General features: G+C 54.6%; 106 protein-coding genes, 1 tRNA gene and 1 pseudogene (1 of these 108 running past the window's edge). 54 read left to right on the plus strand and 54 right to left on the minus strand.

Features of this window, described 5'->3' with window-relative positions:
* Positions 1 to 190 precede the first annotated feature (190 nt).
* The 4 genes from purT to A8B84_RS06430 are packed head-to-tail and all read right to left on the minus strand — an operon-like array spanning position 191 to position 2710.
* Positions 191 to 1381 (minus strand): formate-dependent phosphoribosylglycinamide formyltransferase, encoded by a 1191-nt coding sequence (gene purT / locus A8B84_RS06415; RefSeq protein WP_064227486.1) that lies wholly within the window; start codon positions 1379 to 1381, stop codon positions 191 to 193.
* 21 nt (positions 1382 to 1402) lie between these two features.
* Positions 1403 to 1591, minus strand: coding sequence for a DUF1289 domain-containing protein (locus A8B84_RS06420; RefSeq protein WP_064227485.1), 189 nt, complete (start codon positions 1589 to 1591; stop codon positions 1403 to 1405).
* A complete protein-coding gene (locus tag A8B84_RS06425; RefSeq protein WP_064227484.1) occupies positions 1588 to 2121 on the minus strand; it encodes a gamma carbonic anhydrase family protein in 534 nt (177 codons plus the stop codon). The genes A8B84_RS06420 and A8B84_RS06425 overlap by 4 nt, the downstream gene beginning before the upstream one ends.
* 1 nt (position 2122) lies before the next feature.
* Positions 2123 to 2710: an NUDIX hydrolase gene (locus A8B84_RS06430; protein WP_064227483.1), complete on the minus strand. Its 588-nt coding sequence runs from the start codon at positions 2708 to 2710 to the stop codon at positions 2123 to 2125.
* Between the two features lie 97 nt (positions 2711 to 2807).
* Between A8B84_RS06430 and A8B84_RS06435 the strand changes: the two genes are divergently transcribed.
* The gene (locus tag A8B84_RS06435) at positions 2808 to 3359 is read left to right on the plus strand and encodes an NUDIX hydrolase (RefSeq protein ID WP_064227482.1); all 552 of its coding nucleotides are present in this window, start codon (positions 2808 to 2810) and stop codon (positions 3357 to 3359) included.
* Between the two features lie 9 nt (positions 3360 to 3368).
* Here A8B84_RS06435 and A8B84_RS06440 read toward each other — a convergent pair whose 3' ends face one another.
* On the minus strand, positions 3369 to 3680 hold the full coding sequence (locus A8B84_RS06440; protein ID WP_064227481.1) for a YqfO family protein: 312 nt from the start codon (positions 3678 to 3680) through the stop codon (positions 3369 to 3371).
* 416 nt (positions 3681 to 4096) lie between these two features.
* Entirely contained in the window at positions 4097 to 8002 is a 3906-nt protein-coding gene (purL, locus tag A8B84_RS06445) for a phosphoribosylformylglycinamidine synthase (protein WP_064227480.1), read from the minus strand.
* A gap of 281 nt (positions 8003 to 8283) precedes the next feature.
* On the opposite strand from purL, the gene mltF reads away from it, so the two are divergent.
* Positions 8284 to 9798, plus strand: coding sequence for a membrane-bound lytic murein transglycosylase MltF (mltF, locus tag A8B84_RS06450; RefSeq protein ID WP_227512653.1), 1515 nt, complete (start codon positions 8284 to 8286; stop codon positions 9796 to 9798).
* Between the two features lie 20 nt (positions 9799 to 9818).
* Here mltF and A8B84_RS06455 read toward each other — a convergent pair whose 3' ends face one another.
* Positions 9819 to 10289, minus strand: coding sequence for a regulatory protein RecX (locus tag A8B84_RS06455; RefSeq protein WP_064227479.1), 471 nt, complete (start codon positions 10287 to 10289; stop codon positions 9819 to 9821).
* 178 nt (positions 10290 to 10467) lie between these two features.
* Here A8B84_RS06455 and A8B84_RS06460 point away from each other — a divergent pair, with 178 nt between their 5' ends.
* Complete coding sequence (locus A8B84_RS06460; RefSeq protein ID WP_064227478.1) at positions 10468 to 12933, plus strand: DUF349 domain-containing protein; 2466 nt, start codon at positions 10468 to 10470, stop codon at positions 12931 to 12933.
* A 13-nt stretch (positions 12934 to 12946) separates the two neighbouring features.
* Here A8B84_RS06460 and A8B84_RS06465 read toward each other — a convergent pair whose 3' ends face one another.
* Positions 12947 to 13210, minus strand: a complete 264-nt coding sequence (locus A8B84_RS06465) for a late competence development ComFB family protein (RefSeq protein ID WP_064227477.1) — start codon at positions 13208 to 13210, stop codon at positions 12947 to 12949.
* Between the two features lie 188 nt (positions 13211 to 13398).
* Between A8B84_RS06465 and A8B84_RS06470 the strand changes: the two genes are divergently transcribed.
* The 4 genes from A8B84_RS06470 (at position 13399) to A8B84_RS06485 (ending at position 20028) form a co-directional block, all read left to right on the plus strand.
* On the plus strand, positions 13399 to 14607 hold the full coding sequence (locus tag A8B84_RS06470; RefSeq protein WP_064227476.1) for an acetyl-CoA C-acetyltransferase: 1209 nt from the start codon (positions 13399 to 13401) through the stop codon (positions 14605 to 14607).
* A gap of 29 nt (positions 14608 to 14636) precedes the next feature.
* Positions 14637 to 16787, plus strand: a complete 2151-nt coding sequence (locus A8B84_RS06475) for a 3-hydroxyacyl-CoA dehydrogenase NAD-binding domain-containing protein (RefSeq protein ID WP_064227475.1) — start codon at positions 14637 to 14639, stop codon at positions 16785 to 16787.
* Between the two features lie 238 nt (positions 16788 to 17025).
* A complete protein-coding gene (locus tag A8B84_RS06480) occupies positions 17026 to 19209 on the plus strand; it encodes a carboxy terminal-processing peptidase (protein ID WP_064227474.1) in 2184 nt (727 codons plus the stop codon).
* Between the two features lie 18 nt (positions 19210 to 19227).
* Positions 19228 to 20028: a helix-turn-helix domain-containing protein gene (locus A8B84_RS06485; RefSeq protein ID WP_064227473.1), complete on the plus strand. Its 801-nt coding sequence runs from the start codon at positions 19228 to 19230 to the stop codon at positions 20026 to 20028.
* On the opposite strand, the gene mtnA is transcribed toward A8B84_RS06485, so the two are convergent.
* The gene (mtnA, locus tag A8B84_RS06490; protein ID WP_064227472.1) at positions 20017 to 21081 is read right to left on the minus strand and encodes an S-methyl-5-thioribose-1-phosphate isomerase; all 1065 of its coding nucleotides are present in this window, start codon (positions 21079 to 21081) and stop codon (positions 20017 to 20019) included. The genes A8B84_RS06485 and mtnA overlap by 12 nt on opposite strands.
* Positions 21082 to 21194: 113 nt before the next feature.
* Here mtnA and A8B84_RS06495 point away from each other — a divergent pair, with 113 nt between their 5' ends.
* From A8B84_RS06495 to rdgC, 8 genes are read left to right on the plus strand one after another with little or no spacing between them, the layout of a single operon-like run.
* The gene (locus A8B84_RS06495) at positions 21195 to 22532 is read left to right on the plus strand and encodes a TRZ/ATZ family hydrolase (RefSeq protein WP_064227471.1); all 1338 of its coding nucleotides are present in this window, start codon (positions 21195 to 21197) and stop codon (positions 22530 to 22532) included.
* A gap of 35 nt (positions 22533 to 22567) precedes the next feature.
* Positions 22568 to 23284 (plus strand): bifunctional 2-polyprenyl-6-hydroxyphenol methylase/3-demethylubiquinol 3-O-methyltransferase UbiG, encoded by a 717-nt coding sequence (gene ubiG, locus A8B84_RS06500; RefSeq protein ID WP_064227470.1) that lies wholly within the window; start codon positions 22568 to 22570, stop codon positions 23282 to 23284.
* Positions 23274 to 23945 (plus strand): phosphoglycolate phosphatase, encoded by a 672-nt coding sequence (gene gph, locus A8B84_RS06505; RefSeq protein WP_064227469.1) that lies wholly within the window; start codon positions 23274 to 23276, stop codon positions 23943 to 23945. The genes ubiG and gph overlap by 11 nt, the downstream gene beginning before the upstream one ends.
* A gap of 57 nt (positions 23946 to 24002) precedes the next feature.
* Positions 24003 to 24752: a YciK family oxidoreductase gene (locus tag A8B84_RS06510; protein WP_064227468.1), complete on the plus strand. Its 750-nt coding sequence runs from the start codon at positions 24003 to 24005 to the stop codon at positions 24750 to 24752.
* On the plus strand, positions 24752 to 24985 hold the full coding sequence (locus tag A8B84_RS06515) for a glutaredoxin family protein (protein ID WP_064227467.1): 234 nt from the start codon (positions 24752 to 24754) through the stop codon (positions 24983 to 24985). The genes A8B84_RS06510 and A8B84_RS06515 overlap by 1 nt, the downstream gene beginning before the upstream one ends.
* Before the next feature lie 12 nt (positions 24986 to 24997).
* Complete coding sequence (gene yaaA / locus A8B84_RS06520) at positions 24998 to 25768, plus strand: peroxide stress protein YaaA (protein WP_064227466.1); 771 nt, start codon at positions 24998 to 25000, stop codon at positions 25766 to 25768.
* Positions 25769 to 25792: 24 nt separating this feature from the next.
* The gene (locus A8B84_RS06525) at positions 25793 to 25993 is read left to right on the plus strand and encodes a DUF2788 domain-containing protein (RefSeq protein WP_064227465.1); all 201 of its coding nucleotides are present in this window, start codon (positions 25793 to 25795) and stop codon (positions 25991 to 25993) included.
* Positions 25994 to 26012: 19 nt separating this feature from the next.
* The gene (gene rdgC / locus A8B84_RS06530) at positions 26013 to 26939 is read left to right on the plus strand and encodes a recombination-associated protein RdgC (RefSeq protein ID WP_014576673.1); all 927 of its coding nucleotides are present in this window, start codon (positions 26013 to 26015) and stop codon (positions 26937 to 26939) included.
* Between the two features lie 56 nt (positions 26940 to 26995).
* Here the strand turns inward: rdgC and A8B84_RS06535 are convergent, their stop codons facing one another.
* Positions 26996 to 29740 (minus strand): GNAT family N-acetyltransferase, encoded by a 2745-nt coding sequence (locus A8B84_RS06535; protein ID WP_008171442.1) that lies wholly within the window; start codon positions 29738 to 29740, stop codon positions 26996 to 26998.
* Between the two features lie 208 nt (positions 29741 to 29948).
* On the opposite strand from A8B84_RS06535, the gene A8B84_RS06540 reads away from it, so the two are divergent.
* Complete coding sequence (locus A8B84_RS06540; RefSeq protein ID WP_008171440.1) at positions 29949 to 30875, plus strand: histone deacetylase family protein; 927 nt, start codon at positions 29949 to 29951, stop codon at positions 30873 to 30875.
* Positions 30876 to 30881: 6 nt separating this feature from the next.
* On the opposite strand, the gene A8B84_RS06545 is transcribed toward A8B84_RS06540, so the two are convergent.
* Positions 30882 to 31799: a flagellar protein MotY gene (locus tag A8B84_RS06545; protein ID WP_064227464.1), complete on the minus strand. Its 918-nt coding sequence runs from the start codon at positions 31797 to 31799 to the stop codon at positions 30882 to 30884.
* 183 nt (positions 31800 to 31982) lie between these two features.
* On the opposite strand from A8B84_RS06545, the gene pyrC reads away from it, so the two are divergent.
* A complete protein-coding gene (gene pyrC / locus A8B84_RS06550) occupies positions 31983 to 33014 on the plus strand; it encodes a dihydroorotase (RefSeq protein ID WP_064227463.1) in 1032 nt (343 codons plus the stop codon).
* Positions 33015 to 33058: 44 nt separating this feature from the next.
* Positions 33059 to 33715, plus strand: a complete 657-nt coding sequence (gene rnt / locus A8B84_RS06555; RefSeq protein ID WP_075267700.1) for a ribonuclease T — start codon at positions 33059 to 33061, stop codon at positions 33713 to 33715.
* A gap of 74 nt (positions 33716 to 33789) precedes the next feature.
* Here the strand turns inward: rnt and A8B84_RS06560 are convergent, their stop codons facing one another.
* Together A8B84_RS06560 and A8B84_RS06565 are read right to left on the minus strand one after the other, a co-directional pair.
* Positions 33790 to 36036 (minus strand): methyl-accepting chemotaxis protein, encoded by a 2247-nt coding sequence (locus A8B84_RS06560; protein WP_014576668.1) that lies wholly within the window; start codon positions 36034 to 36036, stop codon positions 33790 to 33792.
* 157 nt (positions 36037 to 36193) lie between these two features.
* A complete protein-coding gene (locus tag A8B84_RS06565) occupies positions 36194 to 38179 on the minus strand; it encodes an SDR family oxidoreductase (RefSeq protein WP_041645140.1) in 1986 nt (661 codons plus the stop codon).
* 385 nt (positions 38180 to 38564) lie between these two features.
* On the opposite strand from A8B84_RS06565, the gene A8B84_RS06570 reads away from it, so the two are divergent.
* Positions 38565 to 38864 carry a hypothetical protein gene (locus A8B84_RS06570; protein ID WP_008171428.1) on the plus strand — a complete coding sequence of 100 codons (300 nt, stop codon included), beginning with the start codon at positions 38565 to 38567 and terminating at the stop codon, positions 38862 to 38864.
* Positions 38865 to 38928: 64 nt separating this feature from the next.
* Positions 38929 to 41751, plus strand: coding sequence for an insulinase family protein (locus A8B84_RS06575; protein WP_064227461.1), 2823 nt, complete (start codon positions 38929 to 38931; stop codon positions 41749 to 41751).
* Between the two features lie 5 nt (positions 41752 to 41756).
* Here the strand turns inward: A8B84_RS06575 and A8B84_RS06580 are convergent, their stop codons facing one another.
* The gene (locus A8B84_RS06580) at positions 41757 to 42389 is read right to left on the minus strand and encodes a TIGR04282 family arsenosugar biosynthesis glycosyltransferase (RefSeq protein WP_064227460.1); all 633 of its coding nucleotides are present in this window, start codon (positions 42387 to 42389) and stop codon (positions 41757 to 41759) included.
* The gene (locus A8B84_RS06585; protein ID WP_082905105.1) at positions 42376 to 43083 is read right to left on the minus strand and encodes a TIGR04283 family arsenosugar biosynthesis glycosyltransferase; all 708 of its coding nucleotides are present in this window, start codon (positions 43081 to 43083) and stop codon (positions 42376 to 42378) included. The genes A8B84_RS06580 and A8B84_RS06585 overlap by 14 nt, the downstream gene beginning before the upstream one ends.
* An 87-nt stretch (positions 43084 to 43170) precedes the next feature.
* Between A8B84_RS06585 and A8B84_RS06590 the strand changes: the two genes are divergently transcribed.
* A tRNA-Arg gene (locus A8B84_RS06590) sits at positions 43171 to 43247 on the plus strand.
* Between the two features lie 194 nt (positions 43248 to 43441).
* The gene (locus A8B84_RS06595) at positions 43442 to 44662 is read left to right on the plus strand and encodes a tyrosine-type recombinase/integrase (protein WP_058340673.1); all 1221 of its coding nucleotides are present in this window, start codon (positions 43442 to 43444) and stop codon (positions 44660 to 44662) included.
* Here the strand turns inward: A8B84_RS06595 and A8B84_RS06600 are convergent.
* Positions 44653 to 45348 carry a hypothetical protein gene (locus tag A8B84_RS06600; protein WP_058340672.1) on the minus strand — a complete coding sequence of 232 codons (696 nt, stop codon included), beginning with the start codon at positions 45346 to 45348 and terminating at the stop codon, positions 44653 to 44655. The two genes, A8B84_RS06595 and A8B84_RS06600, sit on opposite strands and share 10 nt — an antisense overlap.
* A 1093-nt stretch (positions 45349 to 46441) precedes the next feature.
* Between A8B84_RS06600 and A8B84_RS21465 the strand changes: the two genes are divergently transcribed.
* The 3 genes from A8B84_RS21465 (at position 46442) to A8B84_RS22135 (ending at position 48336) form a co-directional block, all read left to right on the plus strand.
* Positions 46442 to 46888 carry a hypothetical protein gene (locus tag A8B84_RS21465; protein ID WP_138103031.1) on the plus strand — a complete coding sequence of 149 codons (447 nt, stop codon included), beginning with the start codon at positions 46442 to 46444 and terminating at the stop codon, positions 46886 to 46888.
* A 170-nt stretch (positions 46889 to 47058) separates the two neighbouring features.
* Positions 47059 to 47244, plus strand: coding sequence for an AlpA family transcriptional regulator (locus A8B84_RS21255; protein ID WP_082640916.1), 186 nt, complete (start codon positions 47059 to 47061; stop codon positions 47242 to 47244).
* A 198-nt stretch (positions 47245 to 47442) separates the two neighbouring features.
* Positions 47443 to 48336 carry a protein rep gene (locus tag A8B84_RS22135; RefSeq protein ID WP_064227459.1) on the plus strand — a complete coding sequence of 298 codons (894 nt, stop codon included), beginning with the start codon at positions 47443 to 47445 and terminating at the stop codon, positions 48334 to 48336.
* 312 nt (positions 48337 to 48648) lie between these two features.
* Here the strand turns inward: A8B84_RS22135 and A8B84_RS06620 are convergent, their stop codons facing one another.
* Positions 48649 to 49572 carry a viperin family antiviral radical SAM protein gene (locus A8B84_RS06620; protein WP_058340668.1) on the minus strand — a complete coding sequence of 308 codons (924 nt, stop codon included), beginning with the start codon at positions 49570 to 49572 and terminating at the stop codon, positions 48649 to 48651.
* 99 nt (positions 49573 to 49671) lie between these two features.
* Between A8B84_RS06620 and A8B84_RS06625 the strand changes: the two genes are divergently transcribed.
* A complete protein-coding gene (locus A8B84_RS06625; RefSeq protein WP_064227458.1) occupies positions 49672 to 51681 on the plus strand; it encodes a hypothetical protein in 2010 nt (669 codons plus the stop codon).
* Positions 51674 to 52201: a hypothetical protein gene (locus A8B84_RS21470; protein ID WP_138103029.1), complete on the plus strand. Its 528-nt coding sequence runs from the start codon at positions 51674 to 51676 to the stop codon at positions 52199 to 52201. Before A8B84_RS06625 ends, A8B84_RS21470 begins: the two co-directional genes overlap by 8 nt.
* Positions 52202 to 52264: 63 nt before the next feature.
* Here A8B84_RS21470 and A8B84_RS06630 read toward each other — a convergent pair whose 3' ends face one another.
* The 4 genes from A8B84_RS06630 to A8B84_RS06645 form a co-directional block, all read right to left on the minus strand.
* Complete coding sequence (locus tag A8B84_RS06630) at positions 52265 to 53668, minus strand: RNA-directed DNA polymerase (protein ID WP_138103027.1); 1404 nt, start codon at positions 53666 to 53668, stop codon at positions 52265 to 52267.
* 311 nt (positions 53669 to 53979) lie between these two features.
* Entirely contained in the window at positions 53980 to 54966 is a 987-nt protein-coding gene (locus A8B84_RS06635; RefSeq protein ID WP_058340665.1) for a hypothetical protein, read from the minus strand.
* A 37-nt stretch (positions 54967 to 55003) separates the two neighbouring features.
* Complete coding sequence (locus A8B84_RS06640) at positions 55004 to 57850, minus strand: BPTD_3080 family restriction endonuclease (RefSeq protein ID WP_058340664.1); 2847 nt, start codon at positions 57848 to 57850, stop codon at positions 55004 to 55006.
* A 10-nt stretch (positions 57851 to 57860) separates the two neighbouring features.
* Positions 57861 to 61328, minus strand: coding sequence for a site-specific DNA-methyltransferase (locus tag A8B84_RS06645; RefSeq protein ID WP_064227457.1), 3468 nt, complete (start codon positions 61326 to 61328; stop codon positions 57861 to 57863).
* A 265-nt stretch (positions 61329 to 61593) separates the two neighbouring features.
* Between A8B84_RS06645 and A8B84_RS06650 the strand changes: the two genes are divergently transcribed.
* Positions 61594 to 62976, plus strand: a complete 1383-nt coding sequence (locus A8B84_RS06650) for a P-loop NTPase fold protein (protein WP_064227456.1) — start codon at positions 61594 to 61596, stop codon at positions 62974 to 62976.
* Positions 62977 to 63458: 482 nt separating this feature from the next.
* On the opposite strand, the gene A8B84_RS06655 is transcribed toward A8B84_RS06650, so the two are convergent.
* The 5 genes from A8B84_RS06655 to A8B84_RS06675 all read right to left on the minus strand — a co-directional run bounded on the left by A8B84_RS06655 (position 63459) and on the right by A8B84_RS06675 (position 67746).
* Entirely contained in the window at positions 63459 to 64346 is an 888-nt protein-coding gene (locus tag A8B84_RS06655; RefSeq protein WP_058340662.1) for a hypothetical protein, read from the minus strand.
* Between the two features lie 60 nt (positions 64347 to 64406).
* Positions 64407 to 65408 carry a YqaJ viral recombinase family protein gene (locus tag A8B84_RS06660; protein ID WP_173637035.1) on the minus strand — a complete coding sequence of 334 codons (1002 nt, stop codon included), beginning with the start codon at positions 65406 to 65408 and terminating at the stop codon, positions 64407 to 64409.
* An 86-nt stretch (positions 65409 to 65494) separates the two neighbouring features.
* Entirely contained in the window at positions 65495 to 66457 is a 963-nt protein-coding gene (locus A8B84_RS06665) for a DUF932 domain-containing protein (RefSeq protein ID WP_058340661.1), read from the minus strand.
* A 30-nt stretch (positions 66458 to 66487) separates the two neighbouring features.
* A complete protein-coding gene (locus A8B84_RS06670) occupies positions 66488 to 66838 on the minus strand; it encodes a hypothetical protein (protein WP_058340660.1) in 351 nt (116 codons plus the stop codon).
* A gap of 440 nt (positions 66839 to 67278) precedes the next feature.
* Positions 67279 to 67746, minus strand: coding sequence for a hypothetical protein (locus tag A8B84_RS06675; protein WP_064227516.1), 468 nt, complete (start codon positions 67744 to 67746; stop codon positions 67279 to 67281).
* Positions 67747 to 67918: 172 nt separating this feature from the next.
* On the opposite strand from A8B84_RS06675, the gene A8B84_RS06680 reads away from it, so the two are divergent.
* The gene (locus A8B84_RS06680; protein WP_014420764.1) at positions 67919 to 68815 is read left to right on the plus strand and encodes a cation transporter; all 897 of its coding nucleotides are present in this window, start codon (positions 67919 to 67921) and stop codon (positions 68813 to 68815) included.
* 64 nt (positions 68816 to 68879) lie between these two features.
* Positions 68880 to 69236 (plus strand): DUF3703 domain-containing protein, encoded by a 357-nt coding sequence (locus tag A8B84_RS06685; protein ID WP_014420763.1) that lies wholly within the window; start codon positions 68880 to 68882, stop codon positions 69234 to 69236.
* Between the two features lie 333 nt (positions 69237 to 69569).
* Here A8B84_RS06685 and A8B84_RS06690 read toward each other — a convergent pair whose 3' ends face one another.
* The 5 genes from A8B84_RS06690 to A8B84_RS06710 all read right to left on the minus strand — a co-directional run bounded on the left by A8B84_RS06690 (position 69570) and on the right by A8B84_RS06710 (position 74941).
* Positions 69570 to 70322: a VIT1/CCC1 transporter family protein gene (locus A8B84_RS06690; protein ID WP_011784790.1), complete on the minus strand. Its 753-nt coding sequence runs from the start codon at positions 70320 to 70322 to the stop codon at positions 69570 to 69572.
* Between the two features lie 75 nt (positions 70323 to 70397).
* Positions 70398 to 72617, minus strand: coding sequence for a PepSY domain-containing protein (locus A8B84_RS06695; protein WP_011784789.1), 2220 nt, complete (start codon positions 72615 to 72617; stop codon positions 70398 to 70400).
* A gap of 22 nt (positions 72618 to 72639) precedes the next feature.
* Positions 72640 to 73113 (minus strand): DUF2271 domain-containing protein, encoded by a 474-nt coding sequence (locus A8B84_RS06700; protein ID WP_011784788.1) that lies wholly within the window; start codon positions 73111 to 73113, stop codon positions 72640 to 72642.
* 54 nt (positions 73114 to 73167) lie between these two features.
* Positions 73168 to 73548, minus strand: coding sequence for a PepSY domain-containing protein (locus A8B84_RS06705; protein WP_011784787.1), 381 nt, complete (start codon positions 73546 to 73548; stop codon positions 73168 to 73170).
* Positions 73549 to 73624: 76 nt separating this feature from the next.
* Positions 73625 to 74941 (minus strand): ferric reductase-like transmembrane domain-containing protein, encoded by a 1317-nt coding sequence (locus tag A8B84_RS06710; RefSeq protein WP_064227455.1) that lies wholly within the window; start codon positions 74939 to 74941, stop codon positions 73625 to 73627.
* 167 nt (positions 74942 to 75108) lie between these two features.
* Between A8B84_RS06710 and A8B84_RS06715 the strand changes: the two genes are divergently transcribed.
* The 5 genes from A8B84_RS06715 to A8B84_RS21265 all read left to right on the plus strand — a co-directional run bounded on the left by A8B84_RS06715 (position 75109) and on the right by A8B84_RS21265 (position 80080).
* Complete coding sequence (locus A8B84_RS06715) at positions 75109 to 75774, plus strand: response regulator transcription factor (protein WP_011786648.1); 666 nt, start codon at positions 75109 to 75111, stop codon at positions 75772 to 75774.
* Positions 75764 to 77089, plus strand: a complete 1326-nt coding sequence (locus A8B84_RS06720) for an ATP-binding protein (protein WP_019677803.1) — start codon at positions 75764 to 75766, stop codon at positions 77087 to 77089. Before A8B84_RS06715 ends, A8B84_RS06720 begins: the two co-directional genes overlap by 11 nt.
* A complete protein-coding gene (locus tag A8B84_RS06725; protein ID WP_011784783.1) occupies positions 77080 to 78219 on the plus strand; it encodes a helix-turn-helix domain-containing protein in 1140 nt (379 codons plus the stop codon). Before A8B84_RS06720 ends, A8B84_RS06725 begins: the two co-directional genes overlap by 10 nt.
* Before the next feature lie 215 nt (positions 78220 to 78434).
* The gene (locus tag A8B84_RS06730; RefSeq protein ID WP_011784782.1) at positions 78435 to 79016 is read left to right on the plus strand and encodes a DUF6448 family protein; all 582 of its coding nucleotides are present in this window, start codon (positions 78435 to 78437) and stop codon (positions 79014 to 79016) included.
* A 494-nt stretch (positions 79017 to 79510) separates the two neighbouring features.
* Entirely contained in the window at positions 79511 to 80080 is a 570-nt protein-coding gene (locus A8B84_RS21265; protein WP_081432065.1) for a reverse transcriptase domain-containing protein, read from the plus strand.
* Here A8B84_RS21265 and A8B84_RS06735 read toward each other — a convergent pair.
* Genes A8B84_RS06735 through phnC form a run of 5 tightly spaced genes read right to left on the minus strand, consistent with a single transcriptional unit; the run spans position 79995 to position 84415 of the window.
* A complete protein-coding gene (locus A8B84_RS06735) occupies positions 79995 to 80855 on the minus strand; it encodes a LysR family transcriptional regulator (RefSeq protein ID WP_011783503.1) in 861 nt (286 codons plus the stop codon). The two genes, A8B84_RS21265 and A8B84_RS06735, sit on opposite strands and share 86 nt — an antisense overlap.
* Positions 80849 to 81859, minus strand: coding sequence for a phosphonate dehydrogenase (locus tag A8B84_RS06740; protein ID WP_011783502.1), 1011 nt, complete (start codon positions 81857 to 81859; stop codon positions 80849 to 80851). Before A8B84_RS06740 ends, A8B84_RS06735 begins: the two co-directional genes overlap by 7 nt.
* 9 nt (positions 81860 to 81868) lie before the next feature.
* Positions 81869 to 82699, minus strand: coding sequence for a phosphonate ABC transporter, permease protein PhnE (gene phnE / locus A8B84_RS06745; protein ID WP_011784781.1), 831 nt, complete (start codon positions 82697 to 82699; stop codon positions 81869 to 81871).
* Positions 82700 to 82709: 10 nt separating this feature from the next.
* Positions 82710 to 83573: a phosphate/phosphite/phosphonate ABC transporter substrate-binding protein gene (gene phnD, locus A8B84_RS06750; protein ID WP_011784780.1), complete on the minus strand. Its 864-nt coding sequence runs from the start codon at positions 83571 to 83573 to the stop codon at positions 82710 to 82712.
* A complete protein-coding gene (gene phnC / locus A8B84_RS06755) occupies positions 83570 to 84415 on the minus strand; it encodes a phosphonate ABC transporter ATP-binding protein (RefSeq protein ID WP_011784779.1) in 846 nt (281 codons plus the stop codon). The genes phnD and phnC overlap by 4 nt, the downstream gene beginning before the upstream one ends.
* A 510-nt stretch (positions 84416 to 84925) precedes the next feature.
* On the opposite strand from phnC, the pseudogene A8B84_RS06765 reads away from it, so the two are divergent.
* The 8 genes and pseudogenes from A8B84_RS06765 to A8B84_RS06800 form a co-directional block, all read left to right on the plus strand.
* Positions 84926 to 85291: pseudogene (locus tag A8B84_RS06765) on the plus strand (Tn3 family transposase); the annotation flags it as partial.
* Positions 85292 to 85677: 386 nt separating this feature from the next.
* A complete protein-coding gene (locus tag A8B84_RS21270; RefSeq protein WP_223268882.1) occupies positions 85678 to 85986 on the plus strand; it encodes a hypothetical protein in 309 nt (102 codons plus the stop codon).
* Between the two features lie 110 nt (positions 85987 to 86096).
* Positions 86097 to 86402 carry a hypothetical protein gene (locus A8B84_RS06775; RefSeq protein ID WP_011784777.1) on the plus strand — a complete coding sequence of 102 codons (306 nt, stop codon included), beginning with the start codon at positions 86097 to 86099 and terminating at the stop codon, positions 86400 to 86402.
* A gap of 99 nt (positions 86403 to 86501) precedes the next feature.
* Positions 86502 to 87014: a DUF411 domain-containing protein gene (locus A8B84_RS06780; RefSeq protein WP_011786663.1), complete on the plus strand. Its 513-nt coding sequence runs from the start codon at positions 86502 to 86504 to the stop codon at positions 87012 to 87014.
* A 10-nt stretch (positions 87015 to 87024) separates the two neighbouring features.
* Entirely contained in the window at positions 87025 to 87879 is an 855-nt protein-coding gene (locus A8B84_RS06785) for a WD40/YVTN/BNR-like repeat-containing protein (RefSeq protein ID WP_011786664.1), read from the plus strand.
* A complete protein-coding gene (locus tag A8B84_RS06790; protein ID WP_011784774.1) occupies positions 87872 to 88303 on the plus strand; it encodes a c-type cytochrome in 432 nt (143 codons plus the stop codon). Before A8B84_RS06785 ends, A8B84_RS06790 begins: the two co-directional genes overlap by 8 nt.
* A gap of 36 nt (positions 88304 to 88339) precedes the next feature.
* The gene (locus A8B84_RS06795) at positions 88340 to 88816 is read left to right on the plus strand and encodes a hypothetical protein (protein ID WP_011784773.1); all 477 of its coding nucleotides are present in this window, start codon (positions 88340 to 88342) and stop codon (positions 88814 to 88816) included.
* A 26-nt stretch (positions 88817 to 88842) separates the two neighbouring features.
* Entirely contained in the window at positions 88843 to 89565 is a 723-nt protein-coding gene (locus A8B84_RS06800; RefSeq protein ID WP_064227454.1) for a cytochrome c biogenesis CcdA family protein, read from the plus strand.
* Between the two features lie 314 nt (positions 89566 to 89879).
* Here A8B84_RS06800 and A8B84_RS06805 read toward each other — a convergent pair whose 3' ends face one another.
* The 4 genes from A8B84_RS06805 to A8B84_RS06820 form a co-directional block, all read right to left on the minus strand.
* A complete protein-coding gene (locus A8B84_RS06805; RefSeq protein ID WP_064227453.1) occupies positions 89880 to 90557 on the minus strand; it encodes a hypothetical protein in 678 nt (225 codons plus the stop codon).
* Positions 90558 to 90665: 108 nt separating this feature from the next.
* The gene (locus A8B84_RS06810; RefSeq protein ID WP_008169771.1) at positions 90666 to 91046 is read right to left on the minus strand and encodes a hypothetical protein; all 381 of its coding nucleotides are present in this window, start codon (positions 91044 to 91046) and stop codon (positions 90666 to 90668) included.
* A 106-nt stretch (positions 91047 to 91152) separates the two neighbouring features.
* Positions 91153 to 91650: a GNAT family N-acetyltransferase gene (locus A8B84_RS22140; protein ID WP_082905106.1), complete on the minus strand. Its 498-nt coding sequence runs from the start codon at positions 91648 to 91650 to the stop codon at positions 91153 to 91155.
* 116 nt (positions 91651 to 91766) lie between these two features.
* Entirely contained in the window at positions 91767 to 92042 is a 276-nt protein-coding gene (locus tag A8B84_RS06820; RefSeq protein WP_064227451.1) for a hypothetical protein, read from the minus strand.
* A gap of 119 nt (positions 92043 to 92161) precedes the next feature.
* Here A8B84_RS06820 and A8B84_RS06825 point away from each other — a divergent pair, with 119 nt between their 5' ends.
* Positions 92162 to 93187: an IS110 family transposase gene (locus A8B84_RS06825; protein ID WP_064227450.1), complete on the plus strand. Its 1026-nt coding sequence runs from the start codon at positions 92162 to 92164 to the stop codon at positions 93185 to 93187.
* Positions 93188 to 93525: 338 nt separating this feature from the next.
* Here A8B84_RS06825 and A8B84_RS06830 read toward each other — a convergent pair whose 3' ends face one another.
* From A8B84_RS06830 to A8B84_RS06840, 3 genes are all read right to left on the minus strand, one after another.
* Complete coding sequence (locus A8B84_RS06830) at positions 93526 to 93951, minus strand: GNAT family N-acetyltransferase (RefSeq protein WP_082905107.1); 426 nt, start codon at positions 93949 to 93951, stop codon at positions 93526 to 93528.
* Positions 93952 to 94041: 90 nt separating this feature from the next.
* A complete protein-coding gene (locus tag A8B84_RS06835; RefSeq protein WP_064227448.1) occupies positions 94042 to 94668 on the minus strand; it encodes an FMN-binding negative transcriptional regulator in 627 nt (208 codons plus the stop codon).
* 129 nt (positions 94669 to 94797) lie between these two features.
* Positions 94798 to 95118, minus strand: a complete 321-nt coding sequence (locus A8B84_RS06840) for a hypothetical protein (RefSeq protein ID WP_064227447.1) — start codon at positions 95116 to 95118, stop codon at positions 94798 to 94800.
* A 363-nt stretch (positions 95119 to 95481) separates the two neighbouring features.
* Here A8B84_RS06840 and A8B84_RS21815 point away from each other — a divergent pair, with 363 nt between their 5' ends.
* The gene (locus tag A8B84_RS21815) at positions 95482 to 96003 is read left to right on the plus strand and encodes a site-specific integrase (RefSeq protein WP_227512649.1); all 522 of its coding nucleotides are present in this window, start codon (positions 95482 to 95484) and stop codon (positions 96001 to 96003) included.
* Here the strand turns inward: A8B84_RS21815 and A8B84_RS21610 are convergent.
* The 8 genes from A8B84_RS21610 to A8B84_RS06880 all read right to left on the minus strand — a co-directional run bounded on the left by A8B84_RS21610 (position 95930) and on the right by A8B84_RS06880 (position 102907).
* Positions 95930 to 96346 carry a hypothetical protein gene (locus A8B84_RS21610; RefSeq protein WP_064227446.1) on the minus strand — a complete coding sequence of 139 codons (417 nt, stop codon included), beginning with the start codon at positions 96344 to 96346 and terminating at the stop codon, positions 95930 to 95932. The two genes, A8B84_RS21815 and A8B84_RS21610, sit on opposite strands and share 74 nt — an antisense overlap.
* 113 nt (positions 96347 to 96459) lie before the next feature.
* Positions 96460 to 96969, minus strand: coding sequence for a hypothetical protein (locus A8B84_RS06850; protein ID WP_138103025.1), 510 nt, complete (start codon positions 96967 to 96969; stop codon positions 96460 to 96462).
* Complete coding sequence (locus tag A8B84_RS06855) at positions 96917 to 98230, minus strand: hypothetical protein (protein WP_023009406.1); 1314 nt, start codon at positions 98228 to 98230, stop codon at positions 96917 to 96919. Before A8B84_RS06855 ends, A8B84_RS06850 begins: the two co-directional genes overlap by 53 nt.
* The gene (purD, locus tag A8B84_RS06860) at positions 98230 to 99540 is read right to left on the minus strand and encodes a phosphoribosylamine--glycine ligase (RefSeq protein ID WP_064227444.1); all 1311 of its coding nucleotides are present in this window, start codon (positions 99538 to 99540) and stop codon (positions 98230 to 98232) included. Before purD ends, A8B84_RS06855 begins: the two co-directional genes overlap by 1 nt.
* Before the next feature lie 47 nt (positions 99541 to 99587).
* Positions 99588 to 99980 carry an ectoine synthase gene (locus tag A8B84_RS06865; protein WP_064227443.1) on the minus strand — a complete coding sequence of 131 codons (393 nt, stop codon included), beginning with the start codon at positions 99978 to 99980 and terminating at the stop codon, positions 99588 to 99590.
* Positions 99981 to 100022: 42 nt separating this feature from the next.
* Positions 100023 to 101207, minus strand: coding sequence for an aromatic ring-hydroxylating oxygenase subunit alpha (locus tag A8B84_RS06870; RefSeq protein ID WP_064227442.1), 1185 nt, complete (start codon positions 101205 to 101207; stop codon positions 100023 to 100025).
* A 17-nt stretch (positions 101208 to 101224) separates the two neighbouring features.
* Positions 101225 to 102373, minus strand: coding sequence for a hypothetical protein (locus A8B84_RS06875; RefSeq protein WP_064227441.1), 1149 nt, complete (start codon positions 102371 to 102373; stop codon positions 101225 to 101227).
* Positions 102374 to 102403: 30 nt separating this feature from the next.
* A complete protein-coding gene (locus A8B84_RS06880) occupies positions 102404 to 102907 on the minus strand; it encodes a cobalamin-dependent protein (RefSeq protein ID WP_082905109.1) in 504 nt (167 codons plus the stop codon).
* Between the two features lie 103 nt (positions 102908 to 103010).
* Between A8B84_RS06880 and A8B84_RS22145 the strand changes: the two genes are divergently transcribed.
* The 4 genes from A8B84_RS22145 to A8B84_RS06900 all read left to right on the plus strand — a co-directional run bounded on the left by A8B84_RS22145 (position 103011) and on the right by A8B84_RS06900 (position 106771).
* The gene (locus A8B84_RS22145) at positions 103011 to 103928 is read left to right on the plus strand and encodes a LysR family transcriptional regulator (protein ID WP_064227440.1); all 918 of its coding nucleotides are present in this window, start codon (positions 103011 to 103013) and stop codon (positions 103926 to 103928) included.
* Positions 103929 to 104734: 806 nt separating this feature from the next.
* Positions 104735 to 105409 (plus strand): hypothetical protein, encoded by a 675-nt coding sequence (locus tag A8B84_RS06890; protein WP_064227439.1) that lies wholly within the window; start codon positions 104735 to 104737, stop codon positions 105407 to 105409.
* Positions 105410 to 105508: 99 nt separating this feature from the next.
* Entirely contained in the window at positions 105509 to 106087 is a 579-nt protein-coding gene (locus A8B84_RS06895; RefSeq protein ID WP_082905110.1) for a DUF3365 domain-containing protein, read from the plus strand.
* A gap of 36 nt (positions 106088 to 106123) precedes the next feature.
* Positions 106124 to 106771: an MBL fold metallo-hydrolase gene (locus tag A8B84_RS06900; RefSeq protein ID WP_064227438.1), complete on the plus strand. Its 648-nt coding sequence runs from the start codon at positions 106124 to 106126 to the stop codon at positions 106769 to 106771.
* Here the strand turns inward: A8B84_RS06900 and A8B84_RS06905 are convergent.
* Positions 106740 to 108374, minus strand: coding sequence for a methyl-accepting chemotaxis protein (locus tag A8B84_RS06905; protein ID WP_064227437.1), 1635 nt, complete (start codon positions 108372 to 108374; stop codon positions 106740 to 106742). The genes A8B84_RS06900 and A8B84_RS06905 overlap by 32 nt on opposite strands.
* A gap of 286 nt (positions 108375 to 108660) precedes the next feature.
* Here A8B84_RS06905 and A8B84_RS06910 point away from each other — a divergent pair, with 286 nt between their 5' ends.
* On the plus strand, positions 108661 to 109326 hold the full coding sequence (locus A8B84_RS06910; protein WP_064227436.1) for a hypothetical protein: 666 nt from the start codon (positions 108661 to 108663) through the stop codon (positions 109324 to 109326).
* A 21-nt stretch (positions 109327 to 109347) separates the two neighbouring features.
* On the opposite strand, the gene A8B84_RS06915 is transcribed toward A8B84_RS06910, so the two are convergent.
* Entirely contained in the window at positions 109348 to 109971 is a 624-nt protein-coding gene (locus tag A8B84_RS06915) for an L-threonylcarbamoyladenylate synthase (RefSeq protein WP_064227435.1), read from the minus strand.
* Entirely contained in the window at positions 109971 to 110324 is a 354-nt protein-coding gene (locus A8B84_RS06920; RefSeq protein ID WP_064227434.1) for a BolA family protein, read from the minus strand. Before A8B84_RS06920 ends, A8B84_RS06915 begins: the two co-directional genes overlap by 1 nt.
* A gap of 277 nt (positions 110325 to 110601) precedes the next feature.
* Here A8B84_RS06920 and A8B84_RS06925 point away from each other — a divergent pair, with 277 nt between their 5' ends.
* From A8B84_RS06925 to A8B84_RS06940, 4 genes are all read left to right on the plus strand, one after another.
* Positions 110602 to 112785, plus strand: a complete 2184-nt coding sequence (locus tag A8B84_RS06925; protein ID WP_064227433.1) for a DNA topoisomerase 3 — start codon at positions 110602 to 110604, stop codon at positions 112783 to 112785.
* Between the two features lie 111 nt (positions 112786 to 112896).
* The gene (locus tag A8B84_RS06930) at positions 112897 to 113631 is read left to right on the plus strand and encodes a response regulator transcription factor (protein WP_064227432.1); all 735 of its coding nucleotides are present in this window, start codon (positions 112897 to 112899) and stop codon (positions 113629 to 113631) included.
* Positions 113624 to 115261: a FecR domain-containing protein gene (locus A8B84_RS06935; RefSeq protein WP_064227431.1), complete on the plus strand. Its 1638-nt coding sequence runs from the start codon at positions 113624 to 113626 to the stop codon at positions 115259 to 115261. The genes A8B84_RS06930 and A8B84_RS06935 overlap by 8 nt, the downstream gene beginning before the upstream one ends.
* A 33-nt stretch (positions 115262 to 115294) precedes the next feature.
* Positions 115295 to 115343: the 5' portion of a CHASE2 domain-containing protein gene (locus A8B84_RS06940; RefSeq protein ID WP_064227430.1), read on the plus strand. Its footprint extends 2519 nt past the window's final position; the window shows 49 of its 2568 coding nt (coding positions 1-49); it begins with the start codon at positions 115295 to 115297; its stop codon lies off the right edge, out of view.

Consider the following 115343-nt stretch of genomic DNA (forward strand, 5'->3'; position numbering starts at 1 on the left):
AAGAATTTTAAAACTCGTTTTCTTCAGTACTTTCAAACAGTTGCCTTTCGAATCCGGAGCTGCCTGAGTGGCTTACCCCTCGAAAGAGATGCGCATTCTACAGACCTCTCAGGAGGTGTCAACGATTGGTTTTGATTTTTTTCATGAAACCTCACGATTCCTCTTTATGACACCAACATTCGATAAAGATTCATGGTTCAACGATAACCGATTGTGCCGCGCCGCGCGCTTTTTTCCGCGCTTCCTCTACAGAAGCACCCTTCGCCAGCGCAACCCCCATTCGACGACGCCCTTTTAATTCGGGCTTTCCGAAAAGGCGCAACTGGGTATCCGGCTCCGAAAGCGCCGCTTCAAGCCCTGAATAGGAAACCTCTGTTGAATCTCCTTCAGGAAGAATCACCGCCGATGCCGATGGACCGGTCTGACGGATCGAGGGGATCGGTAGACCCAGGATAGCCCGCGCGTGCAGCGCAAACTCGGAGAGGTCCTGGGATACCAGGGTTACCAGCCCTGTATCATGGGGACGTGGCGAAACTTCTGAGAACCAGACGCTGTCTTCTTTAACAAAGAGCTCGACACCATAGATGCCATATCCACCGAGATTTTCTACCACGGCCCGGGCGACTTCAGCCGAACGCTCATAGGCCAGGGGCGCCATCGGCTGGGGTTGCCAGGATTCCCGGTAGTCTCCGTCTTCCTGCCGATGCCCTATGGGTTCACAAAACGAAACTCCGTCCCGATGCTTGACGGTCAGCAGGGTAATCTCATAATCGAAATCGACGAACCCCTCAACGATCACCCTTCCTTTACCGGCACGTCCGCCAGACTGGGCATATTCCCAAGCCGCTTCAATATCTCCCTCGGTCTTGACCGTACTTTGTCCTTTGCCCGAGGAACTCATAACCGGCTTTACCACCAGTGGAAGCCCTATCTCCTTCACCGCTGCGAGATATTCCTCCCGGGAACCAGCAAAGCGGTATGGCGACGTTGGCAATCCCAGCTCTTCAGCAGCAAGCCGACGGATTCCCTCACGGTTCATTGTCAGGTTTACCGCCCTCGCCGTTGGAATGACGTGATATCCCTCTTCTTCCAACTTGACCAATTCCGGCGTGGCAATGGCTTCAATCTCAGGAACGATCAGATTCGGCTTTTCCTGCTCAATGACGCGGCGCAGACTGGCGCCGTCGAGCATGTCGATGACATGGCTCCGATGAGCCACCTGCATGGCAGGCGCATCGGCATAACGATCCACGGCAATAACCTCAACGCCATAGCGCTGCAACTCGATGACTACTTCTTTTCCAAGCTCACCGGATCCGCAAAACAGAACCCTGAAAGCGTTGCCTTTGAGGGGTGTACCAATTCGAACTGAGTCAGTCATGATCTGCCAGCACCTTTACAATTAGCCGTGAATCAGGGATTTCTTTTCGCGTTCCGCCACCTTCTGCAGCACCTCGCGACGCTCTTCATTATCCATACCGGTCCAACGGGTGATTTCGTCTCCGCTTCGATGACAGCCAACACAGACATCATCTTCATCAAGGGCGCAAATGCTCACGCAGGGCGAGCGTACCTTGTCAGCGACACTCATTTCTTCGGCTCGCAGGGCTTGAGCTCATCAGCATAGCGGGCTGCATTCTGCACATAGTGCTGCGCACTCATTTCCAGCATCTTTTTCTGGTTGTCATTAAGCTCCCGTTTGATCTTGCCCGGTGAACCGACAACCATGGAACCATCGGGCACCTCCACCCCCTCAGGTATGAGTGCATTGGCACCGATCAGGCAATGCTTACCAATCTTTGCACCATTCAGAACGACCGCGTTGATACCGATCAATGAGTAATCGCCAATCTCGCAGCCGTGAAGCATAACCTTGTGGCCAACCGTTACGCCCCTTCCAAGAGTGAGCGGCATACCGGGATCGGTATGCAGAACGGAACCGTCCTGGATATTCGTCTCTGGCCCTATCGTGATCCACTCATTGTCACCACGGACAACGGCGTTGAACCAGACGCTGGCTTTCTCCATCAGCCGGACTCGGCCTATCACAGACGCATTGTCGGCAACGAAGTGCCCCTCACCTTCCAGCTCTGGCGTTCGGTCATTCAACTGGTAAAACATCTCAGCCTCCTTCGGGCGGTTCAAGCAGGTCAATTCCGGCATCGTACACAGCGTTCAGGAAATCAACCAGAACCACTGCCGACAAACCCCAGATTTCGTAGCGTTCCCACCGATAACAAGGCACGTAAAACGTATGGTTCAGGAAATTGAGAGCGTCTGTGCGCTCGCGTCGGTCCTCCAGGAAAAAGGAGAGCGGTACCCGGAATACACTTTCAATCTCGTGCGGATTCGGCTCCAGAGGATGATCCCCGGGAATCACGCCAACGTATGGGGTCACGAGAATTCCGTAACGGGACATCACCTGGCTCAGAGGCGCAATGATCTGCACCTGGTCCGGCGGCAGTCCGATTTCCTCGTGGGTTTCACGCAACGCGGTTGCTGCCAGAGACGGGTCTTCAGGATCACGTTTACCGCCAGGATAGGCTACCTGCCCGCGATGAGTGCTCAGATTTTCAGACCTGAGCGTAAAAATCATTTCGGGGTTTCGGTGATCATCGGTTATCGGGACCAGAATCCCGGCCTCGGGATAATCCAGCGCCAGCTGCCGCGGCGCATAGCCGGCGAGGCGCTCGGCAAGTAAATCACGCAATGTTCGTCTCCACGGTACATCCGGAGGTTGGATGAGACAGAGGCAGCCGGGATCGTTAAACTGACTACCACACCAATTTCAGTATACGGGGAAAATCATGAAGTACTGCAGCACATGCGGCCAACCGGTTGAACAACGCATCCCCGAAGGCGATAACCGTCACCGCTATGTCTGTGTCAGCTGCGATACCATACATTACCAGAACCCTCGCATTGTCGCCGGCACCGTTCCCGTATGGGAGGGGCAGATATTATTGTGCCGAAGAGCTATCGAACCGCGCTATGGCTACTGGACGCTGCCCGCCGGATTCATGGAGAACGCAGAAACCACTATTGAGGCCGCTGAGCGCGAAACTTTGGAAGAGGCCCTCGCTGAAGTGAATATTGAGGGCCTCTACTCGATCATCGACGTTCCGCACATCAATCAGGTTCACATGTTCTACCGAGCGACACTGAAAGACGGGCATTTCGGTGCAGGTGAGGAATCTCTGGAATCCAGACTGTTCGGGCTGGATGAGATCCCCTGGGAGGAGATCTCCTTTCCAACCGTGAAGCGCACCCTGGAGCTGTTCCTGGCCGACTTCAGGCGCGAGTCCTTCGGTGTGCATGTGAGCGACATCCGCCACCCCATGGCGAAAGACCGCAAATAAGGCCGCCGGCTACAACTCCTCCATTCGATAGACCTCGTAAGCGGGCTCCTCATAGGGGTGGGCCCGCTTGAGCGCTGCGAGAGCGTCCCGTATCAGCTCGTCAGCACAAACCAGCTCAACCTTGTACTCATCCACCGCTTCAATCTCACCGGCTTTGCCAAGAAATGGATCGCTTCCTTCAAGCGGACGAAACTGCCCCTTTCCGAGACATTGCCAGGCACAACAATCGTAATCACCAATACGACCAGCTCCGGCATCAAACAATGCCTGCTTGGTTTGCTCAACATGAGTTTCCGGAACGAAATAACACATCTTGTACATCGAAAACCCTCCCTTGGATCGGATATTTTTTGTACAGATTAATAGCTTAGACACTTACCCACAGAATCTGTGGATAACTCTGGGGAAAGTTTTTGGGAACACGCCCCCAAACCCCGTAATCACTGCACTTTCGTTAAATTGGCGACAAAATCACCTGATTAATTTATTCTATATTTTTCAATAGTTTATGTGTTTTGCGCAAAAGTTGAACCGATTTCCCGGTCTTTGTTCACAGAACAAACAGGAAGGCACCAGCAATGTGCATAAAAATACTGAGTCAAGGGAATTTTTGCCATTTTCGCCGAATTTTTCCCTTGAAAAATGCCCAGAAACGGGGCAGCCAATAAAAAAGCCGGCTCTGGAGAAAACGCTCATGTTGAGCGCACCCAGAACCGGCTCTTTACTGACGCGGGAATTTAACCGAACCAGCGTCTCGCATTTCGGAACATGCGAATCCAGGAACCGTCTTCCTGCCACTCTGATGGACGCCAGGAATGCTGAACAGCCCGGAACACTCGCTCAGGGTGCGGCATCATGATCGTGACCCTGCCGTCGCGGGTAGTAAGCCCCGTAATTCCGGCTTCCGAACCGTTCGGGTTATAGGGATAACGAACCGTTGCCTGCCCGCGATTATCCACGTAGCGCAGCGCCACGAGCTCGTTTTCGGAGAGTGCCTCCGCGGAGGTGCCACTGGCAAATTCAACCCTGCCTTCGCCATGGGCAACCGCAATGGGCATGCGAGAGCCGGCCATACCGTCCATGAACGCAGACGGCGATGGCATCACCTCAACCATAACCAGCCGTGCTTCAAACTGCTCGGACTGGTTGCGTACGAAACGAGGCCAGCCTTCGCTACCCGGAATGAGTTCGTGCAGGTTGGAGAGCATCTGACAGCCATTACACACTCCGAGTGCCAACGTGTCCTGACGATTGAAGAATGCCGCAAACTGGTCCCTGACGCGATCGCTGAACAGAATGGATTTGGCCCACCCTTCACCGGCGCCCAAAACGTCACCGTAGGAGAATCCGCCACAGGCAACCAGGCTATTAAAGCCATCCAGCGTAACCCGGCCAGAGAGCAAATCGCTCATGTGCACGTCTACAGAATCGAAACCGGCGCGATCGAACGCAGCCGCCATTTCAACCTGTCCATTAACACCTTGCTCTCGCAGAACTGCAACCTTCGGACGGGCTCCCTTGTTGATATAGGGGGCGGCCACATCCTCGTTGATGTCATAGGAGAGCTCGGCGTGAAGACCGGGATCCTCCGCATCAAGCAGATTATCGAACTCTTCGCGGGCGCAATCGGCGTTATCCCGCAGAGACTGAACGCGGTAACTGGTTTCCGCCCATAGACGCTGAAGCTCTACACGAGGTTCATCCACTACCGTGCCGCCCTCAAAGGTGAGGCGCAGGCTGTCGGTGTCATTCGGACTGCCAATCACACTGATGTAGTCGCCAAGACCCGCGGCAGAGAACTGCTGCAGGACAAAACCGGTGTCTTCCCTGCGCACCTGAATAACAGCACCCAGCTCTTCGTTAAACAGTTCCCTGGCAAACTGGCTGCGATCTTCAGCAAGGCCATCCAGCTTGATATCAACGCCACATCGGCCGGCAAAGCACATTTCAGCCAGCGTGACGAACAGGCCACCGTCCGAACGGTCATGATAGGCCAGCAGTTTACCGTCAGAGTTCAGACCCTGAATGACCGCAAAGAAAGCCTTGATGTCCTCGGGATCATCCAGGTCCGGCGCCACAGCACCGACCTGACGGTACACCTGAGCCAGAGCGGAACCACCCAGGCGGTTCTGACCGGCAGCGAGATCCACCAGAATCAGGTCGGTCTCTCCGGCATCCTTAACCAATTGGGGAGTCAGGGTTCTGGCAACATCGGTTACCGGTGCAAAGCCGCTGACGATCAATGAAAGCGGTGCAGTTACGCTCTTCTGTTCGCCGCTGTCTTCCTCCCACATGGTCTTCATGGACATTGAGTCCTTGCCGACCGGAATCGTAATACCCAGCTCCGGGCACAGCTCCATCCCTACTGCACGAACGGTTTCATAGAGATTTTCATCCTCGCCCGGATGTCCGGCAGCCGCCATCCAGTTTGCAGACAGGCGAATATCGGACAGTTTCGCGATCAGAGCGGCGGCCATATTGGTAATCACTTCACCCACGGCCATGCGACCAGACGCAGGGGAGTCGAGCGTTGCAACCGGTGTGCGCTCGCCCATGGCCATGGCTTCACCAGTGCGGACATCGAAGGAAGTGGCAGTCACAGCCACGTCAGCGACCGGGACCTGCCAGGGCCCGACCATCTGATCCCGCGCAACCAGGCCGGTAATGGTCCGGTCACCAATGGTGATCAAAAAGCTCTTGGAGCCAACGGACGGCAGACGCAGCACACGGCGAATGGCGTCGTCCAGATCGATTTTGGTGGAGTCGAATATGGGCTTGGTAAAAGAAGCGCGACTGACGCTCCGGTGCATGCGCGGCGGCTTGCCAAACAGCACTTCCATCGGCAGGTCAACCGGCTTGTCGTCAAAGTAGGAATCACCCAGCTCCAGATGGTGGGCCTCTGTCGCCTCACCAATCACGGCATAGGGGCAACGTTCCCGGCGGCAGAGGGCATCAAACCGTTCCAGATTCTCCGGAGCGACTGCCATCACATACCGTTCCTGGGATTCGTTACACCAGATCTCCAGCGGCGACATCCCAGGTTCATCACTGGGGATGTCGCGAAGCTCGAATTTGCCGCCGCGGCCTCCATCTTTTACGAGCTCCGGCATGGCATTGGAAAGACCACCGGCCCCAACATCATGAATAAACGCGATGGGGTTGTTGCCCCCCATCTGCCAGCAACGGTCGATCACTTCCTGGCAGCGACGCTCCATCTCCGGGTTGTCCCGCTGAACCGACGCAAAATCCAGGTTTTCGTTACTGGAACCCGAATCCATGGACGAAGCAGCGCCGCCACCAAGACCGATCAGCATTGAGGGCCCGCCCAGCACGATGAGCTTGGCACCCACCGGGATATTGCCTTTCTCCACGTGCTCTTCACGAATGTTGCCAAGACCTCCGGCAATCATGATCGGCTTGTGGTAACCGCGGACTTCCTCGCCAGCGGCACCCGGCACTTTCTCTTCAAAGGTGCGGAAATAGCCGGCCAGATTGGGACGACCGAACTCGTTGTTGAACGCCGCACCGCCAATAGGCCCTTCAATCATGATGTCGAGAGCTGAAGCAATCCGCTCCGGTTTGCCATAGTTGATTTCCCATGGCTGGGGGTCGTCCGGAAGGTTCAGGTTGGAGACTGTGAAACCAGTCAGACCCGCTTTTGGCTTCGAACCCCGACCGGTCGCGCCCTCGTCGCGAATTTCGCCGCCGGAGCCTGTTGCCGCACCGGCCGCAGGGGCAATCGCCGTCGGGTGGTTGTGTGTCTCCACCTTCATCAGGATGTGAATATCTTCCTCGTTGTATCCGTAGACCCCAGTCTCCGGATCCGGGAAGAAGCGGCCACCCCGGCTGCCCCGGATAACAGATGCGTTATCTTTGTATGCCGAAAGGACGCCTTCGCTGTTCATTTCAAAGGTATTGCGGATCATCGCGAAGAGGGATTTTTCCTGGCCCTCGCCGTCAATATCCCAGGAGGCATTGAAGATCTTGTGTCGACAGTGCTCGGAGTTCGCCTGTGCGAACATCATGAGCTCCACGTCGGTCGGATCCCGCTCAAGATCCGTGAAGGACTTCACCAGGTAGTCGATTTCATCTTCGGCAAGTGCCAGCCCCAGGCGAGAGTTCGCTTCAACCAGGGCATTACGGCCACCCGCCAGAACAGGAACCCGCCCGAGGAGTCGCGGTTCCTCATGGCTGAACAGCAGCTCCGCCCCGCCCATTTCATGAAATACTTTCTGGGTCATGCGGTCATGAAGCAGGGCTGCGATCTTCTCGCGCTGTTCCAGGCCAAGCTTACGACCAGAACGGATGTAGTAGGCCGTACCCCGCTCGATTCGGTGAATCTGACGAAGGCCACAATTACGGGCAATGTCTGTTGCTTTGCTGGACCAGGGTGAAAGCGTTCCCGGGCGCGGCACGACCAGAAACAGAACCCCGTCCGGATCCTCCACCGGCACGCTGGGGCCGTATGTCAGCAGTCGGTCAAGGATAGCCTGCTCTGCGTCAGAGAGATCCGCCTCTAGATCGACAAAGTGCATGAACTCTGCATAAACGTGCTCGACTTCAGGCACGATGTCCTGAATCCGGGAATGCAGTTTGCGGGAGCGGAATGGCGAAAGCGCGGGAGCGCCGCGAAGTTCAAGCATGATATCAACCTGTATCGCGCGAAACGGGGAAGTCTGGGTGCAATTTGAAAGGCCGCCATGATACTCGAAAGCGAGGCCGGGATACAGCGCTTGAAGCGTTAATCCCCGACCGTACAATTGACATTGTTTTGCATATTAATTAACCAGATTTATTGACCAACCATCCGACACCAAGGATCATTGACCAGGTGGAAAGGAATTCCACACTCAGGATAGAGAGGGGTGCAGATCTGCAAGCGGCTCTGCAACCAGATGATCCAGACGTGACGGAGATCAGGGACTTGCCCAGAATTCTTGCTGCTTTAACAGGCGCATCCGCCAAGACGCTTCTCTTACTTGGCTCCGCCCTACTAATGACTGGATGCTCACAACCCAGCACTCTCCAGGAAATCCGGGATGAGGGTGTGCTGCATGTGATCACCCGTACGGCACCCTCTATCTATGTGGAAAGTGAGGGCGGCCCTACCGGTTACGACTATGAACTGGCAAAGCTGTTCGCTAATGAACTGGGGGTAAAGCTCCGGATCCGCGTCGCCGATGACAATACTGAGATCCTGTCGGTACTGGATAAGAATTATGCCCACCTGGGCATGCTGGGGCTGTCCAGTCAGCCCGACACGGCCGGTCATTTCCATTCCGTGGCTACCGGTATTACCGCACAGTCGATACTGGTTTATAACCGGGACGTAGAGCGACCTGAGTCACTGAAAGACCTGGCCGGAAAAGCCCTTCACGTGGTGGCCGACAGCAACCATGAGCATCGCCTCCAAAAAGCCCGGGAGGAAATCGCGGAGCTTCAGTGGCAAGTGCATCCCGGCCTCGACGCCGCTGGCGTACTATCCCGCGTCGAGAGCGGCGAATTCCCCTACGCGATGGTTTCCTCCAATGAACTCGACCTGAATCACGTGTTCTACCCGATGGTGAAGGAGGCATTTGCCGTGGGAGAACCCGGCGAACTGGCCTGGTTTTTCCCGTCGGCACAGGATGAATCCCTGGCAAACGCTGCCCGGCAGTTTCTGGACACTCTGGAGGCCGACGGCACCCTGGCCCAGATTGCCGAACGCTTCTACGGTCACCTGGACCGGCTCAATTATGTCGGCGCCCGCACCTTCATGCACCATGTGGAAAACCGCCTACCCAAATACGAGTCACTGTTTCGCGACTATGCCAAGGACTTCAATATGGACTGGCGTCTGCTCGCGGCCATCGGTTATCAGGAGTCCCACTGGCGGCCCAACGCGGTGTCCCCCACCGGGGTCCGCGGCCTGATGATGTTGACCCGGAACACTGCCAGCCATATCGGCATCAATAACCGCCTCGACGCCGAGGAGAGCATCCAGGGCGGCGCCAAGTATTTCCGGATCGTGCACGAAAAGATCCCCGAACGGATCACCGAGCCGGACCGTACCTGGTTCGCCCTCGCCTCTTACAACGTGGGTTTTGGGCACCTCGAGGACGCCCGTCGCCTCACAGAAGGCGCTGGAAAGGACCCCGACCGATGGATGGATGTAAAAGAATTCCTGCCACTGCTGGCACAGAAGGAGTGGTATACCAAGACCCGCTTTGGCTACGCCCGGGGCCATGAACCGGTCATCTACGTTCAGAATATCCGGCGCTACTATGATGTCTTGGCCAGGCTCAACGAACCGGCCACACCAGCGCCAGAGCAGGAGGAGCAAATCGTACAGATGGAGGAGAACCCGAAATCGGGGATCCTTGCCGACGAACTGCAGCCCGACGAAAAACTCCGGGCGGGCCTGCCAGCAGAGCTCGGCATGATCCCGCCGACCCTCTGAAGCTCCCCATCTGAAGTGGGCTAGTCGGCGCGAGCTTCAAGGGCTCTTTCCACCTGACTGGCGGAAAAGCCCCGACGATTCAGAAAACGCGCCTGACGCACTTTTTCGTCCCAGTCTTCACTGAGATCTCCCAGGCCGAACCGCTTATCGCGGATACCAATAGCTCGCTGACACCAGTCTTCCTCAGTCATCCCGTCAACACACTCCGGAGTCTTATGCACACCACGCTGTTGAAGTTCGCCCAGAATGCGTAGCGGTCCGTAACCAAGGTCCATTCTCTGGCGAGCGTAGACGTCAGCGAACCGGTTATCGTCTAGCCAACCCTCTTTCTCATAATCATCCAGAACGGCGTCGATAATGTCGCCCGACACCTTTCTCTGACGGAGTTTCAGGCTCAGCTCAAGGCGACTGTGCTCCCTTCTGGCCAGCAATCTCAGCGCCGTTGCCCGGGCCTTGTATTCCTGATCGTCCTGATTTTCCTGTTTTGCCATACAGACCCTTTCCGCATACGCACACAAAACGCTAGACTAGCCGCGAATTTTTCCAACTGGCCAGCACCTCAGGCTGACCAGTCAAACTACCCGGCGCCCCGAACCGGAGGCCGATGGCCGGTGGCGACACAACTGTGCCCGACACCGTGAACTGGTTTCAACACCCAAGGATACTCTTATGGCCGCGTTCATCCAGAAACTGTTCAGATCCCGCAAGACAACCGAGGCAACGCCAAAACAGCGCAAAGCCACCCAGCCAGAGCCTGTCGAACAGGAAGATACCCGGACTGACCGGAGGGAAGAACAGCTCAAAACACTGGAGAGCGAACCATCCCAGGATGTCCTGGCCAAGCTTGCTATTGAGGGCGTTACCGCGGATATCCGGCAGTCCGCTGCAGGCAGACTGACCGACGAAGCGAGCCTGCAGGAAGTGCAGAAACAGGCCAAAGGCCGTGACAAAGGTGTCTACCAGATCGTTAAACTGGCACTTCAGCAGCGGCGCGAAGAACAGGCCCGACTGGACAGCATTAGCCAGACCATTGCCACCCTGACCCGTCACGCACAGGACCAGGCAAAAAGCGACGACACCAAGCTCTACGAGGCCCGGCTTGATGCCCTGCTGAAGCAGTGGACCGACGTGGAAGAGCATGCCACCCCGGAACAGACACAGGCGTTTCTGGAAGCGGTGCACCGCTGCAAGGAGCGCATTGCAGCCCTGCAGTCCGCCGCGGAGGATGAAAAGCGCCAGGATGAGCAGCGACTGCAACGCCGGGAAACCCTGGACCTGTTGACCCGCACACTGGATGAACTCAAGGCACAACCGCCAGAGACCCTGCCCTCACTCGCCTCTCTGGATGCTCTGCAGAAGACCCAGGAAAACCGCTGGCTGGAAGCAACCCGCGATACGACAGTGGAAAAGCAGGAACAGAAATCCTACGAGACCGCCATGCTGGCGCTGCGCAATTATCTCAGTTCTGTCCGTCGGATTACCCAGGACCGGGACACCATCGTCGAACTCGGCGCTCTGCTTGAAGGCGAAGGCGATCCCACTGACGAGCAGCGCGCCCAGGCCAAGAACCTGGTTGCCGAGATCAACTGGCCGGAAGGCTACCCCACCCCCACTCTGCTGGAGCCATTGCGAAAACTGGCCGGCAAGCCCAAGGCACCGACCCAGCCTCGTGTTGACCAGGAGCAGCAGAAATCCCTGGCGAATCGGCTCGAAGTCGACCTCAACAAACTGGAAAATGCCCTTGAGGCCAAACAGCTGAAAGAGTCGAAACAGCTGTTCAAAACCGCCCAGCAGCATTTCCGGGATCTGGATCAACGCCACGCCAAACCCTTCCAGGCCCGGATGCAACTGCTGAACGGGCAACTGAGGGAGCTCTCGGACTGGCAGGGCTTTGCGACCGAGCCGAAACAGATTGCCCTGTGTGAGCAAATGGAATATCTGGCAGAGCAACCCATGGACCCGGAAGCCAAGGCGGAGCGAATCAAGGAATTGCAGAATGAGTGGCGCGATCTGGGCGGCTCTTCCGACCGAACGCTCTGGTCCCGCTTCAAGGCTGCCTCCGACAAGGCCTATGAGCCCTGCAAGGCCTACTTTTCTGCGAAATCGGGCCTGAAGCAGGCCAATCTGGAGAAGCGGTCCGCCATTTGCGAGCAACTCGAGAGCTTCCTGAACAACGCCGACTGGTCGTCTATCGATTGGAAGGCCGCAGAGCGCATCCACCAGACCGCCCGCCAGGAGTGGAAGGAAGCCTGGCCGGTGGAATTCCGGGACAATCGTGCTGTTCAGAAACGCTTCGATGAACTGCTCAAACGACTGGAAGCGCCACTGGATGAGGAACGCCGGAAAAACGAAACACTGAAACAGGCGATTGTGGAAAAAGCCGAGGCACTGGTTGACCACGAACCGCTTCAGGAGGCCATGAATCAGGCCAAGGCCCTTCAAGGGGACTGGCAGGCGATCGGCATTACCCGTCATCGGGAAGACCGCAAAATGTGGCAGGCTTTCCGGAAGGCCTGCGACCAGATCTTTGCCCGCCGCGATGCCGAACGCACGGAGCAGCAGCAGGCATCGAGAGCCGCCGACGAGTCCGCACAGGCGGGCCTTCACCAGGCTTCCGGGCTATCCGCCGACAGTGATGAACAGGCAATAACGCCGGCACTGACGATGCTTCGGGAGATCGATGCCTCGGCCCTGTCGAAGGGCGTCAGAGAACAGGTTCAGCAGGAAAAACAGCGGCTGAACCAGATCCTTTCCACCCTTAAGCTTCGGGCAAAAATGGCGTCCTGGCAGTCTCTGGTGATGGCCGCCACAACGGGCGAAACCGCCAATGAGTCAGTGCCGAAACACTGGGCCGCGCTGGCACAGACCTCAGACACCAGTGATCCGGTCGAGCTGGTTATCCGAGCGGAAATTCTTTGCGGTGTCCCCTCCCCCGAGGCGGACCAGCAGCGCCGCATGGAAATCCAGGTCCAGCGCCTCGCCGATGGCATGGGGTCCGCAGACAATGACAACGATCAAATGCAGGACGTGGAAACGCTGCTCGCGAACTGGTGTCTGGGCGGAATCGGCAAAGACGCAAATACTGAGCTGGCCGAACGCCTGAACAAGGCCCTCGCCAACCTGAATCCGGCCTGATTCGCCCCGCGGCTTACTCCCGCTGATGCTCTCTGACGAATTCCCTGGCTTCCTTTACGGCGGCCAGGGACTTCTCTTTCATCCCCTTAAGCTCCTCGTCCGCCAGATAAAACATCATATCGATTGAATGCCGGTAATACCGTGTGGGCAGCCGGTTGAGGGCCACGCACATCACGTCGGCAAGATAGTCCGCTGTGTCAGACTCCTGCCGCGTTGCCTCAATGGCATCCACCACCAGCCGTTCGTAAAAATTGTCGATCGCATCTCGCAGAGACATGGCTTGCGCCTCCTGAATTCGTCTGCGGTTTCTAACACCATAGAAGCCACCTCTCTCCTTGTCATGGTTCATGAGCAATTTCGCCAATGCGATTGGCAGCCCGCGTCATTACACCCCGCAACTGCAACCGGCTATGGTTATGTCATCGGTAAATCAATTCCGAAAACAATATGACCAGAGGAAAAGCAATGACCACCGAGGCGTATATCTTCGATGCAGTCCGCACCCCCAGAGGGCGTGGAAAAAAAGACGGATCACTTCACAGCGTCAAACCCATAACGCTGTTGACGACGGTGCTCCATGCGCTGCAGGAGAGGAACAGTCTGGACACCGCCCAGGTGGATGACATTGTGATGGGCTGCGTCACCGCGGTGGGCGATCAGGGTGCGGATATCGCCAAGACCGCAGCCCTGGCAGCTGACTGGGACGAAAAAGTGGCTGGCGTCACTCTCAACCGTTTTTGCGCGTCCGGGCTGGAAGCAGTCAACCTGGCCGCCATGAAAGTACGCTCCGGCTGGGAAGACATGGTGGTTGCCGGTGGCGTGGAAGCCATGTCCCGGGTCCCTATGGGCTCCGACGGCGGTGCCTGGGCCACAGACCCCGAGACTAACCTGCATACCGGTTTCATGCCCCAGGGTATCGGCGCGGATCTGATTGCCACGCTGGAGGGATTCAGCCGTGAAGACGTCGATGGTTTCGCCGTGAAATCCCAGCAGAAAGCGGCCAATGCCTGGGAAAACGGCTACTTTGGCAAATCCATTATTCCGATCACTGACCAGAATGGCGTGGTGATCCTTGATCGAGATGAGCATGTGCGTGGCAACACCACGTTGGAGAGCCTTGCCGGCCTGAAGCCCTCCTTCCAGATGATGGGCGAGATGGGCTTCGATGGTGTCGCCCGGGAGAAATACCACTACGTGGAGAAGATTAACCACGTGCATCACGCCGGTAATTCCTCCGGGATAGTCGATGGTGCCACTGCCGTGCTGATCGGTAGCGAGGCCAAGGGTAAGGCCATGGGTCTTACACCGCGCGCCCGCGTTATTGCCACAGCAGTAACCAGCACTGACCCGACCATTATGCTGACCGGTCCTGCCCCGGCCGCGCGCAAAGCGTTGGAAAAAGCGGGCATGACCGCCGATCAGATTGACCTGTTTGAAGTGAACGAGGCCTTCGCCTCCGTGGTGATGCGCTTCCAGAGGGAACTCTCGATTCCCGACGAAAAAGTGAACGTGAACGGCGGCGCTATTGCCATGGGCCACCCGCTGGGTGCCACCGGCGCCATGATTCTTGGCACCCTGCTGGATGAGCTGGAGCGGCGTGAACTGCGCTATGGCCTGGCCACGCTGTGCGTTGGCGGCGGCATGGGCATTGCCACCATCATTGAGCGCGTCTGAACCCGTCCACTTTTCAAGGAGAACCGATTATGAGTGCCATCCGTTACGAACTGGGTTCAGATCAGATCCTGACCCTCACCATCGACATGCCCGGCCAGTCCGCCAACACCATGAATGCCGCTTTCCGGGACGCCCTCTCGGAAACTGCCGCAAAAGTGAAAGGTGATCTGGACAACATCCGAGGCGTGATCATTGCCTCGGCCAAGAAGACCTTTTTTGCCGGCGGCGACCTGAAAGAGCTGCACAGGGTCACCCGGGATGACGCCCAAGCCTTTGAAGATATGGTCAACGGCCTGAAAGCCCACATGCGCTTCCTGGAAACCACCGGCAAACCCGTGGTTGCTGCTATCAATGGCTCCGCCCTCGGCGGCGGCCTAGAGATCGCCCTGGCCTGCCACCATCGCATCGCCATTGACGACGACAGCATTCAGCTGGGGCTGCCGGAAGTGACACTGGGCCTGCTGCCCGGTGGTGGCGGCACGCAACGACTGCCCCGAATGATTGGCCTGGAAGCGGCCTTCCCGTTCCTGATGGAAGGCAAAAAGGTGAATCCCAAAGCCGCCCTCAAGGCCGGCATTGTCGACGAACTGGCCGATTCTGCCGACGACATGATCAACAAGGCCCGGGCATTCATCGATGCTAACCCCAAATGTCAGCAACCCTGGGACCAGAAAGGCTTCAAGTTTCCTGGCGGCGCGCCTCACCATCCGGCCATGGCCCAGAAACTGGCCATCGCCCCGGCCATGCTGAAGCAGAAAACCAAAGGCTGTTATCCGGCACCGGAGCGCATCCTTTCAGCGGCAGTCGAAGGTGCCCAGGTAGATTTCGACAACGGTAGCCTGATCGAGACCCGGTATTTTGCCGAACTGGTGATCGGCCAGGTCGCCAAGAACATGACCGGCACCTTCTGGTTCCAACTGAACGCCATCAAGGCGGGCGGCAGCCGTCCCGATGGCGTTGAGAAAGAAACCTTCCGTAAGGTGGGTGTGCTCGGCGCCGGTATGATGGGCGCTGGTATCGCCTATTCGACGGCCACGCGCGGCATCGACGTGGTGTTGAAAGACGTCTCGATGGAAAATGCCGAAAAGGGCAAAAGCTACTCCGAGAAGCTGCTGGCCAAGAAGGTCAGCCGTGGCCGGATGACCGAAGAGCAGAGAGCAGACATCCTGAGCCGCATCAAGGCCACCGATTCCGCGGACGACCTGGAAGGCTGTGATCTGGTGATCGAGGCGGTGTTCGAGGACAGTGGACTGAAGGCAAAAGTGACCCAGGAAGCAGAGCCCAAGCTGGTGGCAAACGGGATTTTTGCGTCCAACACCTCAACCATCCCCATTACTCAGCTCGCCGGAGCCTCTGCAAACGCCGAGAACTTCATTGGCCTGCATTTCTTCTCACCCGTCGACAAAATGCAACTGGTGGAAATAATCGTTGGCGAAAAAACCTCGGATGAAACCCTGGCGCGCTCGTTTGACTACGTTCAGCAGATCGGAAAGATTCCGGTGGTGGTCAACGACAGTCGAGGGTTCTTCACTTCGCGGGTCTTTGGGACCTTCGTCAACGAGGGCATCTGCATGCTTGGTGAAGGTGTTCATCCAGCGAGCATTGAAAACGCGGGAGTGCTGGCGGGTATGCCCGTCGGGCCACTGGCTATTTCCGACGAAGTCAGCATGACCCTGATGCAACACATCCGGGACCAGAGTAGAAAGGATACCGAAGCCGCCGGCGGCACCTGGAATCCCCACCCCGCGGAGGCCGTCATCGATGCGATGGTCAACGAGCATGGCCGCAAGGGCAAGGCTGCGGGCGCGGGCTTCTACGAGTACCCTGCCAACGGCAAGAAACACCTCTGGCCGGAGCTGGAAACTCTGTTCGTGAATGCGGAGAAGGCAAGAACGGTCAAACTGCAGGAGCTGAAAGACCGGATCCTCTTCATTCAGGCCATCGAAACAGTTCGTTGTCTGGAGGAAGGCGTATTGCGAACGGTAGAGGATGCGAATATCGGCAGTATCTTCGGCATTGGCTACGCGCCCTGGACGGGTGGTGCGATTCAGTTTATCAATCAGTATGGCGTGAGGGCATTCACCGAGCGGGCATCCCAGCTCGCCGAGACCTACGGTGAACGCTTTGCACCACCGAAACTCCTGCAGGACAAGGCGGAATCGAACACTCCGTTCGCCTGATCCATCCTCTGCACGTCAACTGTCGGGAGGATTTGGCTATTCTCCCGGCAGTTTCCTTACACAGGACACTCCTGATCTCCCGGTTACGAACGTGGCGTCTTCATGGACAGATTGTCACGAACCGATACGCCCTGCCTATGGCATCGGGTGTAGTGCTTGCCTACAATAAATTTAATCAGTCACGGGTAGACACTCCCTCAAAAACCGAGTGGCTCCCAACACCGTCAGGTAAGCATTTATGACCATCGCGGAAAGAATTATGGCTCGTCGCTCTCCGGCCGGATCTGTTCGGTTCGGGGTGTGCAAGGCAATGACTGTGGCATTGCTGCTGTCTGCGCCAATGGGGCTTCACGCCAACGTTGAAACTCCCGCCGTGTATGAGCCAGTTGCACCGACGATTGATCAGGCGCGAGCCAATATCCTGATCGCCCGTCAGCTGCAGTTCACCCACTTCCGGGACCTCGGAATCAGCGATGAACTCTCCGGAGACGTGTTTGATGCCTATCTGGACTATCTGGACGGCCAACGGATCTACCTGTCACAAGACGACATCGCAAAATTCGACAATATCCGGACCCAGTTGGGCTCGGCCCTGAAAACAGGCCAGTTGCAGCCGGGCTTTGATATCTACAACCTGGTTCAGCAGCGAATTATCGAACGTCTCCAGTTTGCGCTGGAAACCATTGATAACGGCATAGACTCGCTGGATTTCTCGGCCAAAGAGAGCATTCTGGTCGACCGCTCGGAAGCGGACTGGGAACCCGACGCCAAGGCCCTGGATGATCTTTGGGTAAAACGCATCAAGAACGCAGTTCTGGCGCAACGCCTGAACGGCGCCGATGACGAGGCCATTGTTGAAACTCTGCGCCGCCGCTATGAAGGCCAGCTCAAGCGCGCCTACCAGGCCCGCAGTGAAGATGCATTCCAGGCCTACATGAACGCGTTCACCGGCATGTGGGATCCGCACACCTCTTACTTTTCGCCACGCACCTCCGAAAACTTCAACATCAACATGAGCCTTTCACTGGAAGGCATTGGTGCCGTCCTTCAGTCAGACAACGAATATACCAAGGTGGTAAGACTGGTACCTGGCGGCCCGGCGTCCAAGCAAGGCCAGCTTGAACCCGCAGATCGCATTGTCTCGGTGGCACAAGAGGGCGAAAAACCGGTGAATGTCATTGGTTGGCGCCTGGACGAAGTGGTCGATCTTATCCGTGGGCCGCGAAATTCAACGGTCACACTGGAGGTGATTCCGGCCAATGCCTCTGATGAGACCATTACCGAGACTATCGCCATCAAACGCGACGAGGTAAAACTCGAGGAACAGAGCGCCAGCAAGGACACCATCCGCCTTGAGCGCGGCGGCAAGGAATACACGATTGGCGTGATCACCATTCCTACTTTCTATGCGGACTTCCAGGCCATGCAGGCTGGTGATCCGAACTATAAGAGCACTACCCGGGATGTCCGCAACCTGATTGCGGAACTCGAAGCCGACGGCGTCGACGGCCTGGTAATGGATCTTCGAAACAATGGTGGTGGTGCGCTGCACGAAGCCAATGATCTGGTTGGCCTGTTTATCGACAAAGGCCCTACGGTTCAGATTCGCAACGCCAACAACGATGTGCAGGTACTCAATGACGAGGACCCTTCGGTCGCCTATGACGGGCCGCTGGTGGTGCTCACCAATCGCATGAGTGCGTCAGCGTCCGAAATTTTCGCCGGCGCCATTCAGGACTATGGCCGGGGACTGGTTGTCGGTTCCCAGACCTTTGGCAAGGGCACCGTTCAGGCAGTGCGCCCCCTTAACCATGGCCAGCTCAAGATTACCCAGTCCAAATTCTACCGGGTATCCGGCGGCTCCACCCAACACAAAGGGGTTATCCCGGACATCGAGATCCCCTCCCGTATCGACAAGACCCGCATTGGTGAAGACGCTCTGGATCACGCCCTGCCCTGGGATCAGATCGAGGCCGTACCGCACACCCGATACTTTGATTTCAGCGGAATCATCGATGAGCTTCGCAAGCGGCATGAGGAGCGATTCTCAACCAATCCGGAATTCAGTCTGTTGCAGCAGGAAATCGACTTCCTGACCAAACAGCGCGCCACGGACAGTGTCAGCCTGAATCTGGAAGAACGTCGCGCCGAGCACGAACAGATCGAACGCACGCGGTTGACTATCGCAAACGCCAGGCGTGAGCTGAAAGGGCAACCACCGTTCGATTCCCTCGAAGACCTGGAAGACTGGCAGGACCAGCAAGCGGCTGATCTGGATTCCACCGACGAAGAACTGGATTTCGTGATCAGGGAAGGCGGCCATATCATGGCTGACATGCTGGACCTGGATAACCGTATGGCATCCATCCTGGATCCGCAGCAGTTCGCGGCACAGGCTCCAGCCTCCGCCGCAACCCGTTAAACGGAGACCTCCAGCCCCATGACTGCGAAGGATACCAGCGGGCAGGACAGCGGCCAGAAAGCTCGAATGCTCCAGTACATGCTTCTGGATGCCCTGCACGCCATGCGCTCGCTGGAACAAGTGGAAGGGCTGGAAAAACCGGTAACCCAGGAACGGACGCCAGAGGGACTGATCGACCGCCTGGCCAGCCTGACCGGCTCGGCGCTCCGGTTTGGGGTCAAAGCCACCGATACGTCGCTCCGGGTTGGTCGGGCTCTGATCAATTCCCAGGATCAACTGCGGGCGATGCTCACCGCAGGCCAGTCTCTCAAGGACATCCGGGAAGTGGCCGGGCTGACGTTGTCGGAAATGAGTGAGGCTCTGAACCTGCGGGACAAGTCGGTTCTGGAAGCCATTGAGAACGGCACGTCCACGCTTTCTTTCGAGCTGATACTACGCCTGGCTGCCCTCATTGCCAGGAACGACCCCATTCCGTTCATCATGCGCACCACCCGCAACTACAACCCTGAAGTCTGGCAGATTCTGAACGACTGGGGCGTGGCGAGACTGCCCCTGCAGTTTGAGCGGGAGCGGGAGTTCATCAACATCTTCCGCCGGCATGACGACGCTCGCACACTCTCGGATGAAGGTTTCCAGAAAGTGCTGGAGTTCACCCGCCAGAGTTTTGAGATGTCCCTACATTTTATTGAGGAGCAGGAACGGCAGGTGGCCGAACTCAGGGCCACCTACGAGGAAAAGCCCCCCGAAGTGAAAAGATCACCTGACAAGCCTGCCGCCAAAAAGAAACAGCCGGAGCGCACCCCACCGTCAACCAAATAACGCCTGCATACCGGTGATGTTCGGGTTATGCACCACGCCCTTTTCAGTTACGATCGCATCGATCAGGCTGGCCGGTGTCACGTCAAAGACCGGATTGAACACCTTGACGCCTTCCGGCGCCAACCCAATACCGCGTATCTCCCGGATCTCAATGCCGTCGCGCTCCTCAATGGGAACATCCGCCCCCGCCGCCATCGCCATGTCCACCGTGCTTGAAGGCGCGACCACCATGAAACCCGCCTTGTGATGACGGGCCAGAACCGCCAGGCTGTAGGTGCCGATCTTGTTCACCACATCGCCATTGGCGGTGATCCGGTCGGCGCCGACAATCACCCAGCGTACGTCTTTACGGGCCATGATTGCGGCAGCAGCACCATCGGCATTCAGTGTGACGGGAATGCCGTCGCGTGAAAGTTCCCAGGCCGTCAACCGGCCACCCTGAAGCCAGGGGCGAGTCTCGTCGGCATAGACTTCTGCCAGCAGCTTTTCCTCATGGAGACGACGAACAACGCCCAGTGCCGTGCCGTAGCCCCCGGTGGCCAATGCACCGGTATTGCAATGGGTCAGCACCGAAAACGGTGCCTCTGCTCCGATGAACTCAAGGGCATGGTCCGCCATGGCAAAATTGGCTGCCAAGTCTTCCTCATGAATCGCCTCGGCCTCCCCGGCCAGGCGTTTTACCGCCTCGTCCAGCGAATGGCACGCGTGAAACACCCGCTCCATGCGCTGCAGCGCCCAGAACAGGTTTACTGCAGTCGGACGTGACGCCGCCAGCTCGCGAATCGCCTGTTTGATCTCTGCCTTCCAATCGCCGCCACCGGCGTGCCTCGCGGCCAAAGCAACCCCGTAGGCCGCGCTGATGCCGATTGCAGGAGCGCCCCGAACCACCATATCCCGGATACTCTGCGATACACCGGCCGCTCCTTCCAGCGTTATCCAGTGCTCCTCTCCAGGCAGCAGTCGTTGGTCCAGCAGCTCAAGACTGCTGCCATGCCACCGTATTGCAACGGTGCCAATGCTGCGTTCGGAAGAGGGTTTCGGGGTTGTTGCCATAGAAAACTGCTCCGGTTTTTCAGCGCTGAAAACTGCCAGTATAACGGTTATACTTCCGGGCTACATTTTCAAGGTGCGGCAGGTTCGCACCAAGCGCTGTAAGGCAGGAATGAATGACGGCAGACACCATCACCGCAGCCGATATTCGCATCAACGCGCGCTGGCTGATTCCAATTGAGCCGGCAGGCACGGTGCTTGAGAATCACGCAGCTATAATCCAGGGAAACCGCCTGGCCGCCATAATCCCCCAGGAGCAGGCGGACCGGACATTCCGAACCCGTGAAACCGTCGATCTTCCACACCATGTTGTCATGCCCGGCCTGATCAACATGCATGGTCACGCGGCCATGACCCTGTTTCGCGGGATGGCGGACGATCTGCCGCTAATGACCTGGCTGAATGATCACATCTGGCCGGCCGAAGGTCGCTTTATCAGCGAACAGTTCATTGCCGATGGCACCCAACTGGCCATGGCCGAAATGCTGCGCACCGGAACCACCACGTTTTCGGACATGTATTTCTTTCCGGAAATCGCCGCGCAGGTCGCCCACGATGCAGGTATTCGCGCGCAGATCTGTTTTCCACTGCTGGACTTCCCAACGCCCTGGGGCGCCGGCCCGGACGAGTATCTGAGCAAGGGTGCCGATTTTATAGACACCTGGAAATCCGATGGCTACATCATGCCGGCCATTGGCCCCCATGCTCCCTACACCGTGTCCGACGGCCCAATGGCCGAAGCTGTCCGGCTTTCCGAGAAAACCGGTGCCGCTATCCAGATACATCTTCATGAAACCGCCTTTGAAGTTGCCGAGGCTACTGAAAAACTGGGCCAGCGGCCGACGGCCAGGCTGGCGGACCTCGGGGTACTTCGCCCCGAGACCCAGTGCGTGCATATGACCCAGATCGACAGCGGCGATATCAGCCTACTGAACCAATCCGGCGCCCATGTCATTCACTGTCCGGAATCGAACCTGAAACTGGCCAGCGGCCTTTGTCCGGTGCAGGAGCTCCTGGATAACGGAATCAATGTCGCCATTGGCACCGACGGCGCAGCCAGCAACAACGACCTGGATCTGTTTGGAGAGCTCCGCACCGCTGCCATGGTGGCCAAAGTGGTGGCCGGTGATGCCTCGGTGGTGTCTGCCCATAAAGCCCTGGAAATGGCAACCATCAACGGAGCCCGGGCCCTGGGGCGGGATCATGAGCTTGGGTCACTGGCCGAGGGCAAGCTGGCGGACATCATTGCCATTGATCTGAGCGACCCGTTCCTGCAGCCAGTCTATGATCCGGCCTCACATCTGGTGTACAGCAACCATGGCCGATCAGTAAGCCATAGCTGGATTAACGGCGTACCACAAGTACAGGATGGCCGGCTTACCCGCATTGACGTTGCCGATCTCATGCTTCGGGTGGAAGATTGGGCCGGGCGAATCCGAACCAAGGCTGACTAACCGATTTCCTATTGATTCACCAGGCAGAACCAACCATGACAAACCAGAACGTAGACCGGAACGAGATCGCCAAATTCGAAGCCCTGGCCAGCCGGTGGTGGGACCCCTCGAGCGAATTCAAGCCGCTGCACGATATCAACCCGCTACGCCTGAACTACATTGATGAGCGCGTCTCCCTGGCAGGTAAACGCGCTCTGGATGTCGGCTGCGGTGGCGGCCTGCTGTCAGAGGGCATGGCCCAGCGTGGGGCCCATGTTACCGGCATCGACATGGGCGAGGCGCCCCTCGCGGTCGCGCGGTTGCATGGCATGGAGAGCGGCGTGAACGTGGATTATCGGCAGATCACCGTCGAGGAGCTGGCACAGGACAGCGAGCATGCGGGCCAATACGATGTTGTCACTTGCCTGGAAATGCTGGAGCACGTCCCGGATCCGGCATCGGTAATCAAGGCATGTGCCGCCATGCTGAAACCAGGCGGCCATCTGTTTGTCTCGACCATCAACCGCAACCCCAAGTCGTTCCTGTTTGCGATTGTCGGCGCCGAATACGTGCTTCGGTTGCTGCCAAAGGGCACACACGAATGGAAAAAGTTTATCCGGCCTTCGGAAATGTCCGACCACCTGCGCCACGCCGGTCTGGATGTCCGGGAGCTGACCGGGATGACTTACAACCCGATCACCAAGGTGTACAGACTGGGCCGGGACGTGGACGTCAATTACCTGATGCACGCCAGGGATATCCGTGAAGCCTGAAAACACTCAACAAACCTCGGCGGTCCTGTTTGACCTGGATGGAACGCTGATCGACACGGCACCGGACTTTATCCGCTGCCTGAATCAGTTGAGGGAACAGCACGGACTGCCTGCCCTGCCCCCGGAGCACATTCGCCGCTCGGTCTCCAACGGCGCCAGGGCGATGATCCGGGTCGGTTTCGGCCTGGAGCCGGAACATCCGGAGTATCTGGAAAAGCACACCGCGTTCCTCGACCTTTATGAGGCCGGCGTAGCGGTGGAAACCACCCTTTTCGAGGGCATGGACGAACTCCTCAAAGCCCTCGAGGAGCAAGGCATCCCCTGGGGCATTGTCACCAACAAGCCCGCCCGTTTCGCGGTTCCGCTTATTGAAGCTCTGAATCTGGCGGACCGCTGCGCAGCTCTGGTATGCCCTGATCACGTCGCACAGCGCAAACCTCACCCGGAGGCCCTGTTTCTGGCCTGCCAGCAGATGGGCACCGATCCGGGCGCTGGCATTTACGTTGGCGACCACGAACGGGACATCGAGGCCGGGCGCAATGCCGGCATGAAAACTATCGCAGTCCGCTACGGTTACATCGAGGAGCCGGAAGCCATTGACCTGTGGCAAGCGGACCTCATCGCTGACACCGTCACGGACCTGGCAAAGCTGTTACAATAAGGCATCAAATTTAGGATCCGGTGTTCAGCCGGTAACAGCCTGACACGGAGACAGGTTATGCATGATTACCAAGCACCCGCCGATCTTCTGAAAGACCGTATCGTTATGGTGACGGGTGCCGGCAGCGGCATTGGCCGGGCCGCGGCGAAGGCCTATGCCGCCCACGGTGCGACCGTCGTACTGGTTGGCCGAACTGTCGGTAAGCTGGAAACGGTTTACGATGAAATTGAGGCCGCCGGCCACCCGAAGCCAGCCATCGTACCCATGAACTTTGAGGGCGCGGCGGTGAAGGATTACGAAGAACTGGCCATGACGCTGGAAGACAACTTCGGCCAACTGGACGGTTTACTGCACAACGCGGCCATCCTGGGCGATCGCAGCCCGGTGGAACTGTATGACCCGGAAACCTGGAACAAGGTCATGCACGTGAATGCGACAGCTCCGTTTCTGCTCAGCCGGGCCATGATCCCCCTGCTGCGCAAATCCGACGATGCGTCGGTGATTTTCACCTCTTCCGGTGTCGGCCGGAAAGCCAAAGCCTACTGGGGCGCCTACGCGGTCTCCAAGTTTGCGGTTGAAGGCCTCAGCCAGTTGCTGTCCGAAGAGCTGGATGATGAACGCCACAATGTCCGGGTGAACAGTCTGAACCCCGGCGCCACCCGTACCAATATGAGAGCCCACGCCTACCCAGCGGAGAACCCGCAGCAGAATCCGGCACCGGAAGACCTGATGCCGATTTACCTGTACCTCATGGGCAAGGACAGCCAGGGCGTTAACGGCCAGAAACTGGACGCACAGCCGAAATAATGGAACTGCTTTTCTACACAACATCCCAGTGCCATTTGTGCGAACTGGCCGAAGCCCTGCTTGTAAATACGCCGATGCCGGAACCAATACCGGTAGACGTAGTGGACATTGCCCAGTCCGAAGAGCTGGTGGAGCGCTACGGCACCCGGATACCGGTGCTGCGGCGCAACGATACCGGTGCGGAACTGGACTGGCCTTTCACCAGGGATGAATTACTCACATTCCTGCAATGAGGATTGCCTGACATGCTGATGGTTATTTCCCCTGCGAAAACGCTGGACTACGAAAGTCCCCTGGCGACCAACACTTATACCCAGCCGGAGTTCCTTGAGGACGCCTGCGAGCTGGTCGACCAGCTAAAGGAACTCGAGCCGCATCAGATCAGCAATCTGATGAGCATCAGCGACAAGCTGGGCCAGTTGAACGCTGAACGCTTCCAGAACTGGCACACGCCGTTCACCCCCGACAATGCCCGCCAGGCTGTACTGGCTTTCAAGGGCGATGTCTATACCGGCCTGGACGCCGAGAGCTTTAGCGAGCAGGACTTCGAATTTGCCCAGCAACACCTGCGAATGCTTTCGGGCCTTTACGGGGTTCTGAAACCGCTGGACCTGATGCAGCCCTATCGCCTGGAGATGGGTACCCGGTTCGAGAACAACCGTGGCAAGGACCTTTATGCGTTCTGGGGCAACAAGATTACTGGCGAGATCAACCGACTGCTGGCAGACGACGACGGCGTTCTGGTAAACCTCGCCTCTAATGAATATTTCAAGAGTGTAAAGAAGAAAGACCTTGAAGGCCGGCTGGTCACCCCCCAATTCAAGGACTGGAAGAATGGTCAGTATAAGATGATCAGCTTCTACGCCAAGAAAGCCCGCGGCCTGATGTGTCGATTCGCCATCCAGAACCGCATTACCCAGGCCGACGACCTCAAGGGGTTCAACCTCGAAGGCTATTACTTCAGCGAAGACCAATCCGATAAGAACAACTGGGTTTTCCTGCGGGATGAACAGTAATCCACGTTGAAATCGGAGTCAGCAATGAACGAAGCAATGTTTTCCCAGATCGCCATGCTGGTGTTTCTGACCGGCCTGATTGTCTGGATGGGTTTCATCGTCTGGGATCTGGCCAAGAAATCCCAGGCCGGCAAGTTCGGCACCATCGCACTATTTACGGTGCTGGGCGCCGGCGTTGTGGGCTTTATCGTTAAAACCGTACTCGTAGAGATCATGCAAATATGAAAGACAAGGACCAGCCCTGATGTGGTTTCGCAACGCCCGCGTATTCCGATTTACCAAACCCTTTGATATCTCTGCCGAAGAGCTGGAAGAAAAGCTCCAGGCCGATGCCTTCAAGCCCTGCGGACCTCAGGAAACCAGCCGCCAGGGCTGGGTTCCGCCCCTGGGCAAGCATGGCGAACAACTGGTTCACAGTGCCAACGGCTATCACCTGATTGCCCTGCGCAAGGAGGAAAAGATTCTTCCCGGCCCGGTGGTGAAAGAAGCGGTTGAGGAGAAGGCCGAAGCCATCGAGTTCGAGCAGGGCCGGAAGGTCCGGCGCAAAGAAAAGGACGAAATCAAGGAACAGGTAATGCTGGAGATGCTGCCCCAGGCCTTCTCCAAGAACCGCCGCTCCTTTGCCTACCTCGCCCCCCAGGACGGTGTTCTGGTGGTGGACGCGGGTTCCGCCAAGCAGGCGGAAGATCTGGCCTCGACTCTGCGCAAGAGCCTCGGATCGCTGCCGGTTCGTCCACCCGCGGTGGAACAGGCACCTGCTTTCACCTTTACCGGTTGGCTGAACGAATCCATCGACCTGCCCGGCAAGGTGGTTCTGGGCACTGAATGCGAACTCAAGGATCCGTCTGAAGATGGCGGCGTGGTGCGCTGCAAAGGCCTGGACCTGAAAGCCGATGAAATCCGCAACCATCTGGATGCGGGCATGCAGGTGACCAAGCTGTCCCTGACCTGGGACGACAACGTCTCCTTTGTGCTGGATGAAGAACTGGGCATCCGTCGCCTCAAGTTCGGCGAAACACTTCAGGATCAACTGGATGATGTCGACGTGGACGACCACGCTGCCAAGTTTGATGCGGCTTTCACGCTCATGACCCTTGAGCTGTCCCGGCTGATTCCAGGGCTCCTGGAAGCGCTCGGCGGCGAAGATCGCTCTGCGATTGTCGAAGAGTAGTGCCGTAAATCCGGGTCAGATACCCGCTTTATCTGACCCGGCCTCCCTTGCGCTCTTCAGTGGGCACTCTTTCCCAGCCGCTCTCTCTGCCAGTCTTTTTCCGGTTCGTTCAGGACCAGCCGCAGATCCATCACTTCCTCTTCGGTATTGAACTTGATTTCAAAGCCCAGATGTTCCGCCAGCTGCAACATGGGACGATTATCCGGCAGCACATTGCCCACCATTTCCACGGTACCCCTGGCCCGACAGTAATCGATCATCTTTTGCATCAAGGCAACGCCGAGGCCTTCGCCCTTCATTTTATCGTGCACCATGACCGCGAACTCGCATTGCAGGTTATCGGCATCGGTCCAGGTGCGCACGGTTCCGAGGGTTTCCTCGCCTTCCCCGTCTTCCCTGGGCGCGTTGGCAATAAAAACCATCTCCCGGTCGTAATCGATTTGCACCATCTGGGCTACGTCTTCGCGAGAGAAATGCTTGCGATACTGGAAGAACCGGTAACGAATGGATTCCGGCGACTGCAACTCATGGAACGCCCGATGGGCAGGCTCATCTTCCGCCAGTACCGGTCGAATGATGACCCGGCGCCCGGATTTGGGCAAAACAATCCATTCCTCCAGTTCCCGCGGGTAAGGCTGAATAATCGGCCGCCCCGGCTTGTCGGCCAGATTGATGGCAATATTGACAGCCACGGCCCCCTGCTCGTTGAACAGCAAGGGCGAGATCTCAAGCCCCTTGATTTCCGGAATGTCGATAACGATCTGTGAGAGGGTGACCAGGGTCTCGGACACCGCGCGGATATCCTCCTCCGGCTTCAGGCTGTGTTCTTTCAGCAGCTTGTACATGTAGGTACGGCGCAGAAGCTCACGGGCCAACACCATGTTCAATGGCGGCAGTGCGATCTGACGATCGGTCATCACGTTGATCTGGGCGCCAGCTGCACCACAAACCACCAGGGGCCCAAACAATGCGTCCCGGGTAATGCCGACACTGAACTCGATCCCACCCACGTGCTGGTAGGAACGCTGAACCGCAAACCCTAGAAATCCACTTTCCGGGAAATGGCTCTTGTATTCCTCCATCAGGTAGCGGCACGAATCCATGATGGCCGCCTCGCTGTTCAGTTTCTGGACCGTACCCTTGTAACGACGCTGGGTCGGACTCAGGTCCAGAAAAGGATGGCACGCCTGCTCATGAATGATGGTGATGTCGATGGGGCGCCGCTCAACCGCAAATACCTCCAGCACCTCTTCCATATCGTCGCAGTACATGGTTTCGATGGTGCTGATCCCGTAGTCCCGCACCAGATCCCGCGCTTCCCGGTTCGACAGGTGATACCGACCTGCTCGAAGGGCCCTGTTGACCACATGACGGGTATGGGTGCGGTCTGCAAAGTGATCGGTAAAGGATTCCGGCGTTTCCGTAAGCAGCCGCTGAACCCGCTGGTGACGAACATGTTGCATGAATGCCATCACGGCTTTTTCGGGATTGAAGAACGACGGCAGCCCGGCCCGGTAAAACTCTTCCCGCGCATCCATGACCGTACTCTGGCCGAGCCAGCAGGTGAACACATTCAGACGTGTGCCCTTGGACGCCTGCACAACCGCGTCCGCAATCTGCAGGCTGTCCTCCGTCAGACTCGGGGCATACATCACCAGAACGTTTGCCACTTCCGGATCCTTTGCCAGGATCTTGATGGCCTGGCCGTAAAGTTCCGGCGAGGCATCGTAGTTAAGGTCAATGGGGTTTTTACGGGTCCAGTAAGGTGGCAGCAGCTCGGCCAGGTTCTCAATGCTGGATTTCGACAGCTCTGCCAGTTCACCACCAAGATCGGCCAACCGGTCCACGGCCAACACCCCGGGGCCGACCCCATTGGCCATGATCGCCAGGGTTTCGCGGCGCAGGGGACGCATCCGCGTCAATGTCTCGAGCGCATCAAACATCTGGCCAAGGCCATCCACCCGGAGCACACCTGCCCTCTGAAGCATGGCGTCGTAGATCGGATCGCTGCGTTTCAGGCCATCAGGGAGGTCGTGGGGAAACCACTCCGACTCCGGTACCCGACCGGACTTCACCGCAATCACCGGCTTGGTGCGGGACGCCACCCGAACCGCCGACATGAAGCGGCGGGCATTGGGAATGTTTTCGATGTGCAGGAGAATCGCACGGGTCTGTGTATCCTGCGCCAGGTAGTCGATCAGGTCGTCGTGATCGATATCCATGCCATCGCCCAGGGTCAGGAAATAGGAAAACCCCACACCACGGGCGAATGCCCAGTCTATGACCGAACTGGCGATGGTGCCCGACTGGCCAACGAAGGCAACCCGGCCAGGGATGGCGCCCATATGGGCGTAGGTAGCGTTCAGGCTGCGTGCCGGGACCATCAGGCCAATGGTGTTGGGGCCCAGTACCCGGATTCCGGTCTCCCGGGCCGCTTCACGAACGGAATACATCAGGGGCTGGCCGGTTTTACTGTGAGTACGTGACATGCCACCGGTCATAACGATCGCGGTGCGCACCCCGGCCTCCCCCAGCCGCTTGATGGTCTTGGCCACGGTATCCGGCGGCGTACAGATGATTGCCAGGTCCGGGGAAAATTCCATTTTCGAGACTTTCTTGACGCAGGGCACCCCGTGCACGTTGTCGTAATCGTTCTGGTTAACCACCAGTAACCGGCCGGGATAACCGCCCCCCATCAGGTTCCGCAACACCATACCGCCAAGGTTGTCTGCCCGCTCCGACGCACCGATCACCGCAATGGACGCGGGATTAAACAGGCTCTCCAGATACCGGGTGCTCAAGCTGACTCTCCTTTGTATGCGGCCGGCAGACCGTTGGGAAATAAATGTAATAAAACAGGTTACTTATGAGTGTAACTCTTATCTTAGGCCTTGATACCCCGATGTGAAATGACTATCGCCGTTATAAGACCAAAGAAACACGGCATCGTGCAGTTTTCCCTGATAAGCTTGAAGAAAATATAAGCATATCGAAGGCAGTCCGAGACGTATGACCACGGCATTCTTTTCCCACGATGACTTCATGAAACACAACATGGGGCCGGAACATCCGGAAAGCCCTGAGCGGCTGGCGGCCATCATCAGCTACCTTGCTGATACTGGCCTGGACCAGAAGCTGGACTGGGTGCGGCCGGAAGAAATCACCCGTGATCAGCTTCTGATGGTGCATCCGGAAAAATATCTCCATCAACTGGACCTGATGCAACCGACCCGCGGCCGCGTGTTTACCGACCCGGACACGGCCATGATGCCCGACACCCTTCGAGCCGCTCGTCTGGCAGCTGGTGCCAATATCCAGGCCGTGGATATGGTCATGAGCAGCCAGGTTACCAACGCGTTTGTGTGTGCCCGGCCGCCCGGGCACCATGCCGAGCGGGCGAAATCCATGGGGTTCTGTTTTTACAACAACGTTGCCCTGGCCGCGATGCGCGCCCTCACCTTTCATCATTTGGAGCGGGTCGCGATCATCGATTTCGACGTGCACCAGGGCAATGGCACCGTAGACATTGTCAGTGGCGACGAGCGTATCCTGATGTGCTCAAGCTTCCAGCATCCCTTCTACCCGCACTCCCACGTGCACCGGCAGGCCGACAACATCGTGAATATTCCGATTGAGGCAAACTGTTCGTCTGAAGAGTACCGTAAGCAGGTGGAGGCGGGATGGCTGAAGCGCCTGAATGAATTCAAACCGCAGTTGATCCTGATTTCGGCGGGTTTTGATGCCCACCGGCTGGATCCGATGGCAGAACTGAATCTGGATACGGAAGATTATCGCTGGCTAACGGAAATGATTGTGGGTGTCGCCAGTGAGCACAGCAATGACCGGATCATTTCAACCCTGGAGGGCGGGTACCATCTGCGGGCCCTGGCGGAAAGCGTCAATGCCCACCTGGAAGTACTGGATTCGGTTTACTGACGCCAATCAGCCCCTGGGTTCGCCGCCATAGCCGTTAGCCTGCTGCAGTTCCGGGCGGTCACCGGCCCGTTGCAGGCGGATATTGGTGCGGCGGTTATCGGCGGGCCGGCTGGATACCGGGTACTGGTCGCCGTGAGCCCGAACGGTAATCATGTTTTCATCAATACCGCTCGCCTTGAGGTAGTCGGCCACCACATTGGCGCGATCTTCGGAAAGCGCACGGTTGTCGATCCGGCTGCCAATACTGTCACTATGACCATCCACGAAAATCCGCTCAACCGTGGAATCTGCGTTCACATAAGCGACGATGTTATCCAGTAGTTGCCTGTCGGCATCGGACAATTGCGTGCTGCCACTGGCAAAGGGCACCCTCGAGCGCTGGATCTGATCAAAGTTTACCGGCAGAAGATTGGACGTACAGCGCTGATAACGCTGGTACTCGCCGGCAAAGTTGATGTTGGAGACCTGAACACGCACCGGGCGGCCATCAAACCACGACTCCCTGGTTACCGTCGGGCGCATCCCGTCCAGAAGTCCATGGGCGACCACGAACGCCTGACGGGTATCCAGCGAGACCTGACGGCGATCATCCGATACATTTACCGTTCCCAGGGGCTTCGGCGCCACACCCGGACGCCAGGCCGGTGCCTCGACCACAAGGCTGCCGCGCCCTGGTCGCATCAATGCAGAATCAGACTCCAGGAAAAAGCTGAGACTTTCACCGGCGCGATGATTGAACACCGCCCGACCGTAGCCGGGAACTTCGTGCACCAGCCGGCATTCAAATACCGACTCGGCGAGATACCACTGGCTGTTCTCAATTCCGGCGCCATAGCTGGCAGCCTGCGCGGTTGCCGGCAGAAGCGCCACGGGCAACGTGGCAACCAGCAGAGTATTCAGGAGTTGTCCGGGGCGAAATCCCATAGAGCTAGCCATCAGTGTCCGGAGTTAGCAGAGTCAGACTGTTTAACGGCCTGAGCCGGAAGTTCTTTAGCCACCAACCGGAAAACAATCACCCGCGCCTTCTGGTATAATTCGCCAAATTTTTTCAGCTCCCAGAGAACCGGGCACAAGCTCGCCCCGCCAAAGGTATTTCGGACAAACGCCATGACAGACAAGCTCACGCTCACACGCCCCGACGACTGGCACCTTCACGTACGGGACGGCGACATTCTCAAGGACGTGGTACCGGCTACGGCCGCCTGCTTCGGTCGCGCCATCATCATGCCCAACCTGGTACCGCCAGTTACCACCGCAGCCGATGCCACAGCCTACCGGGAGCGCATTCTGGCGGCTGCCAATGGCACCGAGTTCGAGCCGTTGATGACGCTGTATCTGACCGAGAGCATGACGGCGCAGACCATCCGGGATGCCAGGGCTGCCGGCGTTGTGGCTGCCAAGCTTTACCCGGCCGGAGCAACGACCAATTCCGACTCCGGCGTGAAGGATATCCGCAACATCTACCCGGTTCTGGAAGCCATGGCCGATTGTGGCATGCTGCTGCTGGTACACGGAGAGGTAACCGATGCCGATATCGACATTTTTGACCGGGAAAAGGTATTTCTGGAGCGTGTCCTGGCACCCACTCTCGAGGCTTTCCCGAACCTGAAGGTTGTACTGGAACATATCACCACGGCCGATTCCGCAGAGTTTGTCCGGCAGCACACCGGTGACAACCTCGGTGCGACTTTGACGCCCCAGCACCTTATGTACAACCGCAACCACATGCTGGTAGGCGGCATTCGACCGCATCTCTATTGCCTGCCAATCCTGAAGCGTAACCGCCATCAACAGGCGCTCAGGGACGCGGTGGCCAGCGGCGACAAACGCTTTTTCCTCGGCACGGATTCCGCCCCTCATTCAAAGGATCGCAAAGAGGCAGCCTGCGGTTGCGCTGGCTGTTACTCGGCCTACGGCGCAATCGGCCTGTATGCGGATATTTTCGAAGAGCTTGGCATCCTGGATAAACTTGAAGCATTCGCCAGTTTCAACGGACCGGATTTCTATGGCCTACCGCGGAATACCGATACCATCACCCTGATTCGTGCCCCCTGGACCATGCCGGCAGAGCTGCCGCTGGCTGACGGAACCATCGTGCCCCTCAAGGCTGGTGAAACCGTTCACTGGAAACTGGCGTAAACCTGACTTATTCCTTCTCACACACGGCCAAGACCGGAGCTTGAGTGACTGACGAAAACAAACCACCGCATCCCATGTCCCGTCGCTTTCGCGGGTTTCTGCCTGTTGTAGTCGACGTGGAAACCGCTGGCTTCAATCCCGAGCGGGACGCCCTGCTGGAAGTGGCGGCAGTGATACTGACCATGGACGACGACGGCTGGGTGCGGCGCGCTGAGACCCACGTTCAGCAGATCGATCCTTTCGAAGGCGCTAATCTGGAGCAGTCCGCCCTTGATTTCACCGGTATTGATCCGTGGAATCCGGAGCGAGAAGCGGTGCCCGAGCGGGAAGGACTCAGCGAGATCTTCAGCCCCATTCGCAAGGCGGTGAAGAACCACGATTGCAAGCGAGCCGTCCTGGTGGGCCACAACGCCACCTTTGACCATAACTTCATCTTTGCAGCCGCGCTGCGGGCCGATATCCGTCGTAACCCGTTCCATCCTTTCTCAACCTTCGATACTGCCACGCTGGCCGGCCTGGCCTATGGCCACACGGTTCTGGCACAGGCCTGCAAACTCGCGGGCATTCCGTTCAGCAACAAGGAAGCCCATTCCGCCGCCTATGACGCGGAAAAAACCGCAGACCTGTTCTGCGGCATTGTGAATCGCTGGAAAGAACTGGGCGGCTTTCCGCCTCCGGTGATCCCCGAAGAGACCGAGTAACCGCCATAAAAAAACCCGCTGAAGCGGGTTTTTTTATGTGTGCCAGGCATAATTGTGGAAGGCACGCCTCGTACTCAGCTGACTTTAAAGCGGGACAGAGAATCCTTGAGCTGATGAGACAACTCCGCCAAGTCACCACTGGCTTCGGAGATCTGGACCATGGCCTGTTTGGTCTCCAAGGACTTTTCAGCAATTGTGGATACGTTGCGCGTTACTTCTTCGGCCGTGGCTGATTGCTCTTCGGAAGCCGTAGCAATCTGCTCCGCCATACCGGACATCCGGGCAACCTCTTCCACTGCCTCGCGAAGCTGCAACACTACGGTTCCTGCCCGCTCAGAAATACCTCTGGCCTGGGTGCTGCAGCGGGTAACCACCTTTGAAGCACGCTCCGAAGAATTGACCAGAGTTTCGATGGAACTACTGATCTCCTCGGTCGCCTTCTGGCTGTTCTGGGCCAGGCTGCGCACCTCATCCGCGACCACCGCGAAGCCCCTGCCCTGTTCACCGGCCCGGGCCGCTTCAATAGCGGCATTCAGAGCCAGCAAGTTAGTCTGGTCGGCGATGGACTTTATCGAATCCAGAACCCTGGTGATGGATTCCATATTCTTTCGCAAGTCCTCTATGCCGGCTTCTGCTTCCTCCAGTTCCCTGGCCATAGCACGGGTGTCCTCAGCGGAGGATTCCACCTCGGTGGCGCTGCGGCTGACCGCCTCATCAGTGCGCCGGGCGGCGGCTGCCGATTCCGAGGTATTCTGGGACACCTCGCTGATGGCAGAGGACATTTCTTCAATGGCCGACGCCACCTGCTCAGTCTGCTCTGCCTGCTGATTCACACTGTCCAGGGTCTGCGAGGTGGTACCGGACAACTGTTCAGATGCACTGGCCTGGCGCTGGGACGCTTCTTCAACCTTGAAGATCACTTCTTTCAGGTCTGACACCATCTTGAGCATGGAGCCGTATACGCCCGTGGCATTGTCACTGTCGGACGAATCAATGACCAGGTTACCTGCAGCTACCTGTTCCGCCAGTGCCTGCAATTCGGACGGGTCTTTACCGAGGGGTTTCATGATCCGCACTGCGGTCCAGACCGCCACGGCCGCCACGGCCAAGAGCACAATAGCAATGGCTATCGCCGCCAGCGTCCACATTTCACGCACCGGCGCCAGGGCCTCGTCTTCGCTGATCTCCGCCACCAGCGCCCAGTTCAGCCCGCCTACGGTAACTGGCCTGTGGGCGGAAAACACTGGCTCGCCACGGTAGGACGTAACCACGCCTTCACCGGAATTTCCGGCCAGGGCCTCATCCACCGATGTCGAACTAATGCGTCCATTCTCCGGGTCGGCAAAGGAAGCGACAACACTGCGGTTTTCCGGATCCAGGTAGGAGTCTGACCGCATCAGGTTATCCGGCCCCACCAGATAGGCATCCCCGGTTTCGCCCATGCCATCTCGTTCCATCATGATGTTGTTCAGGCTGTCGATGGGGAACTGGAAGGCCAGCACGGCCAGCCGCTCATCTTTTTCGGAATATATGGGGGTTGCCACAAATCCGGCGGGCGCACCGTAGGACGGTACATACCGAGTAAAATCAACAAAAGTCGGAGCAGTATCCTGTCCGTCAGACATCGCCTGACGATAAGCTGCCGCCAGGCCAGAATCCGCGTAAGGACCGTCTTTCAGGGAGGTAGCGAAATCCACCTCTTTGGCTACGGAATAGATAACGTGGCCTGTATCAGCATCAATGAGATAAATATCGTAGTAGCCGAACGCCTCCTGAAACTCCTTGAACGAGGTGTGCCACTGTTTGTGAAGCGTGTTATAAAACTGCGCGATATGGACGTCAGCCGATACCAATTCGTCTTTCTGCCCCACAGGATTCGGGTTGTCCACGATGTAACCCATCTGCAGAGCCAGGCTGTTTTTGCTGAGGGATGCAACGAAGTCCGAGGCTGAACGTCCTTTAGCACCACCATTTTGCTGCAAGGGTGGCAAAAAATTCTGCTGGTAATAAGCCTCGACGTTTTCTCGTAAGGTCGACTGCTCCTCTTGTACCAGTTTTTCATAATTCTGGAATGCCAAACCAAACCCCTGGGCCGCCGTTCGGGTCCCGCGATTATTGGCCATGGCTTTCAGCTGCCGGGCAATAGTGCTGAGATAATCTTCAACACTATGCTGCTTATTGGTAGCCGCAATAGAGAGTTGTTGCAACGCCTGTTCCGTCAGGCTCTGTCGGGCAATTTCGGCGTTAAAAAATGAGATGGCAATGACGGGAAGCAGGCCAACCAGCAGCAAAGTCAGCAAAAGACGTTTCTTGAGAGTCATCAATAGCCCTTCTTTTATATTGTTCTTATGTTAAACATCGGCTATCGGCTGGTTTTCTTTAGCCCAGAACACTCTATAAAAGAGGCGAATCTCGTTTAACCCATTAATATGGGAGGGGAAATAACTCCCCCTCCCACTCGATTCGGGGGCAACTGCGTTACCAGTAGATGCCCCGCATGATGGCGGCGAAAGCCACCTGCTCGCTGGACACCTTCGGCTTCTCCCCGGAACGGCTACCGGCGGCGGCCGGTGAATCCGGGAACATCCGGTAACCGGTGTTCATGACGATCTCGGCCATCTTGGGCGCCAGGGCATGAAGCACCTGGGCAAAGATACCCAAACGGGTAGCGATTCGCTTCGGCCGGTAGACGATGGCATCAGCAACCATGGTCGCAGCCTCGTCCGGCGTTAGCGTGGGGACAGAATCGTAGATCTTGGTTGGCGCAATCATCGGCGTTTTCACCAGCGGCATGTTAATGGTGGTGAACGTGACATTGCGATCCGACCATTCCGAAGCGGCGCAGCGGCTGAAGGCATCCAGCGCGGATTTGGAAGCCACGTAAGCCGAGAACCTGGGAGCGTTGGTCAACACACCGATGGACGAGATGTTGACCACGTGACCGCGGCGATTCTCTAGCATCTTGGGCGCAAAGCCCATGATCAGACGAACGGAACCAAAGTAGTTCAGTTGCATGGTGCGCTCGAAATCGTGGAAGCGGTCGAACGACAGATCCAGTGAACGGCGAATCGAGCGCCCGGCGTTGTTGACCAGCACGTCGACCTGGCCATGGTTATCCAACACGGTCTTCACGAACTCGTCGCAGGCATCCATGTCGGAAAAATCGCAGGGATAGGCGTGTACGCTTGCGCCCCGGGACTCCAGCTCTGCGGCCACTTCCTTCAGGCGCTCGAGTTTGCGGGCACCGATCACGAGGATCGCGCCGGCGTCTGCCAGTTTCTGGGCAGTTGCAAGACCAATACCAGATGTAGCACCGGTCACCACACAGACGCGACCTTCAACCGTGCCCTTGAGCGTGCGGTCCTTGAACAGGTCCGGATCCAGATTGCGCTCCCAGTAATCCCAGATCACCGGCGCGTAGTCCGGCAGGCGGGGCACTTCAATGCCGGTGCCTTTCAGAACGCGCTCGGTTTCGCGGGCGTCAAAACGGGTCGGGTAATTGATGAACGACATCACGGATGGCGGAATGCCCATGTCATCAAGAATGGCCGACGTCAGACGCTTCACCGGTGGCAGGTTCTTCAAGCTCTGGCGAATGAATGGCGGAATAAAGCCGAACATGCGGGAATCGATCCGCATCCCCATCCGGGGTGCGTGACCAGCCTCGCTGAAGATGTTGAGAATTTCGCCAACCTTGTACGGATCGGTATCCACCAGGTGGAAGCACTTGCCGTCTTCACCCTCGAGATGAGCAATGTGATCCATGGCGTTAACCACGAAATCCACCGGCACAATGTTCAGACGCCCACCCTCGACACCAATGGTCGGAACCCACTGGGGCAGCGCGTGGCGGATTTTCTGAATCATTTTGAAGAAATAGTAGGGGCCATCCACCTTGTCCATTTCACCGGTAGAGGTATGCCCAATCACCATGCCCGGGCGGTAAATGCGGAAGGGAACCTTGCATTCCTCACGAACGACCTTTTCAGATTCGTGCTTGGTCCGCAGATACGGATGATCCAGCTTCTCGGCTTCCTCGAACATGTCTTCGCGGAAGATTCCCTTGAACAGACCGGCAGCCGCAATGGAAGAAACGTGATGGAAGTGCTTGGCGCCCATCGCTTCCGCAGCATTCACCGCAGCGCGGGTGCCCTCGATATTGGTCGCCTGCTGGGCTTCTTCATCTGCGCCCATATCGTACACGGCGGCGAGGTGAAAGAAGTGGTCGATTTTCCCTTTCAGGGCTTTCATCGTCTTGGCGTCGATGCCCAGATTCTTGCTGGTCAGGTCGCCTATGACGGCCTTCACCTGGGTTTCATCCGCGCCCCAGCGCTCACGCAATTTGTCCAGCTTGTCCTGGGATTGTTCACGCACCAATACGTGGACAGTGCCACCACGTGCCAGAAGCTTCTCCACCAGGAAACGGCCAATAAATCCGGTGCCACCCGTCAGGAAATAATTCATCAATCTTCCACCCTGCCTGTTGCTCTGTTGTTGTCTATCCATGCCGGCACCCATACGACTAAAGTCTTAGAGTTTTCCGGAAACGCCGGCATTGTACTTAATTGCAACCTTCATGTATCGAACTTTTTTAGAGCTTTTACTCTGTAACCCTTTGTTTTGTATAGAGCTATTACTCTAAATTTCTGACCCGACAAGCGGGACATGCCTGTCCGGTTCGTCGACACAATGTTTTTGAGACTAGCACAGGAATTGCCCCGTGCATGCTCAATTTCCGGATTACCACAATGCAATGAAAGCGCCCGCCAGCAATGACATAATCGGGAACTTATCGCGCCTTTTGGCATCTCTTGTTTTCACAGGAACACCGACCTTCGGAACCCCTACTATGCAGAAAGACAATCCCAACGCGGAACGCTACATTTCGATTGCCCGGGCCTGCCTGAAGGCCATCAACGACACAGCCGATAACGCTGGTTCACGGGAAGAGAAAATTCAGGCGGTCTACGAGGCCATCGACAAGGCCTTCCAGGCCGAGTTCGCCGATTATCGCCAGTCCGTCGCCATTATGGCCACGGTTCTCGAGCGTATTGCCTCGGGCCAGCTGGACAGTGAGAAAGCCGCAGACCTGGCACGTAAAACACTTGACCAGCAGCCTGAAAGCACCCGCAACGCGCTGATGCACTGATTCGCAAACCTCTTCTCCGGATCCCAGAGGGCCTATGAACACACGTACCGTCAGGAAGAACTCCATGCAGAACCCGATCTCACGCCTGTTTTCCCTGCTCATACTTTTGCTGTTCAGCACCCTTGCTCTTTCTGCGCAGATTCCGGAGAAGAGCCCCAATGACGACAACCAGTACCGGTTCATCGAACTGGACAACGGCCTGAAGGTCATTCTGGTGTCTGATGAGGATGCAGACAAAGCGGCGGCCTCAATGAACGTTGCTGTTGGTAGCGGAGATGATCCGGCGGAGCGCGAAGGCCTCTCCCACTTCCTCGAGCACATGCTTTTCCTCGGGACCGAGAAATACCCCGATCCGGGCGAGTACCAGCAGTTCATCAAGAGCCACGGTGGCCAGCACAATGCCTTCACCGCGTTCCAGGACACGAACTACTTCTTCGATGTTCAGGCCGAATTTCTGGAACCGGCACTGGATCGGTTCGCCCAGCAATTTTCCGCGCCCCTATTTACCGCCGAACTGGTGGATCGTGAGCGCAACGCTGTGCACTCGGAGTTCAGCGCCAAACAGAAAGACGATGGTCGACGCTTCTATTCCGTCAAGAAGGCCGTTAGCAATCCGGATCACGCCTTCAGTCACTTTGCCGTCGGAAACCTGAGCACCCTTGAGAATACGGAAGCAAATCCCCTTCGGCCGGACCTGATCGAGTTCTGGAAGCAGCATTACTCCTCGAACATCATGAGCCTGGCGGTTTACGGGCCCCAAACCCTGGACGAACTGGAATCCATGGTGCGAGGGCGGTTCGATGCCATTGAAAACCGCAACCTTGAGACCAAGCGTCACGTCGCCAGCCTGTACCGCTCAGATGAGCTGCCAGCGAAGGTCACAGCAGAAGCACTCAAGGACGTTCGAAGCCTGTCGCTCACCTTCCCTATTCCATCCCAAGAAGCGAACTACCGCACCAAACCCGCCAGCTACGTGGCCAACCTGCTCGGCCACGAGGGCCCGGGCAGCCTGTTCGATGTTCTGAAACGGGCCGGTCTGGCGGAAAGCCTCTCCGCAGGTCTGGGCATGGATACCGGCGAGAACGCCACCCTGGAAATCAGCATCTCACTGACACCGGAAGGGCTGTCGCGCCACGAGGACATTCTGCCGTTGGTGTTTGATTACATTGAGAAGATTCGCCAGAAAGGGATCAGCGAGCAACGTTTCCTGGAAATGCAGAACCTGGCACGCATTGACTTCCGGTTCCGCGAGCAGGGCAACCCCATGCATGAAGCCATGCGCCTCTCTCGATACCTGCAGGACTACCCCCCGGAAGACGTCCTGCGGGCGCCCTGGCTGGTCAAGCGCTTTGCGCCAGAGCAGTACCGCGACATTCTGGACAGGCTGACGCCGGACAACCTCCTTGCCTTCGTTCTGGCACCGGAACCAGAACTGGAGAATCCGAATCGTACCAACTGGTACGACGCCGCCTGGACCCGGGAAGCTCTCAGTCCAGAAGCGCTCAGGACTCAGAGCCTGCCAGAGCTCGCAGCCCAGTTGCGCTTGCCGCCGGAGAATCCGTTCGTGCCGGAAGATCTGGCGATGGTGTCGGGAAAAACCATGGAGCAGCCGACAAGGCTGGGCGCGCTTGAGGGGATGGATGTCTGGTTTGCCCGGGATACCCGGTTTGATACCCCGAAGGCCAACGTGTTCGTGGGTCTCCGAACGCCAGCCGCCCGCGCTTCGGCCCGCAGCTATGTGCTCACCCAGCTCCTGGTCGACGCCATCAATACCAACCTGAATGCCTGGGCATACTCCGCCAGCCTCGCGGGCCTGGATTACAGCGTTTACCCGCATCTCCGAGGTATCACGGTCCGTGTTGGCGGCTATAACGACAAACTCCATACTCTGATGAACCGGATACTGCTTCAGGTGGCCACACCGGAACTGACCGAACAACGTTTTGAGATTGCCCGGCAACAGATGATCGACGGCCTGCAAAACAAGGCCAAGGATCGCCCGGTGGAACAGACTTCGGAGTTCGTGCAGACGTCCCTCATCGAAGGCGCCTGGCCCACCGACGACAAGCTGAAGGCCGCCCGGGAAGTGACTCTCGATGAACTTCAGTCCTTCTCGGAAACCCTGCTCTCACAAGTTGACCCGGTTATGCTGGCCCATGGGAACCTCACAGAGGCCTCGGCTCTGAACCTGGCACGGCAGATTGACGCTCTTGTTCTCGGCAACAGCGAGCTGGCCCAGGTAGAGCGCAGCCAGGTACGTCAGCTGCCAGACAATGAAACGAAGGTTTCCATTGAAGTAGACCACCCGGACACCGGCTATACACTCTACATGCAGGGCGACAACACCAGCTTTGAAGAACGGGCCCGTTTCCGTCTGCTGGCCCAGATCATAAGCAGCCCTTTCTATGAAGAGATCCGCACCAACCGCCAGCTGGGCTACATCGTGTACGCGACGGCTTTCGAAATGCTGGAAACACCCGCCCTCGGGTTTGTTGTGCAGTCGCCGTCTGCCACCCGGGCGGAAATCGACCAGGCCGTTCAGGAATTCTCGAATAGCTTCGAGGAAACCCTGACAGCGCTGACACCGGAGCGCCTGGATCGGGAAAAGCAGGCTGTGATCAGCAAGCTGCTTGAGCGTGACCGGCAACTAGGCGAGATTTCCAGCCGCTACTGGCGTGAGATTGATCGCGGCATGGACAGCTTCGATTCGCGGCAGCAACTGGCCAACGCGGTAGAACAGGTCAGCCAACAGGCACTGCTTGAGACGTTCCGGAAGGCGGTTCTGGAGCGGGCCCAGAGCCTTCAGGTTGTTACCGGCGGTGATGGCCTGGAGGCGAGCCGGGCCCTGGGCAGGCTGACAGAGTTGCCGCCGGTGCCGGCCAGCTGAAAGCGCTAGCAGGTCCTCAAAAAGCGAGCCCAGTCCTCGGGCTCGTCAACATCCCAGCGGGGCTCCAGCAGACAGTAGCTGAGCCCCGATTCTTTCAGACGATCACAGGTCTGGGTCAGAACCTCCGGCGTGCCCCAGGCGATGTCGTCCAGCATCCCCTCAGCCACTCTCGAAGCGCCAATCAGGACATAGCCGCCATCGTCAGACGGGCCGAGCACGACGTCATAATCCGCCAGACATGAGACCGCCTTACGGGCGTAATCCGGGTCCACCGACGGGCAGTCACTGCCAACAATGAGGGCCCTGTCGTAATCCCGAAGAGACTGACTGAGGGCGCGGTACATCCGTTCCCCGAGCGTCCTGCCCTGCTGGACGCCCTGATGCAGACCTGCACCTTCAAGCTCTTCAACAATCGATTCGGCCTCCCCGGGTCGGTCATCCACCGGTCGGTCCCACCAGAACTCCACCGGGTAGCCCGTCGCACACAGGTTATCCAGCACCGCCAGAGTAAGTCGAATATGGGCATGAAGTGCACCTACCGGGCCTAGCTCGGGCATTAGCCGGGTCTTGACCCGCCCGGCCTCGGGCCATTTTGCAAACTGCAGGAAGACCGCCGAGGGAGAATTACTTTGAGGCATTGCGCACATCCGATCGGTAGATTTGGGCCAGAGACTCCGGCGATTCACCACGCCAGTACCGCCAGCGCAGCTGCCACATCAGAAAAATCGTTCGCCAGGCACCGTGGGTCTGCCAGCGGCGGCTATCGGTAACAACTGGATCTTTTATACAGAAAGGACGGGACACCAGGCAAAGGCGCCGTGAAAATTCCACATCTTCCATCAGCGGGATGGGCTGAAAGCCACCCAGGGCATCGAAGGCATCCCGACGCACGAACATGGCCTGGTCGCCGGTACAGATGCCGGTCAGGCGGGAGCGCTGATTCATAAACCAGGCAATGACCCGGAACAGCGGCCGCTCACCACTCAGCCGCACATCGAACCGCCCCCAGGCGCAGCGGGAATGAACGAAACTTGCGAGGTACTCGAGGGAATTTGCCGGCAGGCGCGTATCGGCATGAAGGAAGAGCAGAAGATCGCCTTTTGCTGCCGCTGCGCCGGCGTTCATCTGAAGCGCCCGTCCCTTCTCTGACACGACAACCCTGTCGCAAAGCGGCCGGGCCAGCTCAACGGTTCGATCGGTGCTGCCGCCATCAACGACAACCACCTCATGCCCCCGGGTACGAATCGGTTGCAAAGCGCGCAGGGTATCGGTAACGCCCGCCGCCTCCATCCACACAGGAACAATCACGCTTAACGAGAAAGGGTCTGGCAAAACAAACTCCGTGACAATCACCGAAACCGGGCCGCACCTTGAGCCTCAGGGCTTAGCCCGCTATCATACCGCCCTTCTCGCGATAATGCCCCCGTAGCTCATCTGGATAGAGCGTCCCCCTCCTAAGGGGAAGGTAGCAGGTTCGAGTCCTGCCGGGGGTACCAACTACCCTTCCATCAAGATCCACCAACCTCCACAACCTACCGTTTTTAAACATTTTTTACCTCACCCCTAGTCCATAAACATCCATTGAAATCCATGCTCAGCCACAACCTTTGGGGGTACATTTGGGGGTGCAAACTGAAATACACCCCGTTATAGTAAGTTTTATACCCCCAACCGCTGCAGGATACCCCCAATGGCGACGGACAAGCTGACCGACAGACAGATCAAATCTGCCAGCTTCGAAAAGTACGGCAAACGCACAAAGCTCTCAGATGGTGCAGGCATGTACCTGTATATCCAGCCGTCGGGCAAGTATTGGCGCATGAAATACCGATTCGGCGGCAAAGAAAAAACGTTGGCGCTGGGGGTATACCCAGACGTTCCACTGAAGCTTGCCCGGCAGAGGCGCTCTGACGCAAGAGCATTAATCGCTGACGGCATAGACCCCAATGAGATCAAAAAGCAGGAAAAAGCCGCCGAGCAGGAGAAAAGCGACACCTTTAAGGTTGTTGCGGAAGAATGGCTGAAGCTGAAAAAAGGAGAGCTCTCCGAAGGCACCTTGAGAGTGGCACGCAGAAGGCTGGAAACCTGGGCCTACCCGAAACTCGGCCACTTGCCCGTCGCAGACATCAAGCCTGCCAAAGTTCTGGAAACACTTCGCGAAATCGAGAACCAGGGTAAACACGAGACCGCGCACCGCATCCGTCAGCGCATTGGTGAGATCTACCGGTACGCCATCGCCGAAGGCCGAGCAGAAACAGATCCCACGTCAGCTCTACAGGGTCTACTCAAGACAGTTCCCACACGAAATAGAGCGGCAATTACAACACAGGCCGAACTCGGTTCTCTGTTAAAGGCCATTGAGGCCTACGGTGGCCACGCCTCCACCAGAGCAGCACTGAAGCTAGCCCCTATGCTCTTCTTGCGCCCTGGCGAACTCCGCAATGCTGAGTGGACGGAGATAGATCTCGAATCCGCCACCTGGGTTATCCCGGGAAAACGGATGAAAGGCACGCTCAAAGCAAAACGAGCCGGTCAAGTACCGGATCACATTGTTCCTCTACCGAGGCAGGCTGTGTCAGTACTGAAAGAGCTCCACACAATTACAGGCGGTAAAAATCTGGTATTCGAATCCACCCGCGTCGGCCGCCCCCTCTCTGAAAACACTATCAATGTCGCATTGAGATCGATGGGGTTTGATGGAAACACAATGGTTGGTCACGGCTTTCGTGCTACCGCGTCCACGTTACTTCACGAGCATGGCTGGGACCATCAGGTTATTGAGCTCCAACTCGCACACAAACAGAGAGATCAGGTGGCTGCCGCATACAATCGATCCGCTCGTTTAAAGGACCGGACTATGATGATGCAAGCATGGGCTGACTACCTGGACAAGCTACTCAATCAAGCTTGACCTATTCCCAACCCCGGCTTGAGCCTAGTGAGGTATCTTTTCCTCACTTCGTCCTCTTGCTCGTAGGTAAGGGATACTCGGTCATGGGCGGAAATACCTGCACTTACTTCAAGCTCGCACAACCTCTGAAGCGCCGCTTTCATCTCATTTTCTGATCGCAAAGCCTTCGCCCGCCAGGTAGCCAGCTCCACTTTGAGCTCCTCGTTTTTTCGCCCTAGATAAGATTCTTCAGTCCTCCTCTCAACAGCCGTAACCTTCTTAGAAAACCGTCTCGCCAACTCCTCTTTGTCATCTCGAAGTTCCTCTGCACATTTACGCTTCAGCTCGTCCATTTTCAGGATCAACGACTCGAGCATCGCAACTTTGGTCATATCCTCGTCTTTCGCCAATTTGGCGAGCGCTGAATTGGCGGTCTTAGACAAGTGAAACTGAACAGGCTTCTTCTTCGGGTCTTTTCTCCGATCTCGAGAAGAGTGCGCCCTCTTCATCTTCTCCAAAATGGGGGCATATCCCTTCTCGTCAGCGGCAATGTCTACAATCAAATAGCGAAAGAACGAAGCATCACGATCATTCACCCAAGATGAAGGATAAACGCCTCGCTCCGTCAAATAATTGATCCCCCACTCAACCTCCTTCTCATCTTTCAGATTCAACCAACCAAAATACTGTTTCAGCCAATTCTTCATAGCTTCTCAATGAACCTCGATGGTTAACTCTCCGCCCACACATACTCGCTGCAATTTAAACAGGAATGCTAAGACGTGGAACAAACACATTAAATTAAGCATTACATTAAGTCTAACTACTTAGTCTCTAACAAGTGCTACACTAAGTATAAATTACGAGGTTTTACCTATAGGTATTTTTTAAGACGCTTATTCGGCAAAAGGATTGTATAACGTGCGGCTTTGCATCACTCAAATCTCGGACAGTATAGGACCGGAAACACGTTTTTTCCTTTTAAGATTTTTTATGACAGATGCCTTAGGCCTGCCAGGAGTACTCAGGGTTGAGGACGTTGCCAAAAAATTGGTGATGGGTCGCAGCCAAACGGGAAAGGCGCTAAAGGAGCTGACCGAAGCAAGATATCTGTCAGTAACGCCTGTGGCTCAGCCCGGGAAGGGCCGGCCAAAGAGTCGATACGACGTGACGACTAAGTTGAAGGCAGCGCTAGATGCTTCGAGCACTATCCCATTGCCCCATCACCGGCTCATTGAGAGCTTGATCGCCCCAGATAAAGGTTCAAGCGCTACAGACCGGAGACATCAACTCAAAATTCCATCCCGACTACTGCTTGCAACGCTTCTTGCGCTTTCGGACGAAAAGGGAGTCGTCAGAGATGCAGGCATATCTACCCTAGTTGTTCACACAGGAATGGGACCAGACCGAATTCGGAACCATATTTCCAAACTTCGCGAGCTTGGATACATTCGCCGAGTCGTTCCAGGAGTGTCCAGCAGCAGGTTGTTTGGAACAGTGGGAAGCGCATACATTCTGAATCTGAAGCATGACAGCTACAGAGAGTCTGCATACTCTGGGACCTTATGGCTCATAACACTCAGTGCTGAAGATTATCGCCAACTACCATTCGAGGCTCACAGGCTGGTAAAACTTGCCAGGACATCTGGTGGGAATTCTCTCCAATCACTCTGCCAAACTCAGAGAGGCCTCGAAGATCTTAGGATCGATTACGATCCTAAGAAATTTCACTCATTCGCGTCGCGACTAATTGAGGCCGATCCTTATCGTCTTGCCCCAAGACTTCAGTTCGAGCTGGAAATGACGGCATCGAAGATTTTATCAGAGTTGGGTGAGACGCTTTCTTCAGCCACCCTTACTGTGGACGAACAAATCCAGGAGCAATATTTTGGCGCCTCTGTTGCACCAAAAAAGTTATTTGAGGGCGAGGATGAAGCTCGCACATCACTGCTGAATGTTCTTTATCAGCTCGCCTGGCAGATGGCAAAGGAAAGGCGGGACCTCATAGCTAGCCTCAATAGCCGAGGAACGAGTTATTTACTACATCACCCTCCCGGCAAGCTGAACCCAATGACACAACTTCCGGGCAGCAAATACTTCGCAGTAGAGTCCATTTGCGATGCCACTGAAAAGTCGAGCATCGTTGATATTGCTATCAATCCGGACCAACCTCACCTATCGACCCGTACAGAGTTTAGCCACCATTCGCTTGAAAGCGCCATTTTGCGTCGTTTTGGTCTCGGGTAAGAGCAACCCCAGCATGATCATTCATCCACTCCGGTCCTCTGAGAACATTACACAGCTAGAGCGAGACCTACCGACCCCGACAGACCACCATCCATAGAACGACATCGGCGTCCAATCATTTCTTACAGGGTTTGGCAATACTCTGAACGCAACTGTTTCGGAGAATCCACATGCGAATCCTCAGACTGCAAGATGTCATCAGCTATACCGGTCTCGCCCGTTCGACAATTTACAAATATGTCGATGAGGGCTCTTTCCCAAAACCGGTGCCTCTCGGAGGCCGTTCTGTCGGTTGGGTTGAATCCGAGGTTCAGACATGGATCAAGCACGCCATCCGAAGGCGAGATAACGCCTGAACCAGGAAAGCGTACACAACCCACCAAGTCTTCCATCTAAATATCTATTATTAGGCAACTACTGAACATCCGAAAAACATTACATATCAATACCTAACACCAATAATCCGAAGGGTTTCGTCGCAAAAAAAGCATGATGAAGCCCTATTTCACCATTTCAGTCAGATAAATCCGTATCACCGCATGAGAGCCTAACCAATGACCTTTCTTAACAATAACGACGCGCTTCTTGAACACCTCACCACTCTCAAACGCCAAGCAGAGCAGGTTGGTCGAATCTTACTCAGCAACCCTCTAACTGAAAGCGCGGGTAAACGAATCTTGGAATGCGCTGAACAAGTACTCATCACTCCCCGCGATCAATTTAAAACTAAGCCGATAACGTTCTACTGCCAACATAGACAATGCCCCATTTGCCAATGGCGACGATCAGATAGGGCTCGAGCCAAAATGCACGGGCTCTTTGACGTGAATCCCGGACTTGCCGACGGAAAGTGGCTTTTCCTCACACTTACAGCGAGAAATTGTCAGACGTGGAATCTCCGAGAAACGCTGAAAAGAAGGGCGAAAGCCTTCAAGCGCTTGACGAGAAGGAAGTTCTGGCGAGAAAACGTACTGGGTGCAATTCGCTATACCGAGGTTGATGTCGGGCAGGAAGAGCCCGATACAGCGCACCCGCATTTTCATTGCTTATTGCTAGTTAGGCCCTCTATGTTTGAGGGCAAAAACTACTTGTCAGAAGAGCGGTGGCGCGATGCGTGGGGCCAGGCACTGCAGGAGGGCTATCTACCAAGACTAGAGGTAAAGCGTTTACAGGGCACTCCAGACCAAATCCGCTCCCAAGTCGTTGCAGTTTCTGGCTATTCAACGAAAGCACGAGCCGGAGTACCAGACGCTAGATGGCTGATATCCACTACTCAGCAACTTAAAGGGGAGCGACTCATTCAGACATCGGGAGTATTGAGCGATATTGCGCAGCATCTCAACAGCGAAGACGTAGTCGACGCTGATTGCTCTCCGCCCCTACGGCAAGCGTTGCAGGGACCGACGTTCCGTTGGGACCATCGAAGTGGATATTATTATTCTGTTTGACCGATTCCCCCGTCTTAATCTGATCGCGGATAAAGTAGTCCAGACCAGTATCTACCATAGACCGGGGTAGATACTGGTAGAGCTCAAATCCACTGACTTCAGTTAGGTGCCTCTAGCGCCGGCGCTCTATTCTGCTCACAGTGGATAGCATCTCCTGAAGAGATCTTCTCTTGCTCGGAGTCGATGGAATCACCACCATTTCCCGCGAATCCGGCGAGAACAATTTTCCATGCTTTCGACCCCGTTTGAATATCCAGCCATCACGAACGAGGTGTTTTGTATACAGATTAATGTCCTTATCCGAAGAGAACTTCATACGGTACCTCCGGCTTCATTCGAATACCGAGAGAGAAACCGCTCCGGATTAAAGTTCACCTGCTCAAAAGCTTTCTGAACACCAACCTCCAGAATTGGCTGGCTGTACTTATATCCTGCTGAACATGGCGAGTTCTGGAAAAAGCGACCCTGAGGATCGATCATGATGTAGGACTCAACCATGTCCTGATTGTCCTCAACAACGGCAATCCGGTGATAACGCCAATGGCGCTCCACGAACGACTGAAACTTCTTCTCATTGATGGTCATGGACCGATCTGTAACCGGCAGAGCTCTGAGTATCTTCCACTTATCCGGTTGCAACAGGCTGATCAGATCCGAAAAATCATCCTCCCAGTTCACCCGATTTACCACGGTGTTGAGCTTGATCTTGATTGCAGGGTTTCGTTCTCTAATCGCGTCGACAGCACTCTGCAGCTGCCTGAGATCCAGAAAATCCCCTTTTGAGTTCAGGCGGCCAATGAGCTGATTACTAAGGGCATCGCCCGAATCGATGCTGATACCAAGGACCTCTAAGCCCGACCCGATCCTGCGAGCAATCCGCTCAGTGAGAAGCGACCCATTCGTTATCAGGGAGGCCTTCAGCCCTACCCTACTCGCGAACTTGACGGTCTCTTCGACAACAGAGGGAAACAATAGAGGTTCTCCTCCCGCGATATTCAACCGCGTATTGGCCCAAGCCATTTTCCAGGCCAAAGGATTCCTCGAATTGATCGGATCGAAGAACTCCCGAAGCTCCAACAACAGCTGATGTATCTGATATTCTTGGCGGATCAGATCTTTGACATCTTGATCGCGCTGCCAATGCGCGTAGCAATAACGGCACGAATAGTTGCAGGCTTCGGTCAGATGCCAGTTGATAACTAGCTGTTTCGGATCGTGAGCACTGTAGTACAGCATCGTTGACTCTCCTCGGTTTAACGAAATGAGAGCCAACAATAAATTTAGGTTGGTTGGGTTAGTGGAAAACGCTTTCCCGCCCCATGGATGGAAGCAGTTTTGAGCAATATTCCCTCGAAAGAGTCAGTCCTAGCCTTCATTCGAGACGTATTCCAGGCAGGACCAGCCGACAAAAAAAGAAAAGAGTTCGAGCAACTTCGCAGGCAGAGCAACATCCAGCTCAAGACGACAGAAGATTATGTAGATGAGATTTTGTCCGCTCTCGGCTTGGATGAAGTTGCTCAGTTACAAGCCCGAGAGCTCTTTTTTCGTTGGTCCGAAGTCAATAACTTTCTCGAACGTAACATATGGGTTTCACATTCAATACCCAGACACATCATTTGGCTGATGGCGACACACGTCTACGCTCCAGGCCTTGGCAGGCACCTTGCGTTCTGGGACTCAGTCCAAAAAACTGATCCCGGAATGTCTGGAGGGCGCTTTTGGTTTCTTCCGTCGGTAATGTCGGAAAGCGATGTGAAACTGACAATGCCGGTTACCCAAGTTCTGAATTGGCTTCTAGACTCACTCTCATGTTCGCTGGACGAGCTTGCTCAGGTCCTTTCCAACTCCCTCACCATAACGGGCCGAGAGAAAGATACGGCCGCAGACTTTAGAGCCATTCGTAAAACGCTACGGAACTGGCATGCCGCGACAAGCACCCCTGGAGTCAACAAAATCCTGGAGCTCTTTAACAGCAGACTGAATCTTCCCTTCAACGGCACTTTCGATTGGGATGACAACCAGAGCCTAAACGACAACTTTAACAGAGCAAAGGCTTTCGTAAATCAAAAGGGTCTGTCAGCCAAAGTGTTGAGTATCGAAACCCCGATTCCTGAGGCAACAGTCAAAGAACTCCTGGAAAACCCACAGCCGGGGACCGCAGAGAAAGAGTACTTTTGCTACCACCTTACCCGGCGCTATCACACTCCAGACACGCGAACCATCCGCAAACGTCTTCTCTATGCCAGGGCATTTCAAGCCACGTATTTTAAGCTTGCAGGAGCCATCGGAGTCCCAAAAGAGGCGCAGAAACTACCCAACCCCTCAATCAACCCTGCGATCCAGGTAGTTTCCATTTTTCAGATTGCATACAACCTGACAATTGATAGTTGCAGGAAATCCGAGGATGAGCGAAACGAATACGAGCTGTTCATCAAGTCGATAGAAGAACGATATCCTCTGGAAGCTCACACAACATTTCTGTCGCTGAATAAGCTAAGTGGCAGCCTCCACTCTCTCGCAAATCAATTAAACAAGAGATTAATGTGGTTAGGTCAAGACGATGCCGTTGAGGATGAGCTACCCATGGGCTGCTCCAAAGAGCAATTCGCTGCACTGTACAAGCGAAAGTCTGAACTTTTGATGTCATGCCAGATAGATCATGATGAAAGCCATCGGTTGAATACTGCGACGAAAGATGGCGATTTATATCAAGGTATCAACCGCACTCGAAACTGGCCTGCCCTCAACAGCGTTATTAACTCCAACACAATCTCATTGCCCGTGCGGAGGGCCGCAGCATGGAGAATGGTGGATATAGCAAGCACCGACCTGGAACACGCCTACGGACTCGTTGCTTTGTTATCACAATTGCTAAATGATCCAGATAAACGAAACCGCCCCACGGATGCTCAAGATCTTGCAGATGCTCTGTTCCGCCGAATCAAGCGAACCTCAACAGAGAAAAACCTTAGCCCCGTCATACGCCAGCTCGAAGCGAAACATGAACTAGCGAAAAACCACCTAAAAGAGTCAAAAGCGAAATTCGACCAGGCACTTGATGAGCTGCGTGTTAAAGGCTTCGGAACTTTGCGAGGAGAAGTTGCGAGAGATGCCCTCGCAGTCTTCGCAAGCGGGCTCTATCGGGGTTTCAACTCAGGCGCCTGTGACCAATACACGCTATCGATTATCAACTACGGCGGGCTTGAAACCCCTGCTCCATGGTACCTGCCTTCTACCGAGGAGCTGGCCAATAAAGCAAAAGACTATTTCTGGGAGTGCCTTTATCAGCCCTATGCAGGCGTACCAAGACTCAGTCTCAACGGAGTTCAACCAAGCGATGCATGACCTCAGCGACATTACATCGATTACAAAAATTTGTTCAGGACGCAAAATCGATTTGCCACATGTCGCCGGTATTTACGCGTTTTGGTGGATTGGTAACAGGGAAACGCTTTTAAACTCTAACCGTTCTATTGTTCTTAAAGGTCCCGGAGGGAAAGGCGTCACGGTACGATACGAAAACTGGTGGCCAAAATACTTGAAGTTCCCGTGCCTTTACGTGGGCAAAACCACAAACATTCGTAGGCGATTTTCACTTCATCTGAAAAGGGGATGCCCAGGACAACTACACAAACCCGAGAGAGAAAACCGAAAAGTTGCCCCGAACACCACCTCATGCCAGCTTCGTTGGGGCATTGAGCACATCTTTCCCGATGAGAAACACCCACTAAAAATCATTGAATCGTCAGTGGGTTTCTCTTATCGCACTGATTTTGGAGAGAATGCTGTTGCCGAACGTTTTTTCCAAGAGGACCTTTTAATTGGTACCTGGCGGCCATGGTTCAATATCGACTCAGAGCGATAGCGAATACGCTACGTCTGTGTCAGTCGGCAAAGCGGCAAGGCTTTTCAAAAGTGGCTACTCACCTCAAAAATAGCTCGACTCCTGCAACTGTGTGATGACGTCAAAGGCGAGCTGTTCATCCCTATCAAATGCCGTATCGAGCATTTCGGTGTGTCGTGAATCTGGATAAGCTCCGTGTAAACAGGCTAGCTCCTGTACGAATGGCTCCTCACTACTCATTAAGTCGGAGCCAGGTTTCCACTCTGCAAAATCATTGATTGGAGCCCGATGGCCATCAATCCCATCAAGTCTGAGTCCATTTATAACTAGCATCGCCGCGCCTTGACTTTGCACCTCGCCTAATCGTTCAGCATTGCAACTTATTTGGTACCTCCCGGTCCGGAGTACTTGAGCTGCTGCATTGACGGCATTCGTTCCCAGATTCAAAACCTCGGTCACATCTCTTGTGGCGATTGCTCTGCTGACCCGAGAGATGAGAAATAACTCTGGGTGCTCGTCCAGCTTTCCAGCCATTGCTAGCAGCTGGTCGTCCGGCAGAAGGTAAATCAGTCTGCCGGCAAAATAACGAAGCTTTGGGATCGCCCGTTTTCGTCCAAAGCCACTTGCGGGCACGTGTTCCAAATGGCTATCGAGAGCTTCGGTATAATTACTCCGTGCCAGTAATGCTTGGCGTACCAGGGATGCTACCGAGATTTCCCGAATCCGCCTTCTTGCCCAGCTATATCGACGAGCCCAGTCGTATGTCCGTTCAACAAAAGATGACTCGGCAACGGCGCTTTCGTAATCCAAGAGGGGGAGGCGAATTCCATTGTCTGAAAAAGCCCGATGAAGCTCAGCTTTCAGTCCTGGCTTGTAAAGGAGCAGCTTTTTTATATTCGAGACGAGCTCCATCCAAAGACCGCTATCTGAACTTGAGAAATCATTCTCTCCTTCTAACCAAGTCGAGGCTGAAACCCTAAAGTCTTTATCCCCGGTATGAAGTTCGAGTTCAAGTTCACCCAGCAATTCAGAGAGGCGATGCCTTCCATCCGCGGTTCTGCCCTTCGTACCTGCTATTACAACGTCATCCACGTAACGCCAATAGTGACCCGGAAATTCTGACTCCATCTTTTGGTCGATTTCATCCATTACCAAGTTTGCGACGAAGTGGCTGAAGGCAGGCCCAGTCAAAATCCCCTGCGTCCCCGCACGCTCTGAGATCAAACCATGGTCATGGATTATTCTTTCCCCTAGCTCAATCCAACCCGGCTCAAGGCCCGCCAGCTCACTGCGTTTCTTCCATACTTCCTGAGCCCTATCTATCTTGATTGATGGGTAAAACTTCTTGATATCTGTGTACAAAAGAAAGTCGACGTCATCAGCGTGGCTCGCCGCTGCAATTGATCGATGTCGCTCCCGAAATCCATTAAAGTATGGCTCGAATATGCCGTCTTCCGAGCCATTTTGAGGAAGGCGATAGCTATACACACAAGACCGGGCTTGAAAGGGAGGTTCCGCAGCACATCGATTGATCAGAGCAGCTTCGGCGTACATCTCTGTGGGAGAGGGTATATCTATTCGTCTATGAAGAACTTCCCCCTCATCATCCACCTCCTTGAAATGCTGGGATCCGAAGTAAGGGGCGTTGCTCCGGGTCCGGACCAAATGCGTCGCTATCTCATTCGCCCACCGATCTCTGCGGGCACACCGGTTATTTAGAAAATATCGCAGCCCAACATAGGCTAGCGTATCTCTCCGTCGATACTGGTTGATAGCCCGCAGTGCCAGAGTCTGAGCCCTCATTCCGCACCACCTACTTCCGGCAAATCGAATCGAACAACGGTTAGATTGGAGCGAACGTCATGGTCTTTCAGCGGATGCTTAAACTGACTCGTCGAGGAAGCAAAACCAATATCTTTCGCGTTCCTGCCATTGCCGAAGACGACTTGGAAATTATCCTTGAACCACTTAGTTACTTTGCCCAAAAAGCCGGATTCACTAGTGACATCGTTTTTTCCTGGCTCGATCCAAATTGCTGTACTAAAGATTTCGTCGGTGCTGTGCCTGAAAATCTCTTCGAACTGTGGTTTGGCTTTCTTCCAATTACTACTCGAATTTAGAAAGCCGGAAAAATTGGCCAAAATAACCATTCGGGCAGCTGCGTTTTGAGAGTGGAGGGTCATTTTTCGAACCAAGTTCGTCGTCGAGAATGCATCCAAGGCATTCCAAGGCACTATGTGAGGCTCAATGGTGATAGCCTGATCTGCCAGATCTTTTTTGACACTCTGCAGCATCGAGTTCGCGTAACCTCTGGAGAACTCTGAAATCTCTCCAGCAAGGATCACCACTGTCAGAGGGTTCCTCGGAATACGTTCTTGCTTGCGAAGCTCTGCGAGAGTTGTCAGTACTGTGAGAATGGACGCCCCTGCACCTGCGGGAATATCAGCGATAAAAACGCGATTACCGGAAAACGTTTGATAAAAAGCGTCAGAGATATCATCTAATTTTCCTTTTGGATCGAGCATTAGCATCGATACCCTCGCTGACGAACCGGTGAATCGCCACGTCAGATGATCTTTAGATTCCTTCTCAGTCAAACCACCGATTAACTTTTTTGGCGCAGGTTGTCTGGCCTTATCGAGCAGTCCATGCTTCTTGAGGAGGCCTGTCCATGAAGAAATCAACATGGGAGGCAGGTGAATCATTGAGGATACTGAACACCAGAGCTCTTCCGGTATATCGTAGCGCCCAACAAGCCGTCTTTTACCCCGCTTGAACAATTCCATGCGTACTGCCTTACCTATCCGTTTGTATCCATTAATATCAAGCAGAAGTAGACTGCTTGGAATGAGCGCCAATCACATCCCTAACCTGGCTAGGATCGAACACGGTATCAAAGCACCAGGAACCAAACCCACCTTGCTCGTTAACCGCCTTGATCCATGTATCCATCGCTGCACGCTTGGCCCGGTTCTGCTCTGAATCCTGGCCCTTTACTTCAAGAACCAGAGTCTGTCCGTTCTTAAGTCGAATCAGATAGTCGGGCACAAAGTTACGGGATGAGCCATTCCAGAGATATCGAACTTTAAAGCCGAGATGATCATTTTTAGCCCAAGCCTGAATCGACTCATCCTTCTCACAGATGTCTGCCACCGGTTTTTCCCAGGTACTGTCATACACTACATGGCTGATCTGTGAACGCTCGGTCGGCCGACAGGGTTTGGTAGTCAGCCACGGGCGCATTTGTGAGGTCGCGCCAATAGGCTGTTGCTCATCGAACAACGCCTCCAGGCGCTCAACGTTCTGCTTGCTCACGAAGCGGTTTACATGGGTAACCACGTTGTCCATATTCAAAGCAAACAACAGTCTGCGGCGCACCGGGTCTTGATGCCACAGGCTCGGGATATCGAGTTTGTCTGACTCCAGAAATTGCTCAACAATTCGAATCAGCTGCACCGCCAGATACTGCTTGTCTCCTTCAAAACCGTCGCTACTACTCAGGAACAGCTTTCGTGCAGCCCGGAAGATCAGGTGTTGTAAGCGGAAGTCTTCTACAGCCTTCTCAAGGTCGATCTGAGAGACCTGCGCAAGGTTTGGAATACCAGTCAACGCAGGGGCAATCTCAGCGTTGAGCGGTGTTTGAGCGGGATCCAGGGTCAAAGGCTCCACCTCGCTCCAATCCATCTTCAGTTCAGGTTTCAGAACGGTCTGAACGCGGTCAATATTGGGCCAGCGTATTTCGAAGTGGTTTCTGCCTGGCTCCACTTCAACACGCACACTCGGTTTCGGCGGAGGAGGCGTTTCGCCACCCTCACCGACTTCCTGGAATATCGAAAGCGGCACACCGAACACATTTACGTACTCCGGAATAAACTTACCGCTCTCGTCCATGTCGTGAGCGACACGACGCAAGCCTCGTCCAATCACCTGCTCACAAAGAAGCTGGCTACTAAACGCGCGCAGGCCCATGATGTGAGTTACGTTGGCTGCATCCCAACCTTCGGACAGCATGGCCACCGAAATCACGTTCTCAAGGTTCTGGCCAGGCTTGCCACGCTTCCCTACGGTGTCGACCAACGCCCGAAGTTGGTCTTCTTGTTTCTCCGCCAGCAGGGCCTCTTTCTTGTCTGCGGGCAAACCGGATGCCTCTATAATTTCCTCAAGCCGAGCAACGTAATCTTTATCCTTCGTGATGCTCTCACCACGCTCTGCTTTTTCCAAAACCTTTGAGTCCACACGCAAGGTGGCCTTTGGGTTCTGGGTGCCAGAAATCAGGCAATCACCGCTATTAAAAAAATGCTCAATACGAGAAGCCGTTTCCGTCCGGTTACAGACCGTTAGCAGCACTGGCGGAATGGTATGACCGTTTTCTTCCCAGCTCTTCGCGGTCTCCCTCCAGTCATAGGCCAAAATCGCATAGGCTTTCTGGACCAGATCCGGAAGCGGATCGGTCGGCTGAGCCTTCCTAGCCAGGTCCTGCTTTACAGCGTCATCGCGATACAAATGGTAGAGCTTGCTGGCGTAGGTCTTCGCATCAGGCAATGCATCATCCCGGACCACGATTCGAGGCGTTTTGACCAACCCCGCCTCAATCGCATCGTTCAACCCGAAATCCGAGATAATCCACTCGAAGAGCCCTTTCTCAGTATTCTTTTTGCCGGTGGGAGAAAACGGCGTCGCCGTCACGTCGAAGCAGCGACGAATACGGCGGGTTTTATGAATACGGTCCAGCCCCTCAATCCATCGAGTGGCTTCCTCCAGATCGATCCCCATTTCCTCCGCTTCTTTCTTGCTGACCTTCACTTCAGCTTTCTGGCGGTACGCATGATGGGCTTCATCATTGATGACCAGAATGTCTTTGAAGGAAGCCAGCTTGCCCAATACCCGGCGGGTGAAAGCTTCATCACTTTCCTTACCCTTTTTCACTACAGAACGAGTTTGTTCCTTCAGGGGCATCAGGCTATGCCAGTTCTCGATCACCAACGATACCTGGTTCAGCTTTTGGCGCATGGCTTCGTTAGGGCACAAAACAAACTCGTCGTAGACGTTGCTTTCATTGCCTGGGTTAAGGACCTGAAGTCGACTTTTGACCGTCAGACCAGGGGCCACTACGAAAATGGCTTTGGAGTAACGCTTGTCTTTCGGATAGGTGACGGCATTGAGGGTTTGCCAGGTAATGATCAGAGCCATCAAAGAAGTCTTACCAGACCCGGTGGCCATCTTGTTGCAGATACGCTCCCACGGCCCGCCATCACCTTGGAGGAAGATGCCTTGACGGTATTCCTCCGGAGCCTCCAACCACCAGATCAAGGACTCGATCGCTTCGAGCTGACAATAATAAAACGGGTATGGTCTCGGGCCGCCATTCCAACGTTTTGAGTCGGGATCCCACTCACCTCGGGAATACCAGTGGTTGAGCAACTCCCGGGATACGCTAGTTACGCCAGGCCAACCGGCATCACGCCACTCATCGACTCGCTGGCGGATCCGGTTGACCGTTTCCAGTTCCTCTACCCGTCTGGTGTTGTTGCGGGGGTCATAAAGCTCATAGGCGGCAGGCCTGCGACCCTCAACTACCCCAGCAACCCGACCATTATCGTCCTGAGACCAGTATTGGTTGGGCTTGTCATAAGGTGAATTGATCACCAGGGAATTCGGTTTATCTGCCATGATCCCCTCCTCAATCCAGCCTGATGACTTTCAGTGACTCGATACCCCGATCGTCGACAATCTTGACGGCAATACAGCGATTGTCACCTGGTTCAAAAGGTATAGATTTCGTTCCGTGGAACTTGTCCAACAGTTCTTCATTGAGTTCGGAACGAATATCTTTCTTGAGCTTGTACCAACCATCCTTCTTGCCAGCCATGGGGAAGAAAACCTGACGGGCATAGAGTGATCGGTTGTCGTAATCCGTATCAAGCTGCCACATGGCGATATTCTTCTTGCCGCCAGATTTCAGCTCACCGGTTTTGGTGTCGAAATAGTCGAAGCCATGAACCTCGACCTGCAGTTTACCGCCCTTGACTTCATGCACCTCAATGTCTGGCTGACCCATGAGCCAGAAGGACTGATTACTCGCCCGACCTTTTTTGAGATCTTCCGTAAGCAAGTCTGTATTCATGTGCACTTTGAGCGCCTGAATACCTTTTATATTATCGATATCCTTGGCCGCTTCAGGATCAAAGTTGAAAGCACAAAAAACAAGCATCTTCGGGAGAGGAAAGAGATCGCCCGCTTCACGCATTGCGATCTCTACTTGACGTTGCTCTAGTGCGGTATGTTCTGGTCCAAAGCTCACTGCCACCCGATCACCATTTTCTGCAAGAGAGCCGACAGCGTGAATATAGTGAGCACCTGGTAGCACCTCCAAGTCCAACAATTGGAGTTGTTGTCCACCTTTACCCCGGATACCGGTCTTCAACAGCTCTTCCTGCCATTGGGACTGCCGTGAAGTGGCCCCCGAGCGCGCTACTGCCGCATCGGCTTTCGCCGGCTGCTCAGCTTCATCAAGGCCCAGGACTGTCGCAAACGGCACAGCTTCCACTGTGAACGGCCCCGTGATGCGTAGTTTGTTGCGACTAACTTCTGGTTGGTCGTAAAGGAGCTCTCTACCCGCATGATTTGCAATGCTTTCATCGATACGACGCTTCATCGCCATACGAGTTGAATGAAACTCTTGGAACCAATGCTCAATCCCTGAAAGCTCGCGGCTTTGCCCAGGCTGACTTTGCTCATCAAATTCCCGGAATTCCTCGGGTATCCATTCCGTCGGAAGTTCAAGTGGAACCTCCCACTCTAGCAAACAGTTATTTGCGACTTTTTCTCCCGTGGGGAGGGCATCTTGGGTACCGTTACCCTTTGAAAAATCGAGCTTTACTCCCTTTCTTCCTCCTGTTTTTACCTCAAACCAAGGCAGGCTTTGATCGGAATCATGAAGTTTAGAGTTGAGACCATCTAAAGCAGCAAGAATCTTTGCATGATATTCTTCATAAATATCATCCACTTCCGGATTATTCGCAATCGACTTTAAGGTGATCCTAGGGACAGACTTATAAATAAAGCCGCCTCGTAAGCCTTCTTCCGGGTACTTCAACTCGTAATAATCGAAACTAGAAGTCATTAGCCTTTGCTTTGCCAACGTGATCGAAACACGCGACGTATCGCAGGTTAACCAACGCCTTCCCAATTTTTCCGCAACATACGCTGTAGTACCAGACCCGCAGGTAGGATCAAACACCAGATCTCCTGGATCTGTTGTCATTAAAGCGCATCTTTCGATCACCTTTTCGTTAGTTTGAACAACATACATTTTCCTAGAGCTAGTAAAACCAGCCACACCAGTGTCAGTCCAAACATTCGTTCTAGGAAATGCACAAAAGTCATCGAAATATCGTTTGTACCTTATATTGCTACCCGACTCTATGATTCTTCCAGCCTTAGATAGTCGATACATTCCCAAAGTCGATGTAGACCAATACCTTGCATTAGAAGAGAAAGTAATTCCTTGAAAATCGATAGGTTCGGATAAGCTATAATGAGAAGATGTTAGATCACTTGCCGCAAAAGCCTTTCCTTGCTTCAACTCACTTTCAGAGCACTGAGCGACTCGCGAAATTCTGCCATTATCCAGTTCTACATATGAGTAACCCGAGCTACCCGTAATACCAAACTCTTTTACTTCGTATAATGGCCGATATTTAGTGTGGTTTATATTTTTCGCGTACCACACAACATAATCGTTAACAACTGGTATCAAGCCACTCCCTTGGGAACTTGTTGTAACGTACGCTATTTGCGCAACAAAGTTGGATTCCCCAAAAATCTCATCCATTAGCTCCCGAACATGGTGTAAGTTCTCATCGGATATCTGCACAAATATGCTTCCCGACTCTGCCAGAAGATCTCTAGCCGGTAATAGCCTGTCGCGAAGATAGTTGAGATAAGAATGAACCCCCAACTCCCAAGTATCTCTGAAGGCCTTAATCATTTCTGGCTCTTGAGTAAGATCTTCGTCCTTACGATCTTTTACATCTTTTTTATGAACAAATGGCTGAAAATTTGAGCCGTATTTGATCCCATATGGAGGATCGACGTAAACCATTTGAACCTGCCCCGCCATACCTTCCTTTTGCAGCAGAGAGTTCATGACCAACAACGAATCCCCAGCAATCATGCGGTTAGCCCAGTCCCGCTCATGCTTATAGAAGTCGATGGCATCCCGGAGCGGCAGGTTCTCAAACGGTGCATGAAACAGGTCAGGCTGCAAAGCGGGAGAAGACTTTCCCTTTGCATCTTTAATTCGCTTCTGAACTGCGGCCAAAATTGTGGCCGGATCAATTCGCTCATGAACATGAAGCGAGACGGTATCCACTTCGAAACTGGTGCGCTCCGCTTTACCAGTCCAATTCAGATAGGGAGCCTGCATACGCTTAAGCTCAGAAAGATCCTCTCGCTCCCGTTCCAGGAATTCCTTATCAGCCACCCTTTTGCGAAGATTCGCTACTACCTCACGAATAGCAGCTTCGTTATCAGCCGCCAGCGCATGGTCCAGCCACGTCAACAGATCATCTTTCGCCTGTTTTGCTTCGACCTCTCGGGCGTGTAGCGCGTCTTCAATCAGATCTTCGACTTGCGACCTGCTTGAATCGAATTGCAGCTCCGGAGAGAGGTGCGGGTCATACTGCCAGGTCGCTTTTTGCTCCTCACCGTCAGAATGGGTATCCACCATGCCCACATGCGGGTTGTTCTTCCGCTTCTCGTCATATCGGTACGACAAAACCTGACTGTGCTCTCCCTTTTTCTTTGCCGGCTGGCGAGGCGATTTCGGAGAGGCTGGCTTCTGACTGGAATAGACGAGATCTTCCTGTGAAGGCGCTTGCTGAGCTTGCAACTCAAAACCATCAGGTATCGCCTGCTCGCCTGCGACAGGCTGGTTTAGGAAGGTTGCACCACCGCGTCCACGCCCTTTCCCAATAGCCCCCTCATCGAGGAGCTGGTTTCGAGCCGCGTCAAAATCCTCGTCGCTGATGGCGAGTTGATGGTCGTCGCGAATCTGGTCTTTGAGGCTCATGTTGCCGACGGTTGAGCCATCCTTGGGTAACAAGGAAAGCAACAGGGATTTGATCTGCTCGATATTGGTGCTCATGGAATACTCGCTGCGAATACTTGGTTCCGTCCTCCCCGTCGTTGCGACAGGGCTGGCAAGTGGCCGAGCTGATGGGCTCAGGCTTCGACCACGCTCTCTGGTGTTGTCAGCTGGTAAAAGTAGCAGAAAGGGATATAAACATCAGGTGTTTATCTCATCTACCGAGGGAGCCAGAGATCCTGCCAGTAGCCTTATTGAACGATAACCCACTTAAGGGCACCATCTAGCCTAAAGCTCATCCCTCAACTTGGACCCAGCCCACCTCATGAGATTTGAACCACCGGAACTAAAAATTGATCAGGAATCTCCTTGGTCTGCCAGTGCTTTTCCCCTCAGCGATACAGGGCAGAAATTGACCCATCTCGTTAAAGGGGTGGAGGGCCCGGCGGTCATTTCATTGACCTCGCCGTGGGGGACCGGGAAAACAACGTTCCTCGACATGTGGGCAGCGTCTCTGAAGAAAGATAAGGCGAAAGTAGTCAAATTCAGTGCCTGGGAGGTGGACTACACCCACGATGCGTTAGTCGCGCTGATTCAGGAACTGGGCAGCCAGTTACAAGCTCACCAAGCAAAAAGCCCCAGCTTCGATAAAGTGCGAAATAAAGGTTTGGAGCTCGTGCGAACTGTCACTCCCTTCGCAGTGAAAATAGCTACTAGCGGTCTGATTGATCTAGAAGGTGTCGGCGAGCTGTCGAAGGAGCTGGTCGAGAAGAAACTACAGGCCCACGAGAGCGCCAAAAAGTCTGCAGAAGGTTTTCGAGACTGCCTTCAAAAATACGCGGAAGACCTTCAAGAGGTTGGCAACGAATTCCCGTTGGTTATTATCGTGGACGAACTGGACCGATGCCGACCCAGCTACGCCGTTGAACTTTTGGAATCAATCAAGCATTTCTTTAATGTTCCTGGTGTCGTTTTTGTGATTGGCATCGATGGAGAGCAACTCGGCGAAGCGATCAAAGGACATTATGGTCAGGGCTACGACGGGCATCGATACCTTCGAAAGTTCTTCCATCTTCAACTGCGCCTTCCTGAACCAGATTTAGAAAGTTTCTGCGCAAACCTTCTCAACAAACTAGGCATCAAAGAGGGCTTCGACGGACTGGGCCGCTCGTCCAGAAGCGAAAGCAGCTTCCCTAATGACTTCATTGTCAATCTTGCCCGAACCTACCGGCTCTCACTTCGAGACATTGAACGGTTAATGCTCGAGGCTGGAGCCATACATGCCGCCAATCCTAAGTTCCCGCCAATCCTGGCCGCCCCTATTCTCTGGTTGCTTGTGCAAAGATATGAGAACCCCAGCCTGTTTGATGAAGCCACCTCGAAGAGACTGAATAGCGAGGCTCTCTGGAAACATATCGAAAACGATCGGAAAACACTGTTCAGAGGCTCCGAGGACCTGGAAATCAGGTTTCGAGTTATCTTCACCTATCTGATTGAGGGCAAAGTAGGTGTGGGCCAGCTTCATCGCCGAGCTAAGGAAATAACTGAGGCCGACGGGGCAAAGGCGCCCGACTCGAGGTATTGGGGGCAGATAATCTCCAAATGTCTGCATTTTTTGGAAATCGACAGTCAACGCGATTTTATGGATGACGCCTTATCAACGATGAGCTTACTCGGTTATCGGCGGTTAAATGACATTTACTATTAAGATCTCGGGGAAGTAACTACTACCAGCAGTTCGATTCTCCAAAAGGCAAGTGACATATGACGGGCTTCTAGTTTCTAGAAGCCCGCACCAATCAGCTAGATGCATTCACTTTGCGAAGCAGCCTACTAAAGGTTCTGCTCTTCTAGCTCCTCTTCTTCGGTTTTTCCGCAATCGGCACAAACCTGGCCCCACGATGGGTCATAACCTTGATCTTGAACCACTGGCGAATCTTCTGTTCCGGGAGCCATTGCTTCGTAACAGTCGTCACAAAAGGTTTCTACTGGATACGCCTCGCTAGATTTATCTGAGGTCATATCCCCCTGAATCATACAAGTTCTCATCTCATACCTCGTCTCGTTGAGAGCAGACAAAACGTCATCAAAAGGCTAGCCTAGCGGGACTTTTTCTACCAATGCAAAAAAATTTAGGAGTGGCGATTGAACCGTGGGCGAGCAACCAAGCGATGGTCACCCGCCCTACGTTCAAATTGAAGCCTGGCTGGCTGAATCCAAATTCTCTCTTAATTTCGAGACAGAGGAAGAGCGCAGTTGACTGGGTTCCGGATTGGTCGCCGGAAAAAACTCCTCCACTACTTGCTCCATTTCATCTTCGTCATACTCAAATAGTGCATTACTGAATCCCTTCGCAGCCGCCGCATCCAATGCAGCCTGATCAACGCCTTCATCCCTGACCTGTTTGTCCTTCTCCCTTGCTTCAACCACCGCCTCCTGCAGTGACAAACCCTCCTTGACTACCAGATCCACATAGTAGATCGGCGTCCGATGACTCTGCATCGTGCTTTTTCCTCTCAGCTTCAATTCCAACGGCATGTACGCCAACAGACCACCAGAGACTGCCTGGTAGTAGCTCAGCCTGGCTGCAAGTGTCCGGATGCTGTTATAGCCAGTCGTGCGGAAGATGAAAGTGCCAAGATCATCGTCGTCACCGACCTTCACGTTCAGGCGGCCATACGGCTTGCACAAGCCTCCTTTACCGAACTCGCACAACGTTGGTCCAGGGCATGGCAAAGACTGCACTCCTGATTGCGTCAGGCGCTTACAGGTGTCGCCATTACCAACGCACATGGGTCGCCCGCTCTTGCGGTCGAACATGGTGTACTCAGCCCTTAGATTAAGATCCGCGTCGTTGAAAAGCATGCGCACCGGGATGGTTCGCAGCTTCCCGTTTGAGGCCTCCTTTCTCAGCTTCTGATCCATCGGGTGAAGCACCCAACCGTCCTTTTCCTGGATCTGAGAGGTGATGGTGAATTGATCATCTTTCTGCGGGAGCCGGATACCGTTCTTTTCAGCGACCCGACCAATGCTGATACGCCCCAACACGGGAGGCGTGATGGCTAAACCTTTAATCATGATGACTCTCCTGAAAAAGGACCACGGGGCACTCGTCACGCCCGCGTGGCCAAAGGGGGTTTATGCTTGGATGAGGAATCGACGGCTTCCTGGCTTCGTCAGTGGGTATTGCTCCAGCAGTTCTGGCTGATCCTTCAACAGCTGTTTCACGTTAAGCCCAACGGAATCCTTGCTCCTCTTCCAGCTGACGCTGCCGCTTGGGAAGGTTGCCTTTGAGGCTTCGCCCATCTGGCTCTCGATGCGCTGTCTCAGGTGGGATTCAGTGGATTTGAGGCTTTCCATTTCCGAACGGATGGCCAGCAGCTCGTCGAACGCATCCGACAGATCCTTGCTTTGGCTGAAGTCCAGGGTCTCGCCTCTGTCTACTGGGTACAGATGGCGGAGGGCACGTTCTGCAGAGTCAGTTCCATCGACCGGTGGCGGAGTGTCTGTTTCCACGAGATCCCAGAATTGGCGTTCCAGCACGTACAGTGCCTCGATGAGTTCTTCGTTCCGTTCAACGCGGTAGATCTTCAACTCTTGGCCACACAGAAGAACGCACACGTCCGCCGCCTGTTTGCCGGTGACAGCCAACTGGTGCTGCACCTGGCACTGAATGTAGTCCGGCACGCCCTCTTTCCAGAGTCGTGACCCGAATTCCCCGGCTGTTTTGCACTCGAGGATCTGGACATCGTCATCGGCCACCACGGAGTAATCCAGGTTGGCCAACATCCAGTGCTTTTCTGGATCAGGGTGCTGCAGTACCGCATTCACCCGACGTACCTTCCGGCCCGTTTGCCGGCTGTACTGCTCAGCCACAATCGGCTCCAAAATATGGCCCCAGTAGACCGGTGAGGTGGGGTCGTCAGAGTCCGGTTTTGGTAGGCCAGCATCCCTGCCGGTTTTGACCATCCAGAGTTCCAGTTGGGACTGATAAGGGTTCATGCCGACAGCGGCTGCGGCATCGCTACTGCCAATGCCCTGCTTACGCACCCTCAGCCATTCATCCCTGCTGAGGCCCTTGGTGGAGACCAGGCGCAATGCTGGTCGCTGTTTTTGAATCGTGTTTGCACTCATGCCCATGGTGTTTTCCTCCAGACATAAAAAAGCCCACCGGAGCATCAGGCTCCGATGGGCTTTATGGCGGTTTTGCGATTTGTAGGATTGGCTCATGCCACAAGTGACATGGCCTGCTCCAATGCACGGTTCTTGACGGCGGCACCGGTTCCGAACCAGGCGGAATCAAGCCGGTGGTCGACGGTTTTGGCCCGACGCTGGTGATCGATGAATTCCGTTATCGCATTCAGCAGTCCGTAGGCCGTGCCTTCTGAAGATGCCAGGTTGGCACCCATGCCCTCGCCTTCATACAAACTCAGAGCCTTCGCCATGGAGCGCTCGTTGGTTTTGCCGACGCCAGCACCGGAATCGTCAGTGAACACCTTGAGGAAGTAGTTCCTGGCCTCTGTGGTCTTCACCTTCCGTTCGCTCAGAGTCTTCAGACGGTACATGAAGTCATCCCACGCACTCACCGAAATACCAAGCTGCTTCTTCACCAGATCCGCATCAAAGGCCGTGTTGTGCTTCACCTTGACGGCGGTGGCGGTGGAGCCCTTCAGAGCGACGGCCAGAGTGTTGTTACATACAACACGAATACTCGTGAACTGAGCTGTCGTGGCCATGGTGCCGTCACAGGCGGTGGCCAGCAGCACGTAGGCATTGGTTTGATCGTTGCCCTTGAGCATGCCCGATTGGCCGGTGCGAGCCAGAGCCCACATCTTTCGGCCACCTTTCAGGACACCCGCTGTTTCCAGCTCAAAACCGGAAACCTCAGTCAGATCCCGATAGAACTCAAGGATTTCCTCGGGCTGAACCACCTTGAAGCGATTACCGACGACTGACAGCGGCGCCTTGGTATCCGAACGGTAAAGCACTTTGGAGTCCGGGTAGGACAGGATTTCACCCAGGCTGCCACTGGAATTGGTGACATAGCGGACAGGGCTTTCCTGAATCTGCCAGTCCAGGCCAGCTTGTTTTGCCCAGACCTCCAGGGGTTGATTGGAAGTCAGTTCGTTCCCCAAGCCATGCCAGGGGGTTTGGCCAACGTAGGCCATTTGCTCTATGAGATGAGCCATGGTTGTTCTCCTTGGAATTTGCGAGGGGAATCAGCGGATATCGTCGCGGGCGTCGGGATCGGTACTGAAGGAATAGCCACAATCAAGGCAGCGAAGGTTATCCAGCACACGGTCATCCAGGACATCGCCCAGAATCACACCAGCGGAAGCGCCAGTGGCACCACCCAGCAGCGCACCAATGACGGCACCGCCGATACCACCGACGGTTGCACCTACGGGACCGGCAACGATTCCCAGGGCAGCACCCGCTTGGGCACCGGCCGTGGCAGCCGCATAGCCGCCGTAGGTCCCGGCAGACGCACCAACCACACCAGCGGCCTTCTTGCCATAATTGTTCTTGCCAATCCGTCGCGACAGACAGTTGGGACATTGTTCAGACATTGGGAATTACCTCTGTGAAATGGGAGGGAAGGCACTGTCAGTGCCCTGGTTCACAGAGGTGATATAGGTTTCAAATTTGATGGAATCATGAAACGGATAAAGACGTAGATCCCGTTGTGTCTTGAAGCCGACTGTTCGCACAAAAGCCAACGATAATTCTGTGTCACCCAGAGCTGACTAACCAAAACGAGGACCGAGCTGTGGCGAAAGGCTCCTCTTCAACAACGGTCTACCGGACGGGCTACTCGGCTAAAAGAGCAAGCTGAGGTCGCAAAGCGAACATTCGAAGTGGTGCCCAGAGCGCCATCTTCCAGCCGTAAAAGGCCAGGGATTTCGTTGAGACCGAAACCCAGCTACTGCGCCGTTTTCACAAACTTCAGCCTATCAAACTCGCCAGTTACTACGCGTCTGTTAAGTAAAAGTATTTGAAGGCTTCTCGATCACTCTACCTTTAGATTTTGCTGGTATTGCAGCATTTGCTCCATCATCAGCTGCATTTGATCCATGCGCTCCTGCATGATCTGAATTTGTTGCTCGTTAGACAGACTACCACCATTCTTTGATTTACCGCCGCCGTTCATCATGTGCTGACCTCCCATCATGCCGTTTTGTCCACGCATCATGCCGGGGCCCATCATACCGTGATGCATAAAACCCATTTGCTCTTGCATCGCCTCCCTGTGTTCTCGCATCAATCGTTGCCGTTCTTGCGGTGAAGCTTCATCAGGAATGCGTTGCATCAGCTGGTTCATGTGAGACCAGTTCTGGTGCATCTGTTGCATTTGCTCCTGATCCATCATCATGCCAGGACCATGCCCTTGCCATGAGCCTTGATCACCATGCGCTAGCACGAATGCAGGAAAAACCAACAACGCAGCGGTTGCTGTAAGTCCTTTAAATGAAATCATAAAGTTTACCCTCGAAATAAAATTAGACGTCCACACCATCGCACTTATCATTGTAGATCTTTATCCAGACAAACGCCGATTTTGACGACTACTAGTGTAGATTAGTTATTGACCCTGTAGTGGCTACAGGGTTTTAAATTGCATCATTTGTACGAAAACCGGAGCCGAGAAAATGAGCAAACCCTGCAATGGGCAGTGTGGTAGTGAAGACTCTGTCGTAGATGACAAGTTTCAGGGACGCGCCACCGCCGAAACAGGTAGCCAGTTAAGCACCTACAAAATACCAAAAATGGATTGTCCCTCGGAAGAGCGAATGATTCGAATGGCACTGACTGGCGTTGAAAACATTCAGTCGCTGTCATTCGATTTATCGGGTCGTACATTGGAAATTATCCACCATGGAGAAACCGGTCCTATTACCAGCAAACTGGAAAACCTGGGCCTGGGTGCTTCCTTGCAGCGGACAGAAGACGCCAGCGCTGAATCCGTCAGAGCGGCTGAATCTTCTAAGGCCAACGAAAGCGAAGAATCCGGCACTTTATGGATACTGCTGGCAATCAACGGCCTGATGTTTCTGGTCGAGATGACGATGGGCCTGATCGCCCAGTCCGCTGGCCTGATTGCAGACTCGCTAGACATGCTTGCCGATGCCGCCGTCTACGGTCTCGCACTTTACGCCGTTGGGCACGGCATCAAAATGCAGGTCAGAGCGGCCCATGTGGCAGGCATCCTCCAGCTTATCCTTGCCGCTGGGGTATTGGTTGAAGTTAGCAGACGTTTTCTGTTCGGCAGTGATCCTCAGTCGTTAATGATGATGGCCGTCGCCTCTGTTGCTCTCATTGCGAATATCAGTTGCCTGCTCCTGATCGCAAAACACCGTGAAGGTGGTGCTCACATGAAAGCCAGCTGGATATTTTCAGCCAACGACGTGGTCATCAACCTGGGGGTAATACTTGCGGGGCTGCTCGTTGCCTGGACCGGGTCCAACTACCCAGATCTGATTATTGGCGGAATTGTCGGTGGCATCGTCTTGATGGGTGCCAAACGCATACTGGCACTGAAAGGCTGAACCTTTCGGGGGCAGGCGGTCGATTATCGGCTTGCCGTTGCCAATCTACGGGGAGTAAACATCAATGCACAGTGAACTGAAGCCATCCTATATTGCGGAGCTTGAGGCGACAGGCAGGGCGGAAGGCGCAGGCGATTTCCAGACAGCCTTCACCCATCTGGAACGTGCCCATATCCTCAGCCAGAAATATGCTCTGGCGCACGCTGCAACCCACTTACGGATGCTCAGACTGGGTTGGCGAACAAGAGACGTTCGTGAGGTGCTGGGGCAGTTGACCCGAACCATTGCCGCCCTGGTCTTTTCCCGAATTTGGGTTCCGGTCGGAAACACCGGTCGTGCAAACGTCAGCGCGTTTGCACCCATGCCGGTGCCCGAGGATTTGGCAGTGGTGCTTTCGGAGGCGGAGGGAAGGCGTGACTAGAATGTTCGCTTTTGTTTAGGTGCTGGTCGCAAAGCGAACATTCTGGGGTCAGTTCACGAAACGGAAAAAATTGTACGCTAAGCCTTTGGCATCAATGATATCGACACCATTTTTTCCACAATTCATAAAGTTGCGCAGTAATTAGTCGACGACTGGCCCTTGCTAAATAATTTTCATTTCAGCATGAGTTGTGCTTTAAAAATTCAATTCTGCAACTACACTCATTGGGCGAACAGAGCGAGAAATCCGCCGTTAATTCCAATAGCGGGTACGCGAATGAATATCAGCTCTTAGGGGAATATTATGTTAAATTGTCTATTCACCGCTGAAGAACTAACCCCCCAATAACCCCTGCGCAAAATGCCCAGTAGCAAACGCCAGCCCCGCTGCGGCCGTACCCATGATCAAAGTCCGGAGTCCTGATCGCATTGCTGGTAAGCCATAGACGATACTTTTAAGCATTCCGATACCCAAGAAGACGACGCCTGCCAAACCAAGACTCGTCAGGAACTGAATCTGACTCTCCATACCCGGGATGGCATAAGGCAGTAAAGGTAAAGCACCAACCGACAAAAATGCGGCGAAGGTAGTCAACGCGGCTCGGCGTGGGCTGAGTCCGGCACCCGAGAGTCCGTACTCTTCTCGCAACATGGTTGCTACCCACACATCGGGATTACGACTGATAGCCTCCACTACTTGCTCCAGCAATTCGCCGTCGAATCCCTTCGCCTGAAACAGCTGGCGAATTTCCTCACGTTCACCTTCTGGCACAGCACGGATATGTTCACGTTCTGTGCGTTCAGCAAATTTGATCTGATTCAACTGCGCCTGGCCCGCTTCGTAATTACTTACCGCCATGCTGAAGCCGTCTGCAATCAGGTTTGCAAAGCCGAGTACCAACGCAACCTGTGGCGAGAAACCTGCGCCGAACGCACCCGATACAACCGCAAACGTTGTAACGCAGCCATCGATGCCGCCAAGCACAGCATCTGGTAGCGTCGAGGCCTTAACGGGACCAGCAAGCCGTGCACGAACGGCATTAGGCTGGTGCTCGCTGAGCAGTCTTTCATTTTCTGTGGATGGCATCTTTCAGCTTCCTGTTCAGGACGCGATTTGGTGCTTTGGGATTATAGGCTCAGTTCGACCTTGTCACTTTATCTGTCAATATACATCTTCAAGATAACGTCCCTGGCCTCTCAGAGTTTCAATATCGATGTGCAAGGGTTTGATAATGTCTTCTATAACCTGCCGCACAGCCGCCGCCATATCCCGGCCACCACAGACCAGTATCTGCGCACCGGTGTTAACCATCTGTCGCACGGCTAATTCATCCTGTTTGAGCTTATCCTGCACGTAGGCGCGCTCGTCTGTTCTTGAGAAGGCTGTGTTCAGCCCGCTCAGTCGATGATCCTCAAGATAGCGCCCAAGCTCAGGTTGGTAGAGAAAATCTGACCTGGCATCGCGACCGCCCCAGTACAGATACATAGGGTTGCAACTGGTATTGTTTCTGATGAAACCGGTTAACGGACCAATCCCGGCACCTGCACCGACAAGAATCACTGGTCGGTTACCGGTAGCTGGCCGAAAGCCTGGATTGGGGCGGATGAAGCCATCGATACAATCACCCGGCTTGAGGTCATGCAAATAACCGGAGCAAAGACCGCCGGCCTGCTTACGGACGCATATCTCAACAATTTCGTCATTTGCCGAGGACGCGAGCGAGTAGAACCGCGGGGGTTGACCGTGTGGGGGAATAACCCCCAAAAGGTCTCCCGCCTCGAACGGTGGCAGCGCTTTAAATCTTCTTGGAGAAGCCGTTAGCCATCCGCCCTGCTCCGCCGGTTTGAACCGGAAGATACTGGTGGGCGCCTGAACCGCAATCCCGTAATCCGCCCTTTCTACCAGTTCCAGTTTGACCGTTGCTGGCTGCAATGCACAGTAGTTCAAGAAAAGCGGAGTACCGATAACCTCACCAACCCGGTTTCCCCACTCACTGAATTGCGAGGCAGAACACCGATCAATCAGTTCAATGGCGTGCAAACGGCTGACGCCTTTACCGGCGAGCGCAGCATCCACCGACAAGGCAAACTGACAGAAGTTCGGAAACTGCCGGTCACCAAAACCCAGTACCGTGTATCGCAGGTTCTTCTCAGCCCGGAATTCTTTGAGCCTGGCCATAAACTGCCGGGCCGATGCGGGTGCATCACCATCACCGTATGTCGAAGTCAGCACGAACAGCCTGGAAGCCTGCGGATACTGCTTAGCCAGGGCATTCATCTCGCTGCAATGCACGCGGAAACCGGCCTTATTCAGGCTGCTATGGAGTTCCTGGGCAAATCCCCAGGTGGCATTACCTTCGGAGCCGACCAGAATAATTGTATCCGCCTGAGCGGCATCGGCGTTGTCAGGAAGCTGCCCTGAAGACCGGCGACGCTGCCACCAGATGGTTGCACCTGTTATCGAGAGAGCTGGCACAGTCAGTGCCGCAGCGCCAAGAATCAGGCCAAGCCACCATAGGCCTTCACCGGTGTGCAAACGTACAATCCAGTCCTGCAATACGCCGCTGTCAGAGCGCGGCTGGAACTGCAGCAACTCGCCCGTAGCCTGGTCCACGAATCCGGAGCCGCCGGCGGTTGACAGCGAATAGACGTCCTGCGGATCACCGGGATAGGGAAACACCAGTTCCCGGAGTTCGCCAAGATCGAAATTGCCTAGCGCTTTTAAGGTGCCCACAGGCGATGGTTGCCCGCCCGAGACCTCAGCCGGAAACCCTGGCCCTGTGTCAGGCGCTTCCGGCAGCAAACCAAAGCGCTGTGCCGACATATAGCTACCGGTCAGTGCGGATAACAGTAGGCCGAGCACGGCAAACCGGGCCAGCTCGGCATGGATTCGTTTCCCGCCTGAGCCGGAAAGCGGTCTTAGTATATTCTTCCAACCCCCGGTACGCCGGGCTATCAACAATATTCCCGAAAGACACAGAAGTACCATCAAAGCAGCTAATACGCCGGCCAGCGCTCTACCGGCATCATCCAGCATAAACGCACGGTGCAGGTCCTTGACCCAGCCAAAAAATGCGGAAGGTTCGTAGGGTGCGGTGCCCTCACCTGTTACCGGATTCACCAGATCCGCACCGGCCTGGCCGTCACGGCTGTAATAGACAATGACCTTGCCAGAAGGCTCTCGCACGATCTGCTCAGTCCCGGGATAGTGAGCAACGACCCGGTCTGCCAGCTCGGCAATACTGACTTCACCGGAAGCCGGAATGACCGCTGACACTCTATCCAGCGTCGGAGCCAAAGCCAACACAGCTCCCGTGACCGAGAGAACGATCAGGAACACGCCTGCAAGCAAACCCGGTAAACTGTGGAACTTGCGCAACATAATAGTCGATGCTCCTGGTGAATTATTGAAGCTCGTAGGTCAGAGCGCGCACGTAACCACGTCCTGAAACCGGCTTTCCGGACCCTTCGGTGGTCAGGGGGGCTATCACATCGGCTCTGATATCGCGCATATCTTCAACAGCAGAGTCGACTCGAACCTCATAGCCGTTGTCGATCAGCGAATCATCGAGGTTCAGAGTCACTTTCAGCGTGCGGCCACTGGTAACACTGGCGCCAGTCAAGCCGTCATACTCTGCAGGATCAAGCCCACTGCCCCGGGCCCAGCCTCCCAGGTGTTTGTAGTATTTAGATTTCTTCCCGGAAACCCAAAGGGTACCCTGATACTCTCCGGCGGCATCGGTAAGATACAGCGCCAGATAGGCTCCATCGCCGCCGTAATTCTGTAGTTCCGTAGTGAAGGTCACGTCACGGGCCTGGGCGAATACCGGTAAAGCCAAGGCGGCGAAAAGGCTGCAAGTGAGAACAAACGTTTTCATAAATGGTCTCCAAAAACCTGATGAACGTTAAAGGAACAGGGCAAATTCGCTGAGTTACTCAACGGTAACCGTGGGACGCCCCTTGACGATGCCGTTGCGTGGCGCCTGACTTTTGGGATTGTCCTGTCCATTTTTCCTGTTGCCGCGGTCCCTCTCCTCATCGTCACTGTCTTCACGCTCCCATTTCATCATGGTCAATGAAGCGGGCGCGAAAGAGGCTTCTGCCCTGACCCCATCGGCATCGAGGCCCCGGACTTCATAACAACCGTCGTCAACCTTTATTCGGTGAACTGTCCAGCCTTCGGCTTCCAGCTTTTCACGCAGATTTTCACGGGGCTGCCAACTCGCCACCGGATCATCGCAGTCGTCATCGGCCACTGCGGTACCGCTCAGAAGTAACAAAGACAGGCTCAGAATAATGGGTTTGGTCTTCATGGTGTCTCTCCTGCTGGTTGTGTTAAATCCACTCTAAGGCGCTAACCTGACAACGACCTGAACAAACGAGGCCATTTCAGCGGAACTGAAAAGCTTCTTTATGGAAGCGAGTCAGGCGGAAGGGTGCTGCCCGCAAGCCGTTTCTAATGGCTTCCCCCAGCCCTGCCGGGCCGCAGAACCAGACCTCTGCGCCTGCTGCCGAGCGTCCGTTGGTAGACAACGTCTCGGCAGACAACCTCTGCCCCTTGCTGCTGTCATGAATCTCGAGGTGTATCCCGGGAAAGCCATCGCAAAGCGCCCGAAGTCGATCCACCATGGGATCCTGGCCGGCGTTGCGCGTGCAGTAATGCAGATCGGCTTCAGGCACGGTGGCGTCGGTGGCGCTGCTTAGAGCTTCGAGCCAGGCCAGAAACGGCGTGATCCCGATGCCACCGGCTATCCAGATCTGGTGGGATTTGCGGTTGCGGCGATCGAAGTTAAAACAGCCGTAAGGGCCTTCTATATTTACGGTTTGCCCCACGCTGATTTTTTGGCTCAGATTGCGGGTGAAGTCGCCGAGCGATTTAATGATGAACGTAACCGTGCCATTTTCCCTATCGGCACTGGCAATCGTGAACGGGTGCGCGCCCTCTAGTCGGTCGAAGGTCACAAAGGCGAATTGCCCCGCACGGTGACCGGGCCATGCAGGCTCCATGTGGCAGGTAACTTCGGTGACGTCCCGGTCTGGTGTTTTGATCGCGGTGACCATGCCGCGAACCTGGCGACGACGACCAACTCTGCCGGTCAGGGATAGCCCGCTGGCGATGCTGCCGCCAAAGAGCAAAATGGCCATCAGCACACCGATTGGCTGCTGCCACCATTGCAGCGGAGTAAGCCACGCCGCGTGGAAAGCGAGCAACAGATAAAGCACCGGCATGCCGCGATGCAAATAGCGCCAGTATTTGTAGGGGAACTTGCGCAACAAGGTGATCAGCAGCATGGCGAACAGCAGATAGATGGCGAACTCCCCTACCTCTTCCGCCGCATCGCGCATGGTGTCGATGAACCCGGAATAATCCTGATCGTGCAGCTTGCCGGCTTTTCCGAACACCGACTCTATTACATCGTCACCCATTTCAATCAGCCAATGGGCGGCGGCGAATACCACTGCCAGAATGCCCGCCCATTTGTGGGTGCGATAGATCTGATCCAACCCGCCCAGCGGTCTCTCCAACCAGGCTGGGCGCAGTGCCAACATCATGGCTAGTGACATCAGAGCAATGGATAACAGCCCACTGAGCAGCAGGCTCTGGTCATAGACTGCCCAGGGAGAACCGGCCCCAGGACCTGCAAAGAGGTTCCAGGCCCATAGGCCCAAAACCAACACAACGAAAGGAAAAATCATCCGCATCATCACATCTCCTGCGATCGGTACCTGGAATATTCCCCCGAAGGCTAGCGCCCAAACCTGACAGCCAGCTGAAGGTCGGTGAAGAGAGATCGAAGCGTTATTGACCATTCAGGCTGTTGTCAGGTTCGAGCTGTAGTATCTTGATTTCAGGGCTGGGTCAGAGGTGAACAATGCGGGTTCTTTTGGTGGAGGATACGGCGGGATTGGGCGAGGCGGTCCGGGATCAGATTGCGGACGACGGCCACGCCGTGGACTGGGTGCAAACTCTGCGCTTTGCTGAGGCGAGTATCAGGACCACAGCCTACGACCTGATTCTGCTGGACCTGATGCTGCCCGACGGCCATGGCTTCGGCTTTTTGCGAACGATCCGGGCTACCGGAATAACAACACCGGTGATCATTCTGACCGCCAGGGATCAGGTGTCTGACCGGATTGAAGGATTGAATGCCGGTGCTGACGACTACCTGGTCAAACCCTTTGATCTTTCGGAGTTGTCGGCCCGCGTGGCCGCGGTGGCTCGCCGATATCGCGGCAATCCAAGCCCGATCATACAAGTGGGCGAGCTGATGATTGATCTTGGCGATCACCGCATCAGTCGCAACGGCCTGCCGGTAGAACTTACGGCACGGGAGTGGGCATTGTTTGAGGGCTTTATCCAGCGACCCGGAATGCTGTTATCGCGATCGCAACTGGAGGATCGTCTATACGCTTTCGGGGCCGAAATCGAAAGTAACACCATCGAAGTTTATGTCAGCCGTCTGCGTAAAAAGCTGGGGCGGGACGCTATCGTAACCGTCAGGGGAATGGGCTATCGCCTGGAAACACATGACCACTAGAACCAGCCTGCAAAAAACACTCGGTATCGGCCTGACACTCGGTGTCACCCTACTCTGGCTGTTGGGCGTGACCGCTTCGGGACTGGTGGCACAGCATGAAATGAACGAGGTCTTCGACAGTGCCCTGGAAGAAACCGCCCAGCGCATACTGCCACTGGCGGTCACCGACATCCTGAACCGTGAGAACGGCGCGGGCAATCAAAAGGCCCCAGCCCTGAAAGACCATGACGAATACCTGACCTATCTGGTACGGGACGAAGCTGGAAATATTCTGCTCCAGTCCCACGATGCCGACCCTGGCGTGTTTAGCAGGACCCCCGCGGAAGGGTTTTCAGATACTCTGACCCACCGGCTATATGGCGTATCTGCAGTCAGCTATACCATCTATCTTGAAGTGGCCGAACCCTTGGCGCACCGGCGTGAATCCGCTCTGGAGGCGGGATTAGCCTTACTGTTGCCTTTACTGGTGCTGATTCCGGTCAGCCTGTTGGGTGTCTGGTGGATTGTCCGGCTTTCCCTTCGTAAGGTGGTCGATTTTCAGCAAGACATTGAATCCCGCGGCGCGGGAGATCTGTCCCCTGTTGTAGAAGAGCAGTTACCCCGTGAATTTGAACCAATCGCCGGTGCCATCAACCGGCTGCTTGAGCGTTTGCATCGTGCTCTCGAATCAGAACGCAGCTTTACCGCCAACAGTGCCCATGAACTGCGAACTCCCCTGGCAACAGCGCTTGCCAAAGTGCAGCGACTGAAAACCAGAATGCCCGATGATTATCTCAAGAATGATGTTGCAGAAATTGAAGAAGCGTTACGCAGTCTCTCGGTGCTGTCCGGAAAACTGCTCGAGTTGGCAAAAGCAGAAGGTGGCGGTGCACTCTCACAAAGTCAGCAGGATCTTGTGCCCATCCTCGCGATGATTGCCCGGGATTTTGAGGCCCAGGCACCCGGGCGAGTTGTTTTATCCCTGCCGGAGCGCGAAGTGAACTCCTTTCTTGATCCCGATGCCTTCGCCATCCTGGTGCGTAACCTGATCGAGAATGCCCTTAAGCATGGTTCCCGTAGCGAGCCGGTGAAGATCAACCTGAACGATAATGGGGTTTTAAGGGTCTGCAATGGCGGTGCAAGAGTGCCACCGGAACAGCTCGCTCTTTTAAGAAACCGGTTTGCACGCGCCAAAACGGACGCTGCAGGTTCTGGCCTGGGCCTCGCGATTGCCGATGCGATTGCTAAAGGTGCCGGCATGACCCTGCATCTCAGATCGCCGGCAACAGGACGGCAGGATGGTTTTGAAGCGGAGCTGAATCTGGCATGTATCTGACACTCACCGACATTGTGCTGCTGACGAGCATCATTCAATCGCTGGCTCTTGCCGTTTTTCTCCTACTTCCATCCAACAGTGGGCTCATATCTAACCGACTCCTGGTTGCCACTCTGGTGTTCTTCGCCGCCGGGCTGGGAGAGATCTTCCTCTATGGCAGCGGGCTTGCGCTCCAGTACCCAAACTTCGCCTACCTCGGAACACTCATCGGACTTCTACAAGCCGGCTCGCTCTATCTATATGCGCAATCGCTGATGTATCAGAATTTCCAGTTACGCGGGAAGCATCTCGTGCACACGTTGCTCTTCTGGGTGGTCGGCGCAATTTTTCTGATTGAATATTATTTACAGCCAAGCGAGACCAAAGTTCAGATTCTGCTTGAACGGGACCACCCGGGCGTACTTACCTCTCCCCTTCTTGCAGTCGCTATTCACGCGGTCTTTCTGGGCTACCTGTACGCGACGATTCGTGCGATTAACCGTTTCGGCCTTGGTATTCGACAGATTTTCTCGAGTATTGAAAACAAACAACTTGCGTGGTTACGGACGCTTCTGATCGGCTATGCAGTGGCTTGGACCGTGAGCATGATGTACTGCCTTACAGCGCATGTGTTTAGAAGCGTGCCTGGAACCGAGTGGGTGGCCGGCGCTGGCGCTGTAACGGGCTTCATTTTCATCAATTTTCTGATGATAAACTCTCTTCGCCAACCCGTTGTTTTCTCTGGATTGGCAGCAGACCAGGCCGCCTTGCTGGAAGAAGAACCCACGCCGCAGTTTGATCAAACTTTAAAGGTCAGGCTCCAACAGTTAATGCACCAGGAAAAGCCCCACTTGCACCCCAACCTGACCCTGGAACAACTTTCACGGAAATTGGGCGCCCCTTCAAGAGAGGTTTCACGGGCCATTAACCAAGGCTTTGGCTGCAATTTCTTTGAGTTCGTCAGTCGCTATCGCATCGACGAGGCGAAATCGCGCCTGGCCGATGCAGCCAATCAGGCAAATATTCTGCAAACTATGTATGACTCTGGCTTCAACTCGAAGTCCGTATTCAACACTGCTTTCAAGAAAGAGACAGGATTTACCCCCAGTGAATATCGCCGACGAGCCCTGCAGGGCGATATCCGACCCTAGCCACGATCCTGAACCTGGCTACCCGGCGTTCGAGTACGCTCTCACCCGATACTGAAACCTCTATCCTTTTGAATTATATATTTTATTTCCAAACCATGGAATCGGTTCGGTTTCGTACCTGAGAACGCTTCTTTGACCTCCCTTCCGTACTCTGATTGCCAAGCGACACCAAACCCGGTGCTCGTGAAGCTCAACGCAATATGAAGAGGTCATGTATGAAAACCAAATTACGCAAAACCGCTGTTCCCGCAGTGGCCGCAGCAATCTTCAGCCTGATGTTTGCCGGTAGCGCCCAAGCTCATTGTGATGCTCTGGACGGTCCCGTGATTACCGAAGCCCGTGCGGCACTGGAGTCAGGCAATGTTAAGCCCTTGCTCAAATGGGTGCCGGCAAAGGATGAGGCCGAAATCAAAAGGGTATTCGCCGATGTGCGCCAAGTCCGCGGGCAAAGCGAAACTGCGAAAAACATTGCCGATCAGCATCTGTTCTCGACGCTCGTTGAGGTTCATCGTGCCTCCGAAGGCGCACCCTTTACCGGCATCAAGCCTTCCGGACAGATTGATCCGGGTTTAATGGCGGCGGATGCGGCGTTGGAAAACGGGCAAATTGATCGCCTCGTGGCAAATATAACCCGCAAGATCGAGAACGGTATTCGTGAGCGTTATCATGAGGCTCAGCGTGCAAGGGCCATGGCTGATCAAAGCAGCGATAAGGGGCGTGCCTTTGTCGCTGACTACGTCAATTACATTCACTATATAGAGGGCGTGCATGGCGCTGCTGGAGGGCAGGGGCACTAATTCCTATCTTCACGCAGACGCAAAGCAGGCTGACGGCCTGCTTTGCCGTTGTATTCATTTCCAGTTTCGCCTTCGGCTGAATTGGTACCATCATTCTATTAAGGCGCATCAAAAAACATAAATGAAGCCAACACCAATCTCCGCTTCATAATCATTCCGGGATATCGGGCAGCCATATTACTAACTGAGGGGCGTGCTGTGTTTTATCTAATTTCGGTATTTCCGCAATTAGAGAAAAAAATTCCAAGCGCCAGGTATGGAAGGCGTATCAGCGCGTTAAATCAAATCGAGGTGCGGCCGGTGTAGATGGCCAGACGATTCAGGACTTTGATCGAGACTTGAGTAAGAACCTCTATCTAATTTGGAATCGGATGTCCTCCGGCAGCTATTTCCCACCGTCCGTCAAAGCAGTTCCAATTCCGAAGAAAAGTGGAGGAGAAAGATTGCTCGGGGTACCCACGGTTAGCGATCGTATAGCGTAAACTGTGGTTACTATGACGCTGGAACCTATCCTGGAACCTGTCTTTCATGTGGACTCGTACGGGTATCGGTGCGGGAAATCCGCGCATGATGCGCTTGTGATCACGCGAAAGCGGTGCTGGGAAAGGGACTGGGTGCTGGAGTATGACATCCGTGGCTTGTTTGATCATATTGATCATGAGCTATTGCTCAAGGCTCTTGACCACCATTGCTCTGAATCCTGGGTGCTGCTGTATGTGAGGCGCTGGCTAACGGCACCGATGCAGACGAAAGATGGTAAGCAGGAACGACGGAACGTTGGCACACCACAAGGTGGCCCGTTATCGCCAGTTCTGGCAAACCTGTTTCTGCATTATGCATTGGATCGTTGGCTGACCGTTCGTCATCCGGATATCCCATTCTGCCGATATGCAGATGACGGAATACTGCGTTGTCGAAGTGAGCGTGAGGCTCAGTATCTGCATTCCCAGCTAGATATGCGTGAGGTGGACCCAATAGCTATTCACAGAGATGCCCAACAAACGAGTATACTGGCCTGTGTTTGTCCAGGCTGCTCGGATAAATCACCATCAGCTCCTTGCTAAGGCCAGGCTCACTCACGGGAATAGCCACCAGACTTCCATTTTGGACCTCCTCCCGTACAGAACTTTCAAGCACCAACGATGCGCCAAGTCCGACCTTAACCGCTTGCTTGACGGCTTCGGTGCTACCCAGCTGCATAGATACCGTCGGAAATGGCCCATGCTCACCGAAGTAGGTCGCCAAAAGCCGGCCAGTGCCGGTGCCGGGTTCGCCGCCGATCAGAGCCATGTTAGACAGCGTATCGCGGTCGATATCGGTTCGACGGGCTAACGGGTGACCAGGCGGAACGATTAGAACAACGGGCTCGTTACGCCACGCCTGAGCATGGAATCCGGGTAGATCATGCCACCACTCCATAATCGCCACGTCCAGCTCACCGTCCGATAAATGCCGTGCAATAGTCGGATTGGAATCTATTACCACATCCACCTCGGGCCCTACGCCCAGCTCCTTGTAACGACGGATGTAGGGCTGGAGCATATAAATCCCAATATTGGAGCTCGCCCCAACGCGAAGTCGAGCCTCCATAATGGAAGATCTCGCCTGCTCCTCCAGCCGGAGCAGACTTCGGGCAAAAGGCAACAAGGTTAAGGCAGCCCGGGTTGGCTCACAGCCAGAGCGCCCCCTGTGGACCAATAAAACGCCAAGTTGGTTTTCGAGTTTTTGAAGGTGCTGGGACAGTGTGGGTTGTGCGATGTCCAACTGGCGGGCTGCGGCCTGAAACCCGTTGTGGTCCAGCACCGCCACGAAACTCTTCAGCCAGACAAGATTCAGCATGGGCCGCTCTCGCGGCCACTGGGATCATTGATCGCATCACCCGGCCGCTCACCCCGAAGCACTTGCAGAATGTTCCGAGCAGCGCGTTGCTCGATAGCCAGACGCACCTGGCTGACTGCCGATCCGATGTGAGCAGTAAACAGCGTGTTGGGGTGGGCCCTGAGCCCCTGGGCGATCTCCCTCGGACGATCTTCTCTCGCCCAATCTTCCATCTCAAACACATCAGCGGCGTACCCCCCCAACTGACCGGATTGAAGCGCTTGCAGAACACTACCCTCATCCACCACAGATCCACGGCAGGGATTGATAAGGAATGCGCCCGGTTTCATTCCTGTTAGCGTTTCGCGATTAATGGTGTGGAGGGTTTGCTCATTGAGCGCCAGTGCCAGGATCACAATATCTGACTGGGCCAGCAGCATCTTGAGGGGAGTATGGGACAAACCCAGTGCCTGCTCATGCTGCACGGGTAAACGTTCCGGCTGGGAATAGATTAAATCCGCTCCCCATCCGTTCAGGCGCTGCGCCACCGCTTGGCCGATGGCCCCCATACCCACAATACCAATCCGTGAGCCTTCGATCCCCTGCCCATAGAAGCGTGGTGTCCAGCCAGTAAATTCACCGGATCGAACGAAGTGGTCCGCCGCCTTGACTTGTCGGGTGAGACTGATCGTCAGCCCGACCGTTAGCTCTGCAGTAGGCACGGTTAGCAAATCCGGTACAAATGTCAGCCAAACCCCATGACGCGTGCAGGCATCCACATCAAAGTTGTCATAGCCTTTCAGGGCTGCACCAATCACCTTCAAGCGCGGACACCCCTGTAGGAACTCCACTCCAACTCGGTCTGGCATGAACGCCATCATCGCATCAGCGTCTGCAACGCGCGCAGCCACTTCCTCCTGGGGCAACGTGGCGCCGGATTGGTTGGTGACCAGCTCGCAATCTTGGGCAAGTTCATCCAGAACACTGTCATGGATCTTATGGGTTATCACAACCTTGGGTTTCATCGACGTTCCTTATTTGAATTTCTTACGAAGGCGGCCACTGAGACTGTCCACGACGGTGACCATCAACAAGATGACAATGAGAATGGCGCTGACTTCCTGATACTGCATGATTCTCAGCGAGCCCATCAATTCGAAGCCAATACCACCGGCACCCACCATGCCCATTACGGTCGAGGCACGGAAATTGTATTCCCAGCGATAAATGGACACGTCCGCGAATTGAGGAAGTGCTTGTGGCAGCACGGCGTGATAGAGCACCTGCAAGCGAGTAGCGCCGGCAGCATCGGCCGCTTCCACTGGCGCCTCATCTACATGCTCAATCGCTTCGGCAAAAAACTTTCCAACCATGCCAATGGAGTGAAGACCGAGCGCCAGTACGCCAGGCAACGCCCCAAAACCAACAGCAGCCACGAAGATGATGCCCATGATCAGTTCCGGGACTGAACGCAAACCGTTTAAAAGGGTTCGAGTTACTTGGAACACCACCGGATGTGGAGAGGTGTTGCGCGCAGCCAGGAATGCCAGTGGCACAGACAAGGTTACTGCAATGGCAGTACCGGCAATGCTCATCGCAAGCGTGTCGATTAACGGCGACACCCAGCTGGCCACATTGGTGAAGTCAGGTGGAAGAGATTCGCCAATGAGTGTGCCTATGGCTGGCACGCCATTGGCAAGTGTATTGAAATTGAGCAGCCCTACGTACCAACTTGCGACAAAAATGATGAGCAGCACTAACAGCGACTGTCCGAGTTTTTTCCGCCAGCCTTTCGCGTGCTCATCCAGCACGGAGGCCGACGGGGCCGGCGACAGAGTCGCCGGTTCCGTCGTTGTATAGTTCATGGGGCACTCCTCACATTTTTGCGAAATCAAGATTGAGCAGGCCACCCATAGCGCGGATGACATCGTAATCTTCGTCGGTAATTGCCGCGAATCCCTCAGCCTTCAGGTTGTCGAGAATCTCCGGGTCATCGATCTGCAGAAAGGCTTTCTGAATGTTGCTCTTCAGCTCAGGGGCCAGGTTCGAACGCATGGCCCAGGGGTATTGAGGAAAGTCACCGCTGTAGCCCAGCACTTTGACCTTGCTCCGATCAATCAAACCGCGGTCCATCACATGCTCGAAGATAACTTCGGACAACCCTCCGGCGTCGGCATTGCCATTGGCGACGTTAACCGCAACAGCGTCATGGCTACCGACGAAATGAGCCTCATAGTCCTTTCCGGCTTCGAGCTCTGCCTTCTCAAGGAGTACGGTCTTGGGGATCAGGTGGCTGGAAGTGGATGCGCGGTCACCGTAGGCCATTTTCTTGCCTTTGATATCCGCGAAGGAGCCAACGCCAGAGTCCGCATTGGCAATAATGATGGAGCGATAAGTCGGCTTCCCGTCTACCACCATGGCGGCAAAGGGTTCAATGTCACTCTTACTCTTGGCCATCACATAGGACAACGGACCAAAGTAAGCCAGGTCAATTCGGCCAAAACGCATGGCTTCGATCATGGAGGAGTAATCGGTGGTAACAATCAGTTCTACTTCCTTACCAAGAGTGGTTTCCAGGTAATCCTTCAAAGGTTGGTTTCGCTTGATCAGTTCTGACGCGTTCTCATCCGGCAGCAAGGCAACTTTCAAAAGATCAGGGTCTGTATCTGCGGCATGGGCTGACCAATGGATGCCGAGCATCATTATCAGAGCCAGCAAAGAGTGAATCATTGTCTTCATTGTGCTATCTCCAGTACGTCTGTCGTTATCGGGGTGGTCTTAGGTTTATGGATGGCTGGTTTGCCTTCCGCAGCTACCACGCTGGGTGAACGGTGGTAAATCTCGTCCAGGTGTTTCGATTTCAGGTTTTCAGGAGCATCGTCAAAAACGATATGAGCGTTCGAAAGGCCGATGATCCGGTCTGCAAAACGCTGGGCGTATTCCAATTGGTGCAAGGAAATAACCGCGGTGATTCCATCTTCCTGACAAATATCGCGCAGTAGGCCGAGTACCTTTTCAGAAGTGGCCGGATCCAGGCTGGCAACGGGCTCATCGGCAAGAATCATGGATGGTTGCTGCACCAATGCTCTGGCGATTCCAACCCGCTGCTGCTGGCCGCCGGACAACTGATCTACTCGGGAAAGCGCTTTGTCAGCCAGACCTACGCGGTCGAGGCATTGCAGAGCCAACTCCAGGTCCTGCCGGGGCAGGGGAAGCAGGCTTCGCCAAGTACCGTGATACGCAAGTCTGCCTGTCAGCACATTCTGTAACGCGGTGTATCGTTCGATCAGCTGGTGATGCTGGAACACCATGGCGGTGCGGCTGCGGTGCTGTCGCAGGATTCTACGGTTGGTCAGTTCACCAAACTCGCCAGACACAACCTTCCCGGTTGTGGGCTTAACCAGGTGATTCAGTGAACGAAGCAGAGTGGATTTACCCGCGCCTGAAAGTCCCAGTAGCACGGTGAATTCGCCCTTGTGAAAGTGAACGTTGGTGGGTTTGAGCGCGAGGACGTTTCCCGGGTAGGTTACGCCCATACTCTCGACTCGAAGCATCACATTGGTTGATTGAGTTGGCGCCACAGGATCACCTTTTGCAATAAATAAGCTCGCCGTATTGCGAGTTACAATTGAACGGTAAAGCTGAGAGATGACACTGTCGTGTCACTGACGTGACAGGTTGATGAAGTGCTTTTGGTTCGCAAGGATTTTCCGAAGGGCTCTGTGAAATACATGGAGCTCAGCCAAAGTGGAACGAGCCACCCAGGAGCTTAAGCAACAAAAATTGCGTTCCACCGTCAGTCGGCGAATCTCACGGTACAGTTCGTCCGTGCTGAGTTCATCGAATTGCTTACCGACTATACTCTTGCCTTCGAGGAGGTCGGACGCGCTCTCCAATAGGTCGCGCTTCCAGGTGCTGACTATGGTGGGGTGGATCTGGAAACGGGCAGCAATTCAAGGTGTGGCCTTAAGGGTGGGCAAGGACAGCCTTGCACTTACTAATTCGAAATAAAGTAAGCGAACATTACCCGGAGATATAAGCCAAATCCGGATGGCCAAAAAACGATTTCAATAGTCGTGGCAATTTTTGCAAACGTCGAACTGCGTCGCCGCGTGCAGGTTGGTTTGAATAAGGGCGAGGCTAAGAACGCGCTGGCTCGTGCCGTCTTCCTGAACCGGCTCGGTGAACTCCGCGATCGCAGTTACGAGAATCAACGCTACCGTGCAAGCGGACTCAATCTCGTCGTCAGCGCTATTATCCTTTGGAATACGGTTTATATGGAGCGGGCGGTTCAAGCACTGCGCGAAGACGGCCGGGATATCGACGAGACGCTTCTGCGGCATCTTTCTCCCTTGGGCTGGGAGCACATCAACCTGACCGGCGACTATATCTGGCAGCAGGACAAACAGGTCGAACAAGGAAAGTACCGATCGTTACGAACACTGCAGAGGTCTTAGCGTACGATTTTTTCCGTTTCGTGAGCTGACCCCATTCTGTCCCCCATCCCTTCAACCACGCGTAATCCTTCGTCGAGCCTTTGAATGTCTGCGAGATGACACTCCGTCGTATTCGCCCGATTAGCCAAACGCCACTGTTGCCAGTCCTCCTCCGCGCCAAAATAAGACGTTCAGCTAGTCATCGGAAAGTCCACTCCCTTTCCGACCGGGCGAGTGTGTTTTGGGAATAGAAAAGTGCTAAGATCTTCGGAACTGACAGAGTAATTGCATGTCAGAGCTCATGTCCTCAAAGCTTGGTGCTAAAGATCAGGATGTCCGCAAAGAACCGCCCAATCATCTCCCTATTGCTATCACTGCTTCTTGTGATCAGCGCGCCGGCGTTTGCTTTGTCAAAAGTAGCAGGCGGCCAGGCGGAGCCAGCGATGGCGGATTGCGGCACCATGATGATGGACCAGACTGAAGACACCGCTTACTCCTCAGACACAGAACCGGATTGTGTTTCCGCCCCGGAAATGGCCTGTCCAAGCGCCACTGGGCCGGTCAAATGCGGCGTCAACGTAAGCTTTGCCCTACTACCGGGGCATTCTATCGGTTTTACCGACACCGGTTCCCAAACGGTGTTGATCGGCCGAGCGGCCCTTTACCAGAATCCGTTCCTGGCCTCTATTACACCCCCTCCAGAACATCACTCCTGAGTTTTAACCCGGGTTTTTGCCCATCGCGGCAAGCTCTTTGAAGTTAATTCTTGCAACAAAGTCTCGTACTTCCGTTCATCCGTAACGAGGCTTTAACTGGAGTGAATCAAATGCGTAATTCAAATCTCAAGCTCACCGTAACCGCCGCCGTTCTGGCCGGCAGCGTCGCCCTTTTCTCTGCCCTTGCCCATGGCGAAGGCGCCGGCATGATGGCTGGTCATTCCGAACACAGCCGCATGATGTCCTCGCACGGTATGGAGGGTATGGGCGGCATGATGGGGATGATGAACATGATGTCAGATATGTCCCCGGAAGACCGTAAAGCCATGACCGAGGCTTGCATGAAGATGATGCAGGCTCATAGCGACGATGGCATGCCTGGTGGCATGAAAGACAAAGACACCGGCGCCAAATAACCATTTGGGCACCCTCATGAACTGAAGCTCTGGGCCGGGGATGCATGTGCACCCCCGAGCCCTGCACTGCCCATAAGCGATTACAAACGAGGATTTCCCATGAAGACCAAGAAACTCGCCCTGTATACGGGTATAGCCGCTATCGTTATCGGCGCTGGCGCCACCACATTGGCCCTCCAGGCCGACGAATCCGCCCAGCCGTCGGCTTCTCTAACCGAGAGTGAAGAGGCAGGCCAAACCATCACCATCTACAAGAGCCCCAATTGCGGTTGCTGCCAGTCCTGGGCCGAGCACCTCGCGACCAATGGCTTTGACACCCGAATCGTTGAAACCGACAACCTTAATGAAATTAAACAGCAGCATGGCGTGCCACGCGATATGGCGTCCTGCCACACCGCACTGGTTGATGATCTGGTGATTGAGGGGCATGTGCCGGCCAATGACATCCTGGCCTACCTTGAGGATCCGCAATTCAACACGGCCGGCTTGTCTGTACCCGGAATGCCCCATGGCACCCCTGGCATGGAAACCGGCCGGAAGGACGATTACCAGGTCATTGCCTTTAACGCCAATGGCCAGCAACAGGTTTTCCGTGAGCACAAGGATTACTGAGGTCAGCCCTATGAGAGCAATGGTTTCCCGCCTGAATTCAGCAGTCTCCAGACTTTTTCTGTTCGCGTTCGTGGCTGTCATGCCGACCCTGGTTCAAGCCCAGTCTGTGAATGAGGGCCAAGCAGTGAGAGCGCTGACGACGGACTCATCTGGCGCTTTGCTGGTGCTTCGGCAGAGCGGTCTGTTTGCCCTGGATAGCCAGAACACTACCGAGATCCCCCTGCCACCGTCCGATTCCGGCGCCCAGCCCCGGTCCATGGCAAAGGGCGGAGACGAAAGCCTGTACCTGGCAGGGCCTGGCCTTGGCATCTGGCGCTATGACGAGGCCAGCAAGCGTTGGCAATCCCTCAATGACACCCTGCCGGACCTGGGTGTCACGGCGATTGCCGCCCACGCCACCCAACCGGATACGCTCTACGCCTATCTCGGTGACGGCGGCATGTTCCGATCCAGGGACGACGGTGCCGAATGGGTGAAGGTAGACAATGGCCCTCGGGAGCCGGTGCAGGCCTTCCTGCACTCCGATATGCCAGGCAGCATGGAAAGTGGCTGGCTGTTCGCCGGCACCACCCGCGGTGTGGCCCGATCCATGGACTGTTTCTGCTTCTGGGGCGATGCCGGCGAATTGCGAGGAACTGTTTCCGCCATTGATTACGATCCTTGGGCCCCGGAAAACGTCTACGCCGTGATCGAGGGGGAACTTCACCGCAGTTCTGACGGTGGCGAAACCTGGGCTGGCCTTGAGATACCCCAAGCGGTGACCGCTCTGACGTTCTCGCCCACGGAAAGACTCGTGGTCGGCACTGAAAACGGAGAGTTGCTTTCGCAGAACGCCTCTGGCGAATGGGTTCCTGTTTATGAATAAGTGGTCTTTCCCGCTGGTCTTGCTCGTTGCCCCGGCCCTTGTGATGGCGGGGGGCGCGCCAACAGACAGTGGCAGCGTGCCGGCCGGAGTAACCGAGGGCCGCCAGATTTATGAGCAATACTGCGCCGCTTGCCACGGATGGCAGGGTGAAGGTGCGGCCGACTGGAACAAACCGGATGAGAAAGGCGAAATGCCGCCACCGCCTCACGATGAGACAGGCCACACCTGGCGCCACAGTGATGCCATGCTGTTCAGGATGATTGCCGAGGGATGGCGGCATCCCTTCAACAAAACAGACCGCCTGACCATGCCAGCATTTGAGGACACCCTCACCGACCAGGAAATTCAGTCGGTGATCAACTACCTGAAAACACTCTGGACCGAGGACCAGCGCCGCTATCAACCTAACGAAAGTCAGGAATAACGAACAACCCTCCCTCAAGTCTTTGGTAACTGGAAAATGGCATTGAAACAGCTTTTTAAGAAGTGGTCATGGTTATTCGGCCTCATCGGTTTCAGCATTGTGGTCACAGCAATCTTCGTGCTGCCACAGTACCTGAAGCCTGATCTGGATGCCGGTGTTACCTTTTACGCCACCGAGGGATGCGCACCTTTCAAAGGTCAGTGTATCGGGCGAAAGGGCGATCAAACCATCACAGTCGGCTTAGGTAATGAAGCCATCGAATCGATGACAGAGATTCCCATCCGTGTGTATCTCGGCAACGTGACAGCCGACTCCCTGATCGTGGATTTCGAAGGGCTTGAAATGTACATGGGCGTGGTCCGCACCCAGCTGTTACCGCATACCCAGGGTGTTTACCAGGGAACCATTACCCTGCCGGAATGCGGTACCGGCAAAATGCTATGGCGCGCACGGGCCATCATCGACAACGGCACGTCCAAGGAAGGCATCAAATTTGATTTCTGGGCGGTTTAACGAACTAACAAAACTTAGGGGGCTGAATGCCTGATCTTGCAACCTGGGGAATTGCCGCCGCGTTTGCCGGAGGTCTCGTGTCGTTTTTCTCACCCTGTACTTTACCCTTGGTTCCCGGCTACCTGTCGGTTGTTACCGGAGGCGCTCTGACTGAGGCTTCAAATCGGTTGAAGGCGTTCTGGCTGAGTCTTTGTTTCGTGATGGGGTTCAGTCTCGTATTCGTTGCCCTGGGAGCAAGCGGCAGTGTTCTTGGGCAATGGCTGATGGCTTATCGTGAAGAGGCCAACCTGGTGGCTGGCGTGCTCATCGTGTTAATGGGCCTGTTTATGTTGGGTTGGTGGAGCATGCCGGCGTTACAGCGGGACTGGCGCATTGGGCAGTCTCTTGAAGGCGGGCGCCCCACTGCCGCCTTCCTCCTGGGCATCGCGTTTGCCATCGGCTGGACACCCTGTATAGGCCCCATACTCGGGGCCATATTGGCGCTCAGCTCCACCCATGCCAATGCTGAGGCTGGCATGCTGTATCTGGCGGCGTATTCGTTCGGGTTAGCTCTCCCTTTTCTCGGAACTGCCCTGTTTATTGAACACTTTCGGCAACGAGTACGCTGGCTCAGTCGCTGGAGTAGACTACTGAGAGCGCTTGCTGGCTTGGTGCTCGTTGTAATGGGAGTAATGGTGCTCACCGGTCGGATGACACTCTTTGCGTCGTGGATGTTGTCGACGTTTCCGGTTCTCGGAAGGCTTGGTTGAGCTTCCTACAGCCAAACTACAGGGAGCGGTCCATGGCTTCATACTCAAATACTGCGTATAAACAGGTTTCATGAACAAATGGGGCTGCCATTTCGTTAACTAATGGTTTTGCATTGCCGAACGATTGAAGCGGCTCATTGTTCTTCAGGACTAGATTAAAAACCGCTTCGCAGTGGAGGATGGTGAACGTTCGCTTTTGTTCAGAGCCCGGAATGTGACCAGGGGTCGCAAAGCGAACATTCAGATGGTTCGATAACGCTTGGCGTTGCGGCGTGCCGGAGCGCAGCGTAGGCGCGTCCGCCAATAGCTACTGGTTATACGGAATTTGCCACCAACATCTCAGTAGCACCTTTTTGAAACCGGTAACTAACAGGCTGCAATGAGACATCAATCCCATCGGCAGATAATGCGGTCATTACCTGATCCAAATGCTTCGAGACCTCTCCGTCTAAGGATACAACAGGAAAGACACGGACTTCGGTCGCCACTCTGCATAGCTCCCGCATTGATTTAAGGTGAGTTGCCCCATCCACATGGTCACTGTAGAGAAAAAGATAGTGGGAGCAGAGTGCCAAATCGAACTCGGAATCGGAAAACGGCAGCGACGGCAAAGACACTGATAGATACCGCCCTTGCTGAAATCCCGCCTCAAAGTCGGCCAGGAATCTCGACATGGCATTCATACGGATCTCGCCAAGATGCTCGACGCTACTCAATGACCCCCAAATATACTTGTCTGCGTCCTGCCGCATCTTAGTCATGATGTCCGGGTACACTTCATCAATCCGGCGACGTATTTCGTTGACCTGAAACTCGTAAACCGGATCACAGGAAGTGACTTGGCAGCCACGGTCTGTTGCCTCTACATTGAAGCTTGCGGGGCCATCACCGCAACCAAGGATACGCTTGTTCAGGTCATTCTCGGATAATCCGAACATCGCCTGATACTCTTCAAAAGATCGGCCCCACGGGACTACATTGGCTAACTTCAAATCTGACTCTCCTTAGTCTGTATAACGCCAGCGCACAACGGCGCCCTTGAAATGGAGGCGCCGCCGCAATGTAAAGGGCGGCCGCAGGCCGTGAATTGCTGCGCCTTGTTAAATTTGGTTGCGACCGACGCCATGAATTACCCCCGCAGCAATGAGCGCGATGATGGCGACAATGTCTGCGATGACGACCTTGCGAACGGACTCATTGTACCCGCCAACTGACCACGCAATCGCGATGAAGGACACAACGCTGACGAGGCCAGCGACAATTGCCAATGTTTGCAACGATGGCTGGAAAGCTGCATACACCAAGAACAGACCGAGAAGTCCAAACAGGATAGCCCGGTGGCGCATCAGGATTTCGATATTGGGCTCCCCCAAGGAAATGCCATATAAAGCGGCCAGCCGCTCCACGCCCAGCACCCCGGAAACGGGCAGAAGATGAATGATGCCTACGAGCACCAACAGGCCTGTGACAACTTTCTCCATGTTCGCGTTTCCTCCCTGAATTTAACGCTTGCAGCATGCGCGCCCACGGAATGTAGCCGAAGGCGCAATGTAAATGTAGTGGACGTCGCTGTGCCTGCACTTGATACTAATTCTCACTTCTAGCCATATATACCGCTTCTCGCCCATATGCAGATAGGTCTCTCTTAAGCGACGCGCCTGCCGGCACAACCTCTAATCCATGGCGCATCCAATACGATGATGCTCCCTGGATAGCAACCAAGAATATCCGCTTGTAACCCCTCTGGCTTGCGGTATCTAGTACTGCGTTCAGCATGTGTTTTGCAGCACCTAGATCACGAGCGGAGGGCGTTACTGCCATATCGTGGATATACAAGCCATCCGCATTTGGAGGCACCGAATACTCACTGCCATCCAGCTCGGGTATTTCGCCGAACACCCATGGTAAAGATACAACGTAGCCCACCACCAGCTGCCCTTGGACTGCGGAAAAACAGAAATGAGGAGAGGTAGAGAGCTTTGCCGAAAATGAATCTACGGATTCAAGAATGGCCTCGCTATAGCATTCCCTCTGTATGCGAGAAATCGCCGGGAGATCAGACTGTGACATTCCACGAATTTTCATGTTGGCACGTATCGCGACCTATGTGAGTATCGCCATGCTTAGCGGCCGCCTTTGCGGAGCGAACGCGAAGAAAAGGCGGTCCGGTGAAGGCCCGTCAGGGCCGGAACGTACTGGAGCTACTTGTTAACTGGAATACCAAGACCTCGGCAAATCGTAGCCAGTGCAAAACCAATACCTAACCCAACCATATTCCAGGGAAACACATCTCCAATAGCGTAATACCCCAGCGTACCACCCAAACCAAAGCCTACCAGACCGACGACCGCCTTTTGCCTATGGGCTTCCCAAAATTCTTCTCGCTGGCGATTACTTTCCTGTCTCAGAGACAACTGCCGGCGCTTGGGCTCAAGAACGGCTTTCGAAGCCGCCTCCGACTGCTCTCGGGATAGCATTTTGCACCTCCTTTGCTGATTGCCTGTTAACGAATGATATGGACTCCCCCTGCTCCCTCAGCATCGATGTGCCACATTGAAGGTGTCGAAGTCTTCAAGCGAAAGCAGGAGAAGCCATCATGAATGTTACACCCATCGGCATCGATCTGGCGAAAACTGTGTTCAGTATTCATGGCACCGATCAACACGACAAGGTCGTGGTTCGCAAACGGCTGAATCGCCCAAAACTGTTGGCGTTCTTCGCGCAACTACCGCCATGCATTATCGGTATGGAGGCCTGCTCTGGTGCCCACTACTGGGCGCGGGAATTGACCAAACTCGGCCACGATGCCCGGATCATTGCACCACGATTCGTCGCTCCCTATCGCAAGAGCAGCAAGAACGACGACAACGATGCCGAGGCTATCTGTGAAGCCGTGAGCCGACCCAATATGCGCTTCGTGCCCATTAAGACCGAAGACCAGCAGGCCACGCTTTGCCTGCACCGTATTCGCCGTGGACTGACCAAGGAACGCACCGCACAGATCAATCAGATTCGTGGCCTACTGGCCGAGTTCGGATTGATCATTCCCCAAGGGCGTTACGCGGCACGCCGTCGGGTTCCGGAGATCCTGGAGGATGCCGAAAATGGCTTACCGATGCGGGCCCGCCACCTTATAGGGAATATCAACCATCGCATTCTCCAGCTCGATGAAGAAATCCTGGCGTACGACCGGGAAATCGAAGCGTTGGCCCGGCACGACGAACAGGCCAAACGACTGATGGCCATTCCAGGAATTGGACCACAAACAGCCACGGCTTTATTGGCCAGCGCGCACGACCCCAGACAGTTCAAAAGCGGGCGACACTTCGCGGCCTGGCTGGGCCTGGTACCCCGACAATATTCAACGGGTGGCAAAGTACGACTTGGGCGAATCACCAAGCGCGGCGATAAATATCTACGAACACTGCTGATACACGGAACTCGAGCGGTGATCGCAAAATTACCCGACAAGCAAGATCGACTCAGTGGCTGGGCCAGGGATCTGGTCGAACGACGCGGGTACAAACGAGCTGCGGTCGCACTAGCGGCGAAGAATGCCCGAATTATCTGGGCGCTGTTGATGAACCAAACCGAGTTTAAAACTCAGCCTGTGGAGGGCTGACAACCGAGTACCAACGACAGGCAGAACACGCCTGCTAGCCGAGTCTAGCAACGGCAAGCGATGACGGAACGGTCAGACCGAGAGTGACAGAACCTGTTTAGCTCAGCGGCTATAACAAGCCGACTAACGAATGAGGTCATCACTCACACGCATCATCATCCTGGCCCGGGCAACAGCGCCCACAAAGAGGCCGAATGTAGAGCTGCAGTCTCAAACCGCTTCGGATTTAAATGGCGTTGCTTGACCGCAGGGGGAGTCCATGTAGCCAGCCATAAGCGGCGCCCTGACAAGGGCGTCCGGTGGAGGGCCAAAGGCCCGGAACAGACTTAATGGCATTGTTATAAATTAAACTCAAAAACATGCTGCTGCTTCAGTAACTTGAAGCCTTGCGCTTGGTAGAACTTGTGGGTGGCATCGCGCATTGAATTACTGCGAACCCTAACGGAAACCCCAATTGACTTGGCCCAGAAGATAGCTGCCTCAACCAGTTTAGAGCCAATGCCTTTGCCCCTATATTGCTCATCAACGATTAAGCCAGCGATCTCAACAAAAGGCGCCACTCCGACCCGAACCGCTAAATAGGCGTGTAGCCAACCAACGACGGCTTCGTCTGAATCCGCCACCCAGATGCGATGCTCGTTTGAGTCTAAGAGTAGGCTGAGCCCATCGGCAGATCGGTGCTTTGATTCAGCAGCAGGCGTCAACACCTGGGCTAAACGTTCGACATGATCTTTGTCTGCCAACATGGCTGGCCTGATATTCACAAGCTCTCCGGAAAAGATTTATAACGCTGGGCTTTGCGGCGGTTTTGGAGGAGCGACGCGACGGAAAAACCGTCCGACAACAGCCCCTGGTTAGCTGATGTACTTGGCCATCGCACGGTTCTGCGCTCCTTCTCCGGTCTCTAGGGCAGCTTTGACACCGGTCCGGTTCCTCTCTGGCTGATTCTGGCTTGCTTTCAGCTTACCTGTCAGGGTTTCAATTTTGATCTCTACGCCAACAACAGCTTCTACCAAACGTTCAGTGAAATCCGTTGGCGCATCGTCCACGGACCAAGGAGCGACCATTTGCGACTCATGTTGGTCTGTTAGCTGGTGGAGATGATGTTTCAGCCAGCTTGAATCCTGAATAATCTGAGCGCTACCTCGTGCATGGACAGCCAAATAATTCCATGTTGGGACGACCCTGCCTGTCTCAGCCTTGGTGGGGTACCAGGAGGGGGAAACGTAAGCATCTGGTCCCTGAAAAACTGCAAGCACTCTAGCTCCGCCCTGCATGCGTTGCCAAACTGGGTTACTACGAGCCAGGTGACACTGAAGATATCCAAGAGAATCGTTTTCCCCAGAACTCAAATAAAAGGGTACGTGATTGGCCTCAATCCCTTCATCGTCTGCGATAACGAGCAGCCCAAATCCATAATCGCGAATGTACTGTTGAAGCTTCTCTCGGTCTTCTTCTTTGAAGTGATTCGGGACATACATCCTTTTATGCTCCTGAGTAGAGTCCTTGCGCAGCTAACGCCTGCGTAAACGGCGGCTTTTGCGTAGCGAAGCGGAGAAAAAGCCGTCCGGTGGAGGGCCTCCAGGCCCGGAACGTATTTGACGCACTTGTTACATTTTGAGCTCTTCGATACGTTTAACTATGGCGTCACGATCCAAATATTTGATAGCAATCTTGTTTTGATTGCTCAGTCTATTGATTATCGCTGCTCCGCCGATACAGAGGCCACTGAGGAAACACAGAAAGAATAGCCATATGTCCGATAAAAGCTCGCGCTCGCTGGCACCATAAACGATGATCAGGAAAAGAAGGCCCATTCCGCCAAATACACCGCACCACAGACCATTTTTGGTAGCGATAGGATGATCTATTGCCGCCAGAATCGCCTGCAAGGTATTCAGCTCAAATTGTTGCGGATTTTCCGCGGGCATAATGCTCCCCTAAATGTAACAGCTTATTAGTTTGCATTCGTAGTAAACCGCATCCGCACCACCGTGTCCAAAACTGTTTCACACCGCTGATAGCGTCGATTTTTCATAGTCTTACCAGCCATTAGCTGGCCGTTTTCGGGCTTCTGCGTCCGTGAAAAGTCTGCACGCGGTTTATCCTTGCACGTTTCTGCAAGTTAAATACAGAAGACCGAAATTTTCCATCGTCAAATCAGGCACATGCAAGGCACGTCTGTGGAAAGTGTGCATAGCCTTGCAAATTAAACCGCAAGAAATTTGGCGTTTTAGAGCCTTTTTTATTATAACTGTACGCATATACAGTTATCTCGACCAGGGAGGGTCGCCGTGGCGAAATCACCGTTTCTAGAGTCTGTTCGCACAGAGATCAGGACCAGGCAGTACAGCTATCGAACCGAGAAGTCCTATCTCTACTGGGTCCGGCAGTTCATTCTTTTCAATGACAAGAAGCACCCGGAGGTGATGAGTAATCCCGAAATTGAACGTTTTTTAAATCACCTTGCAGTCAATCGAGGCCTGAGCCCAGGCACACAAAATCAGGCGCTGTGCGCGATCAGTTTTGTTTACAAGCATGTGCTGAAACGGGAGATCGAAAACCTTCAGTACAAGATGACAAAAACTCCACGCCGAATGCCAACCGTTCTCAATCCCGACGAAGTCGCATTTTTAGCCCTGTTGAATAGAATAGGAAATGAGCGCGAATATACGCGAACTTCGGATTCCATACTCTCAAAAATGTCCATTTTAAGCTCCCACCGATACTGTTTGTTGTTGATTAATAGGGAAACACACATCCCTCTCTCAGCCGTTGGCGCACGACGGCCCCCTCATCTGACAAATAGAATCTAGGCGTTTGTTCATGTCCACAACGTTTCGCAAACACCAATTGTCGAGTTATTAGTCGATTAGTGGCGATCTCCGCGACATCGAGACAAAGCAAAGTCTTTTTATGTATGGCTTTCAAGCTCAATCCGCCTTCATCTCCAATGACAACCACCAATTGGGCCTCTGGAGGCGTCAGGCCGACCTTTTCTGCACAACCCCGTATTCGATTCTGGAAACGCTGATCTATATACCGAATGAAAAACTGTTCAATTTTTTCATACCGGCTGTTCGAAGAGTCACCCTTGCCCTGCTCTCTCGACATAAATTCATAAAAGAGTTTTAGGCTCTCAGCATTTAAAATCTTCATGTTTAAACCCTCAAATTTTCCACTTCGTCCTTATATTGAGAGCTATTCAGGCCTACGACAAACGATATAATTTCCGGGTTTCCATAATTAAAATTTATGCCAGTGTGCAAGCGCTAAGAAGTAACCCCCCTGTACTGCGCAAACACGATCAGACCAATTCCCAGCAAAACCATGCCAATTCCAGATAGATGGAGGCCAGTTAAGCCTTCTCTGAAGAAGTGAAATCCGATCAACGTAACAATCACGATGGATCCTCCATAGACAATCGGAGAAACAAAGCCCAGAGTCCCGCCGCCGGCAAATAAAAACGTCATGCTTATAGTAAACAGTGCGATACCAATGCCTCCAGCGATTCCCCAGCTCACACCGACAACATTATTCGAGCCCTCTAGACGCATTCCGCCAATTAAAAAGAAGGTGAAGGGGATAAGCGCTCCAAATAGATTGATAAGCGTTCCAACTAGGTAACCGTTGGTAAATAAAGGGCCGCGATTGAGAGATATCAGCATCAAGGAATATGATAGGGTGGCTAATATTGTAAGGAACATAATAATTTCACCGGTAAATTCGCTATGTTGGTTCTGCAAAAAAGTTAATACTTGAGAGCAGTGCTTGATAATCAAGACCGTCCATAGCCAATGAGTCCCTATTAAAATTTTTGGTGTTCTGGGAAAACCTTAGGTTGCCAGTGTCAAAGTATCGAATTGCTCCGTTTCTCGCCCTACTTGGTAACACTAACCCCCTAGCAGCTCGACTCGGTGAGAAAGGCACATCGAGAACCCCATGATGAAACGCATCAATGATCGCTTGGTACGGATCATTTTGGTCAAACGCTGAGTCAATGAGTTCTCTTGATTCCTGCACGATCTGCTTCTGCTCCAGAGACACTGCGTCCGAAAGTACCTCTACAATGCCGGACGGAGAACTCGTCATTGCGCGCACAAAGTTGATCGCATCTGCGTTAGATTTCGCGGTGGGGATGCCTTGCGATTCTTGTACGGTCTTCACCACGACTTTTCGTGCCAAACCAGCCTTCGCAACGATCGCGCCATGGGCAACCAACGCCATAGACTCGTGAATGCCGGATGGGAAAGGACCCATGTACTGATGTAGAACGGGAAATACATCAACATCGGCCGGCACGTAGTGTTCAGACAATTCGCGAATCGCCCTCAATGCAGCAATGTCCTGGGCCAAGCAGCCCCCTTGTGGGTAGGCAATCTGCACACATTTCACACCCTCCTTTATTCCGCACATGGCTTCCAGAAAGGACAGAGATAAGGCGAGAGAGGGCGGCACCAATACTGCTGTCAGCGTTCCAAAGCTCTCACGGGAGACAATCACACCTTCTTGCGCCAAGTCTCCACACAGCTCGTCAATTCGGCGCCAAGATTCGAGGGACGCCTCGAGAGGAACATCCTTGCAGTAAGGCAGGTTATACGTGATACCCCCTCCTTCGAAAGAGGTAATTCCACTGGATATCGCAGCTTCGAAGAGCCGATTGGCAATGGGCGATCCATGCCGTATGTCGAGCGGTGCTCGAGTGCTCTCGTTCAAGTTTCTACCACGCATAATCCCCTGAGACACAAGCGGATAACCATTGAGCTGTTCTGGAGCGCTTGCCAGAAGATTGCTGGCCTGATCAAACTTTTGGAGCCTAGTGTAAGAGTCGATCGTAAGCGTTGAAATGTCCGGAGCAGCACTCTCTTCGATGGTCGTGAGGAGATTTCTCATTTCTTGATGGCCACCAACACCCGAGCGAGGTTGAACCGCAACCCTGCCTTCCGATTCACATCGGGTGAGAACGCTGTGCACTGATTCCTTATCAAGTGACTTGATATATTGAACAGCATCATCGAGATCGAAACGAAATTGTCCTTTCATTAGGCTAAACCGATATCCGTCCGAATTTTCATCCCTTTAAAACCAATCTCACGCACGCCGGAATAGGTGGTTTGAACCGCCGTCGAAAGTGCTTCAGCGGATCCCACAACATGGGCAACTCGCCCGCCCGCTGTGATCAGCTTCCCCTTTGCGTCGCGGTCGACATTGGCAAAGAAGAGCTCAGATCCAGTTTCTTCGAGGTTGCGAATACCGTAGATTTCATTACCCGCTTTGAACTTACCATATGGCCAACCCAGATTATCTGTGTCGTCGGAGGGAATTGCGCCTTGTCCGAGAGAGACTGAGACTCGAAAGCGCGAGTCAAACTGCCAATCAATTTCCTCTGCTCGGCCCGCCAAGCCCAGTTCAAAGCATTCAGTCAGATTTGCGTTAATCGCGGGGAACATAACCTCCGCTTCGGAGTCGCCAAATCGGCTATTGATCTCGAGAACGTGGATACCGGTGTTTGTCAGCATGGCCCCAATGAAGAAGAAGCCAGTGAACAGAATTTCGTCCCGGATCATTTGCGAAACAATCGGGCTCACAACAGATGTTCTTATCTGCTCTTGCAAAGCAGTGGAATCCAAGGGGTGCGGGAAGACACTACCCATTCCGGCGCAGTTGATCCCTTTGTCCTGATCGTCCGAACGTTTATAGTCCATTGCAGGTGGAAGCACATTGAATCCACCCTGGTCATCTACGAACACCATTATCGAGAGTTCGCGACCAACGATCCATTCCTCGAGCAGCAACTGAGCACCAGCATCTCCAAAGGCTTGCTCCGAGATAAGCTTGCGGATAGCAGCTTTTGCGTCGTCCGGAGAGCTGGCCATGAAGACCCCGTCACCATCAATGCAAAGGCCATCCGCTTTCACCACGCATCCGTTAGGAAAGTTTTCAAGCGCCGCGAACGCTTCCTGCTCAGAGGAACATTTGATATACCGAGGTGTATTAACGCCTGCGTGGTTCAAGAATTGCTTGCTAAAGCTTTTACTGGTTTCCAGCTTGCCAGCCTTGGCTGTGGCACCAATGGTATTCCAACCTTCCTTCAATAATTGATCTGTGACACCGGCTCTAATTGCCTCAATGTTGCTGACAATGATGAGATTGGGTTGGTATTGACGAGCAAGGGCTGAAATTCCCTCAATATCGGTCATATCTATTTCGGGAACCGATGTGATGCCCGTTTGTTCGATGGCCCTGCATCCCGGAACGTACAGCACGCTGGCACTACGATCTGTTTTAAGAATCTGTTGGCACAATGCGTGGCCTCGTCCCGAGGAGTCGATAACCATTACCGTGTGGCTCATATCAAAATCCTTTTTCACCCTGATCAGTTACAATCTGGTCGGCGTATTTACGGCTGCTCTGTTGTCAATTCGTAGGAGCCATCTTTGTCGTGTACTTCGTTGCCTGACAGAGCAGGGTTAAACACACACAGAGCGACCATCTCCTCATGAACCTCAATCTGATGGCGATCATGTTGATCCAGCGCATAAAGCGTCCCTGGTTTGATCGCCTTTTCAACTCCGGAATCTAGGCATCGAATCGTTCCAGAGCCCTTGATACAAAAGCATGCTTCAAGATGATTCTTGTACCAAAGGTTAAGCGTCTGGCCCGGTGCCATCGTCGAAAAGTGAAAAGAAAAGCCAAACTGGTCTTTCGCCAACAACATTCGAATGCTTTCCCATCCTGGACCGTCAATCTTTCGGTCGGTCAATCTGAATTCGTCTACAGTCTTTACAATCATATTTGATCCTGCGGTACCGTGAATTTGGTGGGCCAGCCAAGGCTAGCCGACGGTCTTGATTCGACCATTGATTGACGATGTGACAGAACGGTCTGTACAGATGATTCCCTCCTTGGCCTCTTGCACCCGATCGACGTACCAATTGTGTAGGTCCCACACATACCTGTCCTGCTCTGAAAGAGGACCGCTCGAACTAAAAGCTGATGACATCCCGAGTTGCTGCTGCTCCATAATCCAGTTGTCTTCCTCAACCACTTGATCCCAGCGTTGGAAGTAGGTTTTTACAACTTCCTCGAAGTCGTCCCGCTGCACCGTTTCCTTCGGGAACATATAACCCACGCGAAGAATAGTGGTCTGGTGGTCGACCGGAGTTTTGTTCAGCCACCAAGCACAGTCTTGCGTCAGAATCACGTAGAGTGCAGGAAAGAACTGCAGATATAAGGTGCCATTCTTCGCTCGACCAGGGAGGTTCGGAATGTGATCGAACCCATTGCCGTAGTCTTTTGGGAGTAGAGCCGAAGAGTTGTTTGAGGGCATGAACAGTGTTCTGTAGTAGCGCTTACTCGACGATAGCTCGTATTCCTGTGCTCCAATCGTGCTGCTGTGAACGGGACCATGCCCAGGATCGGTATCGATATCGTTGTACAGTTTCCAGTTGACGCGAACCTCGTCTTTTCTCTCACGCACACAATGCATCTCCTCGAGAGGATAATTGTGGAAATCCTCTGATAAATCAGAAAGCATCTCATCGATCGATGGAGTATCTTGTGAAAAGGTAACAAAAATAAGTCCTTGCCAAGATTCACACCGGAGCTCTTTAAGCCCAAGTTCCCTTTTTTGGTGCTCCGGCATGTCTGGGAAATCCGTCGCCCTTTTCAAGCTACCGTCTAAGCGATAGGTCCATGCGTGAAACGGGCATCGGATAACACGACACGAGCCAGAGTCGGACAACACTTTGGAGCAACGGTGCCTGCAGACATTTAAGAATGCGTGCAGCCTTTTATCATGATCTCTTATTATGATAATCGACTCGCCATACAACTCAGTGACGAAATAGTCACCAATCCCAGGAACATTTTGTTGCAAACCTACAAAGTTCCAGTGTTTATAAAGAATGTGCTCTTTTTCAAAATCAAACCATTTGGGACTAGTAAATACTTCTGGAGACAGCGATGTCGCAGAGGCAAACGGCTTTCTGACAGATTCAATTACATCATCGAAATTCATACATACTCCTTCCTGCGCTAGATAAAGATATTGCTTTTTTCAGAACGCGCTTTTTCTGTCCATTCAGGGACCTCAGCGTTCGCAGATGGGTAGAGAGATTCATGACGTAAACTAGCGTGCTGGACCGCCGCCTCATGGCTTGCGAAGCTGGACCTTATAACCGATAACCCGATATGCTCAGACACTAAATAGGCGTTGTCTGTTATGCTATATGCATCTTTAAATAATAGTTCCAATTTGCCAAGCGATGAACGGTCGCCTCCAACAAAAGCAATTTCTCTTTTTTTCTTATTATCAATGATAAGAGGACTTTGGTTTTTTAATTCCAGCCATTCGAACGCGTTATCAAAATCGCTCTTCGACTCAGTGGAAATGATAGTCACCGCCTTAGACACCACAACAATCGAAGCCGGGGACTCCTTTCCGATCGTTGTATAAATATTGATCTCTCCATTCTCAAAACGACCGCATCGGATTTCTATTCCAAATTTCTCCGCATGAGATACGGCTTTTCCGTACAGTACCTTTGCGCCAGATTCGGCAACACCTGCCATTGTGCGGAAGCCAATACTTTTGATTGTTCTGGCTTGTGGCAATAAATATGGATCCGCACTCATGACGCCAGGAACATCTGAGACGATGGTGCAGTGTGTTGCGCCCACAGCGGAAGCCAAAAGTAAGGCGGTGTAGTCAGAACTGTTGCGGCCCAGCATGGTGATGGACTGCTCCTCGCTTACCCCCTGACCTCCGGCGACGACAATGACATCGTTGTATGCAAGCTTCCTACTGATATTCGTGAGGTCGAATTCAGTGCAAGCGGCGGACCCGAATTCTGAGTTTGTCTTGAGGCCAAGATTCAGCGCATTGAGTGAGCAGCATCTGATGCCAAGCCGTGAGGTGGCTGCTTCAAGAAAGTGCGCGCTAATGATTTCTCCTGTAGCCAAGGTGCCGTCGTGCACTCTTTTCGGCGCGTTAGGATCGATACTGTCTATGGCCTCCTTTAACCTTCCGGTTGTTCCAGACATTGCGCTCACAACAACAATGTATTTTGAACCCGGATACGAACGAACACATTCCGAAAGGAAGAGAGCTATTTTCGAGTAATCGTGGAAATTGAGAAACGAGCTGCCCCCAAATTTGATAATTGATGTCGCGTCCATAGACATAGTCTCTTATCCGTAAGTAATTGGTTTGCGTTATCCCGTTTTTGCTAGGCCATATTGTCCTTGCTGTATATAGCTGAGGACATCCTCAATATCATTGATGAGCGCATCGACCCCTCTGTTTAGAAGGGTTTGGCCTACGCGCTGAGCCTTTCCGGGACTCAGACCTAGTTTGCCTCCTACGATCACAGGGCAATTCACTGCGAATTTCTGTTTCATCCACAACAGATCGCTGAGATCCTGCAACGCATGTCCGTTAAGGGTGCCAATAAGAATGGCTACGGATTCCGGGTGATTTTCGTAAGCCTGGCCGAATTCGGATAGAGGCGTACAGGCACCCAGGTTGACGACTTCGTACCCAGAAGCCTCGAGGCGTGCCTCGATAAGCTTATTCGCGACCACGTGAGCGTCACTTTCTGCTACACCGAGAATGACCGTTTTGCTACAAGTTTTTTTGATGCCTGAATTCGATCCTGTTCCCGAGGAATCAATGAAGGCGTTGGACTGAAGTAGCTCGCTATTTTCCTGAAATTTCACGGGTGTTCCTCCATGCGCTACATTGAGACCTGAGAATACGAAGCGGTTGATGGTCGTTCAATCAACTTTTTTTGACAGTTTGCATAACTAGGAGTAATGCGTAATGCCTCGAAAACTTCCGAATCTAAACGCGGTAAAAGCCTTTGACGCCGCGGCTCGCCACCAGAGTTTCACCGAGGCAGCGGCTGAACTTTGCGTAACGCAGGCAGCGATTAGTAGACAGATACGACTGTTGGAGGAGCAGCTGAACACCCGTCTCTTCTCCCGAGGCCACCGAAAGGTTGAGTTAACAATTGCTGGGCGGCGTTACGCAAAAATGGTTGAGCAAGCGTTGCTCTCTATAGCCTTGGATACCGGAACCGTTCAAAGGTCTGCCTCCCCACAGGTTGTCATTGACGTAGACTCGGATTTGGCAGAGCTGTGGCTAAGGCCGCTCATGCAAAGTAGTGATTTGGATGATCTAGGTGTGTCACTGGACATCAGAGTCCATCCCGAGCCACAAAAGATGTTTGCGTCGGACGCGGACCTAGCAATCACTTGGGGGCAGGTCTACGTTCCCGGCTTCCAAACAGAGACATTTCTTCAGTACACGGCATTTCCGGTCTGCAGTCCCTCTCTCATCGAATCGTCGGAATCCATAAAAGACATTGGAGATTGTCTCGATCATCGATTGATCCACGACCGGGGCATTCATTGGTGGGATAATGCGTTGGTGTCCCACGGGTACAGTCTGGCTCAGTGCAAGAAAAGCATTACGTACCATCGCACCTACCTTTGCATGTATGCCGCTGCGGACGGACTTGGTGTGGCAATTGGAGATGACGTCAGTAGCGCCCACTTGATCAAGGAAGGAAAGCTCATTCGCCCATGTGGCCCTGACATACCCGGCAGAATGAGATACAACTTGTTGGTTCCGGAAGTGAGGCCGCTCCCAGATGGAGTCTATGCAACTATCGATTGGCTAAAAAAACTAGCTAAATCTCACCAAGACTGGTTTGCATCATGGCACCGAGAGAGATAAAACGAGCCTTTCGTCAGTGTGGCATTACTTTCCGGTATCCCCCGGTCCCATGCAGGATGCTTTTTTTGTGCGAGTTTAAGTGATAAGTCGGTTTGAATGGGTGATTTCGAAGTAGATACTGGATAACTCGATTGAGCAAAATCACATAAAATTATCCCCGACTGTATAAGCCGTGCGTCGAAAACCGTAAAAGAAAACGGGGGGCTTTATAACGGCGGATAGCTTCAGATCCTAAGCGGAATTTCTGATTCGCTTCCTGTGTTCATAGAGCCGCCCAATGTAACCGAAACTATTATCTCCTGCTTCGATTATAACGCCATCTGATCGCCTAATTGGATTATAAAAACTGGCATCCTAACCATTTAAGGGTAAATAAAATGAGAAATTCGCAGCATTGCGAACGTTCGCTTTTGTTTAAAAGTGGAACAACAATGACATCAACGTGGTGCGCCGCAACGGAGGGGATTACGGACATATGAAAAGATGCTGTAATTGAGTTCTGGCGTAAATGGTACAGATCGCCTAGCGTGAATTACCTCGCAATCTAGTTGCTCTTTGCACATTGACGCTTACTATCAAGTTTCTTGAGGAATTGCCTTACCCCAACGCACACAAGCCATCTCGGGGGTACAAATGGGGGCATATATCAACACAAAAACGATTACCTATATACAAAACAATTACTTACATAACTTTATGAGTCCTGCCGGGGGTACCATTCCCAGCTTCAACTACCCTCCGCCTCTCATGTTCACCCGGATTAAAGCGCGCTAAACTGCACTCCCTCCTGAGATCTGGACTCCTGAATGGCACGCTTCACTGAAATCGGCACCGCAACGATCCCTGGCAAGGGAACCCAGTTACGCCTGTTACAACGCAATGATGAATTTTCCATCAAGATCGCCGGCACCACCGGAGAATTGATGAACAGCCGGATCCACGGCTCGGAGGATGCTCTTGCCACGCTGGCTTGCGAACGAATTGCCGATCAGCCCGCCCCCCAAGTACTGATTGGCGGGCTGGGCATGGGCTTCACATTGGCGGCAGCGTTGGCCGCTCTTGGAGACGATGCGCAGGTTACTGTGGCCGAACTGGTTCCCGAGGTGGAAGCCTGGAATCGGGGCCCTCTGGGCTCTGCCGCAGGCAACCCTTTGCAAGATCCACGAGCCCGGGTACATATTGGGGATGTGGCCGAATTGCTCAGAAACGGGAACGGTGAGTGGGATGCCATTCTGCTGGATGTGGATAACGGCCCCGAAGGCCTGACCCGCAAAGAAAACAACTGGATCTACAGCCCGGACGGCATTGCGGCAGCCCAGAAGTCCCTCCGCCCCGACGGCATTCTCGCCTATTGGTCAGCCGGTCCTGAGCACGCGTTTACCGAGAGGCTTAGACGCGCGGGCTTTTCCGTTGAGCCAATCACCGTAAGGGCCCTGCGCCCCGGCAAAGGCGCCCGTCATGTCATCTGGCTGGCCTGGTGATTCCTGATAACGGCTGCACGGACCTGCCCTAGCTCAAATTGAGCTCGGCATCTTTGTTATATACTTATTCCAAACCCAAAAGAACCCGGGAGGCGCCCAATGTCCAAGCCGATCATGACAACTGCCCTTTTATGCTCCGTCCTTTCCATGCCACTGCTGGCTCAACCACAGACGGAAGACCCGGAGGCACTGGTGACCGAAGCACGGTCACTGGTGAAAGCCTATGGTGGCTCCCTGAAGCAGGCGCTTCAGGCGGCAATCAAGGAAGGTGGCCTTACCAACGGTATTGGCGTTTGCAAAACCGTGGCGCCGGAAATTGCCGAGAGTAACAGCAAGGGCGCGTGGACCATCACCCGAACCAGTCTCAAAGTCCGAAACCCGGAAAACACCCCCACCGACTGGCAGGAGATCCAGCTGCGGGCCATGGACAAACAACCGGTCAAGAACGGAAAACCAGTAGAGGTCTGGCAGGTCTCGGAAGCGTCCGGACAGCCGGCGTTCCAATATATGAGCGCCATCCCGACACAGAAGCTTTGCCTTGGCTGTCACGGTAAGTCCATTGCCCCGGAGGTGAAGGCAAAACTGGCTGAACTCTATCCTGAAGACAAGGCGACCGGCTTCTCCGAGGGCGATTTGCGGGGCGCGTTCGTTGTTACGCGGGAAGTTCCAGTAAACTGACGGCTCTAGCCATTTCTTCAGCGATTGAGAACAGGTATGTCACTGAACTACAGAATCATTCCGGTCACGCCTTTCCAGCAGAACTGCTCACTGATCTGGTGCGAAAAGACGCGCCGGGCAGCCGTAGTCGATCCGGGCGGGGATCTGGAGAAGATTCGCGCCGCTGTGGATGAGGAAGGTGTGACGGTCGAAAAAATTCTGCTTACCCATGCCCACATTGACCATGCCGGCGGAACTGCGGAGCTTTCCAAAGAGCTGGGTATTCCCATTGAGGGGCCGCAGAAGGAAGACAATTTCTGGATCATCGGCCTGCCCCAGCAAGCCCAGATGTTCGGGTTTCCTGCGCCGGAAGTCTTCACCCCGGATCGCTGGCTGGAAGATGGGCAGCAGGTCACTGTGGGCAACCAGACCCTGACGGTCCTTCACTGCCCCGGCCACACACCTGGCCATGTAATTTTCTATCACAAGGAATCAGGCCTAGCGCTGGTGGGTGACGTGCTTTTCCACGGTTCGATTGGGCGCACGGATTTTCCAAAGGGCGACCACGCGACATTAATTCACTCCATCCGCGAAAAGCTGTTCCCGCTGGGAGACGAAGTTGCCTTCATTCCGGGACACGGACCGATGTCCACCTTTGGCCAGGAACGTGCCACTAATCCTTTTGTGTCCGACCACCGGGGTTGAGCCGGAACTGTTCAATGGTCTTTCTCAGGGACTCTGCCATGGCCAGCAAGTCTCCTGCGATTCGGGCTGTTTCCTTGGCATCCCCGGATGTCTGCTCCGCTGAACGACTGATTTCAATCACGTTGTGATTGATGGATTCGGAGACATCGCTCTGCTCGTTGGCGGCACTCTCCATTTCCTGATTGAGATCGGTAATCTCGCGCACGGCGGCGGCTATGGCCTGCAATTCCGACTCCACGGTCAGAATCGCTGAAACCTGCTGTTCTGCCATCTCCGACGCGTGGCGCATGGTGGCCACACAATCGACAACCTCGCTTTTCAATCCATTGATGGTTTTGCGGATTTCTTCTGTGGAATCCTGGGTTCGCGAGGCAAGTGCCCGTACCTCATCTGCCACCACCGAAAAACCGCGGCCCTGCTCTCCGGCCCGCGCCGCCTCAATGGCGGCATTGAGGGCCAAAAGGTTGGTCTGGTCGGCAATATTGGAGATGACCTCCAGCATGTCAGACATCTGGCCGGTGCGTTGATCCAGTTGTTCAATGCGCTGTGCGCCACTCTGAACTTCGCTGTTCAATGCCTCGATGCCTTCAACCGCATTGCGGGCAAGGCTTTCCCCTTTGCTGGCAGATTCCGCCGTATCTGCGGATTTGCGAGTGGTGTGAATGGCGTTTTCCCGGACCTGAACTGCAGAAGCAGCCATCTCGGTGGTGGCGCTGGCCACCTGATCGGTATTGTCACGCTGGGCAAGCACTTCCCGCTCTGTGGTGTCAGCTTTGCCTGCAATGCTTCTGGCCGCCTGCTCAACCTGTTCGGCATTGTCCATAACAGTATTCATACTGTCGCGGATCTTCGCCATCATCCGGTTGAATGCCCGGGAGACGGAACCGATTTCGTCGTTGCGGGTGACCTCAAGCTCAATGGTCAGGTCAGAATTGCTGGAAATCTCGTCCATACGGTCGTGGAGTCGTCGTAGGCGGGAAAACACCAGGCGGGTCAAAGCGGCCGCAGTCAGAAAAAACACCGCAGCAAAGATAGCCACCTGAATGCCGCCACTGGTCAGCAACTGTTGCTGCAAACGGGCATCGCTTTCCGCCAGCGAATAATCCACCCGTATGGCACCAAGAACATCGCCCTCACTGGCCTGGTGGCAGCCAAGACAGTTCACGCCCTGGTAGTTTTCCATGGCGATCACCGGCTCAATCAGGGTGTAGACTCGACCATCCTCATTACTGGAGTAGGATTCCACCCGCTCACCCGCCAGCGCTTTCTCATCCAGCGGCTCTCTTTTCTGCTCCGATGCATTGCCGGCCCCGAAGGTGCGGTTCAGATGGTCACTGCGAATCACCCGAACATCCAGCACATCGTCAGATGCCATCACCTTTTCCCGGAGCACATCCCGGTTACCGATGGTGCCGGTGACCATCATGGTGTTCAGCCCATCGAAATAGGATTTAGCCAGCCCGTCCACGTATTTGTGGCTGAACTCTTCGAGATGATCACGCTGCGAGTCTGCGCTGTAGAGCACAGTAAACACGAGCACCAGGGAGAAGGCAGCCGCAAGGGCAGCAAGCAACAGGAAGCGGATGGAGTAGTGTTTTTTCATGGTAACCCGACGCAGAGGCCGCTCTTCTGGCGGCTTGAAGATTGTTTTGACGATTCATAATGACGGCCAAGTGTCGCCAAACTTTATAGATTTGCGTCAATTATTTCCTGACTTAGATCAGATCCGGGAAAGGTCTCTCACGCCCAAAGAAAGGAAAGGGAGCAGCATATTAAAGACTCGTTGAAGTTGGCCTGAAAGCTGCAAAGCAGGATGGTAAGTATCCGCTATTCCAATCGCAGATTGTTCGGAAACCGCACACCGGTTAGCCGAAGGAGGAAAACCATCCATGTCCCTACTGACCTCTCTGATCCGGGCGAGCACCCAGTTCCAGCAGGCCATGGAAAAGCGCCAGACCCCGCCTGCAGGGCCGGACGGCGCGCCTGGCAAAACGCAGACGAACACTGCAGTGACCGAGCCGACGCCGGGCGATGACCGCTTCACCCCTTCGGAAAACAGCCAGTCTGACATCGCCCGCCTGAAAGCTCGCCGACTGGCCATGACAGACTACAAGCAGACCGTGGGGCAGGATCTTGCCTTCGTTCGGGAAACACTGCGGCACAAACTTGCCGAATACAACCTGCACCCGGCAACCGCATTGAACGTCAGCAAAAATGAAAACGGCAGCGTTGAGGTCGAAGGCAAAATCGCGGACAACACCCGTGCCCAGATTGAAAAAGACCTGAACGTGAACAAGAACTTCAAGGAAGCGTTCAATCGCCTGAGCGTTAACGAGCCAACGCTGCACTTTATGGACAATGCGCTCAAACTGAACCAGGCCTACGGGGTGAACAACCCCCTACTGGACACTCTGATCAGCGAGAACCAGCAATTCAATGGTCTGCAGGACCTGGTACACCGTTACGACACTATGCGGCGCTCGATCAGTGCCGAGCAAATGGAAGCAGCGGGGAATAGCCGGGCGTACGCTTTCAACCTGAACGCCCGGGCCTGACATCAAGACCAATAACGGCGATCAAACATCGAATGGCGCCGGATCTCCTTTACCAACCCGGGTGACCACTGGCGCATCCCCGGTAAAGTCCACCACCGTGGTAGCTTCCATGCCGCAGAATCCTCCATCAATGATCAAATCCAGCTCATGTTCCAAAATATCCCGAATTTCGTAGGGATCAGTCATGGGATCCGTCTCGCCCGGCAGAATCAGGGTACTGCTCATGATTGGCTCACCAAGTTCACCCAACAGTTCCTGCACAATCGCGTTATCCGGCACGCGAACGCCCACTGAACGACGCTTCGGATGAAGCAGTCGCCGGGGCACCTCACTGGTGGCATCCAGAATGAACGTGTAAGGCCCCGGAGTGAAATTCTTCAGCAACCGGTACTGGGTGTTGTCCACCTTCGCATAGACCCCGATGTCCGAAAGGTCCCGGCACACCAGCGTAAAATTATGCTTGTCATCCAGCCTGCGAATCCGCTTGATCCGATCCGCCGCCTGCTTGTCACCCAGGTGACAACCAATGGCATAGGCGGAATCCGTGGGGTAAACAATCACCCCACCACGGCGAAGAATGTCCACCGCCTGATTGATCAGACGCTTCTGCGGCGTCTCCGGATGAATCTGGAAAAACTGACTCATTAACCCTCTCCCTGGGCGGTCCGCGCCGCCATCACCGGATCCTTCTTGGACCCGCCCATACAATTGGGAGACTCCGGCGCCGCCTGACCGGTCGCCTCCCACTCTTCCGGTGAGTATAGATGCAACGCCAGCGCATGAACCGGTCCCGCCAGTTCCTCGGCAAGCACCTTATAAATCGCCTGATGCCTTCGCACCTTCATCTGCCCGTCAAACTCCGGCGACACCAGAGTCACCTTGAAATGGGTTTCAGAGTTCGGCGGCACACTGTGCTTGTGGCTCTCGTTCTCCACCTGAAGGACACGCGCATCGAAGGCGTCGTTCAATTTGGTTTCAATTGCATTCTGGATTTTCATGTTTCGTTACTCCTACTGCTCAACCCCTGATAGAAAGGGCGAATGGCACACGGTCAGAAGCGGGTGTGAAGATGGCCTTCCCAAAAGTGTGCGTTGCCATGGATGGCAACGCCAAGCCCCCAGGGATGGGTTCACGGCGTCTTTTGGGAAGGCCATCTTCACAGCCGCCTCCACCAACACCCCAAGTCTACTACACATACAGGACACACCCGAGAGCCTTGACAGCATAAAGCCAAAGCGCCACATTCCCCTCCCGATTCCAAAACACCCAAACCCCATGCACCTGTACATCGCCGAAAAACCAAGCCTCGGCCGCGCAATCGCCGCCGCCCTCCCCGGCCCTCACCAGAAAGGCCAGGGCTGGATACGCTGTGGCAATGGCGAAAATGCTGCCACCGTGAGCTGGTGCATCGGCCACCTTCTCGAACCGGCAGAGCCCGCACGTTATAACCCGGCGTGGAAAAAATGGCGCCAGGAAGACCTGCCCATGTTTCCCGATAAATGGGAAGTCATGCCCAAGGACAGCGTGCGGCAGCAGCTCAAAGTGCTGGAATCCCTGATACGCCAGGCCCAGACCATTATTCATGCCGGCGACCCGGACCGCGAAGGCCAGTTGCTGGTAGACGAGGTTATCCGCTATTTCGGCACCAGCGCACCGGTGCAGCGTATTCTGATCAACGATCTGACACCGGCGGCCGTGGCTCGGGCGATCCAGAGCCCCAAAGACAACCGGGAATTCCGGCGGCTTTCCCATTCAGCACTGGCCCGGCAACGGGCGGACTGGCTGTATGGCATCAACCTGACCCGCTTCTATACGCTCAGCTACCAGCAGCAAGGGGAGCAAGGCGTCTATTCGGTTGGCCGGGTCCAAACGCCGGTACTCGGCCTTGTGGTTGAGCGTGACAACACCATTGAACACTTCCAGCCCAAGCCCTATTACCGGATTGAAGCCCGATTCAAGGCTCAGGAGGAGGAAGCCGACCAGCAAACCTTCACCGCCCGCTGGCTGCCCAACGAGCAATTCCAGGACTACCTGGATGAAGAAAATCGACTGCTGAACCGGGAAATCGCTGAACAGATTGCCGACAGCGTCCGGAGCCGACCCGGGACTATCACGGAATCCCGGTTTCGGGATCGGTCGGAAGCTCCACCGCTCCCGTTTTCTCTCTCGGCCCTTCAGATCGAGGCTGGCAGGCTGTTCCGGATGGGCGCTAAAGAGGTATTGGATACCGCCCAGAACCTGTACGAGCGCCACCAGCTCATTACCTACCCGCGGTCCGACTGCCGGTACTTACCGGAAGGCCATTACCCTCAGCGGGAACAGGTGGTAAAGGCCATTGCCCGGGTTGCACCAGAGCTTGAAAAGGCTTGCAACGGCGCAGATCTGGACCGCAGGACTGCCGCGTGGAACGACAAACAGGTCGACGCTCACCATGCCATTATCCCAACCAGCCGCCCAACACCCAACGGCAAACTCAGCGCAGCGGAAGAAAAGATCTACGGCCTGATAAGCCGCTACTACCTGATGCAGTTCGCGCCAGATGCCGTTCACCGGGAAGGCAAACTGACGGTACGAGTGTCAGAGCACCAGTTCCGCGCCACAGAAACTGCCATCCTGGTGCCTGGTTGGAAAACGCTGGAACTTAAACTCCGGGAAGGACGCAACGAACCGGACAAGACACCCCTGCCGAGATTGGAAAAAGGCGAGCCGGTATTCTGCGAGGATAGCAACCTTACCGAGCGGAAAACCCAGCCGCCCCAGCATTTCACCGATGCAACCCTGCTCTCGGCGATGACCAACATCGCCCGATTTGTAACCGATACTGAACTCAGAAAAACCCTGCGGGAAACCGATGGCCTGGGCACCGAGGCGACCCGCGCGGCCATCATCGACACACTGTTCAAACGGGATTATCTGTACCGCGACAGCCGACACATCCGCGCCACCGACAAAGCCAAGGCATTGATCGGCGCTCTGCCCGAATCGGTCAGCAAACCGGATCGCACAGCTGTGTGGGAAGCAAACCTGGAAAGCATCCGCCGTGGAGAGGGTGACCCGAGACAGTTCCTGGAAACCCTGAAGGAAGAAATTCGCGGCTTTCTCAACAGGCCACAGGGCCAGCCTGCTCGTGATTCCGAACAGGCCGGTACGGCTTCGTCAGAGTCCCAGCCCCACTGCCCCAAATGCCGCGCCCCGATGCTGGAGCGAGACGGAAAATTTGGCCGATTCTATGCCTGCACCCGCTACCCGGATTGTCGTGGCACCCGACCACTGGAAGAAGCCAGCCCCGAGGATGGCACCGGCCAGAAGCCGATTCCCTGCCCCCACTGTTTCTCGCCCCTGGTGCGACGAAAAGGGAAAAAAGGCTGGTTCTGGGGCTGTAGTAATTTCCCCGGCTGCCGACAAACACTGGACGACGACAACGGAAAGCCTGCCGTCCGTTTACGCAAGTCTACATAACGATACTGAACGCAGATCCACATTTTGTGATAATTGTTTGATATAGCAGAGTAGTCCGTCAAAAGCTCTGCTCCATGATAGGCAAGAGAGCAACACTCCGGGAGAGGCTAAATGCGTATTGCTTTGCTTGAAGATGAAACCGAACAGGCACAGCACATCCAGTCGATTCTGTCTGAGCGCGGGCATCACTGCGACAGCTTCCCTACCGGCCAAAATTTCCTGAGCGCGGTTCTGCATCGCAGCTACGACCTGCTGATTCTGGACTGGCAGATTCCGGACATGACCGGCATTGACGTTCTTCAGAGCGTTCGCGCTCAGCTGAACTGGCCGATTCCAGTGGTGTTTCTCACCCAACGGGACAGCGAGGCAGACATTGTTCGGGCCTTGGATGCCGGCGCCGACGACTACCTGGCCAAGCCGGCCCGTGCGGCAGAATTGGTCGCGCGCATCAATGCCCTGGCAAGACGCTCCAATCCTGACAGCGAGAAGGAAGTGCTTCGCTACGGTCCGTTCGAAATCAACACGCAGCAACGGGTTATTGCACTTCATGGTGAAGAACTGACCCTGACCGACAAGGATTTTGACCTGACCTTGTTCCTGTTCCAGAACCAGGGGCGACTACTGACTCGTGAAATGCTGCTTGAGCGCGTCTGGGGTCTGGCCAGGGACATTAACACCCGCACCGTGGATACGCACATGAGCCGCCTTCGCCGTCGTCTGGGCCTCAATCCTGAAAACGGCTTCCGAATCAAGACGATTTACCAGCGGGGCTACCGCCTGGAAGCCATGAAGGCGCAGGATCAGGCGTTTGACGATCAAGAACCCGCCAGGGCAGCCAATGACTGAAAGCCCGGCTCCGCGATTGCCTGTACTGCTGCTGATACTCGCGCTACTTGTTTGCGCAGCACCCACGGCTGCGGAGCTATCGGTGACGCGTGGATCTGCCGGACATTCCGACGTATCTTCCGCCAACACAGTGCCGGAGTGGATCTACACGTTACGGCCTGGCGAGAGTTTTTCGGAAGTGGCCAGCGATCTGCTCGCGCCGAACTTTCCCGCAAGTCGGCTGCTTCAGTACAACAAGATTGGCAATGGTGCCACGCTTGGTGCCGGCGACAGCGTTCGCATTCCACTTGCCTGGCTGAAACGCCAACCACAACCGGCGCAGGCGACCTCGGTCACCGGAACCGTCCAACTGATTTCCGGAAACACGGGCCGGAAAACGCCCCTCAGTGAAGATGCCCTGATCCGCGTCGGTGATGAAATTTTATCGTTATCCGGAACCGCCACTATTGAACTGGCGGACGGCTCGGAAGTTCGGATTTCTCCGAATTCACGGCTTATCTTCAACCGCCTCACCCAATATGGTAAAGCCGGCATGGTGGATACCCGGCTCCGACTCGACAGAGGCGAGATCCACACTCGTGTGAAACCAGTAGTGGAAGGCGGCGCCCGATTCGAGATTGAAACGCCCTCGGCAGTCGCCGCCGTGCGTGGAACCGCATTTGCACTCCAGACATCCGCGGACGGCACTCGCCTTCAGGTAACCGAGGGAGACGTAGATTTCGGTGCGCCCGGCAAGACCCGCCGAATTCCTGCCGGTTTCGGTGCCAGCCTGTCAACCACTGGCAATGACGGCCTGAGCATACGCCGCCTGCCCCCGGCGCCGGCGCTCAACCCTCTTCCCCCGAGACTGACCCAACTGCCGGCCACCATGACCTGGCAGGAAAGCCGTGCCCCCATGCATCGGGTGGATATTTTCGAAAGCGACACCGGTCGCTGGGTGGAGAGCCGGAAACTCACCGGCAACAGCTTTGATATCGGGCGACTGGATAACGGCAGCTATGAGGTGCATCTGGCGGCGCTCGACACTCGCGGTACCGCAGGCATGCCCCGTGTCGTTCCGGTGGAGGTCGACCTTCAGGCGAGAACAGCCAGCCTGGTATCTCCCGCCGATGGTGACACGGTGAACGATGACATGCCTGAGTTTCGCTGGCAGCTGAACGGCGATAACGAAGTAGCTCGAGTAGAAGTTGCCGAGGACAAGGATTTTCGGAACCTGATCGCTACCAGCGAATGGGCGCCGGAGACTGCAGCCCTGCCTTCACGTCCGTTAGGGCCTGGCAAATATTATTGGCGGGTCGTTACCGAAGCAGGCGGCAACTCCGTCGCTACCACCGAGCCGCGAGAGCTTGTAGTAAATGGAAGCCTGCCGCCGGTTCGAATCATTAGCGTGAACTACATCGACAGCCAGGTCAGGGTGTTCTGGGAGAAAGTGGACACGGCGACAGACTACCGCCTGCAGCTTTCGGAAGAGCCTGGTTTCAACAACATCATCAAGGAAGCAACGCTGTCTGATACCACAGCGGCCTTGCGTCTTATTCCCGGAAGGCGGTATTTTGTGCGCCTGAAAGCTCTTTCTGATGGTCCTTTGCAAAGCCGCTGGGGACCAGGGAGGGAATTGTACCTGGAATAATCCGTTGATCGACCGAAACACACAGCAGGGCTCATGAACCGGGATTGGCTGCCAATTAAAACGACCCCCTGGACTCTGGGCC

This window comes from Marinobacter sp. EhC06, from assembly GCF_001650915.1.
Lineage (GTDB): Bacteria > Pseudomonadota > Gammaproteobacteria > Pseudomonadales > Oleiphilaceae > Marinobacter.

Coding starts and splice junctions, on each gene's coding strand:
- A8B84_RS06420 (WP_064227485.1), bottom strand. CDS start 1,591: ATGAGTGTCGCTGACAAGGTACGCTCGCCCTGCGTGAGCATTTGCGCC.
- pyrC (WP_064227463.1), top strand. CDS start 31,983: ATGACAGACAAGCTCACGCTCACACGCCCCGACGACTGGCACCTTCAC.
- A8B84_RS21610 (WP_064227446.1), bottom strand. CDS start 96,346: ATGAAGATTTTAAATGCTGAGAGCCTAAAACTCTTTTATGAATTTATG.
- A8B84_RS06740 (WP_011783502.1), bottom strand. CDS start 81,859: ATGAAACCCAAGGTTGTGATAACCCATAAGATCCATGACAGTGTTCTG.
- A8B84_RS06920 (WP_064227434.1), bottom strand. CDS start 110,324: ATGAAAATCCAGAATGCAATTGAAACCAAATTGAACGACGCCTTCGAT.
- yaaA (WP_064227466.1), top strand. CDS start 24,998: ATGCTGATGGTTATTTCCCCTGCGAAAACGCTGGACTACGAAAGTCCC.
- A8B84_RS06820 (WP_064227451.1), bottom strand. CDS start 92,042: ATGCTATCCCGAGAGCAGTCGGAGGCGGCTTCGAAAGCCGTTCTTGAG.
- A8B84_RS06455 (WP_064227479.1), bottom strand. CDS start 10,289: ATGGCAAAACAGGAAAATCAGGACGATCAGGAATACAAGGCCCGGGCA.
- A8B84_RS06540 (WP_008171440.1), top strand. CDS start 29,949: ATGACCACGGCATTCTTTTCCCACGATGACTTCATGAAACACAACATG.
- A8B84_RS06800 (WP_064227454.1), top strand. CDS start 88,843: ATGCCTGATCTTGCAACCTGGGGAATTGCCGCCGCGTTTGCCGGAGGT.
- A8B84_RS21465 (WP_138103031.1), top strand. CDS start 46,442: ATGACGGCATCGAAGATTTTATCAGAGTTGGGTGAGACGCTTTCTTCA.
- A8B84_RS06720 (WP_019677803.1), top strand. CDS start 75,764: ATGACCACTAGAACCAGCCTGCAAAAAACACTCGGTATCGGCCTGACA.
- A8B84_RS06710 (WP_064227455.1), bottom strand. CDS start 74,941: ATGATGCGGATGATTTTTCCTTTCGTTGTGTTGGTTTTGGGCCTATGG.
- A8B84_RS06915 (WP_064227435.1), bottom strand. CDS start 109,971: ATGAGTCAGTTTTTCCAGATTCATCCGGAGACGCCGCAGAAGCGTCTG.
- A8B84_RS06835 (WP_064227448.1), bottom strand. CDS start 94,668: ATGTATGTCCCGAATCACTTCAAAGAAGAAGACCGAGAGAAGCTTCAA.
- A8B84_RS22145 (WP_064227440.1), top strand. CDS start 103,011: ATGCCTCGAAAACTTCCGAATCTAAACGCGGTAAAAGCCTTTGACGCC.
- A8B84_RS06895 (WP_082905110.1), top strand. CDS start 105,509: ATGTCCAAGCCGATCATGACAACTGCCCTTTTATGCTCCGTCCTTTCC.
- A8B84_RS21255 (WP_082640916.1), top strand. CDS start 47,059: ATGCGAATCCTCAGACTGCAAGATGTCATCAGCTATACCGGTCTCGCC.
- A8B84_RS06725 (WP_011784783.1), top strand. CDS start 77,080: ATGTATCTGACACTCACCGACATTGTGCTGCTGACGAGCATCATTCAA.
- A8B84_RS06780 (WP_011786663.1), top strand. CDS start 86,502: ATGAAGACCAAGAAACTCGCCCTGTATACGGGTATAGCCGCTATCGTT.
- A8B84_RS06650 (WP_064227456.1), top strand. CDS start 61,594: ATGAGATTTGAACCACCGGAACTAAAAATTGATCAGGAATCTCCTTGG.
- A8B84_RS06480 (WP_064227474.1), top strand. CDS start 17,026: ATGACCATCGCGGAAAGAATTATGGCTCGTCGCTCTCCGGCCGGATCT.
- A8B84_RS06865 (WP_064227443.1), bottom strand. CDS start 99,980: ATGATTGTAAAGACTGTAGACGAATTCAGATTGACCGACCGAAAGATT.
- A8B84_RS06460 (WP_064227478.1), top strand. CDS start 10,468: ATGGCCGCGTTCATCCAGAAACTGTTCAGATCCCGCAAGACAACCGAG.
- phnE (WP_011784781.1), bottom strand. CDS start 82,699: ATGAACTATACAACGACGGAACCGGCGACTCTGTCGCCGGCCCCGTCG.
- A8B84_RS06465 (WP_064227477.1), bottom strand. CDS start 13,210: ATGTCTCTGCGAGATGCGATCGACAATTTTTACGAACGGCTGGTGGTG.
- A8B84_RS06700 (WP_011784788.1), bottom strand. CDS start 73,113: ATGAAAACGTTTGTTCTCACTTGCAGCCTTTTCGCCGCCTTGGCTTTA.
- A8B84_RS06825 (WP_064227450.1), top strand. CDS start 92,162: ATGAATGTTACACCCATCGGCATCGATCTGGCGAAAACTGTGTTCAGT.
- A8B84_RS06910 (WP_064227436.1), top strand. CDS start 108,661: ATGTCCCTACTGACCTCTCTGATCCGGGCGAGCACCCAGTTCCAGCAG.
- A8B84_RS06515 (WP_064227467.1), top strand. CDS start 24,752: ATGGAACTGCTTTTCTACACAACATCCCAGTGCCATTTGTGCGAACTG.
- A8B84_RS06485 (WP_064227473.1), top strand. CDS start 19,228: ATGACTGCGAAGGATACCAGCGGGCAGGACAGCGGCCAGAAAGCTCGA.
- A8B84_RS22140 (WP_082905106.1), bottom strand. CDS start 91,650: ATGAAAATTCGTGGAATGTCACAGTCTGATCTCCCGGCGATTTCTCGC.
- purD (WP_064227444.1), bottom strand. CDS start 99,540: ATGAGCCACACGGTAATGGTTATCGACTCCTCGGGACGAGGCCACGCA.
- A8B84_RS06855 (WP_023009406.1), bottom strand. CDS start 98,230: ATGAAAGGACAATTTCGTTTCGATCTCGATGATGCTGTTCAATATATC.
- A8B84_RS06595 (WP_058340673.1), top strand. CDS start 43,442: ATGGCGACGGACAAGCTGACCGACAGACAGATCAAATCTGCCAGCTTC.
- A8B84_RS06600 (WP_058340672.1), bottom strand. CDS start 45,348: ATGAAGAATTGGCTGAAACAGTATTTTGGTTGGTTGAATCTGAAAGAT.
- A8B84_RS21265 (WP_081432065.1), top strand. CDS start 79,511: ATGACGCTGGAACCTATCCTGGAACCTGTCTTTCATGTGGACTCGTAC.
- A8B84_RS06435 (WP_064227482.1), top strand. CDS start 2,808: ATGAAGTACTGCAGCACATGCGGCCAACCGGTTGAACAACGCATCCCC.
- A8B84_RS06525 (WP_064227465.1), top strand. CDS start 25,793: ATGAACGAAGCAATGTTTTCCCAGATCGCCATGCTGGTGTTTCTGACC.
- A8B84_RS06510 (WP_064227468.1), top strand. CDS start 24,003: ATGCATGATTACCAAGCACCCGCCGATCTTCTGAAAGACCGTATCGTT.
- A8B84_RS06870 (WP_064227442.1), bottom strand. CDS start 101,207: ATGAATTTCGATGATGTAATTGAATCTGTCAGAAAGCCGTTTGCCTCT.
- A8B84_RS06470 (WP_064227476.1), top strand. CDS start 13,399: ATGACCACCGAGGCGTATATCTTCGATGCAGTCCGCACCCCCAGAGGG.
- A8B84_RS06905 (WP_064227437.1), bottom strand. CDS start 108,374: ATGAAAAAACACTACTCCATCCGCTTCCTGTTGCTTGCTGCCCTTGCG.
- A8B84_RS06810 (WP_008169771.1), bottom strand. CDS start 91,046: ATGGAGAAAGTTGTCACAGGCCTGTTGGTGCTCGTAGGCATCATTCAT.
- A8B84_RS06715 (WP_011786648.1), top strand. CDS start 75,109: ATGCGGGTTCTTTTGGTGGAGGATACGGCGGGATTGGGCGAGGCGGTC.
- A8B84_RS06890 (WP_064227439.1), top strand. CDS start 104,735: ATGGCACGCTTCACTGAAATCGGCACCGCAACGATCCCTGGCAAGGGA.
- A8B84_RS06570 (WP_008171428.1), top strand. CDS start 38,565: ATGCAGAAAGACAATCCCAACGCGGAACGCTACATTTCGATTGCCCGG.
- A8B84_RS06705 (WP_011784787.1), bottom strand. CDS start 73,548: ATGAAGACCAAACCCATTATTCTGAGCCTGTCTTTGTTACTTCTGAGC.
- ubiG (WP_064227470.1), top strand. CDS start 22,568: ATGACAAACCAGAACGTAGACCGGAACGAGATCGCCAAATTCGAAGCC.
- A8B84_RS06795 (WP_011784773.1), top strand. CDS start 88,340: ATGGCATTGAAACAGCTTTTTAAGAAGTGGTCATGGTTATTCGGCCTC.
- A8B84_RS06580 (WP_064227460.1), bottom strand. CDS start 42,389: ATGCCTCAAAGTAATTCTCCCTCGGCGGTCTTCCTGCAGTTTGCAAAA.
- phnD (WP_011784780.1), bottom strand. CDS start 83,573: ATGAAGACAATGATTCACTCTTTGCTGGCTCTGATAATGATGCTCGGC.
- mtnA (WP_064227472.1), bottom strand. CDS start 21,081: ATGGCAACAACCCCGAAACCCTCTTCCGAACGCAGCATTGGCACCGTT.
- A8B84_RS21470 (WP_138103029.1), top strand. CDS start 51,674: ATGCATGACCTCAGCGACATTACATCGATTACAAAAATTTGTTCAGGA.
- A8B84_RS06575 (WP_064227461.1), top strand. CDS start 38,929: ATGCAGAACCCGATCTCACGCCTGTTTTCCCTGCTCATACTTTTGCTG.
- A8B84_RS06565 (WP_041645140.1), bottom strand. CDS start 38,179: ATGAATTATTTCCTGACGGGTGGCACCGGATTTATTGGCCGTTTCCTG.
- A8B84_RS06475 (WP_064227475.1), top strand. CDS start 14,637: ATGAGTGCCATCCGTTACGAACTGGGTTCAGATCAGATCCTGACCCTC.
- A8B84_RS06930 (WP_064227432.1), top strand. CDS start 112,897: ATGCGTATTGCTTTGCTTGAAGATGAAACCGAACAGGCACAGCACATC.
- A8B84_RS06635 (WP_058340665.1), bottom strand. CDS start 54,966: ATGGAATTGTTCAAGCGGGGTAAAAGACGGCTTGTTGGGCGCTACGAT.
- A8B84_RS06670 (WP_058340660.1), bottom strand. CDS start 66,838: ATGTCTGAACAATGTCCCAACTGTCTGTCGCGACGGATTGGCAAGAAC.
- A8B84_RS06875 (WP_064227441.1), bottom strand. CDS start 102,373: ATGTCTATGGACGCGACATCAATTATCAAATTTGGGGGCAGCTCGTTT.
- A8B84_RS06545 (WP_064227464.1), bottom strand. CDS start 31,799: ATGGGATTTCGCCCCGGACAACTCCTGAATACTCTGCTGGTTGCCACG.
- A8B84_RS06640 (WP_058340664.1), bottom strand. CDS start 57,850: ATGGCAGATAAACCGAATTCCCTGGTGATCAATTCACCTTATGACAAG.
- A8B84_RS06440 (WP_064227481.1), bottom strand. CDS start 3,680: ATGTACAAGATGTGTTATTTCGTTCCGGAAACTCATGTTGAGCAAACC.
- A8B84_RS06685 (WP_014420763.1), top strand. CDS start 68,880: ATGCACAGTGAACTGAAGCCATCCTATATTGCGGAGCTTGAGGCGACA.
- A8B84_RS06775 (WP_011784777.1), top strand. CDS start 86,097: ATGCGTAATTCAAATCTCAAGCTCACCGTAACCGCCGCCGTTCTGGCC.
- A8B84_RS06560 (WP_014576668.1), bottom strand. CDS start 36,036: ATGACTCTCAAGAAACGTCTTTTGCTGACTTTGCTGCTGGTTGGCCTG.
- A8B84_RS22135 (WP_064227459.1), top strand. CDS start 47,443: ATGACCTTTCTTAACAATAACGACGCGCTTCTTGAACACCTCACCACT.
- A8B84_RS06925 (WP_064227433.1), top strand. CDS start 110,602: ATGCACCTGTACATCGCCGAAAAACCAAGCCTCGGCCGCGCAATCGCC.
- A8B84_RS06645 (WP_064227457.1), bottom strand. CDS start 61,328: ATGAGCACCAATATCGAGCAGATCAAATCCCTGTTGCTTTCCTTGTTA.
- A8B84_RS06735 (WP_011783503.1), bottom strand. CDS start 80,855: ATGCTGAATCTTGTCTGGCTGAAGAGTTTCGTGGCGGTGCTGGACCAC.
- purT (WP_064227486.1), bottom strand. CDS start 1,381: ATGACTGACTCAGTTCGAATTGGTACACCCCTCAAAGGCAACGCTTTC.
- A8B84_RS06680 (WP_014420764.1), top strand. CDS start 67,919: ATGAGCAAACCCTGCAATGGGCAGTGTGGTAGTGAAGACTCTGTCGTA.
- rdgC (WP_014576673.1), top strand. CDS start 26,013: ATGTGGTTTCGCAACGCCCGCGTATTCCGATTTACCAAACCCTTTGAT.
- A8B84_RS06690 (WP_011784790.1), bottom strand. CDS start 70,322: ATGCCATCCACAGAAAATGAAAGACTGCTCAGCGAGCACCAGCCTAAT.
- A8B84_RS06785 (WP_011786664.1), top strand. CDS start 87,025: ATGAGAGCAATGGTTTCCCGCCTGAATTCAGCAGTCTCCAGACTTTTT.
- A8B84_RS06660 (WP_173637035.1), bottom strand. CDS start 65,408: ATGGGCATGAGTGCAAACACGATTCAAAAACAGCGACCAGCATTGCGC.
- purL (WP_064227480.1), bottom strand. CDS start 8,002: ATGCTTGAACTTCGCGGCGCTCCCGCGCTTTCGCCATTCCGCTCCCGC.
- A8B84_RS06695 (WP_011784789.1), bottom strand. CDS start 72,617: ATGTTGCGCAAGTTCCACAGTTTACCGGGTTTGCTTGCAGGCGTGTTC.
- A8B84_RS06790 (WP_011784774.1), top strand. CDS start 87,872: ATGAATAAGTGGTCTTTCCCGCTGGTCTTGCTCGTTGCCCCGGCCCTT.
- A8B84_RS06620 (WP_058340668.1), bottom strand. CDS start 49,572: ATGCTGTACTACAGTGCTCACGATCCGAAACAGCTAGTTATCAACTGG.
- A8B84_RS06425 (WP_064227484.1), bottom strand. CDS start 2,121: ATGTTTTACCAGTTGAATGACCGAACGCCAGAGCTGGAAGGTGAGGGG.
- A8B84_RS06495 (WP_064227471.1), top strand. CDS start 21,195: ATGACGGCAGACACCATCACCGCAGCCGATATTCGCATCAACGCGCGC.
- A8B84_RS06730 (WP_011784782.1), top strand. CDS start 78,435: ATGAAAACCAAATTACGCAAAACCGCTGTTCCCGCAGTGGCCGCAGCA.
- A8B84_RS06655 (WP_058340662.1), bottom strand. CDS start 64,346: ATGATTAAAGGTTTAGCCATCACGCCTCCCGTGTTGGGGCGTATCAGC.
- A8B84_RS06900 (WP_064227438.1), top strand. CDS start 106,124: ATGTCACTGAACTACAGAATCATTCCGGTCACGCCTTTCCAGCAGAAC.
- A8B84_RS06675 (WP_064227516.1), bottom strand. CDS start 67,746: ATGATTTCATTTAAAGGACTTACAGCAACCGCTGCGTTGTTGGTTTTT.
- A8B84_RS06935 (WP_064227431.1), top strand. CDS start 113,624: ATGACTGAAAGCCCGGCTCCGCGATTGCCTGTACTGCTGCTGATACTC.
- A8B84_RS06665 (WP_058340661.1), bottom strand. CDS start 66,457: ATGGCTCATCTCATAGAGCAAATGGCCTACGTTGGCCAAACCCCCTGG.
- A8B84_RS06840 (WP_064227447.1), bottom strand. CDS start 95,118: ATGCCCGCGGAAAATCCGCAACAATTTGAGCTGAATACCTTGCAGGCG.